Origin of the sequence: uncultured Polaribacter sp., assembly GCF_947503875.1 — a bacterium.
Lineage (GTDB): Bacteria > Bacteroidota > Bacteroidia > Flavobacteriales > Flavobacteriaceae > Polaribacter.
Window position 1 is genome coordinate 57,672 of sequence record NZ_CANNFH010000007.1, and the last position, 115,343, is coordinate 173,014.

Here is a 115,343-nt window from a genome sequence, read left to right on the forward strand (position 1 = left end):
ATTTTGTTGATAAGCCAAGGTATTTACTCGGTTAATCACATTTTTAACATGTCTAAAATAAGCAGTTGCGTATATAGAATTCCCTTTTTTTAAGTTTTTAGTAAGCCCTAACTCTACCAAATCTATAAATTCTGGTTGTAAAGTATTATCGCCTTGTTCAAAAACTTCAGAGTGTTGACGTTCTGCAAAACTATTCATTTCAAAAGTAGTTGTTCTTTCTACTCTTTTACTGTAAGCCGTTTTAATATTGGTGTTGTCATCAAGTTTATACTGTAAAGAAGCAGATGGAAATAACTTTAAAAAATTTAAATTAAAAGTATTTTCAACAGCATCACTTCTTAGCGTTTCTTTGTAAACTCTATCCATTGCCTCTAAACGAACCCCAGCATTATAACTCCACTTATTTTTATTACCTGTAACTTGCGAATAACCTGAATGAATTTTTCTTTTTAAGCTAACATTACTAGAAAATTCTGGTACTAAAACACCATCTCTCTCATAAACAAACTTACCTGTATGGTCTAAGTCTCTATATTGATATCCAATTTCTAAAGTTCCAAAATCAAACGATTTAAATTGATAATCTAAATTAAAACGTGCTCCGTATAAAGGATTGTCATTGGTGTTAAATTCTCTTTGAAATACAATTGAAGTATCTGGAAAACCCAAATTATCATTTTCTGTAGGTCCTCCCAAAAAAGTATATTCATATAAAAAAGAAGTGGACAATTTAGACGAATTCTGAAATGTATGACCGTAATCAAAGTTTCCCAAAGCAAAATCTCCTTTTCTAGTTCTAAGATTATGATTAAAATAAGTGAATTCATACAAGGTATTATCACTACCAATTGGTGAAATTGCAGAATTGTTATAAACAATATCTGCTAACCTATCTTTGGTGCGCTTTCCCGCAAAAAAGCCAAGTGAAAAGTTATTGTTTTTGTTAGGATTGTAATCAACATTAAACCTCCCATTATACGTAATTTCGTCAAAGCTACGTTCACCATCAGAAGGTAAAAAAGTAGTTCTATTTTCTGGTGTATTAATTATAAAAAGGTCTCCTTCTCTTCTACCTGTTTTATCATTTCTCTGATAACTAGCACCTAAAGAAAAATTCCACTTTTCTGTCCTTTTATTTAAAGTTGCATCTATTCCATGCCTTTCTGCAGGAACTTGCGTATCATAATCTTCTATAGAAGGAAAACCACCTCTAACATTAAGTTGTGCAAAAGTACCATCTATAGCACCTTTTTTAGTGGTAATATTTAAAATTCCTGCTTTTCCTTCAGGGTCGTATTTTGCAGAAGGCGCTGTAATTAACTCTACAGTTTCTAAGGCATTTGCTGGCAATTGGGCTAAAATAGTAGCAGGATCTCCTTGTGTTGGTTTACCATTAATTAAAACGGTAAAACCACCACTACCTCTTACGCTTATTTCTCCCAAACCATTTGCAGTTACAGATGGTAAATTTTTTATAACATCTGCGGCAGTTCCTCCTACTGTATTTTGAAATTTTTTACTATCAAAAACTTGTCTATCAATCTTATGTAAAACTGTGTTTTTTTTAGATCTAATAACCACTTCATTTAATTGGCTACCATTTCCTAAAGTTAAGGTTAATTCTCCTAAATTGATTTGTTGATTTTTAATAGTAATACTTATGCTTTCTATCTTACTAACTTTATATCCCAAAAAAGAAGTTTCTAAATAATAATTACCAATCTTAATTTTATTGATAACAAACAAACCATTTTTATCTGTAACTACGCCTTTAATAATCTTTTTAGTTGCAGCATTGTACAGTGCAACAGATGCAAATTCTAGTGGATAGTTATCTGCAGCGTCTACAACTTTACCCCTAAGTTGTGCGTAACTAGAAACTGTGATTAAAAATATTGCAACATATATAATCGTTTTTTCAATACTATTTTTCATTGGTTTGTTGTAAAATTTTATTGGATGCAAATAAAAAGAAAAAAGCCTTTTCATAATACTATGAAAAGGCTTTTTTATAATTAATTTTAAAATCTAAATTTTAGTAACTTTAACTGCATTCATACCGCGCATTCCTTTTTCTAATTCAAAAGAAACTTTGTCGTTTTCTGCAATTTGATCTATTAATCCACTTACGTGTGTAAAGTACTTTTCGCTGTTTTCTGAATCAATAATAAAACCGAAACCTTTAGAAGTATCAAAGAAAGAGACTTTTCCTTTTCTAACAGGATCTTCTTCTGGCAAATCTTCTTTTTTAGTTGTAGATATTTGAATATCCTCCAACTCATATTCTACCTTTAACTCTGGATCTGGTGGTGTATCCGTTAAATTACCATTATGATCTACATATGCGAACTGAATTCCCCCTGTTCCATTTTCATCTTTTTCAGCCTTTCTAGCCTCCATTTTCTTACGTTTGTCTGCGCGCTTTTTTAAACGTTTCTTTTCTTTTTCACTTTTACTAAATGTCTGTTGCGATTTTGCCATTAATAAGTATAGAGTATTAAATATTAGTATTTCCTATGAAGATTTAAAAAAGAACGGACAATAATAACAAAAAGATTTTTGGTAATTACTTAGAAAAGTTGCCAATTCTATTTTAATCTCGTCCAACAAAGATACAAAATTATGCAATAACTATAAACCATTTGCATATAGATGTTAAAAAAAATGTAAATAACAATTCACTTCGTTTTTATGAAAGCAATACTATTATATTTGTCACTTAAAATAAAACATGAAAAATTTATTATCAGTCTTAAAAATATCTGTACCAGATAAGATATTTTTAAAAGATCCTGAAACATCTGTATTAGGAAAAAAAATAATTGAGCATAGTATTTTTTTAATTGATGAAATTGGTTTTGAAAATTTTACTTTTAAAAAATTAGGTTCTAAAATAGGCTCTAATGAAAGCTCTCTATATCGTTATTTTGAAAGTAAACATAAATTACTATTATATTTATCTTCTTGGTATTGGGCTTGGTTAGAATACCAATTAGTTATAGAAACGTATAGCATTGCAAATGCTAAAGATAAATTAGAGAAAGCCATACATATTGTTACTAGAAATGTAGAATTAGATAGTAACTTTTCTCACATTAACGAATCTGTACTCTATAAAATAATTGTGAATGAAAGTTCTAAATCTTTTTTAACAAAAAAAGTAGACAAAGAAAATAAGGCCGGTTATTTTGAAGTTTACAAAAGAATTATTGTAAGATTAGAGCAGATGATCTTAGAAATTAAACCAGATTATAAATATGCACTAAGCTTGGCATCTACAATTTTAGAAGGTGGTTTAAGACAGCACTTTTTAACAGAGCATTTTCCTTCTATTACCAATTATAATAAAAATAATACTCCAACCCATTTTTTTACACAATTAGTTAAAAATACGATACAATAGTTATGAGTGATAAATTATTAACACCTTGGACTCGCTTTGTAAATGCCATAAGTTTAGAAAAAAAAGATATTTACCAAGTTTTATACTATTCAATTTTTGGTGGTTTAGTATCGTTAACTTTACCTTTAGGTATACAAGCAATTATCAACTTAATACAAGGTGCACAAGTTTCTACATCTTGGATTGTTTTAGTAGTTTTTGTAACTTTAGGTGTTGTGTTTTCTGGAGGTTTACAATTAATGCAATTAAGAATTGTAGAAACCATACAACAAAGAGTTTTTACTAGAGCTGCTTTTGAACTTTGTTTTCGTTTCCCGAAAGTAAAAATGGATGAATTAAGAAACTACTATCCACCAGAATTAGCCAATCGTTTTTTTGATACCTTAACTTTTCAAAAAGGATTAACTAAATTATTAATTGATGTACCAACAGCTATCTTACAGATAGTTTTTGCTTTAATTTTACTGGCATTTTACCACCCATTTTTTATTGTATTTGGTATTTTTCTATTATTACTAATCTATATTGTATTTAAGTTTACCATTCAAAGAGGTTTAAAAACGAGCTTAATGGAGTCTAAAATAAAATATAAAGTAGCACATTGGATTCAAGAAGTGGCAAGAGCTGTAGTTAGTTTTAAACTTTCTGGTAAAACAGATTTAGCCATGAAAAAAAATGATTATTTGGTAGATAAATATTTAGATGCTAGAGAAGATCACTTTAAGATATTAATTTTGCAATTTACACAAATGATTGGTTTTAAGGTTATTGTAACTGCTAGCTTATTATTAATTGGTGGTATTTTAGTGTTGAATCAACAAATGAATATTGGCCAATTTGTAGCAGCAGAAATTGTTATTTTATTAGTAATTACTTCCGTTGAAAAATTAATTGTTGGTTTAGAGTCTTTTTATGATGTTTTAACAGCAATTGAAAAAATTGGGCAAGTTGTAGATAAAGAATTAGAGCCACAAAACGGAGAAAGCCCAACTTTTAAAGACGGTATGAATATTGAATTAGAGAATGTTTCCTACGAAGTAGCAGATAAAATTAAGCCTATTTTAAACAATATTTCATTTAAAATTGAAGCGAAAAGTAGAGTTTTAGTGCAAGGAGAAAGTGGTGCAGGAAAATCTAGTCTTTTGCGTTTGTTGGCGGGTGTTATAAAGCCTACTGGAGGTAATATTTATGTTAATAATTTATCTTTAAGTAGCTTGTATCTTAATCATTATAGAATGCAGTTAGGTTTGTCTTTATGTGAAGAAACACCTTTTGAAGGTACCATAAGAGAAAATTTAATTTTTAGTAGTTCTAAAGATAAAGACGATTTAATTTTTGAAGTACTAGAAGAAATTGGTTTATTACAATTTTTAAAAGAACAACCAAATGGTTTAGATACTATTATTTATCCTGAAGGAAAACAGACTTCTTTTACCATCACTAAAAAAATAATTTTAGCTAGAGCTTTAATTAAGCAGCCTAAAGTTATGATATTAGAAGACCCTCTAGATCAATTTAATGATAAGGAAACCGAAAAAATAATTAATTATTTAACAGACTCTAAAAGACCATGGTCTTTAATAGTGATTAGTAGTAACGACATTTGGAAAACCAAATGTACACAAACTATTACCTTAGAAAAAGGAGTAATAATTAATAATATAAACTCATAATAATGCTGAATATATCTAACAATAAATTAAGTAAAGAAGTAGACTTAACCCAATTTAAGTCTGGAAAGGATATTTTTAATAAAGAATATTACAAATCCTTTAATAAATTTTTAATTGTTTTTGGTATTGTATGTATTGTTGTGTTGTTTTTACCATGGACACAAAATATTACAGGAAGAGGAACTATAACCACTTTAACCCCAGATCAAAGACCACAAAGTATACAGTCTCAAATTCCTGGTAGAATTGAAGAGTGGTTTGTGAGAGAAGGAGATTTTGTAAAAAAAGGGGACACTATTCTTCGAATATCAGAAATTAAAAGTGATTATTTTGATGACCAACTTATAGAAAGAACCAACCAGCAAATAAATGCAAAAGTTTCTTCTGTTGGCGCTTACAAACAAAAAGTAAACGCTTTGCAAAGACAAATTAGTTCTTTAAATAAAGAGCAACGCCTAAAACTAGACATGGCAGAGAACAAGCTTATTCAATCTAAACTAAAAGTACAAAGTGATAGTATTGAGTTTGAGGCGGCAAAAACAAATATTAAAATTGCAGAAAGACAATTTAATCGTGCTGTAACTTTAGAGGATGAAGGAATTTCAGCAGTAAAAGACGTAGAAGAGAAAAACTTAAAGTTACAAAAAACACAAGCTGAGTTAATTGGTAAACAAAATAAATTGCTAGAAAGTAAAAATAATGTGATTAATGCTAAAATAGAACTAAATAGAATTAACGCAGAATACCGCAATAAAATATCTAAAGCAGAAAGTGATATGTCTACAGCTATGTCTAGTGGCTTTGATGCAGAAGTACAAGTATCTAAACTAGAAAACAGCAATAGTAATTATAAAATTAGAAGAAATTTATTATACATAACTGCACCACAAAATGGCTTTATAAATAAAGCGATAAAGGGCGGAATTGGAGGTACATTTAAAGAAGGAGAATCTTTAGTTGGTATTATGCCACAAAAATTTGATTTTGCAGTAGAAACTTTTGTAAGACCCATAGATTTACCCTTGGTACATATAGGAGAAAAAGTCCGTGTAGAATTTGATGGTTGGCCTGCAATTGTATTTTCTGGTTGGCCAAACGTTTCTTACGGTACGTATGGCGCAAAAGTGGTTGCTGTAGAAAATTTTATTAGTGAAAATGGTAAATTTAGAGTTTTATTATCTCCAGATGAAGAAGATCATCAATGGCCAGATGCAATTAGAGTAGGTTCTGGCGCAAGAACAATTGCACTTTTAGAAGATGTACCAATTTGGTTTGAACTTTGGAGACAATTAAACAGCTTCCCTCCTAATTATTATCAGCCAGCTGGAAGTAAAAAAGGAAAGTCTGATTCGAAAAAAAAGTAATATGAAAAGATATATAATGATATGCTTTTTATTGATTTTTTCGCAATCTAAAGCACAAGATCAATTAGAGTCTGTTATGACTTTGTCAGAATATTTGGGCTATGTAAAAGCCTATCATCCCATTGTTAAACAGGCCAATTTAATTATTAATAATAGTGAAGCTAAATTATTAAAAGCTAGAGGCGCTTTTGATCCTAAAATTGAAGTAGATTACGATAAAAAGTTCTTTAAAGAAACCGATTATTTTAACAAGTTAAACGGTGCGTTTAAAATTCCAACTTGGTATGGTATCGAATTTAAAGGTGGTTTTGAACAAAATGATGGTGTTTTTCTAAACCCACAAGACAATGTTCCTTTAGATGGTTTATACAGTGCAGGGGTTTCTGTTTCTTTAGCCAGAAACTTTTTAATTAATGATAGAATGGCGTCTTTAAGACAAGCTAAATTATTTACAAATCAAGCCAAAGAAGACCAACAAATAATGGTGAACAAAATTTTGTTTGATGCTTCTATATCTTACTTTAATTGGCTAAGAACCTATAATGAAAAATTGGTTTTTAATGATTTTTTAGAAAATGCTAGAATACGTTTCCAAAGTACTAAAAGAGCTTTTGAAGAAGGAGAAAAACCAGCAATAGATACTTTAGAAGCAGGTATAACGCTAACTACAAGAAAATTAAACCTAGAAAAAGCACGAATAAAACTAATTAAATCTTCTTTAGAATTGTCTAATTTTTTATGGTTGAATGACAACACGCCTATTGAGTTAAAAGAAAATATTATACCAGATGTAAATACGTTTAACACTGTAGATCAAACCTTTAATATTGCTCTTTTTAATAATGAAAACTTTGATGTAGAAAATCATCCCAAAATAAGATCTTTAGGTTTTAAAGTAGAAAGTTTAGATGTAGAACGCAAGTTAAAAATGAATAACTTATTACCTAAAATAGATTTAAATTATAATTTTATTGCGCCAGAGGTAAACGGATTTAATAGTTTTAATACCGATAATTATAAAGGTGGTATTAATTTTAGCATGCCTCTATTTATAAGGAAAGAACGCGGAGACTTAAGATTGGCTAAAATTAAATTACAAGATCAAATTTTTGAAAGAGATGCTACAAGAGTAGTAATTAAAAATAAAATTGATGCCATTTTACAAGAGCTAGAATCTTTTATAATACAAAGCGATTATACAGCAAACAATGTAAGAGATTATAGTATTTTGTTAAGAGCAGAAGAACGAAAATTCTTTTTAGGAGAAAGCTCTTTATTCTTAGTAAATTCTAGAGAACAAAAGTTTATCGACTCTAAATTAAAAGCAATTGAATTAGAAAATTCTTTCTTTAAATCTAAAGCAACACTGTTTAAAGAAGCAGTTATTACAATCAATTAGAAAACATTAAAAGAATATAAAAACCTTTCAAATCTTCAAATTTGAAAGGTTTTTTAGTTAATCCTCATCTTCTAACGTAAAAAAATCATTTACAGGAATCTTAAAAACTTTAGAGAGTTTTAAAGCTAATACTGTAGATGGTACGTATCTATTTTTTTCTATGGAATTGATAGTTTGCCTAGAAACACCAATTTTTTTAGCTAAATCATCTTGCGTTAAGTCTAAAATAGCACGTTGAACTTTTAGAGTATTTTTCATATTAATTATTCATTCTTTTTAATTGCCAGAAAAAACACAGCTGAACAATCAACATAAAAAATAATACTTGAAAATAACTAAAGCCTTGCAATTCGTCATCTTTATTTAACATAACCGCTACTCCATAATTTATTAAAGGTTGCACCAAAGCATATACAATTGCTAGAATAAAAGCTAATCTATACGTTTGTGAACGCAAACTATCTACAAACTCATCTTCTATTTTTTCTTTGGATACTGATATTAGTAAAAGTCCGAATAATAAAAAACCGTGTAAAATAGGTTTAACCCATTCTGAATCTTCTACATATTTTCTTAAAATCATTAGCAGAAAACTTACAACTGCAATAATAAGTCCTACTTTTTTATATGAATTCCCAAGTTGAAATTTATTCATTTTTTTTAACTGACTTCTTTCCCTTTCACATATTGATTGTTTTGACATCTTATTTATTTTAAAATTAGACAAACATATTTATTATAATGACAGATATACTTTACATTTTTAAATATGACAAGTTTATTTTACATTTTGTAAAAAATAATCTAAAAATAATAGTGTTACTCAAACAAAGCGCAAAGAAATTCTGCTACACAAGCTGGTTTTTCTTCCCCTTTAATTTCTATATTACAAGAAAAAGTTACTTTAATTCCGTTATTTGCTAAATCTTCAATAGCTATTAACTTCGCATGCATTCTTAATTCGCTATTTACAGGTACAGGATTAGGAAAACGCACTTTATTTAATCCATAATTTAAGCCCATTTTAAGGCTTTTAATTACAAATAGATCTTCAAGTAATTTAGAAATCATGGCAACAGACATAAAACCGTGCGCAATTATAGTTTTAAAAGGAGACTCCTGCGCTGCCCTTTCTTCATCTACATGAATCCATTGTTTATCTAATGTTGCATTGGCAAAATTGGTAATCATTTCTTGGGTTATGTTATACCAATTTCCTGTTGGTAAATCTTTACCTAAGTGTTTTTTAAAATCTGAAATTGTATTAAAAACCAACATAAAATTTTATTTCTTTGTAAAAAGATCATTATGAATTCTAGGCAATTCCAAATGAAATTTTACTGCAATAGCTCTAATAATAATTACTACAGCAACCGCAATTATAAAATTTATATTTTCTGGAATTATAGTGAAGTTTAAAATCAATAAATACACTATTCCGCCAGCCAAACATGCAGATGCATAAATTTCTTTCTCAAAAATTAACGGAATTTTGTTTGTTAAAACATCTCTTAAAACTCCACCAAAAACTGCAGAAATCATTCCCATAATAACAGCTATAATGGGGTGTAAATTATAAGAAAGTCCTTTTTTTAAACCTAACAATGTAAAAACTCCAATACCCACTGTATCAAATAAAAACATGGTTTTACTCAAATAGGCAATTTTAGATTTAAATAAAAATGTAAAAATAACCGCTGTAAAAATAGTGTAGAGATAGTTTAAATCTCCAATCCAATTTATTGGGTGTGCGTTTATTAAAATATCCCTTAACATTCCGCCACCAACAGCAGTTATAAAAGCAATTATAATTACACCAAAAACATCTAGTTTTTTATCTAAGGCTACAAGTGCTCCACTTATGGCAAAAGCAAAAGTTCCTAACAAATCTATGGCATAAATAATAGTCATATTATTGTCTTAATTCTGTAAATTTTATATTTAATTCTTTCTGAATTTCATGAATTTTCTCTAATTCACTTGGTAAAATAAAAGCTATAGAATTCCCAGTTTTTCCTGCTCTTGCAGTTCTACCACTTCTGTGGGTATAATATTCTAATTGTTCTGGTAATTGATGATGAATAATAAACTCTAAACCTCTAACATCTATACCTCTTGCAGAAACATCTGTAGAAATTAAATATTGTACACTTTCATTCTTAAAAGCTCTCATTGCTTTTTCTCTGTCTCTTTGTTGCATATCTCCTTCTAAAGCGCCCACAGAAAAACCCTCTTCTTTTAATTGATTGTATAAATTTTGAACACCTAATTTTGTTCTACAAAAAATAATGCCTCTTTCTGTTCCTCTTTTTTCAATGTAAGCAATAATAGCATTTGTTTTTTGCTTAATAGTTGTTTTTACATATTGATGTCTAATATTTTCATTTACCAAAGCATTTCTATTAATTTCTACTCTTGGTGCATTAGAATCCATATAGGTTTTAATAATACGCTGAATTTCTTCTGGCATTGTTGCAGAAAATAACCACGTATTTCTTTCGCCTTTAGTAAACTTTAAAATACGATTTAAATCTTGTTTAAAACCCATAGACAACATTTCATCAGCTTCATCTAAAACCAAAGTGTTAATATTGCTAATATCAATTTCGCCACGTTCTATTAAATCTACCAATCTTCCTGGAGTAGCAATAACTACGTGTGTAGTTCTTTTTAAATTTTTAATTTGAACATCTATCTTTTCGCCACCAAAAACAGCCTCTAAAAATATTTTATCATTGCAATACTTGGTAAATTTAAAAAGTTGTTTTTTAATTTGTTGTACCAACTCTCTTGTGGGCGATAAAATTAAAGCCTGAATTTCATTTTTAGAAGCATCTATATTTTGAAGTATTGGCAAACCAAAAGCAGCTGTTTTACCTGTGCCTGTTTGTGCTAAACCCACAAAATCAGTTTTGGATTTTAATAAAATAGGTATGGCTTGTTCTTGAATTTCAGACGGAATTTTAATTCCCAATTCTTTTAAACCTTTTATATATTCTTGCTGAACTCCTAATGCTAAAAATGCTGACATAATTTTGTATTTCTAAATCTTTGGCAAAGATACTTTTATTGGAATGATTTTAAACGGAAAGTGTAATGCTATTTTTTTATTGGTAAATGGTTAGTGGTGATTAGTGAAGGGTGAAGGGTGATTGGTGAATGGTGAAAAGTGAAACTTTATTTTGAATTCTAAAATTATTTTCAAAAATTCCAACAGCCAACAGCCAACAGCCAACAGCCAACAACAAAATTTACTCAGGATACAAAACCTGCAAAACATCTTCACGAATTCTCGCTGGTTTATAAGTAACAGCATCTAACATTACCCATTTTGTTTTGGCTTTTACCAATAACTCATCATTTTTATAAAACTCCATAAAACGTACAGAAGTAATTCCTTTGGTTTCTCCAACCCATGTTTTTACTAAAATTTCGTCTCCTAAAAGGGCTTGTTTTAAATAATCTATTTCATGCCTTAACACCACCCAGAGATATTGTTTTAATGGATTTTTATGAGTTAAAAAATCCCAATGTTTTGTTGCAATAGCATCCATCCATTTTACATATACCAAGTTATTTACATGTTTTAAAACATCTATATCGTCTGCAGAAACTTTAATTTTTAAAGAAAAAACGTTGCTCATTTTATAAATTTCTGCAAAATTAAATATTTTAAAATCTTTATAGGAATTTATACAGTTAGATTTACTATCAATCTGTTTTTTATATTGATATTTGCCTAAATATGGCACAACTAGCAACCGATTTAGGTACAGAAAAAATAAGTAAATTATTGATTAAACAAGCAGTTCCTGCAACCATAGGAATTCTTGTAATGTCTTTAAACATGATTGTTGACACCATTTTTGTGGGTCAATGGATTGGTGTTTTGGCAATTGCAGCTATTACTGTAGTTTTACCTATTGTCTTTTTAATTTCTAGTATTGGTATGGGAATTGGTATTGGTGGTAGTTCAATAATATCAAGAGCTTTAGGTGCGGAAAATTCTGAAAAAGCATTTTTAACCTTTGGAAATCAGATTTGTTTAACTGTAATTTTAGCCATTATTTTTGTAATTCTTGGCAATGTTTTTAGTGTTCCTATTTTAAATTTATTTGGCGCCAAAGGCGATATTTTGCCAATTGCCTCAGAATATTTTAGTGTAATTATTTACGGCGTTCCTTTTTTAGCTTTTGCAATGATGGGAAACCCAACCATTAGAGCAGAAGGAAAACCAAAATTTGCCATGTATGCAATGATGGTGCCTGCTGTTTTAAATGTAGTTTTAGATGTTCTATTTATAAAAGTTTTTAATTGGGGTATGTTTGGTGCAGGTTTAGCCACTTCCCTAGCCTATGCCAGTTGTGGTTTGTATATATTGTCTTTCTTTTTATCTTCTAAAAGCGAGTTGAAAATTATTCTAAAAAACTTTAAATTAGATTTTAAAATTGTAAAAGAAATTGCAGAATTAGGTGGTGTTTCTATTGTTAGGCAAGGTGCAATTAGTATTTTAATGATCGTTTTAAACTACTCTCTTTTTAAATATGGTGGCGAAATATCTATTGCTGTATTTGGTATTATAAACAGAGTTATGATGTTTGCTTTGTCTCCTGTTTTAGGGGTTTCTCAAGGTTTTTTACCTGTTGCAGGTTTTAATATTGGAGCTTCTAAAAATAACAGAGTTAAAGAAACCATTAAAAAATCTATTTATTTTGGATCTATTATAGGAACCTTTATTTTTATAGCAATTGTAATTTTTAAAGAGCAAATAATTTGGATTTTTACTAATGATGAAACTTTGTTATATAAAACACCAAATGCGATGTTAATCGTTTTTTTGGTTACACCCATTGTAACTATGCAGTTAATTGGTTCTGCATATTTTCAAGCGGCTGGTAAAGCTTTACCCGCTTTATTTTTAACACTTTTAAAACAAGGGATTTTCTTAATACCTTTAGCTTATTTTTTACCAATTTATTATGGTGTAAATGGTGTTTGGTGGTCTTTTCCTATTGCAGATTTACTGTCTACAATAGTCACAATCTGGATTTTAAAAAGAGAGGTTGATAAGAATTTGAATTAGATTTCTGATAAATTTCTATTGGCTTTAAACATAAAACCCTATCAAATTATACAATACTTTCACCATTTAAATTGGTCGTTAAAATATCACTAAACAAATTAAAAAAAGGTCTTAGCGCTTTGTAACTTTCATCTATTTGGTTTACAAAATCCGCAGATAAAACTTCTTCATCGGTAAAGTTTTTAACTGCAATAAATCCTTTTTTACGTAATAAAGCAACATCTAGATGCTCTTTATCAAAACCTCTAGGTGCTGTTTTTAATTCGCTAAAACTTTCAAATTTACCACCAAAATGCTTTTTAAAGTTTTTGTCTTTTAAAATGTCTTTAATCTCAGAAGCATCTAATTCTATTTCTTTGCGAATTCGAAACAAGTCTTCTTTACTAGGTTCCCAAAAGCCACCTGCTAAAAAAGATTCTCCTGGTCTTACTCTTAAAAAATAACCACCTCTTAACGCTTTCCCTAATCTAGAAAACGAGTTTGCAAAATGTGCTTTGTATGGCGTTTTATCTTTAGAAAAACGCACATCTCTATAAATACGCATCATTTTAGATTTTTCGATTTCATCATGCTCTTGTAATTTTTGATGAATAGCACCAAACACTTCTTTAGCATTTGTTTGCGCTTTTGTATAAGTGTCTTTATGCTCTGCAAACCAATCTCTATTATTGTTTTTCTGAAGATTTTGAAGGTACTTTAATGTAGATTTTTCGATTTGCATTTTATGAAATTTTAAAAGCTAAATTTACAAAATAGATTTGTAACTTCGATTTTGAAATGCATCAAAAAACTAAAGAAATACAGAAAAGATATGATGGTTTTTTGCAAACACCTTGTTTGTGGAAAAACACAGCGGTTTTTGATATAGATCACTTTAATATCGAACCAAAATCATTAAAAATTGATATCGATCTTAATGAGAAATTACGCTTAGGAAAATATATAGAACGTTTTGTTTCATTTCAATTACAAAATGAAAAATCTATTAAAATAGTAGCAGAAAATATTCAAATTCAACAAGAAAAAAGAACTTTAGGTGAGTTAGACTGTCTTTTATTAGAAAATAACAAGCCTATTCATTTAGAAATCATCTATAAATTCTATTTATACGATAAACGAGCTGGTAATAGAGAAATTGAACATTTTATTGGACCAAATAGGAAAGATGCTTTAATAGAAAAGTTAACCAAATTAAAAGAAAAACAATTACCATTGTTCTATTCTAATGAATGCAAAGCCTATTTAGAAACTCTCAATTTATCATCAGAAAAAATTACTCAAAAAGTATATTTTAAAGCGCAACTATTTGTGCCGTTTTCTAATAAAGGTTTGCAACTAAAACAATTAAACACAAATTGTATTGTTGGTTTTTATATAAATCGAAAAGAATTGATACAGTTTAAAGAGTGTAAATTTTATATTCCTACTAAAAAAGATTGGCTAATACAGCCACACTCAGCAATAAATTGGATTTCTTCTACAGAATTCAACAAAAAATCTAAAGATTATCTAGAAAGACAGTTTTCGCCACTTTGCTGGCTAAAAAAACCAAATGGCATTTTAGAAAAATTCTTTTTAGTTTGGTGGGGTTAGTTGGTGGTTTTTGGTGACTGGTGACTGGTGAATGGTGACCGAAGACTGAATACTGAATACTGACGACTGAAGACTGGTTGAAAACCAAATTTCTAAAAATAAAAAGAGGAATTTAATTGCTTAAATCCCTCTTTTAAAATTTTAATTATTGTAATTATTTACCCTTTTTTTCTTCTTTATCTTTAGAAGCTTTATTCCAAATTTTTATTTCATCTTCAGCAGTAACACCTTCTAAAACTTCAACATTTACACCATCTGAAGTCCCTAATTTTAAGGTTACTTTTTCAAAGGTATCATCTCCTGTTTTAACTTCTACATAAGGCTCTTCTGTTTTTTTATTGAATCTTAGAAGTGCTTCTTTAATAGACAAAACACTGTCTTTTTTAACTAAAACAATATCTGCATTTGCACTATAACCTGCTCTAATAAAAAATTTGTCATCTAAAGAAACATCTGCTTTAATTTTAAATTGTACTGCTCCGCCTTCTTCTGTACCTTTTGGTGCAATAAAATTTAATTTTGCAGGAAATTTTGTACCTTCAATAGCTCCTATTGAAACTTCTATATCTGTACCTTTTACTAATTTACCAACTTCAGATTCATCTACTTTTCCTTCAAAAATCATTTTATTCATATCTGCAATAGATGCAATGGTTGTACCTGCATTAAAGTTGTTAGACTGTATAACTTGATCTCCTTCTTTTACAGGAATTTCTAAAATAGTACCAGACATTTGTGCTATGATACTAGTATTTGCAGATGCCCCTGAACCCGCAGAACCTCTTTTTATAATTTGATAATCGTTTTGAGCATTTAATAAATCTTGTTTAGATTGGTTATATTGCAACTCTACACCTTCATATTCCGCTCTTGCAATTACACCTTTATCAAATAAATTTTTATTTCTATTATAAGATATTTTTGCATTATTAAGTCTAATTTTTGCATTGTCTACTCTACCTTTTGCGCTAATTAAAGACTGTTCATTAGGTACTACTCTAACTGTTGCAATTAAATCTCCTTTTTTAACCTTAGAACCTTCTGTCAACATTATTTTATCAATAATACCTGTAATTTGAGGTTTAATTTCTATCTCTTCTAAAGGAGTTACTTTACCTGTAGCCACAGTTTTTTTTACAATTGTGGTTTTAAACGGTGTTTCCGTTTCAAAAGCTACAATATTCTTTTTATTCTTTTTACCAAACCAAAGAAGTGCAGCAATAAAACCTATTGCTATAATTCCTATAATAATTTTTGATCTTTTACTCATGATTTATGTTAATTGATTGAATTTATTCTTCTCTTAATGCTTCTATTGGTTTTACCACAGTTGCCATGTGTGCAGGAATTAAACCTATTAAGGTACCTAAAAATACAAGTGTACCAAACGCTATTATTATAACAGGTATATCTACTGTTGGGTTAATAAGTGCAGCATCTTCTCCTTGGCCAAAAGCAGTGTCTATTAAAAACAGCACCAAACTTCCAAATATAATACCTATCATACCTGCAATTGTGGTTAAAAAAACCGATTCTAAAATAATTTGCTGGCGTACACTTTTGGGTGTTGCTCCTAATGCTCTTCTAATGCCTATTTCTTTTGTGCGCTCTTTTACCGTAATTAATAAAATATTACCAATTGCAAAAACACCTGCAATAAGTGTGGCAATACCCACAAACCAAGTTAAAAACTGCAAACCTGTTAAAAAACCGGTTACTTTGCCAATTTCTTTACCTAAATTTACACTACCAAAAGCCCTTTCATCTTCTGGATGCACTTTATGCAACCCTTTTAAGGTAAGTAAAATGTCTTTTTCCATTTGCTCAATATCAGTGCCTTCATTGGCAGTAATCATCATCCAATCTACCTTGTCTGAGCTGTTGTATACTTTTCTAAAAGTGGTAAAAGGTATATAAGCAGTATCGCCATCTATATCCACAGTACTAGAACGTTTATAAACCCCAATAACCTTATAACTAATACTATTTATTTTTAAATATTGTCCGATTGGAAATTCACCTTTATCAAACAATTGTTTGTACATTTCTTCCGAAATCACAGTAACCTTTGCACTAGATAAAATGTCATTTTCGTTTAAAAAACGGCCATATATTAATGGTTTTTTCTGAATTTGATCTAAAATTGGGTAATCTCCACTTACTTTAAAATCACCTGATTTAAAATCCTTAACTACTAGATTATTTCTTTGATTTCTGGGTGCCAATAGTTTTATTTCATCTGCATATTCAGATTTTAAAACATCAATATCATTCATGGTTAAACGAAAACGTCTTCCTTCCTGGAAACCTTTAAAAGGAGTATCTGTAGACTGCGTCCAAACAAAAACACTATTGGTTGCAAAATCTCCAAAGATTTTATTGAAACCATTTTCCATACCTCTTGCAGCACCTAATAAAACTACCAATAAAAAAATACCCCAAAGTACACCTATTATGGTAATACCTGTTCGTATTTTATTTTTACGAATACTTCCGTAAATTTCTTGCCAAGAATCTGAATCGAATAAAAATTTCATAATTAATCTGCTCTTAAAGCTTCTATTGGTTTAATATTTGCTGCCTTTTTTGCAGGAACATAACCTGCAATTAAGCCTGATAGTATTAAAACTACAGTGGCACCTATTACAATACCTGGACTTACACTTGGGTCTTTTATAAAATAATTTTCTTCTAAACTATCGCCAATTAGGCTTAAAATATAGGTTCCTAAAGAAAGGCCTAAATAGCCGGCTAAAGTGGTTATTAACACAGATTCTTGCACAACCATAGCTACTATAGAAGCTGGTTTTGCACCTAAAGCTTTTCTAATACCAAATTCTTTGGTTCTTTCTTTAATTACAAAAATCATAATGTTAGAAATTCCAATTATTCCTGCTACCAAAGTTCCAGAACCTACAATTATTACAATAGCATATAAAATGCCCATAAACTGGCCAATTCCTTTGTTGGCTTCTGCCATATTTCTTACAGAAAGCGCACTTTGATCATCTGGATGAATGTTTAATTTACTTCTTAAATCTCTTTCTAGTCGGTTACCAAAAGTTACAGCTTCTGTTAAACTTAAATTTGGGTTATAACCTAATGCAATTTGACTCACATAATCGTTATTACCATACATTTTTTGTGCGGTTGTTAAGGGTATATAAGCTTTTCTTTCTTCATTATCTCCTCCATCATCAGAAAAAATACCAATTATTAAATAAGAACTTCCATTAACATTTACTCTTTTACCTAAAGCAGGTCTTTCGCCAAATAAATCTTTTTTAATTAACCTACCAATTACAATAACCTTAGACGCTTCATTTAAATCGCGTTCATTCAAATATCTACCCTCTTCAATAATAGTTTTTTCTAAAAATTGATGATCGGGATTTACAGCTGTTATGCTATAATTGCTTGCTTCATTTTTATATTTTATAGAAAAGTTTTTGTAGATTCTAGCAGATTGATATTGAATTTTACTAGCATACTCATCTGTAACGTAATTATAATCTTTGTTTTTTAGTTGAATTCTTCTACCGGTTTGCAAACCTTTATAAGGTTTAGAGGTTTTCCAAACTCTTACAAACATGGCGTTTTGTGCATCATCTACAAAAGCACCCTTAAACGTGTTGCTTAAACCACTTACAATACCAAATAATAAAGTGAATAATAAAATTGCAAAGGCAACTGTAAAACCAGACATTACAGAACGTAATCGGTTTTTATTGATACTCTGAAAAATTTCTCTCCAACGATCTAAATCAAACATAATTAAACTGCTTTAGATTTACCAACAGCCGTAATTTCATCACTAATAATTAAACCATCTTTTAAACGTACTACACGCTTGGTTTGCTCTGCCACTTCTTCTTCGTGGGTAATTACAAAAACGGTCATTCCTTCATCATTAATATCCTTTAACAAATCCATTACAGAGTCTGTTGTAGTAGAATCTAAGGCTCCTGTTGGCTCATCTGCCAAAACTACTTTTGGTTTGGTAACTAAAGCTCTTGCAATTGCTACACGTTGTTTTTGTCCTCCAGAAAGTTCATTTGGTAAATGTTCTGCCCACTCTTTTAAACCTACTTTTTCTAGATAATCTAGTGCTGTTTTTAAACGTTCTTTTCTGCTAATACCTTTGTAATACAATGGTAACGCAACGTTTTCTAAAGCTGTTTTGTAAGATATTAGGTTGAATGATTGAAAAATAAAGCCTAAAAATTTATTTCTTAAAAGCGCCGCTTTCTTCTCATTCATGTCTTTAATGAGTTGCCCATTTAAAAAATAATTTCCTTCATCATGTACATCTAATAAACCAACAATATTTAATAAAGTAGATTTTCCAGAACCAGAAGATCCCATAATAGAAACAAATTCACCTTCTTTTATGTGTAAATCTATACCTTTTAAAACGTGTAAAGAATCTTTACCTATAGGATAAGATTTGTGTAATTTTTCTATTTTAATCATTGGTTAGTAATTTGGTTATAAAAGTATTGAAAGCATCTAGGTAGCCTTATTAATTTTATGTTAAAAGCCACAAAATTTAATCAAATACAACCATAAGACGCATCACTTTAAATAATGTTACAAAATTTTTTATTTAATTTTTTTTATGAATTCTAGTATAAAATTGAAAGCTAGTAATAATTTAAAAAACGTTAAATAAAAGCATAAGATTATTGTAAATTATTTCAAATAAAAAAAGATGAAGTATCTTTGATTATACAAAAACAAATGGTTTTTTAATGATTCAAATTCCAAATAACAAAAAACTAATTCTCTTTGATGGTGTATGTAATTTATGCAATACTGCTGTTGCAACTGCTATTAAGTATGATAAAAATAATGCCTTTTTATTTGCATCATTACAATCTAAAACAGGCAAAGAACTTGTAGACTACCTTAAAATAGATATGGCCAAAATAGATTCTATTATTTTATATGAACCCAATATTGCTTATGATATAAAATCTACAGCTGCATTAAAAATAATGAACGCTTTTGGTGGTTTTTGGAGTCTTACCAAACTACTTTGGCTTTTCCCAGAAAGCTTTAGAGATTTGGTTTATGATTTTATTGCAAAAAATCGCTATAAATGGTTTGGAAAAAGAGAAAGTTGTATGCTGCCTACAGCAGAATTAAAAGCAAAATTTTTAAATTAAAACACATGAGTACATATACCACAAAAGCTGTCAAATTTAGTTTATCAATTTTATTGTTGATAGTTATTGTAATGATTTTAAGCCTTTTTGATAAAAGCCCATATTTTGATGTCATATCTACCATTATTGGCATTTTAACTTTTATCATTATTATTTTTGGCATTATGGGACTTTTTTATTCCATTAAAGGAATTAAAGAAAAGAGTGTCATCAAAAAAATAGTGGCTTTAATTGTAAATACAGGAACCGTTATTTTATTTACCTATATAATTATTGCAAACATTAACGATCTAATTAAATTCTTGAATTAATGAAGATTCCCAAAGAAATTAAATGCGTAATTTTTGATATGGATGGTGTAATAATAAATTCTGAAGAAATTCATAAAAAAGCTTATTACCAAACTTTTAATGCTTTAAATGTTGATGTTTCTGAGGATTTGTACAAATCTTTTACAGGCTCATCTACCATAAATGCTTTTCAAAAATTAGTTGCTCATTTCAATTTAGATAACAATCCTGAAGATTTGGTTTTAGAAAAAAGAGCGCGTTATGTAAATTTCTTTGAAAACGGCCCAAATTTAGATTTGGTTGCTGGCGTAAAAGAAATTATTCAATATTTTTATGCCAAGGGCATTACTTTAATTTTGGCTTCCTCTTCTGCTATGGTCAATATCAATAGAGTTTTTAAACGTTTCGATTTAGAAAAATATTTTTTAGCAAAAATTAGTGGTGCAGATTTAAAAGCCTCTAAACCACATCCAGAAATCTTTAATAAAGCGGCACTTTTATCTAAAATATCAAAAGAAAACTGCGTGGTTATAGAAGATTCAGACAACGGAATTAAAGCGGCAAACGATGCCAATATTTTTGTATTCGGTTATGCCAATGTACTTTCTGAAGGACAAACTTTAGCAAATGCAGACGCTGTAATTTCTGATTTTTCTGAATTGAAAAAACTCATATAATTAAATTCAAATCGATATTTATTAAAATTTAAAAGTGTTTTTTGTAGAATCAATAAAAATAAGCAAAGAAGTTTCTTAAAATAGTATGTTGGGTTTTTTATTCAGATATTTGTAATTCAGATTTTTTTATATTTTTTTGATGATAGATAATACCGCTTTAAAAAACCTAAATAATTCGCTTTCTGGCGATGTTTTATTCGATAATTTACACAAAACATTGTATGCAACAGATGCATCTGTGTATCGTAAAATTCCGTTAGCGGTTGCCTATCCCAAAGATGAAAAAGACATTACAGTTTTAATTGATTTTGCTACCAAAAACAAGATTACTTTAATTCCTAGAACTGCAGGTACTTCTCTTGCTGGCCAATGTGTAGGAGATGGTATTGTTGTTGATGTTTCTAAGCATTTTAACAAAATTATCAACTTAAACGAAAAGGCAAAAACAATTACTTTACAACCTGGTATTGTTAGAGATTCTTTAAACGTTTATTTAAAACCTTTTGGCTTGTTTTTTGGTCCAAATACGTCAACTTCTAACAGATGTATGATTGGTGGTATGGTAGGTAACAATTCCTCTGGAAGCACCTCTATAAAATATGGTGTTACTAGAGATAAAGTTTTGCAAATAGATGCCATTTTAAGTGATGGTTCTACTGCTATTTTTAAAGAAATTTCTTCGGAAGAATTTATCAGCAAAACCAAAGAAAACACACAAGAAGGTAAAATTTATAAGGCTATTTTTGATGAACTTTCTGTGGAAGCAAATCAACAAGAAATTCATAAAGAATTTCCAAAACCAGAAATTCATAGAAGAAACACAGGTTATGCTGTAGATGAATTTTTAACTTCTGAATTGTTTGGTGGAATAGAAAAAAGTATAAATGTTGCCAAATTTTTATCTGGTAGTGAAGGTACGTTGGCTTTTTCTACAGCCATAACTTTGCAATTAGACAATTTAGCACCTAAAGAAAGTATTATGGTTTGTACCCATTTTACTTCTATAAACGAAAGCTTAAAAGCTACATTAACTGCCATGAATCATAATTTATACAATTGTGAATTGATGGATAAAGCCATTTTAGATTGTACAAAAAACAATAGGGAATTGGTTAAAAATCGTTTTTTCTTAAAAGGAGATCCAGAAGCGGTTTTAATGTTAGAAGTTTCTGCAAATACTGTAGCTGAAGCAGAAGTTTTGGCAGACAATTTAATTGCAGATTTAGAAAAGAATAACTTTGGGTACCATCACCCAAAAGTATACGGAAAAGATATTGCCAAAGTACATTATTTAAGAAAAGCAGGTTTGGGTGCTTTAGGAAACATGGTTGGCGATATGAAAGCGGTGGCTTGTATAGAAGATACTGCTGTTGCACTAAACGATTTGCCAAATTATATTGAGGAATTCACCCAAATAATGGACAAATACCAGCAAGATGCTATTTATTATGCGCATGCTGGTGCTGGCGAATTGCATTTGCGACCAATTTTAAATCTTAAGAAAAAAGCAGACGTTGTATTATTCAGAAAAATAACCACAGAAACTGCAGAATTGGTTAAAAAATACAAAGGTTCTTTTTCTGGCGAACATGGAGATGGAATTGTGCGTGCAGAATTTATTCCTTTAATGATTGGCGATAAAAACTACCAATTATTAAGACGTATTAAAAAGGCTTTTGACCCAAATAACGTTTTTAACCAAGGAAAAATTACAGATGCTTTTCCTATGGATGAAAGCTTGCGTTATGAAGTAGATAGAAAAGAGCCAAACATTGCTACCATTCAAGATTTTTCTGATAGTGAAGGTATTTTAAAATTAGCAGAAAAATGCAATGGTTCTGGAGATTGCAGAAAACCAGTAGAAGCTGGTGGAACAATGTGCCCAAGTTACAGAGCCACTAAAAACGAAAAAGATACAACTAGAGCTAGAGCAAACACTTTACGTGATGTTTTAACCAACAACACAGCCGTTAACAAATTCAATTCTAAAGAATTAAAAGAAGTTTTAGATTTGTGTTTAAGTTGTAAAGCTTGTGCATCTGAATGCCCAAGTAATGTAGATATTGCTACCATGAAAGCCGAGTTTTTGTACCAATATCAAGAAGCAAATGGCTATTCTTTTAGAAGTAAGTTATTTGCTAATAATGGTAAATTAAATAAATTAGGAAGTTTAACTCCTGCCCTAACTAATGCTATTTTAAATACGCCTTTTGCCAAAAAAGCAATGGGTGTTGCTGTGGAAAGAACAGTACCTAAACTAGCTAAAAAAACGTTGAATTCTTGGTATAGAAAATCAAAAAATTCTTTGGAATTGTCACCTCGAGCGCAGTCGAGAGGTCTTAAAACAGTTTACCTTTTCAATGATGAATTCACCAACTTTTACGATGTTGAGATTGGTAAAGACGCTTTTATTTTATTAGAAAAACTAGGTTACAATTTACAGATAATTAAGCACGAAGAAAGTGGAAGAAGTTATATTTCTAAAGGGTTTTTAAAGCAAGCCAAAGAGGTCTGTAACAAAAACGTAGCTATTTTTAAAGATTTAATTACTGAAGAAACGCCTCTTATTGGTGTAGAACCTTCTGCCATCTTAACTTTTAAAGACGAGTATTTACGTTTGGCAGACGATAAAGCATCCGCAGAAAAAATTGCAAAAAATGTGTTTACTTTTGAAGAATTTTTAGCCAAAGAATTGCAAGCCAAAAATATTGATACTGCTCTATTTACAAAAGAAAATAAAGTTTTAAAAATTCACGGACACTGTCACCAAAAAGCATTGTCTGGTACACAAGCCAGCTTTCAAATTTTAAATATTCCAGAAAATTATAAGGTAACTATAATGAATACAGGTTGTTGTGGTATGGCAGGTTCTTTTGGTTATGAGAAGGAACATTACCAAGTTTCTATGCAAGTTGGGGAAGATACTTTATTCCCTAAAGTTAGAAATTGTAGCACAGATACAGCAATTGCTGCTGCAGGTACAAGTTGCAGGCATCAAATTTTTGATGGTACAAAACGTATTGCAAAACACCCAATTACCTTATTAAAAGAAGCGCTTTTGTAAATTTAAAATATTAAACACTATTTTAAAAAAGTAATACTAAGAGGATAATTTGGTGCTTGATTATTACTTACACGAATGGCATTAATAATTGGAAAAATTAAATAAAAAACACCAATTGTAATAAACCCTAAAATACCCAAACCTAAAAATAGAATTAAAGGAATACAAATTATAAGATAGATAAACATAGAAATTCTAAAGTTTAAAATGGCTTTTCCGTGTGCATCCATTCCAAAAACTTCGTCTTTTTTTGTAAGCCATAACACCAAAGGCACAATAAAACCGCCTATACCACTTACAAAATCTAATAACTGACTTAAATGTGTAATTACCAATAATTGATTATCTTCTTTCATTTCTTTATTTTTTCAGTTAATCATGAATAGGACGTTATCTCATTTGATTTGTTACAAAAAGATAGTTTAAAAACTTAAAACAGTTTATTTTTGAAAAAGACTTTTTATTTTAAAGCCAAAAATCTTTCTGTATTTTTGCAGTATGATTCAAAATGATACCATTGTTGCACTAGCAACACCAAACGGAGTTGGCGCAATTGCTGTAATTAGACTTTCTGGAGAAAGTGCTATTGAAATTGCAGATACTTTTTTTAAATCTATTAAAAAAGGTAAAACACTTTTACAACAGAAAACACATACCATTCATTTGGGTCATATTGTGCACCAAGGTATTATTATAGATGAAGTTTTGGTTGCTGTTTTTAAAAACCCAAATTCGTATACAGGTGAAAATGTAGTAGAAATTTCTTGCCATGGTTCTAGTTTTATTCAGCAAGAAATAATTCAATTGTTTTTAGAAAACGGTTGCAGAATGGCAGATAATGGTGAATTTACCATGCGTGCTTTTTTAAACGGCAAAATGGATTTATCGCAAGCGGAAGCTGTGGCAGATGTTATTGCCTCTAATTCTGCTGCAAGTCATCAAATGGCAATTCAGCAAATGCGTGGTGGTATTACCAATGAATTGAAAGAATTACGTGCACAATTACTAGATTTTGCAGCTTTAATAGAATTAGAACTCGATTTTTCTGGTGAAGATGTAGAATTTGCAGATCGTACAAAATTTAAAGAATTGGTGGCAAAAATTACCTTTGTTTTAAAACGTTTAATCGATTCTTTTTCTTTTGGAAATGCCATGAAAAATGGAATTCCTGTTGCCATTATTGGGGAACCTAATGTGGGTAAATCTACCTTACTAAATGCACTTTTAAATGAAGAAAAAGCCATAGTTTCTGATATTGCAGGTACCACAAGAGACGCTATTGAAGATGAAATGATTATTGAAGGAGTTGCTTTTCGTTTTATAGATACTGCAGGTATTAGAGATACTGCAGATGTTGTAGAAAACATAGGTATTAAAAAAGCCTACGAAAAAGCAGAAAATGCGCAATTGATTATATTCCTGATAGATTCTTCTAAGAATAAAGAACAGAGAACAAAGATTCAAGATGAAATTGATAAAATTAAAAAACGTTTTCCTAAAAAGCGACTATTGGTTATTGCGAATAAAATTGATACGCTTTCTAGTGATGAAGTTGATACGCTTTCATCACAAATCGAAAACTTAATACCGCTTTCAGCAAAAAACAAAACAGGTATTGAAAGCTTAAAAAACGAATTGACTGCTTTAGTTAATATTGGCGCCTTAAGTAATAATGAAACGATTGTAACCAACTCGCGCCATTTTGAGGCTTTAAACAATGCATTACAAGCCATAAAATCTGTACAACAGGGCATTGATTTAGAAATATCCACAGATTTATTTTCAATTGATATTAGAGCTTGCTTACAGCATTTAGGCACAATTACTGGAGATTATGATGTGGATAAAGATATTTTAGGACACATTTTTGGAAATTTTTGTATTGGTAAATAGATAAAAATTTTATAAACAATGAAATGTCTTTGTAACCCAGAAAAATCATACAACAATTGTTGTGAAAAAATACACCAAGATATAAAATTAGCAACCACAGCAGAATTATTAATGCGCTCTAGATATGCTGCTTTTGTTTTGGCGAATGTAGATTATTTGCAAAAAAGTCATCATAGTACAACTAGACCATCTAATAAAGAGAAAGAAGAAATCTTAACCTGGACAAAATCCGTAGAATGGCTAAAGTTAGATATTCTATCATCCACAGAAAACACGGTCGAGTTTAAAGCTTTTTTCTACGAAGATTCCAACTTAAAAATTATACACGAAAAATCTTTTTTCACAAAAGAAAACAATCATTGGGTATATGTAAATGCTGATATTTAAGTACATAACCTGTAAAATGTTTCATCAATTATTTCTCAAAAAAAAAAACTAGCATTTATAATATTTCATTAGCAACTATCTAAGGTAATAAAACGGTTTTTATACCTTCTTTAGGTTTAGAGGATTGGATAAATGAAAAGTGGGGTTTTGGTTTTTATAGTGATTTAGAATTGTTAACCTATGAGATTGAAAAAGAAAACGAATTGTTGGTAGAAAAGGAGTTTCCTGCAGTGGTTACTTTAGATCTACTTTATAAATTTCATAAAAACTAGATATTCGTTTTTGGTGCTGTTATAGAATTCAAGAAAAACAAAAACTTGTTTATTGTATGAATTGGGCTAGACTATGAAATTAAATTTGGCAAGCATTGGTTCGTTTCTCCAACTGTTTTTTATGACAATTGTTCCTACTATATTGGTACCTAGTCTGTTGGTATTGGTAATGACAAACGTTTTTAATTTCTCTTTGCTAATAAGCTTAAAAAGTCTATTTTTATTTTAAGTAATTTACAAAAGAAATCAATATAAATTGCAATGGAAAAAGAAGATATTCTTGGAGATTATAACATTATAGGCACAAACCAAAACAGCTCTGAAGAAACATACAAAGGCACTCTAAATTTATCTTTTGATGGTAAAGGTAACATACTCGCAAAATGGTTGATTAATAAAAGTCAAGAACAATATGGTGTTGGCTTTTTTAAAAATAATATTTTAGTGATTAATTTTAATTATGTAGGCGATGAAAACACAATGTATTATGGCACTGTAGTTTACAAATGTATTTCTAAAGATATTTTTGAAGGCTTTTGGTCTGAAGAGTTTGGCAATCCTGATTTTTTAGGCTCAGAAAATTGTTTTAGAATAAAAAAAGAAGAAATACTTTTAAATTAATTGTTTCAACCTTAAAATTTAGACCAATTAAATTTTATAATGATACATAAATAAATTGAATTATTTTTAATAGTACTTAAAAACAGCCTTATAATTTGAGCCTTTTTTTATCCAATTTAGCTCTTATTACATTAGCTTTTTCCTCTGTAAGATCGTAATCCTTCATCACATAAATAGCAAATAGGGTTCCTAAAATTGGTAATCCAGAGAAAAATAAGCGTAAACCTGTAATTGCCTCTTCTGTTTGTGTTGGTGCACCAGACTCAAAGCCTATAATCGAAAAAATAAGCCCTGTTAATCCACCTGCAATTCCAAAACCAAATTTTACCATCCACCAATAAATGGCACCAAAAATACCTTCACGTCTTTTACCTGTATTTAACTCATCTAAATCTATTACATCTGCCGTCATAGACATCATAATTGTAAATAAACCTCCAATACCAAAAGAGAAAAATGGCAATGCTAATAAAAATAAATAAGGTTTACCTGGTACAAATAAAAACCATAATAAAATATAACCTACAATAGATGTGGATTGCGAAATTATAAACGCTTTCTTTTTACCCATTGCTTTAGACATTTTTGTTACTAAAGGAATCACTAAAAAAGAAGTAACTAGAGCCCCAACACTTCCAAAAAGTGTTGGCCACCACCAAGCACCATCTGGCCCTGTAACTCCGTTAAACAAATAATAAACAATTATAAAATACGTAAAGGCGGCAACTGTATTAAATGCATTAAATATTAAAAAAGTTGCTATACATAATTTTCTAAAAGCTTTCATTTTAAGTGCCTCAACAAAATTAACTACAAAAATTGTGTTTAATTTTTTTAAAATACTTTTAAAGGTAATGCTCTCATAATTTTCATGTAAAGTAGATTTTCCTCTAATAAAAATAGCAGGTATTAAAGCAAATATTGTACACGCCAAAGCAACCCAAACTGCTAATTCTCTTACAGCTACTTCACTAGAAGGAAACCAATCTTTATCATCCATTAAAATCCAAAACCACGGCGCAATTACCCAAGCCCATTGCCCAACAAACTGCGCAGTTCCCATGATATTTGTGCGCTCATGAAAATCTTCACTCATTTCATAACCCATGGCAACGTAAGGCACACTAAAAATGGTTAATCCTAAATAAAATAGTAAAGACCAAAAAAGGAAATAATAAAAATTATAATCTAAGCTGCTATCTTTATACAATTGCCACATAACTATAAAGGAAATGCACATAATAATAGCACCAATAAAAACGTATTTTCTTCTTCTGCCCCATTTAGATTTTGTATTGTCTGATATAAAACCCATTATAGGATCTGTAATAGCATCAAAAAGCCTTGGCACCAAAGAAACTACACCCCACATCCAACCAGGAAAACCTAAGCTTTGAACCAGCACCACAATAAAAATACTTATAATTGCTGGATACATTTGGTTTGCGAACATGCCAAAACCAAACGCTACTTTTTGCCCAAAAGCTACTTTACTTTTTTCTGTTATTTGTTGTATTGCCATTTAATGTTAAGTTTAAAGGGATAATAATTATTTGTATTGCTTGTGTGTTTATTTTGAATATGCAAAGAGTTACAAATTTTATAAGTTTTGTTGGTTGATTTCCTTTTACAGAAGTCTTAAAAATTATTACAACTAAATCTTTTTTGCCATTAAAAATGGTTTTAATAATTTCTGTTAGTTGCTTTTTGTTAAATATTGATTTTTAACAACATCAAAAGCTAGTTTTTTGTTTCTATTGATGTCTACAATACCCCAAAATTCTTCATTTGGAGTTCCATCATAAGGAACGCCAGAGCTGTTGGGCGCCCAACCTCCAATATCTTGTGTATTGTTATTTCCAGCTTTCCACCAACCGTCTGTAAAAGAAAAAAGTGTAATTCCGTTACAAATTTCTTGATTTGTAAAAACACTCTGTAAAACGTTTTTAGTAGCATCTGCCTGCGCTTTTTCATTAAATCCTTTATGGTAACCTACTTTTTCTATAAGCATATAACTATCTCCACCAGCTTCAGATAAATACATTGGTTTTTTGCTAACAGCTTCCCATTCTTTAAAAATACTTGTAGGATTGTCCCATCTATAAACATTCATGCCCCAAACATCTATATTATTGCTCATTTCTAAAGCCAAAGTATTTGGTAAATCTCCATGTGCAGTTGTTGTTGGATGATTTTTATCGTTTTCTTTAATAATTTTGGCAGCATTATTCATTACCTTGTACCAATTTTTTATATCGTCTTTAAACCATTCTGGATGATAATTATACTCATTACCCAACTCCCACATTAAAATAGCATTGTGATTTTTAAATTGATTTACATAATTGATAAATGTTCCAGAAAGAATATCATTTTTACCATTTTGATTGTAACCAAAACCAATAATTACCTTAATACCAGCTGCATCAATTTTATTTAAAACGCTAATTTCTTCTATTGGTTCATATACTCTAATAGTATTAATACCAGCTTCTTGCATTAAAACTAAATCTTGGTTTAAATTGGTAAAACTTCTTTTATCCGAACCTTTTGGAACTGGATGATAACAAATTCCTTTGATAAAATAAGGTGAATTATTTACCATTATTTTTCTATCAGAAATGTTAACAATAGTTGTTTTTTCGGCTTTTTTACAAGTGATAAAAGCAACAAGAAAAAATAAAATTCCAAAAATATTTTTCATTTTTTATTCTTTTTTAATTGGTGGCAATTGTACATCTTTTAATAAAGCGTCTAAATTTCCATTGTAGGTTTTGGTAATTGGTTTGCCATCTCTAGTTAATCCTTCAAAAAGATTGGTATCAACCAAATTCCACAACGCAAATTTTGCTTCACTTTTTAAATTTATCAATCCAAAGTGATTTTCTGAACCACTAGCATTTTGTGCATCTTTCCATTGTTCATCAAAGGCTTCAAAATAAAAACAGGCTATCTTTTCTTTTTGCGTCCAATCTCTCATGAACTTATAATAAACAGCTTGTTTATACTCATCTGTAGCTTTAGAACCATTATTTCCATAATGTCCGTTAGAAAAACTTGCCCAACCTGTTTCTCCTATATGAATGGTTTTGTTTGCCCCAACACTTTTTACATAGTTTTGTACACTTTTGTATTGAGAAACTGCATAATCTTTGGCCTTTAACATAGCCAAATCTATTTTTTCTGTTTTAGAAAGGTTTTTTTCGCTTTCTAAATTCCCCCAAAAAGTAGGATTGTAATGTGTATCATGCATTGGATATGTATGCACAGAAATAAAATCTACTGCATGTATTAATTTGGTTAAATCTTCTGTGTGATATGCTGCACTCCCACCACCCCAAGACGCAAAATTATCTGAACTAGTAATCCATATATCTTTTGATAATTCACCTGTTTTCTTCAAATTCTGAAGATGATTTACCCATTTTAAAATAACATTTGGTTGCACAAAATAACTAGTTGCCCATTTTACCATAGCTTCATTACCAACCGCTATAATTTTTACAATTTCTGAGTATTTTTTAGCCAAAGCAACTGCTGTTGCTATTTCTGTGACATTTCTATCACTTTCCTCATTATGATTTGGTGTTAAACCATTTGAATTAAATGCATTTTTACAAGCTATCCAAGCACCTAACATTACATACATTTCAAAATTTTTATCTTCTTTTTTAAGCTGATAAATGGCTTCTAAAACATTTTCTGCATGCTTTAAATGCACATTATAGGTTCTTAAAATCTTAATATTTAGGGCAGATAAAATTTTTAAATCTTCTTTTAATTTGGCAATTGTTGGCTGTATATCTCTTGTTTTTGTTCTATAACCACCATAAGAAATTGCCAAATAGTTAGGGTTTTCTAAAATTTCTTTGGCAGTTAAATTGGATTTTACCTTAACAACTTTTTTCTCTTTCTGAGCGCAAGAAACCACAAAAAACAACAACAGTATACTGCAAATTTTTGCAATAAATTGATGAATATTTTTTGTGGTTATCATATTAATTTAGCTTTTAATTATAGACTTTTAAATGGCTACTTTAATGTAATTTACAGTAGTTGTTCTTTTAAATAATTGACTGCTAATTTCTTTATCTAATGCTAAACTATTAAACACTTTAGAAGTTTTGTCTTTAAGAAAAACCTCTACTTTATTTGTAGCGTTTTTAGAGTAAATAATTGGGACTTGACAATAAGTAAAAGCCAACTCGTTTTTTTGTAGTTGAATTGTGCTTTCTTCGCCTAAAACAGTTACATAATTGAATGATTTTTCTTCTGATAAAAATTCGCTTTGCTTTAGTAAACGAGGATTAAAAATTATTTTACCGTCCCTTACAAAAACACCCAGTTCACCAAATCTGTTTAAAACATCTTCTTTTACCTGGCCAGTCATACCTGGTTGTTGTGCACCTTTACCTGCTGGTGTATGCGAATATGCATCTGTAGGAAATGCACCATACAATCTTGGAGATTTATGCACACCAACGCCTGCTTGTATTTCGTAATAATGGTCTAAAAGTCTGCCAATAATTGCTTCATTTTCTCCTTTATTAATGGCGTTTAAACAATTTTCTTGCACGGCCACTAATAATTTTGAAACCATGTGCCAATAAATAGAGCCCAAACCTTCGTAACCAAAGAAAGTTCCTGAACGTCCTGTAAACGATTTATGATCAAAAATTTCTTCGAAAATGGCTAATATTTTTGGTGTTTCTTGCGCTATTAGAACACCATACTTTTCTTCACACAAGCTATCTAAAGCATCTTGTAAACTATTTGCATTATTAAAATTGCCATTAAAATGATAATTCCCTAAAATATCTTTTTCTACAATAGTGCTATTGTTGTCTTTCACTAAAGTGGATAATAATTGAGATGTTTCTATCTTCTTATTAGGAATATTATTTTTTTGAGTAAACCTTGGTAATTCTTTGTTTGGATATAAAATATAACTGTATTGATCTGGTCTAAAAAGTGCACTTGCTTTTAAACCATCTAATAAATCTAAGGTTTCTTTTGGTGATAAAAACCCAGCACTCAAAACAGCTACTTGCCCTTCTAACATTTCCGATAAATAAGAAATTTTCACTTCATCTTTACCTCTTAAGGTCATTAAATTATAAGCATGATATAGATTGTCTTTACGTTTATTCGCTTTTATAGAATGCTCTAAATACGCTTTTGTTGTTGCTAAAAATGCTAATAAATCGGTTTTAGAAAGTGTTTCTTTTTTGGTTGAAAATCCGTTTTTATAAATTTCTTCTCTGTAAATACTTGCAGGGGTTCCTAAACCGTCTAAAACGGTTTTCCTTTCTTTATCCGTAAAACTTCTAGTTAATATTACTTTATTGTCTTCTAAAGTTGAAAAAATATCGCTAAATAACTGTTTTAATTCTGTAGATAATTCAACCTCTGCAACGTTGGCATTTTGTACTAAAGTTTCATAAAAATTAATAAATCTTCTTAAATAATATAAAGTTACCATAGAAACGCCATTACCAACAAGTGCGTTGTTGGCATCGTTCCATTCTGGCCTTTGTGTATTTAGCCAAATACCACCTTCTGGAATAAAGTTAGAGATCTTTGCTAAAACAGTAACTAATAGTTTTTCAATTAAATTTACTTTGTAAATTCCGTTGTTTTTGTCTTCAATTAAAGCGCCATCTGCACCCAATTTTCCTCTTTTTTTATCTATTGCATCGTTTAATTTATAATCGAAATCAATAGTATCTTTAGAATTCTTTAAAATAGCTGTAAACGGCTTTATTTTATAAGGCACATTTGCGTAAACAAAAATATCTTCTGTAAATAGTTTTGACAATTCATTTGGATAATGTTTTTCTGAAAACTCTAAAAACTTCAACAAATAAATAATTTGATGATCTCCCCAATAACCTATATAAGACCAAGGATCGTTTTCTTCGATAACCTCCCAATCAAAACCATCTTTTGTAACTCTGTAAGGATTGTACCCTTCAAAAGTAGTGGCGTTTAAGAATTTATGAATCATACTTTCTATAAACTCTGGATAGGAATGTGCTAAAGATTCCCAGTTCTGAAAAATATCTCTCCAATTGCCTTCATAATCTAAAACTTTAGAACCGTCAACTTCACTTTTTGTATTAATTGAAAACTTGTTCCAAGGTCTACTTGGATCTCCATGTCTTCTGCTAAATTTTAGTGGTAAATATTCTAAACATAATCTTTTAAAATCCTTATCAACATTATTATTTGCCAATTCTTTAATCAACTTTAAATCAAAAGAAGCTGGTAAATTGTTTAAAATTGCTTCATTTGTTTTGTAAACAACAATATTTGCTTTTGCTAAGTATTTTTTAAAATCTTCTTTTTCTATTGTATAATTATCATCAAAAATACCACCTCTCATAATATTAAAAAGGGTATTAGAAAAATGCCTTGTATTAATTAGATCGTCTGCTGTAAGTTGCAAACCGTCTGCAGAAGAAGTCAATTTTATTAGATTTTTAGTACCTAAATCAATATCAGTATTTAAAATTTCATCCATATTTTTATGGGATGAAATCATTGCGGCAATTGCTGTAATTTGTGTAACAGATTGATTTACATTGGCTATTTGTCTCCAAGTTTTTTCTGAATTCCCATCCAAAGAAAAATTAAAAACTGTTAGAAAAGCTCCTTTTTCTGCTCTTACATCTATTTCTTCTTCTAAGTAAATACCTCTTCTAAAATTATTTATTTGTGTTGATGATAATAAATAAGTAGCATTTTCTATACCTAAAGACCATACAATATTGGCTTTTAAAGCCTCACTTGGTTCTGCTTTATCTACAATAATTGCACTTAGGGCATAAATACCCAATCCAACTTCTTTTTCTAATTCGCATTTCTTATAAGCATCTACTAAATTACTGGTACTTGCTTGTATATCTGACCCAACACCATAAGGCAATACATCTTGAAAACCATCTAAAGCTTCAATATCAATATTTATTGAAGACATATTTATCAAGGTTGCTTTTCTTACAAAACCAAATTGATCACTAGAATTCCATTCGTATGTGAACGTAAGTTCTAAATCTTGATTTATTTCTTCAAAAATTACTTTATTACCATAAATGTTTTTATAAATATTTCTAGTAATTTGGTACAAACCTGCTTGTCTTTCAGAAAAAGGTTCCCATAATTTTATATGATTATCTTTTTGAATTTTAAAAATAGTTTTACAACCTGTAGTTTCTGCTAAAGCCGTAATTTTATCATCTGTATAATAAGGAAATAGTGCAAACTGCGCATTTTTTCTACCTGCTGTTAAACCTCCATTACTCGAAATAAATAACCAGTGATTAGAGTCTGAAACAATCGTCATAAAAAAAGGACGCATTTTGTGCGTATCTGAAACTTTGTAAAAAGTTTCTTTCCCTATTGTAACAATGCTGCCATTATGATCTAATGTTGTTTTTGTATTATTTTGTTCTAAAAAAGCGGTATTCATTAAATGAATTTTATTAAATATTAGTTTTTTTTAAAAAAAAGAGCCTAGAATTACTAAACAAGCTATATAATTAGCCTATTGTAAGTGTAAGAAACTAAATTATTGGTCGCGTTTTAAAATACCCGACCAATAAAGATTTATATTATTGATAAACTCTTATGTAGTCAATCTCCATCATATCTTCTGTAAAATCAGGGGCTACAGCACCACCTAAAGTACCTCCCATTGCTACGTTTAAGATTAAAAAGAAATCTGCATTAAATGGTAAAGTCGCATCATTTGGTAAAGTGTGATAAACTTTATTATCTATTGCAAATTTAATTTCTATTGCAGACCATTCTACGGTATAATTATGAAATTCTGTGGTAGAAGTTGTAAGCTCTGTAGATTCTGATGGTCCACCACCAGCAAAGTTCCCAGGATAATGAATAGTGCTTAAAACTGTGTTTTTATCATTTCCTTTTTGTTCCATAATGTCAATTTCTCCAGCTTCTGGCCAACCCACTGTGCTAAAGTTTGCACCCAACATCCAAATTGCTGGCCAAGTACCTTGAGAAGCTGGTAATTTTGCTCTAGCCTCTACTCTACCATATGTAAATTCCTGTAATCCTTCAGATTTTAATCTAGCAGATGTAAAACCTGCCCCGTCTGCTTTCGCTTTTATTTTTAATAATCCGTCTTGTACAATAACATTTTCTGCATTATTTGTGTAGGTTTGTAATTCTTGGTTACCCCAGCCACCTGCGCCTAAATCGTAGGTCCAATTTGCAGCATTTGGAGCACCATCTGTATTAAAATCGTCTTCCCATACTAAGTTTGTAAGTGCAGAATCTAAGGTATTATCATTTGGCTTTACTGTTGTAAATTTAAAGTACCAAGCTAAATTAGAATCTACGGCATCTAAAGCTCTAACATGCATTTCAGTTTCAGAAATTTCTAATATTTCAAAAGAGTTTGCACTAACGTAGTACGCCATAAAACCATTATCTGAAAAATTTAATACAGTTCCTCTAGAACTAAAAGCTGGGTCGGGTACTTGAGACCAATCTTCTGAAGTTGGCGAAAGAGAAACGGTACTTACCGTACTTGTATCAAAATCAAAACACTCATCTCCATTTGCGCCGGAGCCACCCACAACTGCTTGATGTGCTACATTTCCGTTAAAAAATGTTTGTCCTTTATTATCTAAAACATAAGTTAAACTTCCATCTACATTTTTGGTAAACGTAAGTTCGTCATCTGTATAACACTCATTGGCCGATCCTGAAGGGGCAGCAAAAAATGCTGGAAAATAATATTGCGTAGGACCTCCATTAATTTGTACATCAAAAGCAAACGTAGGGCCAACACCTAAAGCGCCATTTGCAGCACTATTTACATACCAAGTTTTAGAACTTGCACTATTTAGTTTAATTTCATCATTACCAGATGCATCTTGGGTTATTTGCGCTCCAGTTAAAAAAGACTCGACTTGTAAATCTAAGAAAGAACTAAAAACTTCTACTTCTATAGTCTTTGATGAAGAAACGCCGCCTTTACCATTTGCCTTTACCACAACTTTGTACTTGTTTACACCTACAGAAGTAAATCTTTTGGTTAAAATTCCAGATGGTGCCTTTTCTGGAAGATCTTCGAAAAAATATACAAAGGAACTAGAATTATTTGCAGTAGCTGTAAAAGTTACTAATCCAGAACCGTCACCAAAAGGGTTATTTTCATCTGCACCTAAAACATTTACATTAACCTTTATATTGCTTGGTGCAACTATTTCTCCGAATTCAAATTCTTTTTCTTCACACCCAATAAATGCTAAGGTGCACGTAATTAATATGATATAAATATTGTTGAGTTTTTTCATAATATTCTATTTTTATATTTTTTAATCTTAGTTAAGAGATAAAGAAACATCATCTATATTTACTAAGCCATTTTCTCCATTTAAATCAAACAAAACTCTTGCATCTGCGGCACCAAATTCTGCGGAAGATAAGGTTAATGTGTATGTAGTTCTTGTTGCTGTAATGCCTACTGTTTGTGAGTCGTTTGTAAATGAGCCACCACTTAAACCAATACCTGCAATAATACTTCTATCTCTATCAGACCAGGCATCAAAAGTTAATGTGTATGTATTGCCTTGTATTATTTCTAATTTCTGACTTACATTCACTTGAAAAGGTTCTGATGGATTTGCGCTAGTTACGTTTACAGAATAAAAAGTATTTCCGTTTTCTGTAACAACTGGTGCAGCAGAATTATCATCTACACCAACCAACCAAGAATCACTTCCGTTTTCAAAATTTCCATTGGTTAGCAAATTACCTAAACCTCTAATTAAAGACACATTATCTATGTTTACCATGCCATTTTCACCATTTAGATCGAATAAAACTCTTGCGTCTGCAGCACCAAATTCGGCAGAAGATAAAGTTAATGTGTATGTAGTTCTTGTTGCTGTAATTGCAACGGTTTGTGAATCGTTTGTAAATGCGCCTCCACTTAAACCAATACCTGCAATAATACTTCTACTTCTATCTGACCAAGCATCAAAAGTAAGTGTGTACGTATTGCCTTGTACAATCTCTAATTTTTGACTTACATTTACTTGAAAAGGTTCTGACGGGTTTGCATTTGTTACATTTACAGAATAAAACGTGTTTCCGTTTTCTGTAACAACTGGCGCTGCAGAATTATCATCTACACCCACTAACCAAGAATCGCTTCCGTTTTCAAAATCTCCATTTGTTAATAAACCGTCATCAAAGGTTGATGGCAATGAACTCTCTTTATAAAAATAGAAATTATCAATATAAACAACTCCTGCAACACCATCTGAATCTATTAAAAGTTGTGTGATTTTTTCTTTGTTTGATAAATCTCCCTCATCAAAGGCTGTAATATCTAACTCTATACTTTGCCAAGTACCACCAATAGTTTCTCCTAAAGACGCCTCTCCTTCACCTCCATCTATGGTATTTACAATTTTAACAGATAAACCATTTGTAGTTCCTTCTGGTACCCAATAATCAATATGCATTTTTTCCATTGTAGACAATTCTATGCCATTGGTATAATTAGTTACAATACCAAGAAAATCTAAATTTGTTAATTTCCAAACATTATTATTTTCTATAGTTGTCGCTTCAAAATTTGTAACCGACCAATCAGTTGGTAATTCGTCTAATGTTACATTTGTATATGCATCACTAAAAATGCTAACCACATCTTCTGCAGTTCTATTTGATGGATTTGGAGCTGCCGTTAAAGGAGCTAAAATTTGGGTAACTTCAAAAGATGCTGTAAATTCTGTTGTTTCTATAGCACCACCTTTGGCAACTACTCTTACATCATAAACACCTGCATCTACATATTGGTAATTAATTGTATCACCTATATTCCCTGTTAATACAGGTTGTGTTACACCCTGCTCTCCAGAATAAAATTCGAAAGTAGTTGCAAAATCTGCATTTGCAGTAATGTTTACTTGTTTAGAAGTACTCGCATCATTTTCTATATCCACTATTAAATTTTGTGGTGCGTTAAACGATACTATTAAAGGTTGTATAAATTCGGTTGTATCTCCAACAGCATTAAATGCTACTATTTTTAGATCATAAGATCCTTCTGCATATATATTAGATACACTTTTACCTTGTTCTACTTTAGCAGGTTCTTCATTTAGATCTCCAAAAAACACATCAAAAAATATAGCTCCATCTGCGTTTGGAGTTATGGTTACCAATCCTGAATTATCTTGAGTAATCTCTAGCAATGCAGATATGTTTGTAGGTGCAGGAATATTCTCAAGGAATTCTAAATTTTCATTATCTGTACAAGCACTTACAAATACTAATATTATAAATGCTTTAAATATTGTTTTTATTTGTTTCATATTTTTAAATATTAATATGTTTAGTTTGTATAACCTTGATTCTGTTCCCAATTTCCTTGAGAAAACTGAATTTCTTCAAATGGAATAGGAAATACTTCGTTTTTATTTGGAGTAAAACCAGGGATTTGCGTTCCTCTTCCTGTTCTAACCAAATCGAAAAAATGATGACCTTCGCCTACTAACTCTACTCTTCTTTCCTGATAAATTGCAGCTGTTAAGGCAGCACCACCAACTGTAATTTCATTATTTGTATTGCCAAAAGCTCTTGCTCTAACTCTATTTAAAAACAATCTTGCTTTGGTGTCATTAGGAATTTCTTTTCTGTTATTTGCTTCTGCAGCCATTAATAGTACATCTGCAAAACGAATAGCTCTATAATTATTTGGATTTGTTAAATTTAAATCCCCAGCAGCATCTGTACTTCTTTTACGCGGAATATATTTTCTGTTATAAAAACCTGTATGCTCAAAACCGGTTGTAAAAGTTGCTCCAGTGGTTGCAGCCCATGCTTCAATATCTAAAATGGCGACATCTTTTCTAAGATCACCGACTTCAAATTGATTTACCATTTCTTGCGTTGGCACATTAAAACTAAAGCCAGAGGTAAATGAATCTCCAGTATAACCTCTTACACCTTGAAAACCTACTGCAACATTACCTTCACTGCATTGTAAACAACCAAAACCTGCACCTTGAATATCTGTGTATTGCACCTCAAAAACTGAACCAACTCCATTTTCTCCTTGAAACTCGAAAATTTTATTGTAATCTGTTTCTAACATGTAACCACCATTATTAATTACACTATCAAATATATTTGACGCTTCTGTAAATTTATCTTGATATAAATATACTTTACCCAATAATGCCTCTGCAGCCCCTTTTGTTGCTCTACCAACTTGTGGTGCAGTATAATTTAAGTTTGCTACTGCATATTCTAAATCGCTTTCTATGTATGCATAAACTTCTGCTAAAGGAGCTCTTGGAATTGTCTTTTCGTCTCCAACATTAAAACGACCCTCTGGTTTAATAGGTATTGACCCAAACCATTTTACCAATTCAAAATTATAATATGCTCTTAAAAAACGAGCTTCTGCAAGAATAATTTCTTTGCCTTCAAAATCTGTCTTATCTTCAAACTCTATAATATAAGTTGCTCTATTTACACCACCATACATCCAACTCCAAAGATTTTGTAATTGTGTATTTATTGGTGTATGAATCATATCATCTATTTGCTGATAACCAGGAACGTCTGTGGCGCTTTCTCCACCAGCCAAAGTATTATTAGAAGCTATCTCTCCCATTAAAACATTGATAAATGTAGATTGTAAAGGATCATAAGCACCTATTAAAGCATTGTAATAATCTTGCTCTGAATTGAAGAAATTTTCTGAATCTATAGCAAAAATTTTAGGATCGTCTAAGTATTCATCTGCACAAGCTGTTGTTAAGAACAAACTTGTAGTAATGATGATTGTAAAAGCTATTGTTTTATATATATTTTTCATCTTTTGTTCTTTTTAAAATTCAATATTTAAACCCACGATAAACTGTCTTGCTGAAGGATAAGTACCCGAGTCTATTCCTGCACCAATTGCGCCTCCATTAATAGTAGGATCAAAACCTGAATAATCTGTTATTGTAAATAAGTTTTGCACACTTGTGTATAGTCTTAATTTTGAAATACCTAATTTTTCTAAGGTATTTGGAAGTAGATTATAACCAACTTGTATGTTTTGTAGTCTTAAAAAAGAACCATCTTCCACAAAAAAGTCTGAGAACAATCTATTATTTGTAGCATCATTTGTTAATCTTGGTATGGTATTGCTTGTTCCTTCTCCCGTCCATCTTCCTAAATAATAGTTAGGCTTGTTTACGTTTGGTAAAAAACGTTCGTAATTTCTTACAATTTCTCTTCCTGTTTCAGCATAAAGGTAAGCGCTAAAATCCCAATTTTTATAAGTTCCAGCAATATTGAATCCCATAAAAAAATCTGCTTGTGGTTTTCCTATATTTGTTCTGTCGTTAATATCTATAACTCCATCTTCATTAACATCTACATATCTAATATCTCCAGGAGAAGTTGTGGTTGCTCCCAATGCACTTTGAGAAGGATGTGCATCTATTTCTTCCTGATTTTGAAAAATACCATTTGTTTGTAATCCTAAAAAGTAACCAATTGGCTGGCCAACTTCCATTCTAGATGGCGGTAAATTACCAATAGCAAAAGAACCTCCTTCTAAAAATGCGCCACCTGCGACTTCTGTAACTTCATTATTTACATAAGTTACATTATAAGATAAATTTAAGGAAGCATTTTCTGTTTTTATAGCGTTATAATTAATAGCAAATTCTGCACCAGTATTTTTAGAAGTACCTGCATTTACTGTAGGATTTGCACCACCAGGAGCAGCACTTCCTAAAATACCAGAAACTGGAAAGTTTTGAATTAATAAATTCTCTCTGCTTTCTTCAAAATAATCTGCAACAATAGCAACTTTATCATTAAACAAATTAATATCTAAACCAATATCTAACTTTACAGCTGTTTCCCATTGTGCTAAAGGGTTTGGCAAACCACCTTGTGCTTCTCCACTTACTAATGCACCATCAAAAACATATTCTGCTTCGCCACTTAAAAAAGATCTGTTTAAGTTGTTTCCTACTAAATTACCTAAAGTACCATAACTGGCTCTTAGTTTCATAAAACTAATAGTTTTGTTATCTTTTAAGAAATCTTCATCAGAAATTTTCCAACCAGTGGTTGCAGACCAAAAGTGATCTACTCTTAAATTTTTATCAAACACAGAGGCTGCATCTCTTCTAACCAATCCAGAAAATAAGTATTTCCCTTTAAAATCGTATTGCAATCTAGAAAAATAAGATGTTAATCTTACGTCTGATGTTCCTGAGTTTAAACTTCTTTGTTCATTAAAAGGATCTGTTAAACTTAAATCTGCGAAATCAAAAGAATTGTTAGGCACATTTATTCCTGTTGCATAAATACCGTCAAACAAATCGTTTTGTACACTTGTACCCAATGTAAATGTTGTATTATGGTTTTCTGCAAAAGTTTTTTCATAATTCGCAAAAGTTTCTAATACTACTCTTGTAGAGGTTTGTTTAAATTGATAAACAGAACTTTGTAGCGTATTAAAGACTTTACTTTCTCCGTAATTTTGTATTGGAGTGAATGTTCTACCTCTTTCATTAAAAATTTTATACCCCAATCTAGATGTAATTGTTAAACCATCTATGGGTTTATATGCTAGTTTAAAATTTCCTTCTAAACCATTTCCATTATTTTTATTGAATGTGTTTTGTAATTGATTTAGAGGATTAATTAATTCGATTCCTAAAAAATTAGTAGTATCATCTTCATTTAATCCAAATGTAGGTGAATAATTTAAGGCATTAAATAGCACAGAATTATCAAAACCTTCTGATGCTGTGGTAAAATAATTAGAAATTAAAGCGAAGTTTAACTTATCTGTAATATCAACATCAAAATTTATTTTGATATTATTTCTTTCAAAATTAGAATTATCTGCGGCAATAATACCATCTTGGTCTGTTCTATTGGCACTTAAAAAATACCTGAAATTTTCTCCACCACCAGAAACGCTTATATTATGATTCATTAACAAAGCATTATTAAACAATTGTTCTTGAAAATCTGTACCCAGACCTAATTGAGAAACATCATTAAAAGGTAAAGACTGCCCGCTAGCTGCGTATGCTTCATTTAAAACCAAAGCGTACTCTGTTGCATTTAAATAATTTAATTTTCTAGTAGTTTGCTGTATGGAAGTATATGTATCGTATTTTACAGTAGCCCCTTTATTTCGTTTACCTCTTTTAGTTGTTACCAAGACTACACCATTTGCACCTCTAATACCATATATAGCTGCTTGTGCATCTTTTAAAACGGTAATAGACTCAATATCATTAGGGTTTATACTGTTTAAATTACCTTCATAACCATCTACAATAGTTAAGGGCTGGTTATTTGTATTGGAACTAACTCCACGAATTAATACGTTTACTGCTGCACCTGGAGCACCAGAAGATAAATTAACTGTAACACCAGGAGTTGTACCTTGCAATGCTGTTGTAGCATCTATAGGTCTTAAAACCTCAAAGGTTTCTTCTCCTACAATAGAAACAGAACCAGTTACATCTTTTCTTTTCTGTTTACCATAACCCACAACAATTATTTCGTCTAAAGCCTCTGTCTCTAAATCTAAAGAAACATTTAATTTAGGCCCTGTTACCATTACTTCTTTTTGCTTGTAGCCCAAATATCTAAAAATTAAAATGGTATTCGTATTTAGCTCCTTAATTGAGTAATTACCATCAAAATCTGTTTGAGTACCTTTATTTGTATCTTTTACAACAATACTTACACCAGGAAGCACATCTCCGCTACTTGCATCTTTAACAATACCACTTACATTAAATGTTTGTGCATTTGTGTAAAAAGCCATAGATAAGAGGAATAAAAATAAAATTTGTTTTCTCATAAAATGGGTTATTTAATTTTATGATAAATTTAGGTACAAATTTTTATTAAATCAACAAAAATAACCACAACAAAAAACATACAATTCAATTTTTTAAAAAAACTTTAAAATTCCCTTTAACTATTAAAGAATATAGATTTCAGTAAAAACCTTTAAAACACTAAATGTTGTGGTTATGTAGTGGTAAATATGAGTAATGATGTAGTATTATATTTCTAAAATATAATTTGTTAAGTTGGCATTATGATTTAAATTCATTTTTTTTCTTATTCTATATCGCTTTACTTCCACACTTCTTGGAGAAATATTTAACAACGGTGCAATTTCTTTAGAGGATAAATTTAAACGCAGGTAAGCACATAATCTTAAATCGTTAGGCGTTAATTCTGGATGTTTTGCTTTAATTTTATCAAGAAATTTTTTGTCTGCATTGTTAAAAGCTTCTTGAAAAAGTTTCCAATCGTCTGTATTGTTAAGGTTAGTATCTATAATTTTAACCACATTAGTTATATTTTTTCCTTTACCAGATATTAATTCATTTTTAATTGTATTTAAAAATTCATTCTTTTTTATAATACTCATGGTTGATGTAGCCAACTCTCTATTTTTGCTTTCAATATCTACCCTCAACTTATCGTTATTTAATTTTATAATTTTCTGGGAACTTTCTAACTCTTTTAAGGCGGCCTCTTTATTTGCCTTTTCTAGCATTTCTTGTTTTTGTTTTGCATAATAATTTTTTGACAAAACATGAACTAAATAAAAGGCAAGAAGACTTAATAACACATAAATAACCAACATAAAATTAGATATATACCAAGGTTTTTTTACAGAAAAATTATACGTAGCTTCATTACCACTAACTGTGCCTTCAATTATAGCTCTAACTTTAAAGGTATAATCTCCAAATGGTATATTTTTAAATAAAACTGAATTTTTATTTTGAGCAACACTCCAACCTTTATTAAAACCAACTAATTGATATTGATATTTTGTCTTATTTATTTTGTTAAAATAAGGCACACTATATGAAAAAATAAAATTATTTTCTTTATTTAAAAAGGTTTTACTTTCTGATAATTTGATTTTTTTTGAAGTTTCATCGGTAATAAAATTTTCTATTTTATTTATATGAACTTCAAAATTTTCGGGTTTCTTTATTGCATTTAAATCTACTTCTAAATATCCATTTGAAGTCCCAATTAAGTATTTCTCGTGTTTTAAATGTAAAATGTTTTCGTAGCCAGAAACTGCTTTAGGTATAGATTCTTCAATATAAATTTTTTTAATATTTACCTTATTACTTAGTTTACCTGGAAATAAATATTTAATACTATTTTTAGAAAATAGCCACACCCTGTTTTTAGCTTTATCATTTATAAGTTTTGCAGACAAGAAATTATTATCAGAAAATAATTGACTATAAACACTGTCTTTCTTAAAAGTATGTTCATTTTCATTATAAATAAAAACACCTTCTTTTACAGCATATAGTATTTTATTTTGATACTTAATCATGCTGGAATGCATTCCCTTTTCTAAAGAATTTTCTTTAGAAACTTTAAGTACTCTTTTATAGTCCTTATCTAGCGTAACATTAAAAACCCCTTTGTATTCGTGATTTATAAAAAAATTGTTTTTATTAATGCTTACAAGACTCTTACTAGAAGTATTAAAACCAGCAATTTTGTTTGATAGCTGCCACCGTTTATTTATCTTTTTAAGCACATATAGCCCATCATAACATCCTTGTAAAATTGTAGCATCATTAATTTTATAAAAACTCCAAGTACCCGAAATATTAAAAATAGTATTTGCTTTAGTATCTGAAATTATGAACGTACCTGAGTTATGACCACAAAATAACGTGTTGTTAATAATGGTCAAATTCCAAACTTGTCCTTCGGTTTTTTCTAAAAATTTAAAAGGTTTATCAGAATTTATTTCTCTATAAAAAAGCCCTTGATTTGTACCAAGATAAAGTTTTTCTTTAAAAACAATTGTTGTATAAATAGTACCTAGAAAATCTATTTTTCTATTGTACATCTTAAAAGCATCAGTGTTATTTATATAATTAATACCATTATCTAACCCCAGCCATATATTTTTATCTCGGTCTTCAAAAACCGATAAAATTGTATTATTACTAAGCCCATCTGCTTGTGTTACATTATAATTTACAGTGCCATTTTTGTTTAAATAAATTAAACCATTAGACACTGTGCCAATGGCAAAACTACCATCTAAAAGTTTTTTTACACTGTATATTTTTTTTTGCTCTAATATTTCATTAGCTTCTATATTCCATTTATTAATTTGGTTTTGGTTTAAGGTGTAAAAACCTTTTTCTTCGGTTAAAAACAACAACTGATTATCTTTCTTAAAAAAATCTATAATTAAATTTTCTTTTACCAATTGATGATTTGAAACAAGTTTTGGTTTACCATTTTCTATTTTAAAAACACCTTTATTAATTTCTTGAAAATAAATAACTCCGTTTACATTGGCTATCTTTTGTAGTCTATTTTTAACTTCTATAATTTTAACTTGTGAAGTTTCTAAATTGTATAAATAAACTCTTTTTAAAGATTTAAAAAGAATCCAACCATCTAATTCTAATATATTCCAAACCTGCTCATCTTCTAGCATTTTAATATTTAATTGGTTTACTAAAGAGGTAAATTTAAAATCTCCAAAACTGTTTTTTTTCCAAAAACCAAAATCCATATAAAAACCAGTGAAAATTTTATTTTTGTGAGCTAAAACAGATCTCATAATAGTTTGATTTGGAGTTTCAAACAAGTTCCAAGAGGCACCATTAAATTCTAAAAGCCCTTTACTATTAGCTACATAAATAAAACCTGTTTTGTTTTGACTAATAGCCCAATTCTGATTTTCTGCCTTATAGTCCTTTGAAGTATATACTTGTATAGGAGGGATTTTTTGCGAGTTTAAAGACTGAAAAAAACTTGTTATAAGTAGAAATGAAAAAAATAAATATTTTTTTTGAGTGCCCATATGTAAAACAATGTAGTGTTAAAAAGACCTATAAATAACTGTAATAAAGAATCTTAAATAATTTAAAAAACTAAATGTATAGTTTATAGTGTCTGAAATTAGAGCTATTATTTTACTTACACAAATTAATTTTGCAAGTTTTGAATATATTTAATTACAATACAATTTTATTTCTGTACTTTTATGTCAAATTTAACAAGCGAATGAATTTCATAAAGAATATAGGTATTGCTAACTTCTTAATGTTGGCTTTATGTGTTCTAATAATTATAGTGGCAGAGTATCTTTTTTTAACAGGTGATAAATTACACGGAATTTTTCTTGGCCTTTGGGCTCCGACTTTATTAGGCGTAATGATTTACATAAAACTAATAAGCCGTGAGCGCAGATAATATAATTTTCTATCTTTCCATTTTTGTGGGCATATGCGTAATACTTTGGGCATATTTCATGATAAATGAATTTAACAAAGCAGGTAAAAATTAAAAATAAATATCATATCTATTTTTCGGCAACAAATATTTATGTAATATTTAATGGCCGATAGTTAGAAACATCTTATAATTTAAAAAAACCTAAACTTTAAAAGTTTAGGTTTTTTTTGTGCCATTAAAAAGTAATTTATAAATTAAGCTTTAGGTTTATTATAAAAATCTGATTTAATATTTTTATTTTCTTTGTTTTTGTAAACATTGTAACTAAACCATTCATGAATAGAATAAGCACCAGTTTCTCCCTTTTTATTAACTGCTATATACCCAACTTGAAAATTTTTAAAATCTTTTCCGGGTTTATTTACAATTCTGCCAATAGCTTCTTCACATGCTTTTTGTGGCGATTTTCCTTGTCGCATTAACTCAACAATTAAAAAACTACCCACTGTTTTTAAAACTTCTTCACCTAAACCAGTGGCAGAAGCCCCACCAACTTCGTTATCTACAAATAAACCACCTCCAATAATAGGAGAATCTCCTACTCTACCTGGTAATTTATAAGCCAATCCACTTGTAGTACATGCTCCAGAAATATTGCCTTTTTTATCTATTGCTAGCATGCCTATAGTATCGTGATTTTCTATATTTATAATGGGTTTGTATTCAGATTTAATTTTCCACTTTTCCCAAGCTTTTTTAGCTGCTTCAGTTAATAAGTTTTCTCTTTTAAAACCTTTAGAAACTGCAAAACTCTCTGCACCATCACCAACTAACATTACATGTGGTGTTTCTTCCATAACTTTTTTAGCCACAGAAATTACATGTTTTATATTTTTTACGCCCAAAACTGCCCCATAATTTCCCTTATCGTCCATAATACAGGCATCTAAGGTTACATTGCCATCTCTGTCTGGTAAACCACCTTTACCTACAGATTGTCCTTTTTCATTAGCCTCTTCTATTCTACAACCTTGCTCTACTGCGTCTAATGCTGTACCTCCTTTTTCTAAAACTGCTGCTGCAGTTTCTACTGCTAAATCTGTTTTCCAAGTGGCAATAACCAATGGTTTTACAACTTCTAACTCTGCTGTTTTTACAGGCCTTACAACTTTTTTATCATCACAACTTACTAAAGTTGACGATACTGCAACCAACCCTAAACCAGAAACAGATGCTTTTTTTAAAAAATTTCTTCTTTTCATACCTCAAAAATTAATAGGTAACCCCTTGTTTATCTAAAACTGTTTTTGCTCTAAAAGCGTAAAATAATAAATATACAAAACACAAAGCAGCCAAAATATAAGAAGATTGTATGCTAAATATGTCTGCCAATTTACCTTGTAAAGGTGGTATTATTGCACCACCTAAAATCATCATTATTAAAAATGCAGAACCTTGAGAGGTGTATTTACCCAAACCTGCTATACTTAATGTAAATATACAAGGCCACATAATAGAACAACATAAACCACCAGATAAAAGTGAAAATAATGCCAAATTACCCGTTGTAAAAACGCCTAATAACATACCTGTAATACCAAGAAAACTAAATATTTTAAGTGTTTTTACAGGATTATCTTTCGCTAGAAAAAAACCGATAATTTGTACGGCAACACACACAGAAAAAAGTAGAATTTCATGCAATGAATATTTGCCAAAATTTACACCCAAAATAACTGCAAACGCAATATAAGGCACACTAATTAACAACCATTTTTTAAGTCCTTTACTCGGATTAAAAACTGTAATTGCTCCTACCCAACGTCCTATCATTAAACCACCCCAATATAAAGAAATAAAAGGTGCAATTGCTGCGTCTGTTAAAGCAGGTAAGTTTAATGCGTTTAAATTCTTTACTTTATCGGTTACAAACTTTAATAATTCGCCCAAATTACTTTGTATGGTTACTTCTGCACCAACATACATAAATATGGCTAGCATACCCAAAACCAATTGTGGATATTTCATTGCGCCCCAACCTTTTGAGTTTTTAGATGCGCTTGCATTAGCAAACCAAATACAACCAATAACGCCCAATAATGCAATACATAATAACAGTAATCTTTTGTTTTCTAAAGCCTCTAAAGCGTCTGTTTTTTCTGTGTAGGTCATAAAAATCATACTAAAACAAATGGCGATAATAATAGAAAGTACTATTAAAATATTTTTTGCTTTGTTGGCTTTTTCAAAAGTAGCATCTGACTTGCCTTGGGGTAATTTTTTAGAAAAGTGAAATAATGCTGCTGCCAACAAAAAAGAGAAACCTACACCCAAATACAACAATTGTAAGGTGGTTAATTTTATTTGGTTATTGGCTATCATAGCTGCCAATTCGTCTCCAGAAAGTGGTGTTGATCCAAAAATAATTAGTGCAATAACAATTGGGCCAATTGTGGTACCTAAAGAGTTTACACCACCTGCCAAATTTAAACGATGAGAGCCTTTACTAGGTTCACCCAACTCTACTGTAAAAGGATTTGCAGCCGTTTGTTGTAAGGAAAAACCTAAACCTACAATAAACAATGCTATTAAAACCAAGTAAAAAACTTCGGTTTGCCCTTGTTGTGCGCCATTAATAACAAAGTACATTACAAATGCGCCTAAGGCGGATAATATTAAACCATAAACAATACCTGTTTTATAACCCCAACTATTTAAAATGTCTTTATTTACTGCGCTCGATAAAATAAATAACAACAAAGCACCAATATAATAGGCACCATAAAAAGCAAAATCTACCAATTGCGATTGAAATTGATCGATGTTAAAATAGGTTTTGCAAAAGGGTATAAATACACCATTTGAAGCGGCTATAAAACCCCAGAAAAAGAAAACCGTAACTAAAGTAGTTAAGGCAGATTTGTTGTTTTGGTTGTTCATTTTTTTAGTATTGATTTTTGATGATTTTTAAATACAATAGCCTCTAATTTGTACTAAAAGAGACGATTTAAAATAAATTCTATTGTTTTAAATTTACAGCAGAAAGGTAAAATATAGAAAGCAAATAAACTATATAAATAAATTATTTGTTTAAAAACTGACTTTTAAAAAACCCAGCACCATAACCTAAAAACTGTGTAAACGTAGTTATTATACTAAAAAAAGCAACACTTATACTTTTATTTTGAATGAAAGAATCTATTACTATCAACAAAAAATAGATGTAATAAAAGTATAGGAAATAGGGAAAACCCAATAAATTAAAAATTAAACTTAGCAAAAAACCAAGTATAAAAAGTGTAGGAAACCAAAATGTTATTTTTTTGCTTTCAGGATATTTTCTGTTTAAAATTGGTCTTGCCACACCAAAACTAAAGGTTTGCTTTAAAAACTGTGGTAATGTGCTTCTTCTTTTATGATACACAAATGCGAACGTAATTAATTGGGTTTTAAAACCCTTTTGCCAAAGTCTAAAGGTTAAATCGATGTCTTCTCCTGTTTTCATGTTAGAAAACCCTTTGGTTTCTAAAAAAGCTTTTTTAGAAATACCCAAATTGAAACTTCTTAATTGAAATTTACCAACACCTTTCTTTTTACCTCTAATTCCGCCTGTGGTTAAAAAACTAGTCATGGCATAATTAATGGCTTTTTGCATTGGCGTAAAACTTTTATGAGCAGTATCTGGCCCACCAAAAGCATCTGTATAATTACGTTGTAAAGCTTTGCTTACTTGTGTTAAATAATGTGAAGGCAAAACAACGTCTGAATCTAAAATAATACAATAATTGCCGCTTGCTTTTTGCATGCCAAAATTACGGCTAGCGCCTGCGCCACTATTTGCTTTGAAAAAATAAGATATATTTAATTCTGATTTGTATTTGTTTACAATTACATCACTTTTTTCTGTTGAACCGTCTTCTATAATTAGAATTTCGTAATGTTCTTTAAAATTTTGCTTTAAAAAACTAGTCAACAACTCGTCTATTTCTTTTGGACGATTGTAAACAGGAATAATTATAGAGAATTGTAGTTTGATAATTGTAATTATAAATTATGTTTTCAAATGTAAGCAATAAAAAAATTACAAGGAATTTAAAAATTGAACTTTATTGTATGCGTATTCTAAAAGTTGGCAAACAAGTTTAGCCGTGATTGAAACATTTGTTTGAGCTCTTTTTTGTTCTTTTTCTGAACAAAAAAAGCGAGTGTTGAAAGCGCGATTAAGCTCCTAAAACTTCGACAAGCTCAGTTTAAAAAAAAGTTTAGAAGGCGTTATAAGATTTCTGTCTGCGCAGGAATGACAACCTTGTTTTAGTCTTTTGCATCAGACTCAGTTTCTTCTTTACGTTCTTTTGTTTTTCGTGTGCCTTCGTACAACTCGTATTTTACAAACTTACAGTTTAAATCTCCGTTTTTAAGGGCAATTCTTTTAGAAGTACGCAAACCAACAGCTTTTAAAGCATCTGTATCTGAGGTAATTAACCAAGCTGTAGAACCTTGGTAATTGTGTTTTAAAGTATCGCCAATTTTTTTGTAAAATTCGTGCGTGTCTATATTTAAACGTTCGCCATAAGGCGGATTAAACAAAATTGTAGTGTTCCCAAAAACTTCTTTTGTAGAGTTGAAAAAGTTAACGTGATGCACGCCAATAAACTCTTCTAAATTGGCAGAAATAATGTTTGCTTTTGCTTTTTGTACTGCAGATGGTGCTTTATCAAACCCCATAATTTTAAAGTGAGAAGAGCGTATTTTCTTTAACAAAGCATCTTGAATTGTAAAATACAAATCTTCATCGTAATCTTTCCAATGCTCAAAGGCAAATAATTTTCTATTGATATTTGCTGGAATATTATTGGCAATCATGGCAGCTTCTATTAATATAGTTCCAGAACCACACATAGGATCTATAAAATTTTCATCGCCAGTATAACCAGAAAGCATAACCATACCCGCAGCCAAAACTTCGTTAATTGGTGCAATATTGGTGGCTGTTCTATAGCCTCTTTTATGCAAGGAATCTCCAGAAGAATCTAAAGAAACGGTTAACCATTCTTTATGTATATGCACGTGAATTTTAACGTCTGGATATTTTAAATCTACATTTGGTCTTTTATGGTATTTGTGTCTAAAATAATCTGCAATGGCGTCTTTAGACTTTAAGGAAATGTAATGTGAATTGGTTGTAAAATTTTTAGAATTTACTACTGCACCAATAGCAAATGTGCCATCTGCTTCTAAATAATTTTCCCATTTTATTTTCTGAATAGCCTCATATAAATCTTCTTCATCGTAGATTTTGCAGGTTTTTATGGGTTTTAAAATTCTAACTGCAGTTCTTAAAGCAATATTTGCTTTGTACATAAAACCTTTATCGCCCCTAAAAGAGACACTTCTAATGCCTTCTTTTACTTCTTGTGCGCCTAATTTTTTAAGTTCTTCTGCTAAAACGCCTTCTAAACCAAAAAGCGTTGTTGCTGTCATTTTAAAATCTCTATTCATATTGCAAAGGTAGTTTTTAGTTGTTATTTTTTTGGTATTCCTTTGTGGTTTCTGCTTTCTATTTTAAAAAAAGAAATCAACATAAATAATTATAAGCAATAATTGACTCTTTACATTATATTTATTGAAGGCATTGGCTGCATTCGCCTTCTATTAAAACATGAACCGTATTTACTTTATAATTTGGAATTTGCGGAATGGTTACAGAAATGTCTAAACAATTTATTTTACCACAACTATTACATTGAAAGTGTGGATGATTATCTGTATGTTCCTTTTTTGAGCAACTTTTACATTTTGCGTATTGCTTTACACCGTTTTTACCTATTACAGCATGCAATACACCATCATCTGTTAATTTATCTAAAATTCTATAAATAGTAGATTTGTTTATTTCTGATTTTAAGTCTTTTACTAAATCTACAGTAGAAATAGCCGCAGTTGTTTTATTAAATGCGTTTAATACTAGTTGTAATGACTGTGTTTTTCTTACAATTCCCATAACACAAATTTATTACAACTTAGTTGCACTAACAAATAAAAAAATTATATTTGCAACTTAGTCGCATTAATTATTTAAAATGAATTTAGTTTTTAAAAAATCGGATACAATTGGCATGTTTTCTAGTGGATTATGCATGGTACATTGTTTGCTAACACCTTTTATTTTTGTGAGTCAAATAAACACAAATGTAACCGAACAAATAAAACCTTTTTGGTGGAGTAATTTAGACTATCTCTTTTTAGTTATTGGCTTTTTTGCTGTTTTTCAGTCTACTAAAAATACCACAAGAACATTAATGAAAATACTTTTATGGTTATTTTGGAGCCTACTATTTTTATTAGTACTTAATGAAAAAAACGAAATATTTCATCTTCCTGACTTAATTATGTATGCAGTTACAATAACTTTAGTAATTTTGCATTTCTATAATTTGAAATATTGCACTTGTACAGACGGCAGTTGTTGTGTTTCTGATAAGAAATAAAGGATTGCTTTTGGCTGATAACTAATTGCAGTTTAAGAATTTGATTAAATATTTACAAATTGAAAACTAACGATTGGTTTAAAGACTGGTTTAACACACCTTATTACCATATTTTATATAAAGACAGAAATGATATTGATGCGCAGTTGTTTATGCGTAACATTACCGCTTTTCTTAAACTTTGTAAGACTACACATATTTTAGATTTACCTTGTGGCAAAGGTCGTCATTCCGTTTTTTTAAACAATCTTGGTTATACTGTTACTGGTTTAGATTTATCTGAAAATAGCATTCAATTTGCAAAACAATTTGAAAATGAAACGCTACGTTTTAATGAGCATGACATGCGTAAACCTTTTCACAAAAAATACAACGCTATCTTTAACCTATTTACTAGTTTTGGTTATTTTGATGATGACCAAGAAGATATTTTAATTTTACAGAACATAAAAAATGGTTTACAAACAAACGGTGTTTTTGTGTTTGATTTTTTAAATGCGGTAAAGATTAAAGCAAATCTTGTAACCAAAGAAACTAAGGTTGTAGATGGTATTAGTTTTAAAATCACCAGAGCAATAAAAGATAATTTTATTACAAAAAACATAAGCTTTTTTGCAGATGGAAAGCAACATAATTTTACAGAAAGGGTAAAATACTTAGATCTTGAAAAGATGACTGTTTATTTAGAAAAAGTTGGTTTTACAGTTACCAATGTATTTGGCGATTATAATTTAAACTCTTTTGACGAAAAAACTGCGAATCGTTTAATTATTGTAGCCAATTAATGACCTATCTTTTTTTAATTTTAGCAGTACTTTTAGGCGCTTTATTGGTGTATATTTTAAAACCTAGTAATAAAATTGTACGTTTATTATTAGCTTTTAGTGGGGCGTATTTACTGTCTGTGACAATTTTACATTTGTTGCCAGAGGTTTATGCAGCAACAACACCTTATAAAAAAGTTGGCATTTTTATTTTAATTGGTATTATTTTACAATCTGTTTTAGAGTCTTTTTCTAAAGGTGCAGAACATGGACACATTCACATGCATACAGAGAATAATAGTTTTCCTAAATTATTATTTGCAAGTTTGTGTTTGCACGCTTTTTCTGAAGGTTTACCCATACATAATGCAGATGACAACCTACTATGGGCAATTGTAGTGCATAAAATACCTATTGCTATTGTGTTAACCACTTTTTTAATTCATACAAAATATACTAAAAAAATAACCTTTAGTTTTTTACTTGTTTTTGCATTAATGAGTCCTTTAGGTGTAATTTTAGGAGATAAAATTCCTTTTTTCACAACTTATACTACAGAAATTACGGCGCTTATAGTTGGGGTTTTTCTGCATATTTCTACCATAATTCTTTTTGAAACTAGTGAAAACCATAAATTTAATTTGCAAAAATTTATTGCAATTCTTTTTGGGGTTTTACTTACCATTTTTACTTTATAATATTTTTCTTATTTTTAAAGAACAGAATATACCTATTTATAGGTATAAATAGGTATTAAATATTTATCATATTTGAACTCAACTAAGAGTTTAATTAAAACATATTAGAATGAAAAATCTTGAATATAAAATAAGAGCATTAAAATTAAGTGAAGAAGTAAATAGCCTATCTACTAATTTTGGGATGTACAAACCTTATGTAAGAATTGTAAAAAGTGGCGATATTAAAATAGCAAAAGTTCTTACAATTGTTGAAGAAGGCACAACTGTTGAATATATTAAACACACTACAGAAATAGCCGACACAAATCCTAGTACTCAAGATAGCAACATTCATTGTATAATAAATATAAACTTTACGGTTAATGCGCAAGAAACTAATACTTTTAAAATTTTAGAAATTGAATTGAAAAAGGATAAAGTACTTCAAGATCATTTTAATGATATAAATTCTTTTATGATAGTATCTTGTCAAAACAAAAGCACAATACTTGGCACCATGACAATAGCGAGTTACCAAAATGGTGGATCTTTTGACCCACCACCATTAATTAATAATGATTAAGCTTATAATATACACTTTATTTTTAGCAGTAGTTAATGGAAAAAGTATTGCAAAAGAGTCTGATTTAAATAATAAATACTGCGATAATACCGCGTTTAAAAATTTAATTACAGCATTAAAAACAGCTTTAGCGGAAAATAATTTAAAAGATGCTGAAAGATATTTGTCACAATCAAAAAATGAAATTAAAAATTGTAGACACAATAAAGTTAAATATCATAGCTATAAAGCATATATTTTTAGATTAAATAAACAATATGATTCTGCTTTTTATCAATATAACTATATTTTAAAATTTAATACAGAAAAAAATATAGAGAATTATATATTTAAAAGTATAGCCTATAAAGGATTAGCTCTTATCTCGTCAGAAATAGACAAAATTGAAGGCTATCATAAAAATTTAAAAGAGTCATTAAAATATGCCTATCTGTCTAAAGATGCGGTAACAATTTTTACTGCATTAAATAACCTAGGTGTTTATCATAATAAATCTACAAATTTTAATAAAAGCATAAAATACTATAGAAATGCTTTGCATTATTCGAACAACCAAGCTTTACTCTATCAAAATATTGGAGCTGCACATCTATTAAATAAAAATAGCGATTCTGCATTTTACTATTTAAATAAAAGTTTACAAACAGCAAAAGATAGCACTACACTTAGTTTAATTTATTTGAATTTCGCTAAGATTGCGAAACAAAAAGAGCAAACAAAAAAAAACATTACTCTTTTATTAAAATCATTAAGTTATGCAAAGACTAAAGAAACAACAAGCTCAGAAAATAAATTATTAATTTTTAAAAATCTTTTTTCTGCTTATTACACTATTAAAAATTACAAATTAGCACTTAAATATTTAGAACTATATAATAACCTTAAATATAAATTACAGAATGAAAACATTATAAATAATATTAATAACCTTAATATTAAATATGAAACTGAAAAAAAAGAGCGAGAAAACCTTCAATTAAAACAAAAAAACTTAAAAACAGAGGCGAAAAGAGTTCAGAATAGAAATTTTTTAGTGGGATCTTTACTATTTATATTTTTTGCTGGTGCTATAGCAGTATTATCACTAAAAAACTCCAAAAGAAAAAGAAAACTTGCAGAACAAGAAAAGGCATTAGAAATTCAAAAAAATCTAACTTTATTAAAAGAGCAAGAAATAAGTACCATTAACGCTATGGTTGAAGGCCAAGAAAAGGAAAGAAAAAGAGTAGCCGAAGATTTACATGATAATTTAGGCTCTGTTTTAGCCACACTAAAATTGCATTTTGATAACTTAAAAATGAATAATAAAAAGAAAAAGTTTAATCAAGAAGAATTATTCAACAAAACAGAAAATTTAATTGATGAGGCTTACTTAAAAGTTAGAAGAATTGCACATGCTAAAAATGCTGGTGTAATAGCAAATCATGGTTTATTGCCTGCTGTACAAATGATGGCAGAAAAAATATCTGCTGCCGACAAAATTAGAATTGAAGTTATTGATTTTGGTTTGGATGCCCGTTTTGATAGCAGTTTAGAAATTACCATTTTTAGAATAATACAAGAACTAATTACTAATATTCTAAAACATGCCAACGCAAAAAATGCAACTATAAATATTGCTTTATATGATAAAAATTTAAATATTATTGTAGAAGATAATGGCAAAGGTTTTAATGCAAACCAAACAAATTTTAAAGATGGTATAGGCCTTAACTCCATAAAAACAAGAGTAAAACACCTAAAAGGAAACTTTACCATAGACGCCACTATTGGGAAAGGAAGTTCATTTATTATTGATATTCCTGTTGCTTAAATCCCTATTTATAAGTATAAATTAAGCAGAACATAATGGTATTTTTATAAAAAACAAACTATGATAACAATTGTAATGGCAGAAGACCATCAAATGCTAATAGATGGCGTAAAATCTTTTTTTGAATATGATGATCATATACATATAATTGGCACAGTTAATAATGGCGAAGAACTGGTAAAATTGGTAAATTTAAAACAACCAAAAGTAGTAATTACAGACATTAGAATGCCAAAAATGGATGGAATTGAAGCGACCAAAAAAATTAAAAAATTACACCCTTATGTAAATATATTAGCCATGACAATGTTTGACCAACCAGAAGCTATTAAGCAGATGTTAGATGCTGGTGCATCTGGTTATTTACTAAAAAATTCTGGTATAAAAATGTTGCACGAAGCAATAGAAGTAGTAGCAAATGGCAACACATTTTTTGACCCCAATGTTGCCTTTAATTTTATGAACAATTATATTGATAAAAACGTAAAAATTGGTACTTCAAATAAGATAATTTTATCCAACAGAGAAAAAGAGATATTAGCTTTAATTGCCAACGGAAAAACCTCTAAAGAAATTGCAGCAAATCTATTTTTAGCAAAAACTACCATAGATACACATAGAAAAAATATGATTCGTAAATTAGATTTAAAATCTGGTAGTGAACTGGTTAAATACGCTATAGACCAGAAATATCAATTTTAAAAAACTGCTCTCTTTATTTAAATCTTAAATTTACAAGGTATTTTACCTACTTATAGGTATATTTTTTAGTTAGTTCTTAAACTATTTTTGATGAACTAATTAAAACATATACCATGAAAAAAATCACCACTTTTTGTTTTGCTATTTTGCTTTTTACTTTTTTTGGATTAAAAGCCCAGGATTTAGCCAAAAATTTAAATAATGTTAACTTAGACAAAGTTAACTTAAACAAGGTTAATCTAGATTCAGAAATTATAGATGATAATTCTTTGGACACCTACTCTGGTAGTTTTATAAATAGAAATGGTAAATTAATTTTTATCACTAAAGATTGTACATTAAATTCATCAGGCATTTTACTTAAAAATCTATCTGGTAAAAAATTAAATGCTAAGAAATGGCTAAAAAAAATAAAAAAATCACCCAAAAAAGAATTACAAAATGTTATCATTAAAGGAATTGCTTCACCCAACGCTCCTGTGATATTTGTAAAAAAAATATCTAAACCTTTAAAAAAAGTAAAATCATGGTCTAGTGGTGACTCTTATTTGTATTTAATAGCCGCACAAGAATTATATACTAAAACAATAGAATTAAGAGAAAATTACAATTTGTTTTCTGTTGCTATAGAAGAAATTGAAGACCCAAGTTTAGGCACAATTACAGAATATACATTATTTGACTCTAAGTGCAATAGAATGTCTCCTGAAGATATTAAAAAAATGAGTAACAAAGAGTTAAACAAGTTAAACAACTCCCTTAAAATTGGTGGCGGTCTTTTGCTTAAACAAGCCGCATTAACTGGCTTAGCTGCCTTAAGCACAAACGAAATTGCTAGTGCAGACTATTTAACTAAATTAACTGCAGGTAAAGACGCTATAACAGCAGGTATTTTTCAAGCGGCTATTATAGGGCAATTACCAAAAATCATGAAAAACCTAAAAGAATCGAAAAAATACATAGAACAGCTAAAAGCGGAATAATTTAAAACAACTACCCATGCAAGTTAAAAATTTAATTTTATTATTCCTTTTCTTTATTACATTCCAAACTACAAATGCACAAAAAAATAAAGATTATAGATTGATTGTTGGAGTAGCAAATTTTTCTGCATCTAATGTAAAACAACAGCGTTTTGCAAGTATGGTATCAGAAAGAGTTTTAGATATTTTAAATAATCAAAATAGGTTTAAAGTTATAGATTTAGATGGTACTGCCCGTAATGAAGCTATTGCCAAATCTCAAGAAAATTATAAATCAGACAATTGGATTGAGGCTAACAAATCTATAAGTGCAGAGTATACACTAACTGGTATAGTAACAAGTATAAAGTTTATTCGGCTAAATGGAGGAAAAGGATACAAATCTAGTATAACGTTTACCACAAAAATTATTAATACAGAAACAGGTGAAATTATCCAAAACGGTACTGCAACATTTTCCTCTATAAATAGTTCCATCAAACTTACACCAGAGAGTGCTTTACAAAGTGCCATACAAACAACTGTTAATCCCTTAAAACATTACTTCTCATCTAGTTTTCCTATAAAACTTAATTTAGTAAGAATAGAAAAAGAAAACAAAGGTAAAGCTATAACTGTTTTATTGTCTGGTGGATCTAAAATTGGAGTGGCAGAAAAAAACAACTTTGAAGTTTATTTTACAGACAACTCTTTAGGTAAACCATTACCAAAATTTATTGGCGAAGTAAAAATAACTAGAGTTCTAAGTGAAGATTTTTCTGAAGCAAAGGTTAAAAAAGGAGGAGAGGAAATTTTAAAATTTTTTAATGAAAACAAAGTATTAATTTGTAAAAGTGAAAATAATGAATAATAAAATGAAATACATAACAATTATGGCAATATGTACCCTAATTATAAGTTGCGGGTCAAAAAATCAAGTTGCATTTTTTCCAACATCTGAGGTTACTTATTTAGATTACACAGGAGACATTTTAAGTGTTAGAGTATTAGGTTATGGTGTAGATGAAAGCACAGCAATTCAAGATGCACAAATAAGGGCAATTGAAACACTTTTTTTTAGAGGAATACCAAACTCTAATATTGCTAAGCCTTTAATTGGCTATAATGAAAATGAATTAAAGCGAAAGCACTCTTATTATTTTAGAGATTTTTTTACAAATAAAAAGTTTCTTTCTTTTATTTCTGAAACCATTTTTATTGGTGGTCAAAATCAAAAAGTAATTGCTACTAAAATTAATAAAAAAGAGTTAAAACAAGGTTTAGTTAATGCGCAAGTTGTGGCAATTGATCTTTTAATTAATGTTAAACCTTTAAGAAAAAACCTAGAACAACAAAGCGTAATTAAAAAATTCGGATTTTAAACACAAATTATGAAAACAAAAATTTTAATAATTGCCTTTATGGCAATAATTACACCTAAACTTCTAGGGCAAGATACGATAGAACAAATTCAACCTACAATTATGGTAATGCCGTTTACAAAGTCTGGGCAGAATGCATTAGATCTTTTTGAAAACGATTTTAAATGGCAATCTATTATTGCAAGAGTAAATAATGCATTTCAAGAAAGAGGTTTTAGACCAAAAGATTTACAAGAAACTATAAATCAAGTTAAAAAGACCAAAGCAATTAGCTCTTTAAAAAACGCAAATTTTAATGTGGAAGAAGCTATTTATATGGAAGCCAGAACAGATATTATTGTAAAAGCTTTTATAAATATTTTTTCTGAAGATGGCATTAATAATAGCGTACAAGTTTCATTAAAAGCTATAGAAACATCGTCTAGAATGTCTTTGTATGATTTACCTACAGCTACCTCACCACCATTTAAAACAACAGATTATGGATATTTAGTGGATAGAATTTTAACAGAAGAAAATAGAATCGAAAAATTTATAGATGGTTTAAATGAAGCATTTAAACAAATTGTAGACTTAGGAAAGGCTATTACTATAGAAATTATGGTAACCGAGGACAGTTTATTTAAATTGGATGATGAGATTGGCGAAGATGCCGATTTTATTTCTGAATTAATTACAGATTGGGTAAAGCAAAATGCTAATAAAAATCAATATAGAATTAAACAAGACTCAGAAAATATATTGAGTTTTGATGAGGTTAGAATCCCTTTAAGAACAGAAAGTGGTAATAACTATTCTATAAACGATTTTGCAAAAAGTATCTCTAAAGCAATAGCTAAAATTTGTAGTCAAAAAGAAGGCATAAAAGCTAAGAGAAGAAGAGCTTCTGTTTCAGAGGGAACTATAAGAATAATTTTACCTTAAAATACAATATCATGAAAATTAAAATAACATTTATTTTTTTATACTTAATTTCTTTACAAAGTATAAAATCTCAAGAAAGTGAAGAGTTATTAAGCTCTCGAATAAATTTATCTATTGTAATGCCTCAAAATGAAGAAAAAATTAATGCCGCAAATTTTGCTAAAATAAAATCTAAAATAAAACAGATTATTTCTAAAAATGGGGTCGCATCTACTGGGTATTATTCAGATTTTTTAATTTACCCAAGTATAGAAATTTACGATGAAGAAACTATAGATGCAGGTTTACAACCAATTCATATTATAAGTGGAGATTTTACACTTTTTGTAAAACAAGCTTCTACGAATAAGGAATTTGGTAGTGTTTCTATAAACTTTAAAGGTTCTGGTAGCAATAAATATAAGGCCATAAAAAACGGAATTTCTAAAATAAACACTAATAGAAGAGAATATGAAACTTTTTTAAAAAAGGTAAAATCTAAAATTGTAACACATTATCAAAACAATTGTAGTTTATATATTTCTGAAGCGAACAAATACAACGCTAGTAAAAAGTATGATCAGGCGCTAGTTCAATTATTATCAATTCCTGCGGGAATTACAAACTGTAATTCAAAAATAAATTCAAGAATTATTCAATATTACAAAAACTACACAAACAGCGTTTGCGAACAAAAATTACTTAGAGCAAATGGTTATTATAGCGAAAAACAATACTCTAAAGCCATAATCTCTTTACAATCCATAAGTCCAGAATCAAAATGTAAGACCAATGCATTTTCATTAATGAAAAAAATTGAGAAGAATATTAATAACAAACAAAAGCAAGAATTAGATATTGCTAAGAAAATTTATACAGATAAGGTTGCTATGGAAAAAAGTAGAATAGCCGCTATTAAAGAAATTGCTTTAGCGTATTACAAAAACCAGCCCGATACTAAAATTAATATTATTAAATAACCTAGAAATTATAACAATAAATAGCAAACGAAATGATCAAGAAAGGTTGTTGCTTATTATTTTATTTTCTACTATTAAAATACTAATAATAATTGGCATGACTAGAATCTACCTAAAGTATTTGCTTTTAAATTTTAGTACATCTCAACAAATACATAAATAAATAAGGATATTAAAATTGGAAACAGAAGATATTATAAACAAAATACAGGAATAGCAATACTCTAACTGTGAATCTATTCATTAAAAAAAAATTTAATCGGAGATATTTTTGTTTTATAAACTATTTTAAAACTTACCTAATTGTAGGTATTTAAATAACCCAAAAGAACTTGTAATTTTACCCCATATTAATCAACATATTCTATATAATGAAAAAGAATAATTTATTACTTACAGGTTTAGTATTAGCAATAACTATTGGATTTTCTTCATGCGAAGCTACCGAAGAAGTTGTTTGTAACACAGACGCAGCTTATGACGCTTATTTAAGTTCAGTTAGTAAATTTTCGAACAACCCAACTAAATCAAACTGTAACAATATGAAATCTAAAGCTAGAGATTTTATAAGTAAAGCAGGCGCTTGTGGTGGTATAGATACTAGTGCCGCTCAAAGATCAATAAACAGTATTGATTGTTCTGATTTTTAGTTAAACAAGCAATTTTTTATTGTAATTTTTAATGTAAGATAAAGATAGAATTTTAACTATCTCTATCTTACTTTAATTTCCTACTTCATTTATAAATTTAATACGCATTAATCGCAATTCATCTTCATCATAATCCCCATCAAATTCATCTAAAGCTTCTTGAATATTATCTGATTCTGCTTCCATAAAATACTCATGTATTTCCTCTTGTTGGTCTTCATCTAAAAAATCATCTAAAGCATAATTAATATCTAATTTAGTACCAGAATAAATAATTACTTCCATTTCTTTAATTAAGGTAGGTAATTCTATTCCTTTAGATTTCGCTATATCTTCTAATGGCAATTTTCTATCTGTATTTTGTATAATATATAACTTTAACCCAGAGTTTGTTCCTGTACTTTTTACAATTAAATCATCTGGTCTTAAAACTTCATTTTCATCTACATAAGCTGCTATTATTTTCACAAATTCTTTACCAAATTTTCTGGCCTTACCTTCTCCTACTCCATGCACAGTTGCTAGTTCTTCCAAATTTGTGGGATATTTTAAAGCCATATCATCTAAAGATGGATCTTGAAAAACAGCAAAAGGAGGAACTCCTAATTTAGTAGCTACCTTTTTACGTAAATCTTTTAATAATTTCACTAAATTTACATCAGTAACGCCAGCAGAAGATTTTGCATTGGTAATTATAGCATTATCATTTTCTTCAGAATACACATGGTCTTCTGTCATTAAAAAAGAAGTAGGGTTTTCTAAATACTTTTTACCTTCTTCCGTAAGTTTAACAACCCCATATTGCTCAATTTCTTTTTTAATGAAATTCACCACAAGTATCTGCCTAATTAAAGCCATCCAATAGCCTGCAGATTTATCTTTACCAATACCAAAAAAAGGTTGTGTGTGTGTTTTATGGCTGGTTAATAAAGCATTTTCTTTACCAACTAAAGTATTTACAACTGCTTTAGATTTGTATTTTTGCATGGTGTTTTTAATAACAGAAAGCAATTTTACAACATCTTCCTTGGCCTCGTGTTTTTTCTTTGGATTTCTAGAGTTGTCATCCATATCTGCACCTTCTCCATTCACTTCATCAAAATCTTCACCAAAATAATGCAATAAATATTTACGCCTATTCATAGACGTTTCTGCATATCCTACAACTTCTTGTAATAACGCATGGCCAATTTCTTGTTCAGCCACAGGCTTACTTGCCATAAATTTCTCTAGCTTTTCTATATCTTTATACGCATAAAAAGCCAAACAATAGCCTTCACCATCATCTCTACCTGCTCTACCTGTTTCTTGGTAGTAACTTTCTAAGCTTTTTGGAATATCATGGTGAATTACAAAACGCACATCTGGCTTGTCTATTCCCATACCAAAAGCTATGGTTGCAACTACAATATCACAATTTTCCATTAAAAACATATCTTGATGCTTTACACGTGTTTTCGCATCTAAACCTGCATGATAAGGCACTGCATTTAAACCATTTACTTGTAAAATTTGCGCAATTTCTTCTACCTTTTTCCTGCTTAAGCAGTAAATAATTCCAGACTTACCAACGCGTTGCTTTACAAAACGGATTATGTCTTTTTCTACTTCTTTGGTTTTTGGCCTTACTTCATAAAACAAATTTGCTCTATTAAAAGAAGCCTTAAATCTATTGGCATCTGTAATGCCTAATGTTTTTAAAATATCTTCTTGTACTTTTTCTGTGGCTGTAGCTGTTAAACAAATTACAGGTACATCATCTATCGCCTTTATAATGTGTTTTAAATTTCTATATTCTGGTCTAAAATCATGACCCCATTCAGAAATACAATGGGCTTCATCAATAGCAACAAAAGATATTTTTTGAGTCTTTAAAAAAGCCACATATTCTTCTTTTACTAAAGATTCTGGTGCAACATATAAAAGTTTGGTAATTCCGTTACTAATATCATCCTTTACCTGTGCAACATCTGTCTTATTTAAAGAGGAATTTAAAACATGAGCAACCCCATTATTTTCTGAGATCCCTCGAATTGCATCTACCTGATTTTTCATTAAGGCAATTAGAGGAGAAACTACAATTGCAGTGCCTTCTTGCATTAAAGCAGGCAATTGGTAGCAAAGCGATTTACCACCACCTGTTGGCATAATCACAAAAGTGTTTTTACCGTTAACAATACTTTTAACTACTTCTTCTTGTAAGCCTTTAAATTTACTAAATCCAAAAAACTTTTTAAGAGGACTGTGTACATCCATTTGTAAAATATTCGTTTAAAATAAAAAGAACCTACAAACCTACTTTATAATTTGATGTAACTATTTTTTGTAGTAAATTTGTCTGTTTCTTAATCTAAAGATATAACTTTTTTTTATTCTGATAAATACAAACTATTGAAAAATTCAAATACTATTTTACAAACCGCGAAAAACACCATTATACTGGAAAGTGAAGCTATTAAAAATCTTGCAATTCTTTTAGATGATAATTTTGAAAAGGCTGTAAATTTTATTTTAAATGCAAATGGTAGAGTTGTAATTACAGGAATAGGAAAAAGTGCAAATATTGCTACCAAAATTGTGGCAACCTTAAACTCTACAGGCACACCCGCTATTTTTATGCATGCTGCCGATGCCATACATGGCGATTTAGGTAACGTACAAAAAAATGATGTGGTTATTTGTTTATCTAAAAGTGGCAATACTCCAGAAATTAAAGTGTTGGTACCTTTAATTAAAAACTACGGTAATAAAATTATAGCAATAACAGGAAATATCAACTCTTTTTTAGGCAAAAATGCAGATTATACCTTAAACACCTTTGTAGAAAAAGAGGCTTGTGGCAACAATTTAGCGCCAACTAGCAGCACTACTGCACAATTGGTTATGGGAGATGCTTTGGCTATTTGCTTGCAAGAACTGAGAGGTTTTTCTAGTAAAGATTTTGCCAAATATCATCCTGGAGGTGCTTTAGGCAAACGTTTATATCTTAGAGTAGCAGATTTAATTAGTAAGAATGAAGTTCCTAAAATTAAAAGCACAGATAGTATTGCAAAAGTAATTGTAGAAATTTCTGAAAAAAGATTAGGTGTTACAGCTGTTATAGAAAATGATAAACTTGTAGGTATTATAACAGATGGTGATATTAGAAGAATGCTCGCTAAAACTACCGCAATTGATAATTTTAAAGCCAAAGACATCATGGGTAAAAACCCTAAAACGATTGGTATAAATGCTATGGCAGTAGAAGCTTTAGAAAAGCTAGAAAGCAACAATATAACTCAGATTCTTGTGGTAGATGACAACGAAAAATATACAGGAGTTGTGCATTTACACGATTTAATTAAAGAAGGAATTTTCTAATGGCAGATACACAAAAAGAAATGTCCTTTTTAGGACATTTAGAAGAATTACGTTGGCATTTGGTAAGAAGTGCAGCTGCAATACTAATTATTGCAATTGTTATTTTTACTTTTCAAAAAGAAGTGTATGAGCATTTTTTATTGGCGCATTTAAAGTCAGACTTTGTTACCTATCGTTATTTTTGTCATATTTTTCAACTTATACATATTGAGAGTGCTTTTTGTGAGGTTTCTTTTTCTGATACCAAACTGCAAAGTATAGAGGTTACTTCACAATTAATGAGTGCAATTTGGACTTCATTAATCTTGGGTATTATTTTATCTTTTCCTTATATATTGTGGGAAATTTGGCGCTTTGTTTCACCAGGATTAACCGCTAAAGAAATTAAAAACTCAAGAGGATTTATCTTTGTAGCTTCTTTATTGTTCTTTATTGGTGTAGCCTTTAGTTTTTATGTAATTGCACCTATTTCTGTGCACTTTCTATACAACTATCAAATAACAGATGAAATTGTAAATAGTTTTAAACTAAGATCTCATATTGGCTTAATTACAAATATGTTGCTCGGTGTTTCAATTCTTTTTGAATTGCCAGTTTTAGTTTACTTTTTAACAAAAGCAGGTCTTATAACACCAGAATTTTTAAGAAAATACAGAAAACATGCTTTAGTGGTTGTATTAATAGTGGCAGCAATTATTACGCCACCAGATATTGCCAGTCAGGTAATTGTAGCCATACCCATATTAATATTGTATGAAATAAGTATAAGAGTTTCTAAAATAGTGATAAAAAACCAACAAAAGAATGCACAAAAAAGTCCAAGAATTTAATGATTATCGTTCTAAAATGAACGAAAGAATATTAGAATCTGATAATAAAGTAATAAAAAGAATTTTTAATTTAGACACCAATACCTTTGCAGCAGGACATTTACCTGTTAAAACGAAAGAGTTACTAGGTTTAGTAGCATCTGCAGTTTTAAGATGTGATGATTGTGTGCAATACCACTTAGAAGCCGCAAAAAAAAATGGAGTAACCACAGCAGAAATGATGGAAACTATGGCCATTGCTAATTTAGTTGGTGGTACTATAGTAATTCCGCATTTAAGAAGAGCTGTAGAATATTGGGATTTTCTTGAAAATAAAGAAGCATAATTATTGATTTGTTTTGCTATGCGAATGTTTGTGATGGATTTAAGAATTTTACAAATTTAGATTAAATACATTTAAACAATTCAACAGTTCAACAATTACACATTTTTAAATATGATTTTAAAGGCAGAAAATATTCAAAAAATCTACGGCAGTAGAAAAGTAGTACAAGGCATTTCTTTAGAAGTACAACAAGGTGAAATTATTGGACTTTTAGGACCAAATGGCGCTGGAAAAACAACTTCTTTTTACATGATTGTGGGCATGATAAAGCCTAATTTTGGTAAAATCTATTTAGATGATGAAGAAATTACGCAAGATGCCATGTACAAACGTGCACAAAAAGGTATTGGATATTTAGCGCAAGAAGCTTCTGTTTTTAGAAAATTATCTGTAGAAGATAATATCATGTCTGTATTGCAATTTACAGGGCGCTCTAAAAAAGAACAAAAAATAAAATTAGAATCTTTAATTGAAGAGTTTAATATTGGTCATGTGCGTAAAAATAGAGGAGATTTATTGTCTGGAGGAGAAAGACGTAGAACAGAAATTGCACGTTGTTTGGCCTCAGATCCTAATTTTATACTTTTAGACGAACCTTTTGCAGGTGTAGATCCAATTGCTGTAGAAGACATACAAAGCATTGTAGCACAACTGAAAAATAAAAATATAGGTATTTTAATTACAGATCATGATGTGCAAGCAACTTTAGCTATAACAGACAAAACCTACTTAATGTACCAAGGAAGCATTTTAAAAAGTGGTACTCCAGAAGAATTGGCTGCAGATGAAATGGTGCGTAAAGTGTATTTGGGTAAAGATTTTGAGTTAAAAAAGCGAAAGTTTATTTAAGAAAACTACCTATATTTAATTGCTAAGACAACTTTGCTGTTTCTTTACTTTTAGAATTCGCTATTACAGATAAAACAATATACAAAATAATTATTAGCGGTATTGAAGCATATTTTGTGGTCACAATTAATAAAATTGAAGCCAATAAGAAAATATATTTAATCCAATTATTTTTAATGGAATACTCTTTAAATTTTAGAGAAAATAAAGGGATTTCTGCATTCATTACAAAAGTTAAACACAACGTAATACAAATTAAAACGTATTTATTTTGCAATAAAATTTCTACAAAGTATAAATCGGTTTGCATTTTAATTAAAGGTAAAGAAATTATAAACAAACTCATGGCAGGCGTTGGTAAACCTATAAAAGAATCAGTTTGCCTAGTATCTATATTAAATTTAGCAAGCCTGTAACAAGCGCCTAAAGTTAACAATAAACCTAAAAATTGTATGGGTGCAAACTGAAGTCCATATTCAGTTATTGTTTCAATTTCTTCAAAAGAACCTTCAAAAGTATTTAAAGCCAACAATTGAAACATAATTATACCAGGTACAACACCACTAGTAACCACATCTGCTAACGAATCTAGTTGTTTTCCCAACTCGCCAGAAACGCCTAATAAACGCGCCGCAAAACCATCAAAAAAATCTAATAAAATTCCTAACACTACAAATAAAGCAGCCATGTCAAACGCCTTTTCTACGGCATAAATTGTAGCAATAATACCACAGAAAAGATTACCAAGCGTAATTAAATTGGGGATGTGTTTTTTCATTTAGTTTCTAGTAAAGCGCTAAAGTAAGCAATCCTATTTTGAAGTTTTTTAAAATCTTTCTTTTTTTATGTACTTTTAATAAATTTAGCAAACTAAATGTAATATGCCAATTATAAAATCTACCTTCTCACCTACTTTACCTTTTAAAAACGGACATTTCAATACCATGTATCGTCCTCTTTTTAGGAAAGATACTTGCAAATATCAAAGAAAAAGAATTACAACTTGGGACAAAGATTTTATAGATTTAGATTTTTCTTTTCAAAATTCTAAAACCTTAGTAGTACTTATACATGGTTTAGAAGGCAGCTCACAATCTACATACATTACAGCAACAAGTAATTATTTAAATGCTAAAAAAATAGACACGGTTTGTTTTAACCTAAGAAGCTGCAGTGGCCAGGATAATTTACTTTTAGCAACCTATCATACTGGGAAAACTGATGATGTGCATTTTGTTGTAAACCATCTGCTACAAAATTATGCTTATGAAAATGTGATACTTGTTGGATTTAGCTTGGGTGGCAATTTAACTTTAAAATATCTTGGGGAATATCAACAACAATTAAACGAGCGTATTAAAGGTGGTATTGCCATTTCTGTGCCTGTAGATATTGCCTCTGCCGAATTGGAATTGGATAAATTAAAAAATAAATTGTACGTTGAATTGTTTTTTAAAACCATGAAAAACAAAATCTTAGAGAAGGCATTTAAATTTCCTGAGTTTCATTTAGACAAAGAAAAACTATTTAAAGCTACTAAATTTAAGCATTTAGAACATTTGTACACTGTACCTGTTTTTGGTTTTAAAAGTCCGGAAGATTATTGGCAAAAAGCAAGTTCAAAACCCTATATTCCAAAAATAAAATTGCCTTCACTACTTATAAATGCTAAAGATGATAGCTTTTTGTCTGCTGCATGTTATCCTGAAAAAGAAGCCAAACAATCGGATTATTTCTATTTAGAAACTCCAAATTATGGCGGACATTGTGGTTTTATAAGCTCTTTTAAATCTCAAGAAAACAATTGGTTAGAACAAAGAATATACAATTTTATTCGAAAAAAAATATTAATTTAATTCCTTCCAACAATAAGTTTATAAAACTAGGGTTTATTTTAATAGGATTTAAGATATTTGTTATTGTTAAATAGAACATTATTTGAAATTTAAAGCTTTATACATATTCCTTTTTAGCACCATAATTTGCAGTGCACAAGCCTTTAGAAATTATTCTAACGAATTTTTAAATATTGGGGTAGATGCTGCTGCACTTGGAATGAGCAAAGCAGTAGTAGCCTCTACAAATAATGTAAATGCTATTTATTGGAATCCTGCTGGTTTGGTGGGTATAGAAGATTATGAAGGTTCTGTAATGCATGCCTCCTATTTTGCAGGTATTGCTAATTTTAATCATGCTGCTTTTGCAATGCCAATAGATAAAGAAAGTGCCTTAGGTATTTCTATCATTCGTTTTGGTGTAGATGATATTTTAAATACAACAGAATTAATTGATGCAGAAGGAAACATAGATTTTAATAGAATTAGTTTGTTTTCTGCAGCAGATTACGCTTTTAATTTTTCTTATGCTAGAAACCTTATTTTTAAAGACTTAAAATTTGGTATGAATGCAAAAGTTATCAGAAGAACCATTGGTAATTTTGCTTCTTCTTGGGGTGTTGGTTTTGATGCAGGTATACAGTTTGAAAGAAAAGGTTGGATGTTTGGACTTATGGTTAGAGATATTACAACCACCTACAATACATGGACAGTTAATGAAAATGAATTTGAAAAAATAAGAAATGCCATTCCTGGCCAAAATCAAGAGTTACCAGAAACTACAGAAATTACCAAACCTAAGATGCAATTAGGCGCTGCAAAGGTGTTCAGAATTGGTAGATTTATGAATTTACTTACAGAAATTGATTTAAATGCGCGCTTTGCAAGAACAAATGATGTAATTTCTACTAATTTTGTAAGTATAGATCCTGCTTTAGGCTTTCAATTAGATTATGAAAATATGGTATATTTAAGAGCTGGAGTTGGTAATTTTCAAAACACAACAGAATTTGACAACAGTACATCTCTCTCTTTACAGCCAAATTTAGGTATTGGCTTTAATTACAAAGGCATTCAAATAGATTATGCCCTTAGTAATATTGGTAGCGTTGGCAATGCCTTATATTCTAACATATTTTCAGTTACATTTGATTATTCTTTTTTTAGACTTTAAAAAACAGTACTAAACAATGACAAAAAAGTACTTTCTTTTATTTTTTAGTATCTTTCTTTTAAACAGTTTTTTTGCACAAATAAAACTTTCTGAAACTGCAGAAATCGGTATTATTACTGCAGGTCCTGGCAAAGCTTTGTATGAAAAATTTGGGCACTCTGCCATACGTATTAAAGATCCTGCAATAGGTTTAGACGTTATTTACAATTACGGTATTTTCGATTTCAATCAACCCAATTTTTACACCAATTTTGCACAAGGTAAAATGTACTATTTATTGGCGAAATACGACTTTAAATATTTTTTAAACAGTTATAGACACGATAAACGCTGGGTAAAACAACAAGTTTTAAACGTTAGTCAGAAAGAAAAACAAGCATTTTTTAACTATTTAGAAAAAAATACTTTAAAAGAAAATGCCACGTATTTGTATGATCCTTTTTTTAACAACTGCGCCACCAAATTAAGAGACATCACCAAAATAGCTTTCCAAAATAAAATAGACTTCAACCCTAAAACAATACCAGAAAAACAATCTTTACGGTTTTTAATGAACAAAGAATTACATTGGAATTCTTGGGGTAATTTTGGTATCAACCTTATTGCAGGTACAATTTTAGATAAGGAAAGAAAGATAACGGAATATATGTACTTACCAGATTATGTGCATGCATTGTTTAAAGAGGGCAAAATTTTAGGAAATACAAAAAATCAAAATTTAGTAAAACGAGAGGATGTTCTTTTAGATTACAAAGAAAATACTGAAAGCTTCTCAATTTTTAGTCCCGTTGTAATTTTTTCTGCCCTATTTATATTTGTACTATGGACTACCTTCAGAAATAAACAGACGAATCAGCGGAATAAATACTTAGATTTTATACTACTATTTACAAACGGCCTCCTTGGCTTTTTTCTATTATATCTATGGCTTTTTTCATCACATATAACAGCACCAAACAATTTTAATATTTTATGGGCATTTGCTCCAAATTTGTTTATTGCTTTTTTAACCTTGCAAAAAACTCCGAAAAAATGGTTACCATTTTATTTTAAAGGACTTGTAGTTTTACTTGTTTGTGTTGGTTTGCTATGGATTTTGAACATTCAAGTTTTCGCCCTCACTAACATTCCTATCTTATTACTAATTTTTGTAAGGTATTTGTACCTATCTAAACATTACTATCCTTTATAAAATAAAACGATAGTTATGGTTTTCATTAAGATTTTAAAATCTAAAAATGTATTGCGCTCTTTAATGTAGTACAAGTCGTACATCAATTTTGTCTCTTGCTCGGCAATGGTTTTGGCATAAGGGTAATTTACTTGCGCCCATCCTGTTAATCCTGGCCTAACTACATGTCTTATTGTATAAAACGGAATTTTCTCTTCCAAATCCTTTACAAACTCAGGTCTTTCTGGCCTTGGACCAATAATACTCATTTCTCCTTTTAAAATATTAAAAAACTGAGGTACTTCATCTACACGAGTATTTCTTAAAAATTTTCCAAAGGTGGTTATTCTATTGTCATTTTGTTGTGCCCAAACTGCACCATTACGTTCTGCATTTTGAACCATAGAGCGTAACTTAAATATTTTAAAACAATTGCCATTCTGCCCTACTCTTGTTTGCGTGTAAAACAAAGGACCTCTATTCCCAAATAAATTACCAATACTAATAAGTGGACTCAAACATAAAAACACAAAAAGACCAAATACTGCAACTAAGATATCTACAAAGCGCAAACCAAACAAATATAATCTACTGGTATTATTTTTACTAAAATTTAAATATTCATAAAAATTAGCAGCTAAATAGTCTTTAGGTACCCTGTTATTAATTTCCTCATAAAAATTAGAGTAACTAACAATATTAATCCCTTTTTTAAAAAAAAGAATGAGCTCTTTATTTAAATTATTTATAAAGTCTTTTTCTAAACCTATTCTAGAAATCACCAATTCATTTACTGGCAAACAGTTCAAAGAATCTGATATTTTTGTAGTTGCTAAGTTTTTAAAACCGGGCACACCTTCTATTTTTTTATCTGTGTAATATGCAATTAAATTATGAATATGGTCTTCATATACTGCACGAACCATTTCTTCTATGCGCTCTTTTTTACCTACAAATATTATGGTTTTAAAATATTTTGGCGAAAAAACAAAGGCAATATAAATAAACCTCCAGATAATTACAGGTACTGTTATGGCCAAGAAAAAATAGACAATTTGTAGACGGTTTGTTGGTAGAACAGGAGAGATATAAGGCGTAAAAATATAAAATACTACCGTAGCAAAGGTAGTTACCACAATACTTCTAATTACCAAATACCTGTTATTAGAAATCTTTAAATTAAAAAGTTGAAATATTTCTCCAAAAATTAAGTAGTACGCTGCTAAAAGTAACAGCCAACGAAATATGTATGCATTATAAAAACTAAGATAACTAAACTTAAAGAATTCAAAAGACACGAATAAACCTAAAATAATAGCAAACACATCTATTAGACGTAAAAAAAACTTACGCTCAGAAATGTTAAAATTATATTTTTTATTCATGATAAACCTTTTCTGCTAAAACCTAATTAAAAGGACACTTTCCCAAAAATAGGTTAATATGAGGTGGTTTTAAAATATTTTTTCATATAAATTACTTAAATAACTATAGCTGTGGTATTTTTTTATGAAATCATAGCCTTTTAAGCCCAAATCTTTTCTTTCTTTTTCAGTCATTTGATACAGCTTATCTATCCCTTTAACTATAGCATCAGAAGATTCTGGAGCTACTATAATACCACAACCAGATAATTCTACTTGATCTTTTATTAATTCTGAAGACACTAAAATAGGTTTTTTAGCAAGCATATAGTCAAAATATTTGTTGTAAGAAACCCCATAATGATAAAGTTCAGATTTATACCTACTTACATAACAAACATCAAAATAATATAATATCGCTTGTACTTTAGCTTTACTTACTTTTCTTAAAAAGGTAATATTCTTAGCGTTTTCAACTTTCTTTTTTAAAGATTCTTTCAAGTAACCATCTCCAACTATTACAAAATGTATATTCGTATTTGTTTTCATTACTACTGAAGCTTGCACAAAAAACTCCATTGCATTTGCTAATCCTATAGTACCCGTATACCCAACAATAAATTTATGTTTAGGTATTAAGTTAACTATTTCTTTTTCTAAGTTTGTTTTTTCTGCTAAAGATTCATCAAAACCATTAGGGATGTACTTCACATTAACCTTATTTTTAGCTACAGTACTAATATATTCTTTTGTATTTGGTAATAATGAAACTACTTCATCAGCTTTATTATAGGCATATTTTTCAAAAAAACTTAAAAATTGTATAAACGCGTGCTTTTTTGAATATCCTTTTAAATGTATAGGAGTTAAAGGCCACAAATCTCTAACTTCAAAAATTAACTTTACATTTTTATATTTTTTTCTAAAAAACACACCATTTATAATGGGAAACATAGGCATTGAAGAAACCAAAATTATATCTGGTTTCTCAATAATAGTTGTATTTAAAAAAAATAATTTTAAGGTAAAAATGAAGTTACTAATAATTTTATAAAATCCTGTATTGGAATATTTAGGTGTTTTAATCCAATAAAAATCAATACCTTTTTTTATGTTTTCTTTGGTATACCATTTATTAGACAAATTAGGTTGTTTTATAAACAGATGATTATAAGACCCAGAAATAATTTTAATTTTATACCCTTTTTCTACCCACTTTTTACTTAAAAAAAAATGCCTTTCTCCCCAACCAGACTCTAAATTTCCTGCCGTTTGATTAATTACCCAAATTACTTTAGCCATTTGTTATGTTATTTATAACGGCTCTAAATTTACCATTTTTGTTTTTCGGAACATCTTTTAAATAAATAAATTTAACCTCGATATTATCTCCAATTTGATTTTCTAAACGACTTTTAATAATATTTTCAGAAGATTTAGCGTAGGTGTTTTCTACAACTAAATTAATACGAAAGTTTTCAATTTCCTCTTGTATAATTTGACCTAACATTAAGCCTTTAATTTCTAAAAATAAACTATGAAACCTATTAATTTCTCGTCCGTCTTTAGTAAAAACACAATCTTCTATCCTACCATTTATTTCTAAAATAGACGGCATATTTAGTTCTGAAACAGTATTTTGATTTATATTTTTAGTAGCTCTATCTCCTATTCTATACCTAATTAAAGGCTGATCAAAATTTAATAAGCCAGTTAATAAAACTTCCCCTTCCTTTCCATTTTCTACAGCATTTCCTTGTTTATCTACTAGCTCTAATACACCTGTATCTGGGCTAAAAAGAAAATCACCAAACCTATTTTGTGATACTAAACCGCAAGCTTCCATTCCACTATAAGTATCAAATGTTTTACAACCGTAGACTTTTTCTAAAATCTTTCTCATACTATCAGTCAATTTCTCACTAGAAGTGATTACTGCTTTTAGCTTTGGAATATTAATTTTATGCTCTAAAAATAATTTTGCCAAATAGTAATTACTCATTGCATACCCTACCATGTATTCAACTTTATTATCTATAATACCTTTTGCATAATTAGCCACTGTTTTATTGTTAATGTGATAAGCAGAAAAATAAGTTTGTTGTTCGGCTTTATTTATTCTGAAATATGGCGGTTTGGATTTAGTATCTCCAATTACTTTTCTTCCACCTATCATTCCTCTTGGTGTTTCCGCAGAAACTCCTGCCCAATTTAAAACCCTTGCCTCATAGGCAGCAAACCATTTTTGATGTGTTTTTTTAGAAAAATAAATACTTACTGGTGTTCCTGTACTTCCACTACTAAAAAGAAATTTCCCTTTCTCTTTTTCTTTTTCTTTTGATAATAATGTTGTTGTACCAAACTTTCTCAAGTCTTCCTTTTCTAAATAAGGCAAATTAGGTAAATCGGAAAGTTTAAAATTTGTAAAATCTTCTAAACTAAAACCAGCTTTGCTATATTTATCGTGATAAAAAGGAACATTTTTAAAGGCATTAATTAATAATTTTCTAAGTTCTTTTTCTTGATAATTTTCCCATTCTAAATGGGTAAAACTTTCACGCTCTTTAAATTTTAGTACTTCTCTTTTAAAAGTAGCTCCAAGTCTTCTGTTTTTCCAATAAAAACCATACATAGTAATGGCAAAATTTTGCAATTGCATTGGTAAACCATGATACATTTTATTTAAAAAGTTCATTATTTTAAGATTTCTTTCCAAGTATTTATAATTATACTACTATCAAAGGTTTCTACCTTTTGCCTTGCTTTAAATGGTATATTTTTAAATTCTCCTTCCAAAATTCTAACGATGGCTAAAGTCATCTCTTTGTAATTTTCTGGTGCAACCAATAGTGCATCTTTTTTATCTTCCAATAAATAAGGAATACCTCCAACATTTGTACTTACAACTGGTAATCCTAATGCCATAGCCTCCATAACACTAATTGGAGTATTGTCAAAATTGGTGGTGTTTATAAAAACATCATAGTCAGCTGCTTTTTTATGCCATGCCTCTTTTATAAGAACTCCTGTAAACACTACCTTATCCTTTAAATTATATTTTTCTACTAAATTCAAACAATTTTCATAGGTCCCATCTACAATTGGGCCAACCATACATAATGTTGCCTTCGGATATTCTTGCAGTAAAGTATGCAAAACTTCTATAGCCATTGTTGGGTTATATATTTTTTTAAACGCCCTTACCCATAATAATTTTGGCTGTATATTTTCTCGCTTTTTAAATGTATAGTTTTCAATCTCAATAATGTTTGGAATAAATTTTACCTGATACCCTTGTTTTTCAAATGCCGATTTTAAATAATGAGATGGCGCAATATTGTAATATGCATTATCAAATATTAATTTAGAAAAGAAAGTACTTTTTTTTATTCTGTTTGGCAAATTACCTCCATGCAATATGGGTATGTATTTTATATTGCATAATCTTGCCATTTGCGAAGTACACAAAGCATAGTAAAAATTAGTGCTGCTAAACGTATCTATTAAAATATAGCTTACTTTTTTTCTATACTTTAAAACGGCAAAACACATCTCTAAAAGTCTAATTATTCTATTGCTTTTGTCAGAACTAATAAAAATAGGATATCCCTCTTCTTTCAACAAATTACTTAATAACGTAAGTGTGGAATTGTATTTTGTCTTTTGGGTAAGATTATTTCCAATATAAAGCAAATTAGGCCTCTTCATAGTCTGTAATTTTAACTAAACTTAAGGCATAAACAAAACCAGGTATGGCAATTCGCATGGCAGAATGATTAATGGTTAAAAACCACATTAAATAAAACGAAATTACAAATGCTTTTTGATAAAAATTCCCCCGGAAAAAATTAAACAAAGGAACGATTAATAGTAAAATTAAAAGTAAAAACCCAATAAGACCATGCTCTTCCAATAAACGTCCTATTTCATTATGTGAGGCTGCTGTTATTTTTCCAATACTTTTTTGTCGTTCGTATTTTCCATTACCTACTCCAATACCTAAAGGGTATTCTAAAAAATTATCAAACTGTACTTGTATAATATCTAAACGCCCGCTAGTAATGTCTTCCTTTACTCCTATTTTGTTTTTACCTGCATATCTATTGTCCAACATTCCACCAGTAATATTAGAAGTATACAACCAAATGGCTGTTAAAAAGAAACCTCCAATAAAAATATATTTTATAAGTATTGAAAAGGAAACTTTTTTATACAAGCTGTAAAAAAATAAAAAAAGCGCAATAGAAATGATTGCTGTTAGAATTCCTCCTCTAGAAAACGTTAATAAACCTCTATAAGAGAAATAGATTAAAAAAAGCGCATCTAGGAACAAGTAACCTGAAAGTTTTGTTTTAGAGGCTATAAAAACGACTAAAATAAACATACCCAAACCAATTGCGGTGGCTACTTGGTTAGGGCCAAAACCACCTGAAGTTGCAAAATTTGCTTCTGAATTGAATACAATTTCTTTTAAATCTGGGGTTTTAAAATACATATAGGTTACCATGGAAAACAATGGTAATAACATAAAAAAAAGTGCATTTGAAAATTCCAGTTTAGTAATCGATCTTTTATAAAAATAGATTGCAGCGATTCCTAAACCTATTGGACCACTCAAATTAAATAAAATAGCTTTCCTTAAAGACTCTCCCTCTGGCACTTGGGTAAAAACAATACCTATTAACAACATTAGAATAAAAAAAATGTATTGAACAGCAAAAACTTGTTTAAATTTCCCGAAAAAGACACCTAACATTAAAAATAAAATCACACTGTACTTCCCTGTTTCATAGAGTATAAAACCATTAGTCATTCTTAAGAATACCTCAGCGCCTGTAATATAAGCGGCCAGCATAAAAGCTTCTTCACTTTTGTTTTGAGACTGATAGATTAGTAAAATTGGAATTACAACCACTATAAAACCATACAACTTTGGAAATACAGGTAATGTACCTAAAAAACCAAAGAGAATATGAATCGCAATAAACTGTAATTTATTATTTAAGATTTTCTCTATCAAACGAAAAAGTATAAATGTTAATTAAGTTTTCTATAAAATTTTCTTTCGAATAATTTTCTTTAACTGTGTTGTGTAAATTTTCTGCAAACATTAAAGCTTTATCCTTAGAAGATGCTAAACTTTTTAATTTGCTAGCCAAAGCAATTGCATCTTTGGTCTCCACTACATAACCCAATTTATTATTTTGAACTACTGCATTACACTGCCCTACATTAGTTACAATAACCGGTAATTTTGCCAAACCATATTCTAACAAAGCCAAAGGTAATCCCTCAAATTTAGAGGATAGTACACCAATATTTGACTGACTTAAAATAGACTCAATATCAGTACAACTGCCATATGCAAAAACAGTATTATTTAACTTCAATTCTTTTATCAAATTGAAAACCTTATCTGAATACTCATCATTATAATATTTTCCAATCAAATGTAAGGACCAATCTTGATGATCTAAACTAAAATTGGCAAATGCTTTTATTAATGTCTCATGATCTTTTTCTTCTCTAAAACTAGCCAAATGTACAATTCGTTTGCCATTTTCTCCTTTTAAAGTCGTTGTTTTTTTTACTTTTTGAAAAATTACAAAATTAGTTAAATAAAATACTTTTTTACAATACAATTGAAGTGCTACCCACTCTTTTAAATCTTTACTTACGGTTATTACAGCTGCAAAAAATAACGATTCTATTTTTAAAAAAAACAGTTGTAAACCTGATAAATTTAAATTTTTACCGTAGTGATTATGCCAAATCACTTTAATTTTTGGACAAACAATCTTAATACACATTACTAAAAAAGAAGAAGTGCCATGCGCATGCAATACAGTAATATTATTTTGTTTTAAAAATGTTCGTAGTCTAAAAAGGGCTCTGAAATCAACTATTTTAGCTCTTTTTAAAAACAAATAACCAACATCATCTTTTAAATTAATTTTTAAAGCGCCTTCTGCTCTTGTTGCACATAAAAAAGAACGCACATCATTAGCTGCCAGTTCATTTGCAATATTAACCGCTAAATTTTCTGCCCCACCAATATGCAAAGAATCAATTATTTGTAAAACACCTATTTTTTTCACTAAGCTAAAAGTTTTTTTATTTCAGCTTCAAACTTTTCTAAGGTATATTGCTGAGACCAATTGGCTGCTTTTACCACTTGTTCTTGATATATTTTAGGGTTTGCTAAATAATTAGCCACAATAGCGCTTACTTCTTTTGCAGTAACTTCCGCAGAAACCAAAGTACCTCTTTTACCGTGGTCTAGCATATCTGCAACACAGGATACATTAGAAGCTATGGGCAAACATTTCCAAAACATGGCCTCTGCCACTACTTTCGGCCAACCTTCAGATTTTGAAATAAAAAGCAAAAAATGAGAATTATTATAGGCTTTTTTAACGGCTGCTTTAGAAGTATTGCCGTGTAAAAAAACAGAATTCTCCATCTTGTTTGTAGCAATATATTGTTGTACTTTACTAAATTCAACACCATCACCGTACATATTTAAAATAACATTAAAACCTTTATCTTTTAAATCTTCAAGAGTTTTAACGGCAAGCATAGGTTGTTTCCCTCTAGAAAAATTACCTACAAAAATTAAATTTATGGTTTGCGAAATATCCTTAATACCAAGTTTTTCTATTTCTTCTTCTTTGTATGATGCTGTAAAAAAAGGAATGATATTTTTAGATTGATTTTCCCATTTTCCATATACCAACACTTTACAATTTTTAGTTAAAAAAGTATTGCTTAAAATCCATTTTTGTAATCTATAACTTAGCGGTTGTTTACTTCTAGGATCCCAATTACCCGCATATTTTACTGTTTTAGGCTTAGAAGGAAAGAATATTTGTACAAAACATGCTAACAATCCAATACTACCAGGTATTCTTAAATGAATATGGTCTGCCTTGTACATATTTATAAAAATTTTATAAAAAATATTAGGTAAGAATACTAATGTTTTAATTATTTCAATATTGGAAACTAAAGATACAGCTGGTATAGAGGAAACTTTTAATTTAGTTTTAAAAGAATCTACCAGTAATTTCTTTTTATACTTTGTTGGAGAAACAATAGTTGTTGTAGTAACATTATGAGTCCATAAATTAATTTCATTCACATAAGGAGCATATGAATAAAATTTGCCTTCTTTATATAAGGTTGGCGCGTCAGATATAATTAAAAATTTCATTAAATATAGCTTTTAGAGCCTAATTTATTAATAACTTTTGCCGGTACACCCAAAACAGTTGCATTATTTTCAATTGATTGTATTACCAAAGAGTTTGCAGCAATTGTACAGTTATTACCAACAACTATTTTACCGGCAATTACAGCATTCGCACCAATGTAAGTATTATTACCAATTACAGGAACTCCTCTTTTTTCTCCTCTACCACTAACACCAATAGTTACTCCTTGAGAAATATTACAATTATTACCAATAACAGTATTAGCATTTAAAATAATACCACCAAAATGTCCAATATAAAAAGAATGACCTATTTTACAAGAATAAGGTATTGAAATACCAGTAACAATTTCTATATATTTTTGAAAAATTACAGCAATTAATAAAAGTGGCTTTTTAAAAATTATGGGTAATTTACTTTTAAATATATAATTAGAAATTCTATAAACAATAATTGCCCAAAGTCCTTGAGTTGTTATAATTAAAACTAAAGACGATTTACCACTATATTGCTTATATTTAAAAAGATCTGATTTAAAAAACATGATAATATTAAAAGATGAAGTAAAAATAAACTATAATATTCCAATTCAAACGCCAATTACAATTTTTAATAAAATTAAATTACAGATTTATAAAAGTCTATATTTTGTTTTAAAATTTTATCATTATCAAATTTCTCTAAAATATGTTTTCTACTATTAATTTCTAAACCTTCCCTATTTTTTTTACTATCCAACAATTTAATAATAACTTTCGCCATATTTTCTGATGATTCTTTATTAAACAACAAGGCAGCCTTACTATTCCCTAAAATTTCTTTAAATGGCTCTATATCACTTACTGCTATTGCCTTACCCATACACATAGCCTCTATTATAGTTAAGCCAAATGATTCAGATATCGAGGGATACACACAAATTGTTGCGCTTTCAATCGCTATAGGAATTTGCCTGTAAGGCAAAATTCCTTTAAAATGAATTCCCGTTTTTACAATCTCAACGTATTTATTTTTTAAATAGTTTATATATGAATTATTATCTTTAGATGCCCAATCTCTACCAATAATATCTAAAATAGCTGAAGGATATTTCCGCTTAACTAGCGCAAAAGCTTTTACTAGATTTTCAACTCCTTTTTTTTCACAAACTGTACCTATAAATAGTAATTTGTGTTGTTGTTGTTTTTCTGCATCTGCTTTATAAAAATTTTCAATTTTAATACTATTATAAATGATTTCATAATTAAATTTATAATTCAAATATTGCTGTGTTTGTTTCCCTACATAGTTACTTACAGCCACAAAAAAATCTGCATTCTTAAATGATTTTTTTTCCTGATAGCCCCTCCATAAAACAGGTTTTTTATGCAACTCTATGGCAAAAAAATGATGCCCACCATGTAATCGAATTACTTTTTTATAAGAGGTTCTTTTAGGAAAAAAAGCAAAACTTAATTCGCTTCCTTCAACAATATCAATTTTTAAATTATTATTTATTTGAGCTATTTTTTGTATTATCCTTCTGTTTTGATCAAAAAATTTACCAACTTTCCATTTAGATTTCTTTAATCTAAATACATTAATTCCTGCATCTATTTCGAACTCATTTTTAAAAAGATTATTAATCCCTAAAACGGTAACCTTTACACCTTCTAAAATTAGTTTATTGGCCAAAAAATGAACAAAAGTTCCTATTCCACCATGTGAAATATTTTTTTTAGGATACTCATTAGTTAAAAAAACTACATGCATTCTTTAATGGCTTTAACTATATTATTCGAATTATTTTCCAGAGGTTCTAAAACAATTCTCTTTAACCATTTCTTTCTATCCTTACCAACTTTATTAGGTTCTAATAAACTAAGTATTACTTTTTTTCTAATTTCATCTTTATTATTTACCCATCCAACTGCTTCAATATCTTTTAAAGTTTTAAAATGTTGAAAATTATAAATATCTTCAACATTCCAAGATACATTGTTAACTGGATTGTAATTAAGATATAAACAAGGTTTATTTAAAACTGCGGCATCATGTGCCATAGTACTTCCTAAATTAATAATAGCATCTGAATGGTAAACTGTATTTACTAGTAATTTAATATCGTTGTAAGCTGGATATATAGATGAAAATGAATTTTCTAAATCTTTATCTATTCTCCAATCTGGATCAATACAAAATAAAATTTCTTTATATTTATTTATAACTTCATCAAACCTAGAAGATTTATCTACAGGACATCTTCTAAAAATTATTTGCGGTCTATTTTCTTCTTCAATTTTAGATACCTCTTCACAAACATCTTCTAAATAAGCAGTTTCATAAGGAGAAGTTGTAACATCGTTTCCGGAAAAACAAATTGTCTTCTTCAAAGGATTTAGACCATATGTCTTAAAAAAAGATTTTTTATCCTTAGAATAGCTTTCGATTGAATAAAACTCAAATTGTGGTGTTCCTGTAATTTTTATTTGTGATGATTTTATTTCTTTATACAATAATTCTAATTCTTGTTTCATTAATTCAGACCAAACAAAGTAATAATCATATCTAAAAATTAATCTTGCTTTTGGTATGTTATCCCAAGAATAGATAACTGTTGCTGTTTTAATTTGCATTTTTTTTGCACAAGAAAAAATAGGTGAAGTTATAGGTGCTCTTTGATGAAGATTTAAAACTACATCTGGTTTGTGTTTTTCGAATATATTTTTTGCTATAACATCTGATTTACTAATTTCTTCATCAAATAATTTATCACCAAATTTTATTAATTTATTAGATTTGGATAAAATTGCTCCTAAAATTTCAGCAATAAAATATAAAACCCTTTTTTTGAATCCTTTTTTATTTGGACTCCAAAACTTTACTATCGTTTTATTATTTAAAATTTTCTTGTTTTGTAATAATCTAGCATAAGCTAAAGATTCTCTTAAAACTCTTGCTTTTAAGCCCTCTGTAAAATTGGGTATCTCTATAAATTTATTTAATTCGGGTTTATGTTTTCTAATTTCTTCAATTGCTCCTTTTGTTAATTTATGGCAAATTATAATTTCATTATTATCTGCTAAAAGATGATTAACAAATTTAGAATACAAGTAATTTCTTACTCCAACTCCATCTGGTACCACAATTAAAATTTTTTTCATGTTATTTTAAATCTTCTAAAGTATCTATATCTAAGCTTGTTTCTGTAGACATTTTATAATAAATTGTTTTGTTTGTAAATAAACGATTATTCTTTAAAAAATGTGCAATTGAAATGATATAAATTGCTCCATTAGGTTTATAAACTTCTGGTAATTTTTGTCTTGGATAAAATGGAAAATCATTATTAATAATACCTTTTAAAAATCCGTTTTCATCAACTCTAAAAGATTTATAAGGGTGATGTTCTAAATCGCAAACACTAATTAACGAATTAGCTTTTGAATTTAGTAAACTCAAAAAAGAAAGATCAATATCTTCAAAAGTTCTTAGCGGAGATGTGGGCTGTAAAAGCACTAAATAATCGTAATGATTATTGATATTTTCTAAAACATGCGTTAAAACTGGCTCTGTTCTAGAATCATCTAAAGCTAATTCCTTTGGTCTTTTTATACAAATAACACCTTTGGTTTTACTTGCATATTCTAAAATTTCATCATCATCTGATGATACAACAACGTCATTAATATAATTAGCTTTCTTAGCAACGTCTATAGACCATTGTATTAATGGTTTACCTCTAAAATTAATTAAATTCTTTCTTGGTATCCCTTTAGACCCTCCTCTTGCTGGTATGATTGCTAAAATCTTCATATTATAAATCTTGAAATTGTTTCTGGCAATTGACTTCCCAAAATTTATTAGAACTTAATAATTCTAAGAATAAAGAATCACTATTTCCTTCTCCAAATTCTGAAATTTTATCATTTCTAAAGTCTAACTTATTACTATTATTTATCGCTTTCAAAATTTGTAATTTCTCCAAAGTAATATTTAAAATTGTATTACCAAATGACCTCTTATTTTGTCTGCTTCCTAAATTTAAAGTAGGTACATTGTAAAAAGGTGCTTCTCTAACACCAGCACTAGAATTACCAATAATAAATTTAGATTCTTTTAATAATCTTAAGAAATATTCAAATCTTAAAGAAGGAAATATTTTAATGTGGTCTTTCTGTTCTAATCTTTTATATTCTTGTAAAATTTCTTCCGTCCCTAAATCATTATTAGGATAAATGACAATGTAATTTAGTTTAGATTCTATAAGAACATCCACAAAAATTTTACTTTGTGCTTTTATAGCTTCATATTCTGTAGTAACAGGATGAAACATTGCAATAGCATATTCATCAAAAGGAATATCATAATAGTTCTTTACATCTTCCAATTTTGGAAGCTTTTGAGGGTTCATTAAATCTAAATCTGGTGAACCAATAACAAAAATTGAAGACTCTAATTCTCCCATTTGTATTAGTCTCTTTTTTGCTTGTGAATTAGAAACCAAATGTAAATGGGACAATTTACTTACAGAATGTCTTATTAGTTCGTCTATTGTTCCAGAAATTTCACCTCCTTCTATATGTGCGACTAAAATGTTATTTAGACTACCTACAATTGCACCTGCCAAAGCTTCTACTCTATCGCCATGCACAACTATTAAATCTGGTTTTTGTATGCCAACATATTCTGAAAAACCTTGTATTGTTTTGGCTAAAGTTCTATCCATATGTTCTGCCCCTACATGGTTTTGAAAAGTAACAATATTTTTAAATCCACTTTTGTAAATTTCATTTACAGTTAATCCATATTTGGCATCTAAATGCATTCCTGTTGCGAAAATTTGGATATCAAATTTTAAAGATTCTTGTGTAATTTTAATTAACGATTTTAGTTTCCCAAAATCTGCACGAGTTCCAGTAAGAAATACTATTTTTTTCATTATAATAAAATCATTTTACCAGATGTAATTACTTTCGAATTTTCTTTAACATCTTTATTTACCACAACATTAGCGCCTATAATTGAATTATTACCGATGTTTAATTCACCTATAATTGATGAATTACAATATAGTGTAACATTATCACCAATAAAATTACCTTTACCAGAACCATTTATCTTATGCCCAATTGTACAACCTTGGTGAATTATAAAACCTTTACCTATTGTATTTCTACTTCCAATAACTAAACCTTCTCCATGCACTACATAAAAGCCCACATCGATACTATTATTAAAATAAATTTCACAACAACAAACTTCTTTTAACAACCAATGAATTTGAAATTTTAATGGCTCTAAATTATTTAAATGAATTTCATTACCTAATCTGAATAAAAAAATAGCTAATTCATTGTTATTAGAACAAATATTTTTAAGAATTTCTGTTTTAGTCTTACTTTTAAAGTGATATTGAACATCTTCTATTGTTTTTTTAAAAGCAGTTTCTATAATAAAACTGGGAATTAAAATTGATTTATAAACTTTTAATTGTAAGAATTTCACAAAATCTCTAATCTCTTTTTCTTCTTCCATAGTTTAATGGTATCAACCTAATTAAAATCACTAAAAACTAAATGTTTATCATTATTAATATTAGTAGTTGCCTTTCTGCCTAATATTGAATTGAAATGTTCTGCTAAAACTTCTCCTGTTCCTGGTCTTTTTACCCAAATATTATCTTTCGTAAAAAGTTCTCCCTTTTTTATGGGTTTTATTGTAACTACAGTGGCAAAAGCAAAATCTATAGTAACTTGTTCTTCTTTGGCGGGTTCTTTTGTTCCTCCACGCATTTGCCAAATTAAATTACTTCCTTCAATCAATTCTTTGCAATCGTTCTCATCCATAGAGCAAACAATATCTGGGCCTGTTCTTTGTTTATGGTCTGTAAAATGACGCTCTACAATTGATGCGCCAAGAGCAACTGCACCCAAACAAGCATGATTAGTTAGTGTGTGATCTGATAAACCAAAAACATTTTTAGGAAAGGCCTCAGATAATTCTTGCATTGCACCAAAACGAACCAAATGCACTGGTGTTGGATATAAATTTGTAGTATGTAATAACGCTAAAGGTACGTTTGCTTTCTCAAAAATTTCAACAGCTTTGGCTACACTTTCTATGGTATTCATGCCTGTACTCAAAATTACAGGTTTGTTAAATGTAGCAATGTGTTCTAATAATGGATAGTTATTACATTCTCCAGAACCTATTTTATAGGCTGCAACATTCATTCTTTCTAACCTTTCTGATGCTGCTCTAGAAAATGGTGTAGATATAAAAATCATGCCTTTACTTTCTACATAATTTTTCAAAGCAATTTCTTCCTCTTCATTTAAAGCACAGCGTTTCATAATTTCATAAATAGAAACATCTGCATTTCCTGGAATTACTTTCTTTGCAGCACCACTCATTTCATCCGCTACAATATGAGTTTGGTGTTTTACGCACTCTGCACCTGCTCTAAAAGCAGCATCTACCATTTCCTTGGCTACTTTTAAAGAACCTTCGTGATTGATACCTATTTCAGCTATTACAAAGGGTGGATAATCTATGCCCACTTTTCTGTCTTGTATTTCTATAAATTGATTATTCATATATACTTTCCTTATTTTTAAAATGTTTAAAAAATAATGGTTTTAAATCTTCTAATTCTTTTCCTTTTTTGTTCCACCAATCTAATTCTTCAATTTCTTTAATAATTGAATCTTTAAATCTCTTTTTTATTTTTTCTGCTGGAACACCTCCAACAATTGTGTAAGGTTCTACATCTTTAGTTACTACTGCTCCTGCTGCTAAAACAGCTCCATTACCAATTTTTACATTACCAACTATCGTTACATTATGTCCAATCCAGACATCATTTCCAATTACAATTTTTTCATTTTTTTTTAGATTATGCAATTCACCATCAAACAAATTTTTATTAATATAGGTAGTCATATAGTTTAATGGATGGTTATTTGATATAATTGCAACATCAAAACCTAGCTGACAATATTTCCCTATTTCTACATCACCTTGAATAACATTATTGTAACCTAATGTTGTAGCCCAACCAATTCTAATATTTCCGGAAAAATTACATCTATCTGCTATTGCGTTTTTACCTTCAAACTTTACGTTTTGTAAACCTCTTGAAAAACCAAAAGTTTTCACGTTTTCATACTTCTCCAAAGAATTAAGAAAAAAATATAATATTTTTTTTTATAGAAAGGCGTAAATTAAAAATCATCTACTTTAATTTTATGAATTTTACTTTTTTTAAAAATCCAATAATTTTCAATCTTATCCTATAAGGAATGATACGTAAAATTAAGTTTGCTTTTGCAGATGGCAAACTATCAAAAGAAAAATCATCTTCTTTAAAAGTGCTTATTTCATCTAACTTAGTTAAGGTCCAGTCTTTTTCTAAAACGTTACCCATGTGCCAAACGTATGATTTTGGGGAAGATAATTTTAAAAGGCCTGTTTTATTGAATGGAATATCTAAATAAAGTGCTTCTGACCCGCCTGAAGCGAATTTATTTGAGTTTTCCATAGGAACAAAGTTTAAAGTGGGTGTTTTTTTTATAGTACAACAAAAATGACCTGCGCCCATAATATAATTATGATTTTCTAAAGTAAGTATTTTACTTTCTAACATTTGTACAGTAAATTCTTCAGGTTTACCAATGCTTTTATGAAAATGTATTAAATCTTTTCTAGAACAAACTTCTTCTGTTTTTTTATTTTGAAAAAACAAAATATTTAAATTTGACAATAAAGTAGATTCTGAATAGCCATAATTTTGAGGTGTTGGATTCATTGAAATAAAACCTGCATTTGGCACATTCTTAAACATAGTATAAGTCTGTTTGAGCCATCCTTTGTCAAAAAAAACATCGGCATCAGAGTAGGTTATAAATTTCTCAAAAGATGCTCTAGTTTCTGCAATAATAGCATTCATTTTACCTACATTTTCTTTATTAAAAATAGCCCTATCAATTTTATTGTCTTGCTTTAAACTATAAATATAATTGTTAACTTCTTTACAAGATGCGTTAGAAATTATAGATATTACCGTGTCAGAATTGATAGTTTTTAATAAGGATTCTACACAAACTTTAAATACATTTAGTGAATCTTTAAAATACCCTTCAAAATTTGGTATATATACAGGTATTATCACCCTATGAGAAATGCTTTTAGCATTTATCGTCTTATGGTTATTTGGATTAACTCCTTTACGCATAGTTATACTCTAAAAAAGTTATTTAATTTAAGTTTATTATAAAGCTGTTGTTTTGAAACCACAACATTTTCACTAGAAAACTCTTCAAAGTTAATATTACTTTTTAACTGTACATCATGATAATGCATCATAAACATATTTGTTTTCTTATCTAAATACGTTCTAGGTATTTCTTCTTTTGCTATCATAATTTCATGAATTTTTTCTGAAATCCTTGGTTTACCAATTGAATATTTGAGACCAAATTCCTCTTTGTAAATTTCAAAAAGATCAGAGACTTTAAAACTAGGAATGTTTGGTATGATATTAAAACCAGTAAAATTAAAAGAGTTTTGAATTAAACTAATAGCTTCATCCACATCAATCATAAAACGAGTCATATCTTTAGAATATAACTTAAGTTCATAATTATTTTTAATTGAATCTAGTATCAAAGGAATTATACTACCAGTTGAGTTTAAAACATTGCCATAAATAGCGGTAGTTAATTTCACATTAGATTCCTCAGCGTTTACAATAAAAGCTTCACCACCAATAAACTTCATTGCACCATATAAAGTTGTAGCTGCTCTACTTTTATCTGATGAGATAAAGCAAGCTGCTTTAAAATTGTTTTCCTCTGCTACCTTTCTTGAATTGGTAGCTCCATTTATTATTGTTCTTATAGCAATATCTACATTTTGATCGACAGCCTCAATTTGTTTTAGAGAGGCAGCAAAAATACCATGTGTATGACCTTTAGCAGCTCTATTCATGTGATTAAAATCTGCAACGTCACCAATAATGCACTTTATCTTTGGAAATTGTTTCTTCAAAAAATAGTGTTTCGCTTCATCACGACTATAAACCGTAATTTCTGCATTACCATAATAACTTTTTACAATTTCTTTTCCCAAAAAACCTGCTCCTCCAGTAATAAATAATTTCATATTATTAGTCATTCATATAACTTTTAAGTGTAGTTAGCAATTCAAAATCAAAACTACTTTTTATAATAAGAGATTTATTAGAAATGTATTGATGATATAAATTATAAATTTTTTCATGTAATTTTAACAGATGAATTTTTTGGGTGTTAAAATTAACATTATTTCTAAACTGTAAGATTGCATTTATTGCTTTATTTATATAAATTAATTCAAAATCTACATTATTAATAATACTCTTCTTTTCTAAAATAATATCATTACAAAAATTTGCAACAACAGAGGTGTGATAAGGTTTTGCAAAGGGTCCAAAAATGTTGGGAAACACCAATTTCACGTATTCAGTTTCCCATTCTTCACAAATATTTTTTAAATAATCACTAGAATGTCTTTTCGATTCTCCATAAAAAGTGTCTTTTTTTTCATGTATAGAGCTCGTAAACAACATATTAGATTTTAAATTAAATTTTTTTAATGTTTCTATTAAATGAGTATTTATTTTTATATTCTCATTAACAATTAATTTCTCTGGCGTTACTCTGTGAACTGATGCCAAATGAATTACATAATCTAATTTATCTGGTATATAAGGGTAAATAATATCATTATATCTACTTAAATAAAAGACATTAAACTTATTTAATAAACTTAATCGATTAATTAAATTTATACCTATAAAACCATTAGAACCTGTTATTAATAAATTCATGGCTTTACCTCTTTATTATTATAAAAACTAGTAATTTAAAATTTCTATATTTTAAAAACCATAACTTATTTAATTTGTGCAAAACATATAGGCTTTTAAAAACACCTTTTTTTATTATTTTAATCTGATTTTCAGATAAACTTTGTATAAAGATTTTGTAATTTTTAGTTGTTATTATTTTTTGTTTCAAAAAATCATCCAAAAAAGTTTTCATAAATAGGTTTAATTCTAAATACAATTTTTGATTTACTTTAGAATTATTTTCTTCATGAATTCTATATTTTGTTAAAGGTAAATCTAAATAATAAAATTTAGTAAAAAAAGAAGCTCTTGCCCAATATTCAACATCTTCTCCTGCAGCTTTCATTTTTTCATTAAAATAACCTATTTCTTTTATTAATTTAGTTCTTGTAAGCGGATAATCACTAATGGTCCAATTACCTATCATTCTCTTAGAAATTGTACCATGCTTAACTTTTGGTGTTCCTGGTTTTCCAACAAATTTATGCAAACTTTTACCATCTAAATCAATTAGTTCACAATAACAATGCACCAATCCATATTCAGGTTTATTTTCTAAAATATCAACCATTAGTTCTAACCTATTTTCTACCCATAAATCGTCGTCATCTAAAAAAGCGATATATTTACCTTTAGCCTTATCAATACCAATATTTCTAGGTTTACAAGGTGAACCTGTGTTACTAATTTTAATGTAATTTACTTTATCAAAGGAAGCACATAGTAGTTCGTTATCTTTGCCAGAAGAGCCATCATCTACTACCCAAACCTCTATATTTTTGTAGGTTTGTGAAATAACAGACACTAAAGTCTGTTTTAATAATAGGGTTCTATTAAATGTAGGTATTACAATACTAACTAAAGGTGCTTTCATTTTAGTATCTTATTAAGAATTCTTTTAAAACCAAAAGAAATAAACTCTAAATAATAATTAAGAATTTTGAAAGGTGCTTTATCGATTGTTTTTAAAGCTTTGGTGTCTAAAACTTGGTTTTTATGTTTCCAAATATAGTATTTAATATAATGCTTTATAAACTTTTTGTATTTAGACTGTTGATTAAACATATTTAAATAAGCGGCTTTTTCATAATAAACTGAACCTTGTCTAAATTTGGTTATTTTAGTGGAAGTAGAATCATCATGTCTTCTAAAATAGTTCAACTCAATATTTAAAAAAACAAATGTATTGTGCTCTAATAAATAAGTCCATAAAAAAATATCTGATGCTTGTTTAAACTTAAAAATGTCTGATGGTATTTTTTCTTTTGGTTTTTTAAAAACAACACTGCTTCCATTTGTAATGTAAGTGTTAAAAGGCATCCCATTCATAAATACGTCTGATGTAAACAATTTATAAGAATCTATGTCTACATTTAAATCGCTTGTTCTTTTAGTAGAATTATACAAATAGTTTTCATTTTCATCTACATAATTACTGCCACAAAAGGATAAGGCTGCATTTGTTTTTTCTAACACTGCTAATTGCTTTTCTAAAAATTGAGGATCTGAATAATCATCAGTTTCAGCAATCCAAATGTATTTTGTTTTGGCTAATGTTATTCCTTTTTCCCAAGAAGTATAGCCACTGCCAGAGTTTTCTTTATTCACAATAAAGTGAGCAATTTTTGAGCTATGTTTTAACTGAAATTCTCTTAAAATTTTTAGACTATCGTCTTTAGAGCAGTCTTCAATAATAATCAACTCCCAATTTGTATACGTTTGATGTACAATAGAAGTTAATCTTTTGCGTAAAAATTTGCCATGATTATAGCTTGGTATTATAATGGTTACTACATCCATTTACTTATTAAAATTTGTTATAAGATTTTTAGTAACTTTTAGGTATTCCAAACCCCATCTTTTACAAGGTTCTAAATGATTTCCCTCTGCCCATTCATTCCAAGCATTTATAAATAAAAAGTTATCATCATTTACATCAACCTTGTAATTATCTAGTAAATATTTAAGCCATATGCCATACTTTGTTGGAGTAGAGTTATGCAAAACAAAAGAGTTTGTTTTTCTTGCCGAATTATCCCACATTGGTGTTATTCCTGGAAAAACGTTTTTTCCTAAAGTATTTTTCATTTGAAGACTAGCATATTCCTCATAATCAAAAACTCTAATTTTTTTTCTATTACTAATAATCTTTTTTGATATTTTTTTTAATAACCTTAATATTATATTATTTTTTGTTTTTATTGGAACATTCGTAAAACTTGGCTGAAAATTAAAGGCAAAATCAAAACTAGTATTTTCTGGAAATGCAGAGTATTCACTATTTTGTGAATAACCTAAGTATAAATCAGGAAAACCAGCCTTTTTAACTTCTTTTCTCCATATTTCTATTGTTCTATTTAAATTCGGAAATAAAATTGGTCTATATATAATAAATACTGGTTTCCCTTTTACTTTAATATACCTATCATCCTTAAAGTATTTTATTAAATATTTTATATGTGCCAAATCATCTTCCTTCGAATAATTTTGCTTTAATAGAATTTTATTATTTCCACCATCCCAGGTTCCTGTCCAATTTTCATTTGCCCAACATAACATAAATGGAAAATTGGGCTTTCCACTTTTAAAAACCTCTTCAAAAGGTCTCTCTAACATACGCTTGCCATTAAACCAATAATGATAATAACAGAAGCCATGCAAACCATATTTTTTAGCTAATTTAGCCTGTTCTATTCTTATTTCTTCTAATCTTAAATCATAAAAACCTAAATCAGCAGGAAGATGTGGTTGATAGTGATTTTTAAACCTAGGTTTAGATTTAACCACATTAGTCCATTCTGTAAACCCTTTACCCCACCATTTATCATTTTCTCTTATAGGATGATATTGAGGTAAGTAAATTGCAATAGCTTTTAATTTATCGGACATTGTTTCTTTTGATTTTTTTGATGATTTTTTTGATGATTTTTTTAACAAAGTAATCCCTTGGTAATATTGGAATAAAAGGTTTCATTTTAGGATGTTTTTTTCTTAAAATGCTATAAAATTTTTTTTTGAGTATGAAATCTGGATTCGATTTTTCTGTAATGTTTGCTTGTATCTTACTAGATAAACCGACTTGCTGTCTTTTATGCACCCTATAATAAATTAGAGATTCATTTATAAAATATAATCCATTTAGAGCCGCTGCATGAATTCCTAAAAAAGCATCATGCCAATAGCCAAGAGGGACCCTAATGGGTAAGATATTTTTTTTTAAACTACTATGAATGCATAATGTAGCTCCTGTAATTTTATTTTTATTCATAATTAAATCTTTAAAAACATTTTTATTATTAATCCACGAAAGCTGTAACTGCTCATTAAAACCCCATTTATCCCATAATGTTGACTCTAATCTACCTCCTTTATTATCTATAAGTTCTCCGTTAGAAAAAAGTAATTTACAGTTCATGTTTTTAATAAAATATGATTGAAACTTATCTACTTTATTATTGCACCAAATATCATCTTGATCTGATAAAAATATTAATTCTCCAGAACAGATAGAAATTGCCTTTTCGAAATTTTTAATTGTACCCAAAGACTTATTATTAATATATATTTTTATCAATTCTGGATATTTCAGTTTGTAAGATTTTAATATTTCAATTGTTTTATCACTTGATCCATCATCACAAATAATAATTTCATTTACTTTTAGTGTTTGATTTATTATACTATCCAATTGCTCGGTTATAAATTCACCTCCATTAAAAGTACACAAAGCGACGGATAATATCATCATTTATTTAAAAATCTATTAATTCGTAATTTAAAATGCTTCTTAAATTTGTAATTTTTTAAAAAAAGGTCTGGTAAAGCAAATAAGAGAATAACACCTTTTAATTTATTATTGTTTCTAAAAAAAAGTAACGCTTTTTCATAATTAAGATTTCTTTTTATTTTTTTATTTCTTAATTTAATTATATTTAGTTTACTAATTTTTTGTTGCTTTAAGAAACTCATTACAATGTTTCTCATTTTTAAATCTATATCAATGATCGTAATACGATCATTTGTTTTTTTTGCGCTAGCAATCACACTTCTATTATGATATCTAAAACTATTTAATTTTTTAGAATTATAACAAATCTCCTTATTTACAACAAGCTGTATATAAAACAACCAATCTCCACAGTATTTTAAATATGAACTTTGATTTAACTTTTTAATCTTTTTAAAGACTTCATCCCTTCTGAAAATAACTGCACTTGCATTTGGTATAACATTCTTAAAAATTAAAAAATTCTCAATGAAATCATTTCCTTTCATTATAAAGTCTGATAAGAATAGTTCTTTGTCTAAATCATCAGTGTGGCTTAACCAATCACCTGTATTTAAAGACTCACAATTGACTCTATTCGACTGACAGTATGATAGGACGATATTTTCATTTTGTTTCATAGGCTTTAGTAATTCCTGTAATAAATTAACGTCACAGAAATCATCACTTTCAGCTATCCAAATAAACTCCCCTTTTGCTAAAGCAAGCCCCTTATTCCATTGTGAAAAAGTATTCCCTGTATTTCTTTCATTAAATACGCAATGAGTAACTTTTGGTTGTAAAGCATAATTTGACAATATTTCAATACTATCATCTGTACTGCAGTCATCTAACAAAATGACTTCAAAATCCTGAAAAGTCTGATTAAAAACAGAATCTAATCTTTCTTTTAAAAATGCAGCATGATTATAATTAGGAACTATAACACTAACTAATGGTTTCAATTTTCTTTTTTTTTTATTGTTCTTAATTTTCTTAAATAAAATCTAACCAACTGATAGTAAAACCTATGATAATTTTTATTTTGCTCCTTATAAATTTCAATAATTTTAGTACTTAAACTAATCAATTTACTTAATGTAAATATTTTTTTACCTGATTTAAATATAATTTTGAATTTATCTGAATTAAATGTATCATCCGCTTGAGTTGAACTGAAACCCCCATCTGCATAATTTGCAATTATTATGTTTAAATAGACATGTTTGATTTTAGAATGATAAAACCATTTAATATTATGATCCCAGTCTGCATGAACCTTATATTTTAATTGAAATATACCTATTATTCTAAAAACCTTTCGATTAAAAAAAATTGCTTGATGACAAATATTTTGATTTTCAAGTCTTAAATACGTGAACTTCCCTGCATAGACTCCATTAAATCGAGGTGAACTTACATTACCGTAAACAACATCATATTTTTTAAAATCCTTCCATTCAAAAATTTTCTCTAATGTAGTTTCTTCATAAAAACTATCATCGCTTCCGAGAAAATATAACCAATCTCCCTCAGCTAAATGAATACCTTTATTCATAGCGTCGTAAATACCACTGTCTGTCTCGCTAAAAATTTTTATTCTATTATCTTTAAAACTTCTAGCAATACTTAGCGTATTATCTTTTGATTTATTATCTAAAATTAGAACCTCGTAATCTATAAAAGTTTGTTTAACAATACTATCTAAACATTTCTTAAGTGTTAAATCACAATTATAGGATGGTATTATAATTGACAAATAAGGTTTTTTAATCATATAAACCAAAAATCTTTTCTTACCATAATAGCGTTAAGATTTGTGTTTGCATACTCATAGTATCCTTTATTAACTAAAAAATCTATTAGTTCACTTCTTCTCGCTCCTGTCCCAACTTCGGAATATTCTGCTGCTTCTACACATATAACTTTTGGTATAGATTTCTTAAAATTTATAGATTTTAAAATATCAAAATCCATACCTTCAGCATCTAAAGATAGAAAATCAGGAAATACTCCTGAACTATATTTATTAATTATTGTTTCCACAGTTGTTATATTTATTTGTTTTGTTTCTTCTATATTATACTTTCCTGTTTTAATATAGCTCTCACATTCATCTTTAGAAAATGAACTTAATGTAACGTCATTCATTATATAGAAATCTAAAGAATCTTCTTTTGCGCCTATTCCAATATTTAAGTTAATATCATTTTTTCTGTGTTTTTTAAATGACTCTATCAAATAAGGATTTGCTTCAATATTAATACCTCTGGAACCATTTTTATAAAAAATAGCTGTATTATTTATAAAAAAAGGATCATTTGCTCCAATATCAATATAGGATGGTTTATTTATACCTCTGAGTAAAAAAATATATTTTATAATTAAATCTTCTCCAGATTGTGAATAAGAAGTATTGCCCTTTGGTAATTTACCTTTATTCTTTTTGCTAGTTTTAAATATACTTATCATTTTCTATTTTTTGTAAATGATTAATTTCAAATGTATTAGTTTTAAAATAATAAAATAAGTAATTTAAATTACATTCCCCATTTGATTAAAGGCATTATTACTCCTGGTCTTTTATCTGCATAGTTTTTATTAATTCCATTAATATTAAAAATAGTAATTGGAATATTAATTTCCCCTAAGGAAATCCACCTAACATTATGTATACCTATTGCAACACTAATTAAATAATTACCTGGTTTCAATAAATTTTTGGGTATACTAGCATTTAAATTGTAAGAACCTTTCATATAGCACTCTTGTTCCATAAGGTCGTCATTAAAAGATCTAAATACTACTTCACTGTTATTATTGTCTATTAGATCAAAACCTATTCGTAAACCATTAAGTGTTTTTTTTAACAGAAAATTAAACTCAAAACTTATTTCCTGATTGGTGTAAAAATTATAGTTAGATTCTCCATTTTCATTAATTAAATCAAAATTAATTAATTTAAATTCATCATCTTCTATTAACTTATCTTGGTATAAATGATTATTATCTTTTTGATTTTTTAAATAATTTTCCACAGCATCTTCTGTAATACCAATAAATTTTATCGCTCCATCTTTCAAAACTATAACTTTACTGCATAAATTAGCTACAGCAGTCATGTTATGACTCACAAACAAGACAGTCCTACCATTTTTTCCTGAAATGTCTTTCATTTTACCAATTGCCTTCTTTTGAAATTCTACATCACCAACTGCTAAAACTTCATCTATAATTAAAATGTCTGGCTCTAAATGGGCAGCCACTGCAAAAGCTAACCTTACTGTCATTCCACTAGAATAACGTTTAACAGGTGTATCTATATACCGTTCACAACCCGAAAAAGCTACAATTTCATCTAACTTAGCCGCGATTTCTTTTTTGGTCATTCCTAAAATGGCGCCATTTAAAAAGATGTTTTCTTTACCGGTCATTTCTGGGTGAAAACCAGTACCAACTTCTAATAAAGAGGCAATTCTACCCTTAGATTTTATGCTTCCTGTTGTTGGTCCAGTAACTTTAGATAATATTTTTAGTAAAGTAGATTTTCCTGCTCCGTTTTTACCAATTATTCCTAAAACTTCTCCTTTTTTTACTTCAAAATTAATATCTTTTAAAGCCCAAACATATTCAGAATTTCCCTTAGAAGCTCTGTCGTTAGTTTCGCCTATTTTTAAATACGGGTCTTCTTTTCCTCTAATTCGCGCCAAAAACCGATTAAAATCGTGACTAATGGTTCCTGTGCCCACAGTTCCTAAACGGTATTGTTTAGAGAGATTTTCGACTTTTAAAATAACTTCAGTTGTCGGTTCTCTGTTCCCTGTTTTCAGTTGACGGCTATCCATGGTCTCATGTCGGTTTTCGTTTCTCGATTCCGTTTCTTCGTTTGATTTACTCAGGTTCTCCATTCTCTTTCTACATAGGTTATAAATGTAAATAATTTTGCTCCTAATATATCATATTTCTTTTGTAAATCATTACAAGCTTCTAATTTATGTATGTTATAAATCATCTCTAATTGTGATAAACATTCTAATAATGAAGCATGTGCATAAATTAAAAACTTTACGAAATCTTGTTTATATTTTCTTCTACCATAACCTTCTACAATATTATCTTTAATACTTTTAGATGATCTTCTAATTTGACTACCTTGTTCATAAAGTTCATACTTTGGCAATTGCATAGTTAAATGGTGCACCTCTACAGCGTAAGAAAATGCCAATTTGTAAACATCTAAATCTTTATAGCTTTTCATTTTTTTACTTTTTAAACCATCAACCAAAAACCATCAACCAAAAACCATTCACCACCAACCACAAACCATCAACCATTATACAGTATCTATAAATGTCTTCTCTGTTTTATTAAAAATTAGTAATCCTAAAAAGAAAACGGTAATTGTAAATATGGCTGTGTAAATTAAACCAAAAGCGGAAAAATTACCATCGTTTAACAAAATATATCTTCCAAATTCTATTAAATGTGCTAGAGGATTATAATCTACAATCCAAGATAAATTGTATCCTTTTATGTTGTTTAATTTATCGCGCATTAAATCTAAAGGATACATTACTGCAGATAAATACATGAGTAATTGCACACCAAAGCCTACTAAAAAAGTGACATCTCTATACTTGGTTACCATTGAAGAAATAATCATACCTAAACCCAAACCAACCATACCCATGGCTACTATTAAAATAGGTAAAAAAATAAGTAATTTATTTGGTGTTATAGTAGCTCCAGAAAGATAATAATACAAATAAAAACAGATAAATATAAAAATCTGAATTCCGAATTTTAATAAATTAGAAACCACTATAGACATGGGCATAATAACTCTAGGGAAATACACTTTCCCAAAAATGGCGGCATTTTTTTTAAAGGTATCTGAGGTAGCCGTTAAACAATCTTTAAAATAATTCCAAATGGTAATACCTGCTAAATTGAATAAAAAAGGCGGAATTTCACCCGTAGAAATACCTGCGATATTATTAAAAACTAAAGTAAAAATTACGGAGGTAAAAAGTGGCTGAATTAAATACCAAAGTGGTCCTAAAATGGTTTGCTTATAAACGGTAACTACATCTCTTTTTACAAACAAAAAAAGTAAATCTCTATATTGCCAAACTTCTTTTAAATTTAAATCGAATAAGTTGGTTTTTGGCGAAATTTCGAAAAGCCATTTTTCTTTCTGCATTAGTAGTAAAGGTTAGGGACACAAATATAATTTTTTTAATTTAAAATCGACCAACTTTAATAGGAAGGGTTTTATTTTTACATTTGATAAATCTTTGAAGTTTTGAACTCAATTTCTATTGAAATTATCCCTTTTAAAGACGAGCTTTCTAAAGATTTTTAAGAGGTAGACGTTGCGTGGTAAACCAAATATTTTTACGCAGAGCCTTATGATGAACAAGTACTAAGCAAACTACAAGAACATATTATAACGCAAGGTGGTTATCTGTTTTATACCAAATAAGGAAAAATCGATTTAGAAAATACCGTTTGTTAGTCAGTTACAATTTATACTATTTTAAAACGAATGTCATTTCAACTTTACGGAGAAATCTTAAATTTAATAATAGATTTCCCAACTACACTGCGTTACGTTCAAATGACAAATATTTGATTTTCAATCAAGGTCATTAAAAAAACAGATTATGAGACAAGTTTAGCACTACAAAAAACTCTGAATTGCCAAATCATAACCTTTTAAACCAAAACCAAACAAAACACCACTTGCATTTGGCGATATATAACTGTGCTGTCTGAATTCTTCTCTGGCATGTATGTTAGAAATATGCACTTCTACAACAGGAGTTTCTATTCCTTTTATAGCATCTCCAATACCAACAGAGGTATGCGTATAAGCCGCTGCATTTAATATAATACCATCACAATTAAAACCAACTTCATGCAATTTATCTATCAGTTCTCCTTCAATATTCGATTGAAAATAGGATAATTCTACATTTTTAAATCGCAATTGTAAGTCTTTAAAATAATCTTCAAAAGTTTGAGAACCATAAATTTCTGGCTCTCTTTTTCCTAAAAGATTTAAATTTGGTCCGTTAATTATAATAATTTTCAAAAGATTGTAATTTTAGTTTGTAAATATATTTTATTTTTAACAAATGAAATGGCAAAATGCAATTAAAGATTACCAAACGTATTTAAAAATAGAGCGTGGTCTCGCAAAAAACACGATAGACAGCTATTCTAAAGATTTAGAAAAATTGGTTTTGTTTTTAAATGATAGTAACCTAATTGTTTCTCCAATTGCTATTGATAACGAAACTATAAAAGAATTTATTTATCAAGTTGCTAAACAAGTAAACCCTAGAAGTCAGGCAAGAATAATATCTGGTTTGCGCAGTTTTTTTGATTATTTGGTTTTTGAAGATTATAGAGAAACCAACCCAACAGATTTATTAGAAACGCCTAAAATTGGTAGAAAATTACCAGATACCTTATCGCAATTTGAAATTGATAAACTAATCGCTAGTATCGACTTAAGTCATCCACAAGGAGAAAGAAACAGAACTATTTTAGAAACTTTATACAGTTGTGGCTTGCGTGTAAGTGAAGTAATTACCTTAAAAATTTCTGATTTATTTTTTGAAGAAGGTTTTATAAGGGTTTTGGGTAAGGGAAACAAAGAGCGCTTTGTACCCATTCACCCTTCTGCACAAAAATATATTTTATTTTACATAAATGATATTAGAGCACACATAAATCCTCAAAAGAACTTTGAAGACACCTTGTTTTTAAATAGAAGAGGCAAAGGTTTATCTAGACAAATGGTATTTCTAATTTTAAAAGATTTAGCCATCAAAATCGATTTGAAAAAGAAAATTAGTCCACACACATTGCGCCATTCTTTTGCTACACATTTACTGCAAAATGGAGCCGATTTAAGAGCTATTCAACAAATGTTAGGTCATGAAAGCATCACCACAACAGAAGTTTATGTGCATGTAGACAAAACCTATTTAAAAGAGGTCGTAGAAACGTTTCACCCAAGGGCTTCTTATTCTTAAACTCCACAAGTGGAAGATCACTATTTAATTTTGAGCGAAACAGAGTGAAGTCGAAAAATCTCACATCAAAACAAACAAAGACTTCTCCACAAGGTCGAAATGACAGAAATGACAAAAAGGTTTTACTATGCAACACAACAGTAAGCACACAAACTTGTCACTTCGATTTTAAGAGAAGTCCCATTAGAGTAAGAAATACATCTGTTATACTTTATTAAATGCTTTGCTTTATAAGATTTCTCCACAAGGTCGAAATGACAAACAAACGTCATTTTGAGCGAAACAAAGTGAAGTCGAAAAATCTCACATCAAAACAAACGAAATTTCTCCACAAGTTCGAAATGACAATCAATTGTCATTTTGAGCGAAACAAAGTGGAGTCGAAAAATCTCATATCAAAACAAACAAAGATTTCTCCACAAGGTGGAAATGACAATCAAATGTCATTTTGAGCGAAACAAAGTGAAGTCGAAAAATCTCACCTCAAAACAAACAAAGATTTCTCCGCAAGTTCGAAATGACAACTATAAGAAAAATAACAAAAAACAAAAAGACTTTTCTGCAAATAGCAAAAAAGTCTTTATTCTATAAAATACACAAGAGTGTCTCTTCCCTCAGGGAAGATTAAGATGGGATACTACTTTGCCACATTCACCGCTCGTGTTTCTCTAATAACTGTAACCTTAACTTGCCCTGGATACGTCATATCATTTTGTATTTTCTGAGAAATACTAAAAGACAATTCTGATGCTTTGGTATCATTCACTTTAGTGCTTTCTACCATAACACGTAATTCTCTACCCGCTTGAATTGCATAAGCCTTCTGTACTCCAGAAAAACCAAAAGCAATGTCTTCTAGGTCTTTTAAACGTTGTATGTAAGAATCTAAAACCTGACGTCTTGCACCTGGTCTTGCTCCAGAAATTGCATCACAAACTTGCACTATTGGAGAAATTAAAGATTTCATTTCAATCTCATCATGGTGTGCACCAATGGCGTTACAAACATCTGGCTTTTCACCATATTTTTCTGCCCATTGCATTCCTAATAATGCGTGTGGTAATTCACTTTCTTCATTAGGTACTTTACCAATATCGTGCAACAAACCAGCTCTTTTGGCAACCTTCGCATTTAAGCCCATTTCTGAAGCCATAATACCGCATAAATTTGCCACTTCTCTAGAGTGCTGCAATAAATTTTGACCGTAAGAAGATCTATATTTCATTCTACCCACAGCTTTTATCAATTCTGGGTGTAAACCATGAATTCCTAAATCGATAACCGTTCTTTTACCAACTTCTATAATTTCTTGGGTAATTTGTTTTTCTGTTTTCCCTACAACTTCTTCAATTCTTGCTGGATGAATTCTACCATCTGTAACCAATTTATGTAAAGATAAACGTGCAATTTCTCTTCTAATTGGATCAAAACAAGACAAAATAATAGCATCTGGCGTATCGTCTACAATAATTTCTACACCTGTTGCAGCTTCTATTGCTCTAATATTACGTCCTTCTCTACCAATTATTCGACCTTTTACATCATCAGACTCTAAATTAAAAACAGAAACACAATTTTCTACAGCTTGCTCTACACCTACTCTTTGTATAGTACCTAAAACTACTTTTCTGGCTTCTTGTTCCGCAGTTAATTTCGCCTCTTCAACAGCTGTTTGTATAAATGCCATTGCCTCTGTCTTTGCTTCATCTTTTAAAGAAGATACCAATTCTTTTTTAGCTTCATCTGCAGATAGACCAGAGATTTGTTCTAACATATCTACATGTCTTTTGTGCATTTTGTCTAATTCTCCTTCCTTCTTTTCTAAGAAATCTAGTTTAAAATCGTAATCTTTATTTTTAGCTTCTAAAGATTGATTTAATCGTTTATTTTTATCTACTTCAGAGGCAACTTTAGATTCTCTATCTCTAATTCTTTTCTCTACATCAGAAATCTTTTTTTCTCTAGAAAGTATAACTTTTTCGTGCTCAGATTTAAGCTCTATAAACTTTTCTTTTGCCTGTAAAATCTTATCTTTTTTTATTGATTCTGCATCAATTTTTGCCTCTTTTATAATTGTTGAAGCTTCTTTCTTGGTATCATTTAACAATTTTGTACCCTTTGATTTCTCTATAGTTTTGGCAATAATAAAGCCGACTAATATTCCAATAATTCCCACAATAATGGGAAGTAACATTCCATCCATAATTTAAGTTTAGTATATAAAAAAAGCCTACGATAGTTTGGTTTTTATAAACTCCATTATGACAAGTTTAGGACTAACTAGCTGATCAAGAATCCATCTAAAAACTGAAACAAGTTCAATAATAATGGCGTGCTTTGGCAACTAAGACTCATCCTTCATAATAGGTATTTGTTGAGTTTATCAAACAATTTACTAACGTAGGCAGTGTTTTGTTAATGTGTTTTAAAGAACTTATTTTAAATGAGTTTGCACCAATTGTGTTAACTCTTTAATTTTATTTATCGTTTCAACTTGTTCTGTATCTTTTTGTAGTGATGAAATTTCTAATTTTGATGCAAATTGTAATGCACACATGGCTAAAACATCTTGTTTATCGCTAACTGCATAGTTTTGTTCAAACCTAGAAATTAAGGTATTAATTGCTAAAGCCGCTTTACGCATCCCCTCTTCCTCTTTAATGTTATTTACACTTAAAGGATAGGTTCTACCTGCAATTACAATATTAATTTTTAATTTATCCACTATTTAAAAGAACGTTATTGTTGTAACTGAATAATACACTTATCAATTTCTTTGATTAATGCATTTATTTTGAGTTTTGTTTCTCTTGTATTTTGATTACTGCCTTCAATAGTTTTTGCAATTTTTAAAGTATCAAAATTGTCTTTTTGTTGCTGTAAAAGTTGCTCTTTTTCTAGTAATTTTTGTTGTAATTTTGTGTTCCTTTTTAGCAAGATCTCATTTTCTTCTTTTAAAAAATTATAATTAAAAAGTAAACTTTTTAAGCTATCTTCCAATAAATGAACTACTTCTAAGGTATTACTCATAAAAAAACTAGAATAAAACTATCTAGACAAAGTTAGCAATCTGTTTTAAACTTTACAACATTTAATTGCAATAATAATAAGTGACTAATTATTAACAGTTTAAATGAACAGTAAAATTTTACTATTTTTACCAAAAATTAACCTTTGAAAGCATACCTATTTGCCCTACTTTTTTGTTTTACCTTAGGTAGTTTTACCCAAGAAAAATACCCTAAAGATTATTTTAGAAGTCCGTTAAACATTCCTATTGTGCTTTCTGGTACTTTTGGTGAATTACGAAGCAATCATTTTCACTCGGGTTTAGACATCAAAACCCAAGGTAAAGAAGGTTTGCCTGTTTTTGCAGTTGCAGATGGTTATGTTTCTAGAATAAAAGTACAACAATTTGGTTATGGTAAAGCCATTTATGTAACTCACCCAAATGGTTATACTAGCGTTTATGGCCATTTAAGCAAGTTTTCTGATGAAATTGAAACGTATGTAAAAAGCATTCAATACAAAAAAGAGAATTACCAAACGGGAAATCTTTATCCGAAGAAAAACCAATTTACACTTACAAAAGGACAGATTTTTGCTTTTTCTGGAGATTCTGGTGGCTCTGGAGGACCTCATTTACATTTTGAAATTAGAAATACAAAATCTGAAAATGTAATAAATCCCATGTTTTTTGGGATTACTACACCAGATACAAAAGCACCAACTTTTCAAGCATTACATGTTTATCCACTAAGTGATAATGCAAGAATAAACAAACAGTTTAATTCTTTTAAGGTTAATATAAAAAATATAGGAAAAGGAAAATATCAAGCAGATAGAATTTCTGCCAGTGGTGCTATTGGTTTTGGTGTAAATGTTTTTGATAGATTAAACAGAGCTCCCAATAAAAACGGAATTTACAGCTTAGAAATGCTTGTAAATGGCAAACGCTATTATTATCACGATTTAGAAACCTTTTCTTTTGCAGAAACCAAATATTTAAATTTATTAATAGATTACAGCTACTTTAAAAAATATAGAAGCAGATTGCAAAAAACGTATAAAAAAGAAGCGAATAAATTATCTATTTATCAAGATTTACTTAATAATGGTAAAATTGAAATAGAAGATAAAAGAAATTATTCCGTAGAAATTATTGCAAAAGATTTTAATGGCAATGCAAGTAGCATTAAAATACCGGTTGTAGGTGCAAGTTCTAATGCTATTTTTAAAAAACAAAAAGATACTACTGCCTATAAAATAAAGGCAAAGGCATTTCACAAATTCACTTTGGAAAATGTTACAGTTGCTTTTCCTAAAAACACATTTTACGAAGATTTGTTTTTAGATTTTAAGGTTACCAATGGCATTGCACAAATACACACACCTACTGTGCCTTTAGATAAAAGTTATACACTTACATTTAATGTTTCTAAGTATTCTGAAGACGAAAAAAAACAACTGTACATTGCTAATGTGGACTATGCAAAATACCCACGTTACCAAAACACCAGAAAAAGAGACAGCACTTTTTTCACCACAACCAAATCATTAGGAAAATATACCTTGAAAAAAGACAGTAAAAAACCGACTGTGCGTGCTTTGTATTTTAAAGATCAACAATGGATTAGTAGTTTAAAAACATTGCAGGTAAAAATTGCAGATGTAGGTTCTGGAATAAAAGATTGGTATGCTACTATAGACGGTAATTGGATTTTAATGGAGTTTAATCATAAAAAAGGGATTTTAACCTATAATTTTAATGATAAAAAATTGGTGGGTAGCAAACATATCTTTAAAATTGTAGTCTCAGATAATGTTGGCAATACTACAAGCCTTTCTAGAACGTTCTTTAGAAAGACAACCGATATTAAAAGATAACATCAAAACCAATAATGAAAAATATTTTACTATTTCTTTTAATTTGCCCCACTCTTCTAATAGCACAAAAAACTACTATTCTAAAAGGTACAGTTAAAAACACCTCTAAAATTCCCATAGAAAATGTATCTGTTAAATTTGGAAAAACTGGTACCATAACAGATAAAAATGGAAATTATAGCTTAAGAATTCCGCTTAAAAAAGAAGTTACTTTAGTTTTTAGACACATTTCTTATCATACGTTTACTCATAAAATTACTGCCAAAAGCAGGAGTTTAATGCGCTACTCTCCTACACTAATTTCAAAATCGGAAAGTCTGGAGGAAATTGTTATAAAAAATAGAGAAAAAGAGGCACAGGGCATTACCACTATAGATGCTTTAAAAGCAAGAACAATTATTGGTGCAAATGCAGGTGTAGAAAACATACTAATGACCTTGCCTGGTGTAAATAATAACAATGAACTTAGTACCCAATATAATGTAAGAGGTGGTAATTTTGATGAAAATTTGGTTTATGTAAACGGAATTGAAATTTACAGGCCTTTTTTAATAAGATCTGGGCAACAAGAAGGTTTAAGTTTTGTAAACGCAAATATGGTGCAAAATATTAATTTTTCTGCGGGTGGTTTTCAAGCCAAGTATGGCGATAGATTATCGTCTGTTTTAGATATTACTTATAGAAAACCAAAAGAAACAGCCACTTCAATAGATTTTAGTTTGCTTGGTGGTAGTGCTACTTTTGAAACCAATGCACTTGATAAAAAACTAAGTGTAATTACCAGTTTACGTTATAGAGACAACAGTTTGTTTGTAAATAGCAAACAAATAGAAACCAATTTTAGACCTCGTTTTACAGATTTACAATCGTTTGTTACTTATGATTTCTCTGAACGTTTTTCTTTAAATTATTTGAGTAATTTTTCTATGAATAATTACGATTATCAACCTGTAAGCAGACGAACACGTTTTGGAACAATTGCAGATCCTGTAGAGTTGGTTGTGTTTTATAATGGTAAAGAAGAAAATAATTATTTAACGTTGTTTAATGCCTTATCTGGTAATTACAAAGTGAATGAAAATTTTACATTAACCACTACTGTTTCTAGCTACAACACCCAAGAAGAAGAGTATTTTGATATTGCTGCTTCTTATAATATAGGTGCTGTTGATGCCAATATTGGTTCAGAAAACTTTGGCGAAGTTGGTTTTTCTGAAGGAATTGGATCACAACTAAATCATGCTAGAAACGATTTAGATGCACTAATAAACAATGTACAAATAAGAGGATCTATTAAAAACGACAAACAACAGTGGAATTTTGGCGTAAAATATCAAAATGAAGACATTAGAGAACGTATTAGAGAATGGGAAGTTATCGATTCTTTAGGTTTTTCTGTAAGACCTCCAGGTACTCCTGGCAACAATCAACCTTTTACACCTTTTGATGGTGCTATTATACCTTTTCAAAGCATTAGAGAAGACAATCGTGTAAATATTAATAGAGTAGCTGCTTTTTTACAATTTAACGAACGTTTGTTTCTTGGTGAGAATGAAGTATGGTATAATATTGGTGTGAGAGCACAAAACTTTTTAGTTAGTTCTGGTGGAAAATCCTCTAAAAACACAACGATTATAAGTCCTAGAGCACAATTTGCCATAAAACCAAATTGGACTAAAGATATGCTGTTTCGTATTTCTGGAGGTTGGTACTTGCAACCACCAAATTACAGAGAGTTAAAAGATTTTAACGGAAAAATAAATGTAGATGTAAAAGCACAAAAATCCATTCACCTTGTAACTGGTATGGATTATAGTTTTGATTTATGGGAAAGGCCTTTTAAGCTTACCACAGAAGCATATTATAAAGATTTAATAGATGTAAATTCGTACTCTGTAGATAATGTAAGAATTAGATATAGAGCAGACAACCTTACAAAAGCCTATGCTTATGGTTTTGATGCTAGGCTAAATGGAGAGTTTGTACCTGGTAGTGAAAGCTGGGTGAGTTTTGGCTATTTAAAAACCGAAGAAAATATTGATGGTAGAGGTTATATTGCAAGACCTTCTGATCAAAGATTAAAATTTGCCATCTTGTTTCAAGATTATGTACCCAATTTACCTAACCTAAAAGCTTATTTAAACTTAGTGTACAATACTGGCGTTCCTGGTGGCGCGCCTGCCTATGCAGATGTTTATGATTTTCAGGCACGTTTAAGAGATTATAGACGTGCAGATTTGGGTGTTTCTTATGTATTTACAGATGCAAACAAACAATATGAAAATGGTTGGCTGGCAAATTTTAAAGAACTTACAGCTGGTTTAGAGCTTTTTAACATGTTTGATATTCAAAATGCAATTACCAATACTTGGGTGAGAGATGTAAATTCTAAAAATCAATTTGGCATCCCAAATTTTATGACGGGCAGAGTTTTAAACTTTAAAGTTGCTATGCAATTTTAAATAAATAAAGACTATCAAGAAATCTTATAATTTAACGCGAGTTCGATATAACTACAACAGTTATACTTATTATAATTAGTTATTTGTCATTTCGAACGAAACGAAGTGTAGTTGAGAAATCTCGTATTTAATTAGAGATTTTTCCATTTTCAAACGAAATGAGATAAATTTTAAATAGTAACTGACAAACAAACAATATTTTTTAAATCGAACTCACGTTAATTTAGATATTATTCTAAAATCTGTGCTGTATGGGCTTTGGTTTTTACCTTAGCAATAATAGCTTCAATTACGCCCTTTTCATCAATAACAAAAGTAGTTCTATGAATACCATCATATTCTTTGCCCATAAATTTCTTTGGTCCCCAAACACCAAAAGCTTCAATAACAGCTTTGTCTTCATCCGCTAAAAGCGGAAAAGGCAACTCGTTTTTATTTATAAAATTTTGTTGTCTTTTTGCCGAGTCTGCACTAACCCCTAAAACATCATATCCTTTAGCTAAAAAAGATTGATAATTGTCTCTTAAATCACAGGCTTCTGCTGTGCAACCTGGTGTACTTGCCTTTGGGTAAAAAAATAACACTAGTTTTTTACCTGAATAATCTGCCAGTTTTATGGTGTTTCCTGCGTTATCTTTTGCTTCAAATTGTGGAGCCTTATCTCCTATTTTTAGTGTTGTCATTGTTTTAACTTTTAAGTTTATAAAACGGAAAGTTAAAAAGTAAAATTCATTCTAAAAACTTTTTAGTTTACTATCTATAAAACTTTAGAAACTTTTAACTTTACAATTTTAGAATCTAAATTATGACGAAACAACAAAAAGTACAATTTGTAATTGATAAATTAGAAGAATTGTATCCAGAAATTCCTATTCCTTTAGATCATAAAGATCCGTATACCTTATTAATAGCTGTCTTATTATCTGCACAATGTACAGATGTTCGGGTAAATCAAATTACACCTTTATTATTCGCTAAAGCGGATAACCCTTTTGATATGGTTAAAATGACGGTAGAAGAAATTAAGGATATAATAAGACCTTGTGGTTTATCGCCCATGAAAAGCAAAGGCATTTATGGCTTATCTAAAATTTTAATCGAAAAATACAATGGGGAAGTTCCGCAATCTTTTGAAGGTTTAGAGGAATTGCCTGCAGTTGGTCATAAAACGGCGAGTGTTGTTATGAGTCAGGCTTTTGGTGTACCTGCCTTTCCTGTAGATACCCATATTCAGCGTTTAATGTTTCGTTGGAATTTATCTAACGGAAAAAGCGTTGCACAAACCGAAAAGGATGCAAAACGTTTGTTTCCCAAAGAATTATGGAATGATTTGCATCTGCAAATAATTTGGTATGGTAGAGAATATTCACCTGCAAGAGGTTGGAATTTAGAAAATGATATTATTACCAAAACAGTTGGTAGAAAAACAGTTATCAATGATTATTATAAGGGTAAGAAATAGATTTTACTCAAAGATTTACAGAAAAAGTATAAAGTAATACATAACAGTGTCCCTTACCTAGCCTGTATTGAGCGCAGTCGAAATAGGAAGGTTAAGGTGGAAACAGAGCATAAAAAAAGCCTCAACTTTCGTTGAGACTTTTTCCACTTTTAATTCAAATTCAACTCAATGAAATCTTTTGATTTGGTTTTTACAACAGCTAACGATTTGGAAAAATTAATCAAAAATTGAATTGTTTCTTTTTGGGGTTGCATCTGCTTAGCAGATAATTTTTTAGAGTAAAGTTGCATCATATATACTTTTTTAAAATGTTGGTTTCTAAAAGTATAACGCTACTTATTTCTATTTATTATTAGTTCACCAAAATTATATTGTGTTTCTCTATTAACTTACGCATATTAATTAATGCATAACGCATTCTACCTAAAGCTGTATTTATGCTAACACCAGTATTCTCGCTTATTTCTTTAAAACTCATATCTTTATACATACGCATTACCAAAACCTCTTTTTGTTCTTCTGGCAACTCATTTACAAGTTCTCTAACATCATCATAAATCTGTTCTTGTATAATTTGTTTTTCGGCATTTAAATTTCCATCGCCTAAAACAGAAAAAATATCAAATTCATCTGTATTTCTAAACTTTGGCATTCTATTATTCTTTCTAAAATAATCAATTACCAAATTGTGTGCTATACGCATTACCCAAGGTAAAAACTTACCTTCCTCATTATAGCTCCCTTTTTTTAGCGTTCTAATTACTTTAATAAAAGTATCTTGAAAAATATCTTCTGTAATATTTTTGTCCTGCACCTTACTGTATATAAAACTAAATAAACGTTGCTGGTGTCTATTAATTAAAACGGCTAAAGAAGCCTCTTTACCTTTAATATATTCACTTACTAAAAGACTATCTTTATTCTTGTTATCACGCATAATAATTACTTTAAGGATAAGCAAGATTGCTTATCGTTTATTATTTTTTAATAATTCTAAAAGTAATTTTAATCTATATGCGCCTAATTTTGTGAGGATTAATAATGCCAAAGATGTATAATATTTTCTAAAATCACAAATATTTAACAAAAAAAGATTTTTACAACTTCTAAAATGCGTGTTTTTTTTGGTAATTTTATCGCTTATTTTTTTGATATATGAAGAGAGACATTTCGCAAGTAAATCCTAAGGAAAACATTATTATTAAAGGTGCAAAATTGCACAACTTAAAAAATATAGATGTTGTAATTCCAAGAAATAAATTAGTAGTAATTACTGGGCTTTCTGGCTCTGGTAAATCTTCTTTGGCTTTTGATACGCTTTATGCAGAAGGACAAAGACGTTACGTAGAAAGTTTAAGTTCTTATGCGCGCCAATTTTTGGGTAAATTAGACAAACCAAAGGTAGATTATATTAAAGGTATTGCCCCAGCAATTGCCATAGAACAAAAAGTAAACTCAACAAACCCAAGATCTACAGTTGGTACAAGCACAGAAATTTACGATTATATAAAATTATTATTTGCTAGAATTGGCAAAACCTACTCGCCTATTTCTGGAGACGAAGTAAAAAAAGATACAGTTACAGATGTTGTAAAATTCATTCAAAAATTTGAAGAAAAAACCAAACTTTTACTGCTTGCACCAATAACTATTGATGAAAACAGAGATTTAAAAACCGTTTTACAAGTTTTAGAACAACAAGGCTACGCACGTTTAAAATGGAATGATAAAGTACACAGAATTCCGAATTTTCCACAAGAGGAGTTTAAAAATGAACCTTTATATTTAGTTGTAGATAGAATTGTAACTAAAAATGATGAAGACTTTTACAATAGATTAGCAGATGCTATACAAACTGCTTTCTTTGAAGGAAAAGGAATTTGTTTTGTAGAAAATTTGGCAGACAATAAAGTATCTGAATTTAGCAATAAATTCGATTTAGATGGCATGTCTTTCTTAGAACCAAACACCCATTTGTTTAGTTTTAACAATCCTTATGGTGCTTGCCCAACTTGCGAAGGTTATGGAAACGTAATTGGTATAGATGCAGATTTAGTTATACCAAATACAGGTTTATCTATTATGGAAGACGCAATTTTTCCGTTTAAAACACCTTCTTACGTTCATTATAAAGAAGCGTTAATAGATGTTGCATATCAATTTGATATTCCAATACACAAACCTTGGTTTCAGCTTACAGAAAAACAAAAAGATTTGGTTTGGTCTGGTAATCAAGCTTTTTACGGAATAAATCACTTTTTTACCGTTTTAGAAGAAAAAAGCTATAAAATTCAGAATAGAGTTATGCTTTCTCGCTATCGTGGAAAAACAAAATGCACCACTTGTAACGGCAAACGTTTGCGAGAAGAAACCAATTACGTAAAAATTAATAACAAAAACATATCTGATTTAGTAGCATTGCCTTTAGATGAACTTTCTGTATTCTTTAAAAATTTAAAGCTAGACAAATACCAAGAAAAAATAGGAAAACGTTTACTTACAGAAATTAACAATAGATTGCAATTTTTAACCAATGTTGGTCTAAATTATTTAACCATCAACAGAACTTCTAACACACTTTCTGGTGGTGAAAGTCAGCGTATAAACTTAGCCACTTCTTTAGGCAGTTCTTTGGTAGGTTCTATGTATATTTTAGATGAACCAAGTATAGGTTTACACCCAAAAGATACAGAACGTTTAATTGGCGTGCTAAAAGATTTAAGAGATTTAGGCAATACAGTTGTTGTGGTAGAGCATGATGAAGACATTATGAAAGAAGCCGACTATATTATAGATATTGGTCCAGAAGCTGGTACTTTTGGTGGTAACGTAGTGGCTGAAGGAGATTTTGCAGCAATTCTAAAATCAGAATCTTTAACTGCAAAATACCTTAATGAAGATTTAAAAATTGAAGTACCCAAAAAACGTAGAACTTCAAAAAATAAAATTGAAATTTTAGGCGCAAGAGAACACAACTTGCAAAATATAGATGTAACCTTTCCTTTAAATTGTTTAAGTGTAATTACAGGTGTTTCTGGTTCTGGAAAAAGTACATTGGTAAAGAAAATTTTATACCCAACAATGCAAAAAAAATTAGTGGGTTATGGAGATAAAATTGGCCAGCATACAGCTGTAAAAGGAGATTTTAACACTTTAAAAAACATAGAATTTATAGACCAAAATCCAATTGGGCGTTCTTCACGTTCAAATCCCGTTACTTATATTAAGGCTTATGACGATATTCGTGCGTTGTTTTCCAATCAAAAATTAGCAAAAGTTAGAAACTACAAACCCAAACATTTTTCTTTTAATGTAGAAGGCGGGCGCTGTGAAACCTGCAAAGGAGAAGGCGAAGTAACTATAGAAATGCAATTTATGGCAGACGTGCATTTAGAATGTGACGTTTGTAACGGAAAACGCTTTAAAAAAGAGGTATTAGAAGTAAAATTTTACGAAAAAACCATAGACGATATTTTAAATTTAACTATAGATGATGCCGTTGCTTTTTTCAAAGAAAATTTAGTAACTAAAATTGCTAAAAAACTACAACCTTTGCAAGACGTTGGTTTGGGCTATGTTACTTTAGGGCAGTCATCTTCTACCCTTTCTGGTGGTGAGGCACAACGTATAAAATTGGCATCATTTTTAGTAAAAGGTACCACAAAAGACAAAACACTATTTATTTTTGATGAACCCACAACAGGTTTGCATTTTCACGATATTAAAAAGCTATTGGCAAGTTTTAATGCACTTATAGAACGCGGGCATTCTATAATTGTAATAGAGCATAATATAGAATTAATTAAGTGTGCAGATTATATTATAGACCTTGGTTTAGAAGGTGGTAAAAATGGCGGAAGTTTACTTTTTCAGGGTACTCCAGAAGATTTGGCAAAAAATAAAAAATCGTATACCTCTAAATATTTGGCAGAGAAATTAGTGCTTTAATTTTTTTTGAAGCTATTTCCTGCTTTCACCACTCGCTTTGCACAAAAAAGTGCAAGAGCTCAAACAAATGGTTCAATCAGGGCTAAACTCGTTTGCTAACTATATTACAAATAGCAAGTAAACCCAATTTTAAAAACCAATTTCACTAATCCCTCAAAGGGTTCAAAACCCTTTGAGGGATAAAATAAAACCCAACTATGAACTAACAATTTTTTATGTAAACGCATACATCAGATAAAATAATACGGTAAAAAACAACTTACAATTTTAAAAATAAAGTGAGTTCCATTTAAAAAAAACACTATTTGCTAACAATTACAACTTCTAATATTAAAAATCAATGTCATTTCAACTTTATAGGGAATTCTCAAACTAAGTAAGAAATTTCTCAAGTACACTGAGTTACGTTTGAAATTGCAGAAATCAACAAATTTTTAGCTACATAGAAAACATAAACTATAATAGTTATATAGAATTCAGGTTAAACTACGAATTCTAATTGATACTTCACGAATTCTAATACAGGGCAAATTTAACTTTTTTTCCGTTTTACTTTTACAGTGTATTAACACCTAAAAAAGTAAAAATTATGAAAACATTTGTAAAAACCACCACATTTTTAGTAGCAAGTATTTTAACTACTTCCCTATTTATCAGTTGCAATTCTTCCGAAGAAAAAACACCAAAAACTCCAAAAGTTATTGTACAAAACACAATACCCATTCCCAAAAAAGTGGCAGCCAAAGTTTATCAAAAACCAATTGTATTTATTGCTGGCTTTGATAAGGGTACTGAAAATTTTTATGCAAATGCCAGAACATATTTTAAAGAAAAAGGATTAAAAGTAATTGATGGCCAATATTCTTTAGAAGAAATAATTTTATGGTTAAATAAAAACGGAAAGTCAAATCCATTTGGCGAAATTCATATTGTAAACAAGAGCAACCCTTACAAAGGCATGAATTTAGAAACTACAATTCATGGTAATAAAATAACTGCAGAAACTTTAAGAAGAACAATTACACAAGGAACTTTACCAACACTAGAAAACGTTGTAAATAACAATTCTAAAATAATATTTCATGCCTCTGGATTGATAGAAAATTTAGAATTGCTAAGAACATTAAAAGATGCTTTTCATGCCAAAGAAAATCCAAAAGTAGTGGCATCTCCTTATCATACTATTTTTGGCGGCAAATTTTCTAATCACTATTTAGCAAAACCTTTTTATGTATTTTATCCCACTGCAAATTCACCTGGTATCACAGATTTGTCTAAAGAAATTGCAAAAAAATACCCAGAAGAAACAGAAATAAATTGGTATGATGCTTTAAATAATAGTGAAGAAAGATATGTTGGAGAAGCATTTACCACACAATTCTCCATACCAATTAAATGGGAATTCGATTTTCATAACACAGATAATGAAATGCCAAATTTTAAAATTTCTGAAGAAGTTATGGATTGGATAGAACAAGATGATTTGTTAATGGCAGAGTTGGAAAAATACAAGATTCCTGTGGAAAAATTTAGATGGAATTGGAAAGCAAAAGGGAGCAAATTAACCATTAGAGGCAGGGCTACAGGACTGTGCGTACTTAAACCGTTAATTAAACCTTATGGCGATTTAAAGCATGTAAAGCCAGACACCAACAATAAACGTTTGTATGCTTTAAAATAAAGTGTAGATTAAAATATTGTAAGTAA

Annotated in this window: 102 protein-coding genes and 1 other RNA gene (1 of these 103 only partly in view); 38 read left to right on the top strand and 65 right to left on the bottom strand. The window is 29.4% G+C overall.

Translation table 11 applies throughout. The features are described from left to right. Both Q0684_RS11835 and Q0684_RS11840 read right to left on the bottom strand, forming a co-directional pair. Positions 1-1,935 carry the 5' portion of an outer membrane beta-barrel family protein gene (locus tag Q0684_RS11835; RefSeq protein WP_299017012.1) on the bottom strand. 585 nt of this gene lie to the left of the window's left edge, so the window shows 1,935 of its 2,520 coding nt (coding positions 1-1,935); it begins with the start codon at positions 1,933-1,935; its stop codon lies off the left edge, out of view. 93 nt (positions 1,936-2,028) lie between these two features. Beyond that, entirely contained in the window at positions 2,029-2,481 is a 453-nt protein-coding gene (locus Q0684_RS11840) for a cold shock domain-containing protein (RefSeq protein WP_299017015.1), read from the bottom strand. A 250-nt stretch (positions 2,482-2,731) separates the two neighbouring features. On the opposite strand from Q0684_RS11840, the gene Q0684_RS11845 reads away from it, so the two are divergent. From Q0684_RS11845 to Q0684_RS11860, 4 genes are read left to right on the top strand one after another with little or no spacing between them, the layout of a single operon-like run. Continuing rightward, on the top strand, positions 2,732-3,403 hold the full coding sequence (locus Q0684_RS11845; protein ID WP_299017017.1) for a TetR/AcrR family transcriptional regulator: 672 nt from the start codon (positions 2,732-2,734) through the stop codon (positions 3,401-3,403). Positions 3,404-3,405: 2 nt separating this feature from the next. Beyond that, on the top strand, positions 3,406-5,076 hold the full coding sequence (locus Q0684_RS11850; RefSeq protein ID WP_299017020.1) for an ATP-binding cassette domain-containing protein: 1,671 nt from the start codon (positions 3,406-3,408) through the stop codon (positions 5,074-5,076). A 2-nt stretch (positions 5,077-5,078) separates the two neighbouring features. Next, positions 5,079-6,440 carry a biotin/lipoyl-binding protein gene (locus Q0684_RS11855; RefSeq protein ID WP_299017023.1) on the top strand — a complete coding sequence of 454 codons (1,362 nt, stop codon included), beginning with the start codon at positions 5,079-5,081 and terminating at the stop codon, positions 6,438-6,440. Between the two features lies 1 nt (position 6,441). Beyond that, entirely contained in the window at positions 6,442-7,839 is a 1,398-nt protein-coding gene (locus Q0684_RS11860; RefSeq protein ID WP_299017025.1) for a TolC family protein, read from the top strand. Between the two features lie 57 nt (positions 7,840-7,896). Here the strand turns inward: Q0684_RS11860 and Q0684_RS11865 are convergent, their stop codons facing one another. From Q0684_RS11865 to Q0684_RS11890, 6 genes are all read right to left on the bottom strand, one after another. After that, a complete protein-coding gene (locus Q0684_RS11865) occupies positions 7,897-8,097 on the bottom strand; it encodes a helix-turn-helix transcriptional regulator (protein ID WP_299017027.1) in 201 nt (66 codons plus the stop codon). 1 nt (position 8,098) lies between these two features. After that, positions 8,099-8,542: a hypothetical protein gene (locus tag Q0684_RS11870; protein WP_299017030.1), complete on the bottom strand. Its 444-nt coding sequence runs from the start codon at positions 8,540-8,542 to the stop codon at positions 8,099-8,101. A gap of 116 nt (positions 8,543-8,658) precedes the next feature. Next, positions 8,659-9,117 (bottom strand): MaoC family dehydratase, encoded by a 459-nt coding sequence (locus Q0684_RS11875; protein ID WP_299017033.1) that lies wholly within the window; start codon positions 9,115-9,117, stop codon positions 8,659-8,661. 6 nt (positions 9,118-9,123) lie between these two features. Further along, entirely contained in the window at positions 9,124-9,750 is a 627-nt protein-coding gene (locus tag Q0684_RS11880) for a trimeric intracellular cation channel family protein (RefSeq protein ID WP_299017036.1), read from the bottom strand. A gap of 1 nt (position 9,751) precedes the next feature. Continuing rightward, positions 9,752-10,870, bottom strand: coding sequence for a DEAD/DEAH box helicase (locus tag Q0684_RS11885; protein ID WP_299017039.1), 1,119 nt, complete (start codon positions 10,868-10,870; stop codon positions 9,752-9,754). Positions 10,871-11,090: 220 nt separating this feature from the next. Continuing rightward, a complete protein-coding gene (locus Q0684_RS11890) occupies positions 11,091-11,483 on the bottom strand; it encodes a thioesterase family protein (protein ID WP_299017042.1) in 393 nt (130 codons plus the stop codon). A gap of 101 nt (positions 11,484-11,584) precedes the next feature. On the opposite strand from Q0684_RS11890, the gene Q0684_RS11895 reads away from it, so the two are divergent. Then, a complete protein-coding gene (locus Q0684_RS11895) occupies positions 11,585-12,922 on the top strand; it encodes an MATE family efflux transporter (RefSeq protein WP_299017044.1) in 1,338 nt (445 codons plus the stop codon). Between the two features lie 46 nt (positions 12,923-12,968). On the opposite strand, the gene Q0684_RS11900 is transcribed toward Q0684_RS11895, so the two are convergent. Then, positions 12,969-13,643: a DUF2461 domain-containing protein gene (locus Q0684_RS11900; RefSeq protein WP_299017047.1), complete on the bottom strand. Its 675-nt coding sequence runs from the start codon at positions 13,641-13,643 to the stop codon at positions 12,969-12,971. Between the two features lie 56 nt (positions 13,644-13,699). Between Q0684_RS11900 and Q0684_RS11905 the strand changes: the two genes are divergently transcribed. Then, on the top strand, positions 13,700-14,515 hold the full coding sequence (locus Q0684_RS11905; protein ID WP_299017050.1) for a DUF1853 family protein: 816 nt from the start codon (positions 13,700-13,702) through the stop codon (positions 14,513-14,515). Between the two features lie 154 nt (positions 14,516-14,669). Here the strand turns inward: Q0684_RS11905 and Q0684_RS11910 are convergent, their stop codons facing one another. Genes Q0684_RS11910 through Q0684_RS11925 form a run of 4 tightly spaced genes read right to left on the bottom strand, consistent with a single transcriptional unit; the run spans position 14,670 to position 18,988 of the window. Beyond that, positions 14,670-15,785, bottom strand: coding sequence for an efflux RND transporter periplasmic adaptor subunit (locus tag Q0684_RS11910; protein WP_299017052.1), 1,116 nt, complete (start codon positions 15,783-15,785; stop codon positions 14,670-14,672). A 22-nt stretch (positions 15,786-15,807) separates the two neighbouring features. Continuing rightward, positions 15,808-17,052 carry an ABC transporter permease gene (locus tag Q0684_RS11915; RefSeq protein WP_299017054.1) on the bottom strand — a complete coding sequence of 415 codons (1,245 nt, stop codon included), beginning with the start codon at positions 17,050-17,052 and terminating at the stop codon, positions 15,808-15,810. Between the two features lie 2 nt (positions 17,053-17,054). Continuing rightward, positions 17,055-18,287 (bottom strand): ABC transporter permease, encoded by a 1,233-nt coding sequence (locus Q0684_RS11920; RefSeq protein WP_299017056.1) that lies wholly within the window; start codon positions 18,285-18,287, stop codon positions 17,055-17,057. Between the two features lie 2 nt (positions 18,288-18,289). Continuing rightward, entirely contained in the window at positions 18,290-18,988 is a 699-nt protein-coding gene (locus tag Q0684_RS11925; RefSeq protein ID WP_299017058.1) for an ABC transporter ATP-binding protein, read from the bottom strand. A 278-nt stretch (positions 18,989-19,266) separates the two neighbouring features. Between Q0684_RS11925 and Q0684_RS11930 the strand changes: the two genes are divergently transcribed. The 4 genes from Q0684_RS11930 to Q0684_RS11945 all read left to right on the top strand — a co-directional run bounded on the left by Q0684_RS11930 (position 19,267) and on the right by Q0684_RS11945 (position 23,714). Continuing rightward, entirely contained in the window at positions 19,267-19,683 is a 417-nt protein-coding gene (locus Q0684_RS11930; protein WP_299017060.1) for a DCC1-like thiol-disulfide oxidoreductase family protein, read from the top strand. Positions 19,684-19,688: 5 nt separating this feature from the next. Further along, positions 19,689-19,994, top strand: coding sequence for a hypothetical protein (locus tag Q0684_RS11935; RefSeq protein ID WP_299017062.1), 306 nt, complete (start codon positions 19,689-19,691; stop codon positions 19,992-19,994). Next, positions 19,994-20,650, top strand: a complete 657-nt coding sequence (locus Q0684_RS11940; protein ID WP_299017064.1) for an HAD family phosphatase — start codon at positions 19,994-19,996, stop codon at positions 20,648-20,650. The genes Q0684_RS11935 and Q0684_RS11940 overlap by 1 nt, the downstream gene beginning before the upstream one ends. A gap of 139 nt (positions 20,651-20,789) precedes the next feature. After that, complete coding sequence (locus tag Q0684_RS11945; RefSeq protein ID WP_299017066.1) at positions 20,790-23,714, top strand: FAD-binding and (Fe-S)-binding domain-containing protein; 2,925 nt, start codon at positions 20,790-20,792, stop codon at positions 23,712-23,714. Between the two features lie 17 nt (positions 23,715-23,731). On the opposite strand, the gene Q0684_RS11950 is transcribed toward Q0684_RS11945, so the two are convergent. Further along, positions 23,732-24,070, bottom strand: coding sequence for a DUF4870 domain-containing protein (locus Q0684_RS11950; protein WP_299017069.1), 339 nt, complete (start codon positions 24,068-24,070; stop codon positions 23,732-23,734). A 142-nt stretch (positions 24,071-24,212) separates the two neighbouring features. On the opposite strand from Q0684_RS11950, the gene mnmE reads away from it, so the two are divergent. The 3 genes from mnmE (at position 24,213) to Q0684_RS11965 (ending at position 26,887) form a co-directional block, all read left to right on the top strand. Then, the gene (mnmE, locus tag Q0684_RS11955) at positions 24,213-25,607 is read left to right on the top strand and encodes a tRNA uridine-5-carboxymethylaminomethyl(34) synthesis GTPase MnmE (RefSeq protein WP_299017071.1); all 1,395 of its coding nucleotides are present in this window, start codon (positions 24,213-24,215) and stop codon (positions 25,605-25,607) included. Positions 25,608-25,625: 18 nt separating this feature from the next. Continuing rightward, positions 25,626-25,994 (top strand): YchJ family metal-binding protein, encoded by a 369-nt coding sequence (locus Q0684_RS11960; RefSeq protein WP_299017073.1) that lies wholly within the window; start codon positions 25,626-25,628, stop codon positions 25,992-25,994. Between the two features lie 533 nt (positions 25,995-26,527). After that, a complete protein-coding gene (locus Q0684_RS11965) occupies positions 26,528-26,887 on the top strand; it encodes a hypothetical protein (protein WP_299017074.1) in 360 nt (119 codons plus the stop codon). Between the two features lie 88 nt (positions 26,888-26,975). Here Q0684_RS11965 and Q0684_RS11970 read toward each other — a convergent pair whose 3' ends face one another. The 14 genes from Q0684_RS11970 to Q0684_RS12035 form a co-directional block, all read right to left on the bottom strand. After that, positions 26,976-28,409 carry an MFS transporter gene (locus Q0684_RS11970; protein ID WP_299017076.1) on the bottom strand — a complete coding sequence of 478 codons (1,434 nt, stop codon included), beginning with the start codon at positions 28,407-28,409 and terminating at the stop codon, positions 26,976-26,978. A gap of 174 nt (positions 28,410-28,583) precedes the next feature. Beyond that, on the bottom strand, positions 28,584-29,591 hold the full coding sequence (locus tag Q0684_RS11975; RefSeq protein ID WP_299017077.1) for a glycoside hydrolase family 2 TIM barrel-domain containing protein: 1,008 nt from the start codon (positions 29,589-29,591) through the stop codon (positions 28,584-28,586). A 3-nt stretch (positions 29,592-29,594) separates the two neighbouring features. Further along, on the bottom strand, positions 29,595-30,884 hold the full coding sequence (locus Q0684_RS11980; RefSeq protein WP_299017079.1) for a glycosyl hydrolase family 17: 1,290 nt from the start codon (positions 30,882-30,884) through the stop codon (positions 29,595-29,597). Positions 30,885-30,911: 27 nt separating this feature from the next. Further along, the gene (locus tag Q0684_RS11985; RefSeq protein ID WP_299017080.1) at positions 30,912-34,358 is read right to left on the bottom strand and encodes a hypothetical protein; all 3,447 of its coding nucleotides are present in this window, start codon (positions 34,356-34,358) and stop codon (positions 30,912-30,914) included. A 142-nt stretch (positions 34,359-34,500) separates the two neighbouring features. After that, complete coding sequence (locus Q0684_RS11990) at positions 34,501-36,216, bottom strand: glycoside hydrolase family 16 protein (RefSeq protein ID WP_299017082.1); 1,716 nt, start codon at positions 36,214-36,216, stop codon at positions 34,501-34,503. A gap of 27 nt (positions 36,217-36,243) precedes the next feature. Then, the gene (locus tag Q0684_RS11995) at positions 36,244-38,247 is read right to left on the bottom strand and encodes a carbohydrate binding domain-containing protein (protein WP_299017084.1); all 2,004 of its coding nucleotides are present in this window, start codon (positions 38,245-38,247) and stop codon (positions 36,244-36,246) included. Positions 38,248-38,267: 20 nt separating this feature from the next. Continuing rightward, entirely contained in the window at positions 38,268-39,758 is a 1,491-nt protein-coding gene (locus tag Q0684_RS12000; RefSeq protein ID WP_299017086.1) for a RagB/SusD family nutrient uptake outer membrane protein, read from the bottom strand. 12 nt (positions 39,759-39,770) lie between these two features. After that, positions 39,771-42,773 carry a TonB-dependent receptor gene (locus Q0684_RS12005; RefSeq protein WP_299017088.1) on the bottom strand — a complete coding sequence of 1,001 codons (3,003 nt, stop codon included), beginning with the start codon at positions 42,771-42,773 and terminating at the stop codon, positions 39,771-39,773. Positions 42,774-42,980: 207 nt separating this feature from the next. Continuing rightward, positions 42,981-45,791 carry a triple tyrosine motif-containing protein gene (locus tag Q0684_RS12010; RefSeq protein ID WP_299017090.1) on the bottom strand — a complete coding sequence of 937 codons (2,811 nt, stop codon included), beginning with the start codon at positions 45,789-45,791 and terminating at the stop codon, positions 42,981-42,983. Positions 45,792-46,419: 628 nt separating this feature from the next. Further along, on the bottom strand, positions 46,420-47,427 hold the full coding sequence (locus Q0684_RS12015) for a N(4)-(beta-N-acetylglucosaminyl)-L-asparaginase (RefSeq protein WP_299017092.1): 1,008 nt from the start codon (positions 47,425-47,427) through the stop codon (positions 46,420-46,422). A gap of 10 nt (positions 47,428-47,437) precedes the next feature. Then, complete coding sequence (locus tag Q0684_RS12020; protein ID WP_299017093.1) at positions 47,438-49,105, bottom strand: MFS transporter; 1,668 nt, start codon at positions 49,103-49,105, stop codon at positions 47,438-47,440. Positions 49,106-49,247: 142 nt separating this feature from the next. Next, entirely contained in the window at positions 49,248-50,213 is a 966-nt protein-coding gene (locus Q0684_RS12025; RefSeq protein ID WP_366140213.1) for a glycosyltransferase, read from the bottom strand. Between the two features lie 263 nt (positions 50,214-50,476). Then, positions 50,477-51,664 (bottom strand): class I SAM-dependent RNA methyltransferase, encoded by a 1,188-nt coding sequence (locus Q0684_RS12030; RefSeq protein ID WP_299017094.1) that lies wholly within the window; start codon positions 51,662-51,664, stop codon positions 50,477-50,479. Positions 51,665-51,785: 121 nt separating this feature from the next. Beyond that, on the bottom strand, positions 51,786-52,166 hold the full coding sequence (locus Q0684_RS12035) for a transcriptional repressor (RefSeq protein ID WP_299017095.1): 381 nt from the start codon (positions 52,164-52,166) through the stop codon (positions 51,786-51,788). Positions 52,167-52,245: 79 nt separating this feature from the next. Here Q0684_RS12035 and Q0684_RS12040 point away from each other — a divergent pair, with 79 nt between their 5' ends. The 12 genes from Q0684_RS12040 (at position 52,246) to Q0684_RS12095 (ending at position 62,072) form a co-directional block, all read left to right on the top strand. Then, positions 52,246-52,653 carry a MerC domain-containing protein gene (locus Q0684_RS12040; RefSeq protein WP_299017096.1) on the top strand — a complete coding sequence of 136 codons (408 nt, stop codon included), beginning with the start codon at positions 52,246-52,248 and terminating at the stop codon, positions 52,651-52,653. A gap of 59 nt (positions 52,654-52,712) precedes the next feature. Then, positions 52,713-53,438, top strand: coding sequence for a class I SAM-dependent methyltransferase (locus tag Q0684_RS12045; protein ID WP_299017097.1), 726 nt, complete (start codon positions 52,713-52,715; stop codon positions 53,436-53,438). Beyond that, positions 53,438-54,115, top strand: coding sequence for a ZIP family metal transporter (locus tag Q0684_RS12050; protein ID WP_299017098.1), 678 nt, complete (start codon positions 53,438-53,440; stop codon positions 54,113-54,115). The genes Q0684_RS12045 and Q0684_RS12050 overlap by 1 nt, the downstream gene beginning before the upstream one ends. Before the next feature lie 109 nt (positions 54,116-54,224). Beyond that, positions 54,225-54,680, top strand: coding sequence for a hypothetical protein (locus Q0684_RS12055; protein ID WP_299017099.1), 456 nt, complete (start codon positions 54,225-54,227; stop codon positions 54,678-54,680). Next, the gene (locus Q0684_RS12060; RefSeq protein ID WP_299017100.1) at positions 54,673-56,493 is read left to right on the top strand and encodes an ATP-binding protein; all 1,821 of its coding nucleotides are present in this window, start codon (positions 54,673-54,675) and stop codon (positions 56,491-56,493) included. The genes Q0684_RS12055 and Q0684_RS12060 overlap by 8 nt, the downstream gene beginning before the upstream one ends. 60 nt (positions 56,494-56,553) lie before the next feature. Further along, positions 56,554-57,195 carry a response regulator transcription factor gene (locus tag Q0684_RS12065; RefSeq protein WP_299017101.1) on the top strand — a complete coding sequence of 214 codons (642 nt, stop codon included), beginning with the start codon at positions 56,554-56,556 and terminating at the stop codon, positions 57,193-57,195. 113 nt (positions 57,196-57,308) lie between these two features. Beyond that, entirely contained in the window at positions 57,309-58,178 is an 870-nt protein-coding gene (locus Q0684_RS12070) for a hypothetical protein (protein ID WP_299017102.1), read from the top strand. Between the two features lie 16 nt (positions 58,179-58,194). Then, the gene (locus Q0684_RS12075; protein WP_299017103.1) at positions 58,195-59,028 is read left to right on the top strand and encodes a hypothetical protein; all 834 of its coding nucleotides are present in this window, start codon (positions 58,195-58,197) and stop codon (positions 59,026-59,028) included. Positions 59,029-59,032: 4 nt separating this feature from the next. Further along, positions 59,033-59,539, top strand: a complete 507-nt coding sequence (locus Q0684_RS12080) for a hypothetical protein (protein WP_299017105.1) — start codon at positions 59,033-59,035, stop codon at positions 59,537-59,539. 9 nt (positions 59,540-59,548) lie between these two features. Further along, positions 59,549-60,463: a DUF6175 family protein gene (locus Q0684_RS12085; RefSeq protein WP_299017107.1), complete on the top strand. Its 915-nt coding sequence runs from the start codon at positions 59,549-59,551 to the stop codon at positions 60,461-60,463. 11 nt (positions 60,464-60,474) lie between these two features. Further along, the gene (locus Q0684_RS12090; protein ID WP_299017109.1) at positions 60,475-61,422 is read left to right on the top strand and encodes a hypothetical protein; all 948 of its coding nucleotides are present in this window, start codon (positions 60,475-60,477) and stop codon (positions 61,420-61,422) included. Between the two features lie 371 nt (positions 61,423-61,793). Beyond that, on the top strand, positions 61,794-62,072 hold the full coding sequence (locus tag Q0684_RS12095) for a hypothetical protein (RefSeq protein WP_299017112.1): 279 nt from the start codon (positions 61,794-61,796) through the stop codon (positions 62,070-62,072). Between the two features lie 72 nt (positions 62,073-62,144). Here Q0684_RS12095 and Q0684_RS12100 read toward each other — a convergent pair whose 3' ends face one another. Then, positions 62,145-64,328 carry an ATP-dependent DNA helicase RecQ gene (locus Q0684_RS12100; protein ID WP_299017114.1) on the bottom strand — a complete coding sequence of 728 codons (2,184 nt, stop codon included), beginning with the start codon at positions 64,326-64,328 and terminating at the stop codon, positions 62,145-62,147. A gap of 135 nt (positions 64,329-64,463) precedes the next feature. Between Q0684_RS12100 and Q0684_RS12105 the strand changes: the two genes are divergently transcribed. From Q0684_RS12105 to lptB, 4 genes are all read left to right on the top strand, one after another. Then, positions 64,464-65,432, top strand: a complete 969-nt coding sequence (locus Q0684_RS12105) for a KpsF/GutQ family sugar-phosphate isomerase (RefSeq protein ID WP_299017116.1) — start codon at positions 64,464-64,466, stop codon at positions 65,430-65,432. Next, a complete protein-coding gene (tatC, locus tag Q0684_RS12110) occupies positions 65,432-66,262 on the top strand; it encodes a twin-arginine translocase subunit TatC (protein ID WP_299017119.1) in 831 nt (276 codons plus the stop codon). Before Q0684_RS12105 ends, tatC begins: the two co-directional genes overlap by 1 nt. Next, positions 66,237-66,587, top strand: a complete 351-nt coding sequence (locus tag Q0684_RS12115) for a carboxymuconolactone decarboxylase family protein (protein ID WP_299017122.1) — start codon at positions 66,237-66,239, stop codon at positions 66,585-66,587. The genes tatC and Q0684_RS12115 overlap by 26 nt, the downstream gene beginning before the upstream one ends. 111 nt (positions 66,588-66,698) lie before the next feature. Next, entirely contained in the window at positions 66,699-67,436 is a 738-nt protein-coding gene (gene lptB, locus Q0684_RS12120; protein ID WP_299017124.1) for an LPS export ABC transporter ATP-binding protein, read from the top strand. 22 nt (positions 67,437-67,458) lie between these two features. Here the strand turns inward: lptB and Q0684_RS12125 are convergent, their stop codons facing one another. After that, on the bottom strand, positions 67,459-68,214 hold the full coding sequence (locus Q0684_RS12125; protein WP_299017127.1) for a CDP-alcohol phosphatidyltransferase family protein: 756 nt from the start codon (positions 68,212-68,214) through the stop codon (positions 67,459-67,461). Positions 68,215-68,317: 103 nt separating this feature from the next. On the opposite strand from Q0684_RS12125, the gene Q0684_RS12130 reads away from it, so the two are divergent. From Q0684_RS12130 to Q0684_RS12140, 3 genes are all read left to right on the top strand, one after another. Further along, the gene (locus Q0684_RS12130) at positions 68,318-69,292 is read left to right on the top strand and encodes an alpha/beta fold hydrolase (protein WP_299017130.1); all 975 of its coding nucleotides are present in this window, start codon (positions 68,318-68,320) and stop codon (positions 69,290-69,292) included. An 82-nt stretch (positions 69,293-69,374) separates the two neighbouring features. Beyond that, complete coding sequence (locus tag Q0684_RS12135) at positions 69,375-70,445, top strand: PorV/PorQ family protein (protein ID WP_299017133.1); 1,071 nt, start codon at positions 69,375-69,377, stop codon at positions 70,443-70,445. A gap of 16 nt (positions 70,446-70,461) precedes the next feature. Beyond that, positions 70,462-71,637 carry a DUF4105 domain-containing protein gene (locus Q0684_RS12140; RefSeq protein ID WP_299017136.1) on the top strand — a complete coding sequence of 392 codons (1,176 nt, stop codon included), beginning with the start codon at positions 70,462-70,464 and terminating at the stop codon, positions 71,635-71,637. On the opposite strand, the gene Q0684_RS12145 is transcribed toward Q0684_RS12140, so the two are convergent. The 29 genes from Q0684_RS12145 to aroQ form a co-directional block, all read right to left on the bottom strand. Further along, positions 71,625-73,001 (bottom strand): exopolysaccharide biosynthesis polyprenyl glycosylphosphotransferase, encoded by a 1,377-nt coding sequence (locus Q0684_RS12145; protein WP_299017139.1) that lies wholly within the window; start codon positions 72,999-73,001, stop codon positions 71,625-71,627. The genes Q0684_RS12140 and Q0684_RS12145 overlap by 13 nt on opposite strands. Positions 73,002-73,070: 69 nt before the next feature. After that, positions 73,071-74,282: a glycosyltransferase family 4 protein gene (locus Q0684_RS12150; protein ID WP_299017142.1), complete on the bottom strand. Its 1,212-nt coding sequence runs from the start codon at positions 74,280-74,282 to the stop codon at positions 73,071-73,073. Further along, the gene (locus Q0684_RS12155; RefSeq protein WP_299017144.1) at positions 74,275-75,675 is read right to left on the bottom strand and encodes a hypothetical protein; all 1,401 of its coding nucleotides are present in this window, start codon (positions 75,673-75,675) and stop codon (positions 74,275-74,277) included. Before Q0684_RS12155 ends, Q0684_RS12150 begins: the two co-directional genes overlap by 8 nt. Then, positions 75,675-76,688, bottom strand: coding sequence for a glycosyltransferase family 4 protein (locus tag Q0684_RS12160; RefSeq protein WP_299017147.1), 1,014 nt, complete (start codon positions 76,686-76,688; stop codon positions 75,675-75,677). The genes Q0684_RS12155 and Q0684_RS12160 overlap by 1 nt, the downstream gene beginning before the upstream one ends. Beyond that, positions 76,675-78,000: an O-antigen ligase family protein gene (locus tag Q0684_RS12165; RefSeq protein WP_299017150.1), complete on the bottom strand. Its 1,326-nt coding sequence runs from the start codon at positions 77,998-78,000 to the stop codon at positions 76,675-76,677. The genes Q0684_RS12160 and Q0684_RS12165 overlap by 14 nt, the downstream gene beginning before the upstream one ends. Next, complete coding sequence (locus tag Q0684_RS12170; protein WP_299017153.1) at positions 77,978-79,078, bottom strand: glycosyltransferase; 1,101 nt, start codon at positions 79,076-79,078, stop codon at positions 77,978-77,980. Before Q0684_RS12170 ends, Q0684_RS12165 begins: the two co-directional genes overlap by 23 nt. Continuing rightward, positions 79,078-80,193 (bottom strand): glycosyltransferase, encoded by a 1,116-nt coding sequence (locus Q0684_RS12175; protein WP_299017157.1) that lies wholly within the window; start codon positions 80,191-80,193, stop codon positions 79,078-79,080. The genes Q0684_RS12170 and Q0684_RS12175 overlap by 1 nt, the downstream gene beginning before the upstream one ends. Beyond that, complete coding sequence (locus Q0684_RS12180) at positions 80,193-80,738, bottom strand: serine acetyltransferase (RefSeq protein WP_299017160.1); 546 nt, start codon at positions 80,736-80,738, stop codon at positions 80,193-80,195. Before Q0684_RS12180 ends, Q0684_RS12175 begins: the two co-directional genes overlap by 1 nt. 74 nt (positions 80,739-80,812) lie before the next feature. Next, on the bottom strand, positions 80,813-81,946 hold the full coding sequence (locus Q0684_RS12185) for a glycosyltransferase family 4 protein (protein WP_299017163.1): 1,134 nt from the start codon (positions 81,944-81,946) through the stop codon (positions 80,813-80,815). Beyond that, positions 81,937-83,337, bottom strand: a complete 1,401-nt coding sequence (locus Q0684_RS12190) for a hypothetical protein (RefSeq protein WP_299017166.1) — start codon at positions 83,335-83,337, stop codon at positions 81,937-81,939. The genes Q0684_RS12185 and Q0684_RS12190 overlap by 10 nt, the downstream gene beginning before the upstream one ends. Before the next feature lies 1 nt (position 83,338). Further along, positions 83,339-83,989, bottom strand: a complete 651-nt coding sequence (locus Q0684_RS12195) for an acylneuraminate cytidylyltransferase family protein (RefSeq protein WP_299017169.1) — start codon at positions 83,987-83,989, stop codon at positions 83,339-83,341. 1 nt (position 83,990) lies between these two features. Continuing rightward, a complete protein-coding gene (neuC, locus tag Q0684_RS12200) occupies positions 83,991-85,115 on the bottom strand; it encodes a UDP-N-acetylglucosamine 2-epimerase (protein WP_299017171.1) in 1,125 nt (374 codons plus the stop codon). After that, on the bottom strand, positions 85,115-85,711 hold the full coding sequence (locus tag Q0684_RS12205) for a hypothetical protein (RefSeq protein ID WP_299017172.1): 597 nt from the start codon (positions 85,709-85,711) through the stop codon (positions 85,115-85,117). Before Q0684_RS12205 ends, neuC begins: the two co-directional genes overlap by 1 nt. A gap of 17 nt (positions 85,712-85,728) precedes the next feature. Continuing rightward, positions 85,729-86,772, bottom strand: coding sequence for an N-acetylneuraminate synthase (gene neuB, locus Q0684_RS12210; protein WP_299017174.1), 1,044 nt, complete (start codon positions 86,770-86,772; stop codon positions 85,729-85,731). Then, positions 86,765-87,352: a CatB-related O-acetyltransferase gene (locus tag Q0684_RS12215; protein ID WP_299017177.1), complete on the bottom strand. Its 588-nt coding sequence runs from the start codon at positions 87,350-87,352 to the stop codon at positions 86,765-86,767. Before Q0684_RS12215 ends, neuB begins: the two co-directional genes overlap by 8 nt. A gap of 58 nt (positions 87,353-87,410) precedes the next feature. After that, complete coding sequence (locus Q0684_RS12220) at positions 87,411-88,409, bottom strand: glycosyltransferase family A protein (protein ID WP_299017180.1); 999 nt, start codon at positions 88,407-88,409, stop codon at positions 87,411-87,413. A gap of 2 nt (positions 88,410-88,411) precedes the next feature. Beyond that, a complete protein-coding gene (locus Q0684_RS12225; RefSeq protein ID WP_299017183.1) occupies positions 88,412-89,338 on the bottom strand; it encodes a polysaccharide biosynthesis protein in 927 nt (308 codons plus the stop codon). Between the two features lie 4 nt (positions 89,339-89,342). Beyond that, positions 89,343-90,044 (bottom strand): NAD-dependent epimerase/dehydratase family protein, encoded by a 702-nt coding sequence (locus tag Q0684_RS12230; RefSeq protein ID WP_299017186.1) that lies wholly within the window; start codon positions 90,042-90,044, stop codon positions 89,343-89,345. A 4-nt stretch (positions 90,045-90,048) separates the two neighbouring features. Next, positions 90,049-90,939, bottom strand: a complete 891-nt coding sequence (locus Q0684_RS12235) for a glycosyltransferase family A protein (RefSeq protein ID WP_299017189.1) — start codon at positions 90,937-90,939, stop codon at positions 90,049-90,051. Beyond that, complete coding sequence (locus Q0684_RS12240; protein ID WP_299017193.1) at positions 90,936-91,865, bottom strand: glycosyltransferase; 930 nt, start codon at positions 91,863-91,865, stop codon at positions 90,936-90,938. The genes Q0684_RS12235 and Q0684_RS12240 overlap by 4 nt, the downstream gene beginning before the upstream one ends. Then, positions 91,866-92,954, bottom strand: a complete 1,089-nt coding sequence (locus Q0684_RS12245) for a glycoside hydrolase family 99-like domain-containing protein (RefSeq protein WP_299017196.1) — start codon at positions 92,952-92,954, stop codon at positions 91,866-91,868. Beyond that, positions 92,944-93,813 carry a glycosyltransferase gene (locus Q0684_RS12250; protein ID WP_366140211.1) on the bottom strand — a complete coding sequence of 290 codons (870 nt, stop codon included), beginning with the start codon at positions 93,811-93,813 and terminating at the stop codon, positions 92,944-92,946. The genes Q0684_RS12245 and Q0684_RS12250 overlap by 11 nt, the downstream gene beginning before the upstream one ends. Next, on the bottom strand, positions 93,810-94,796 hold the full coding sequence (locus Q0684_RS12255) for a glycosyltransferase family 2 protein (RefSeq protein WP_299017199.1): 987 nt from the start codon (positions 94,794-94,796) through the stop codon (positions 93,810-93,812). The genes Q0684_RS12250 and Q0684_RS12255 overlap by 4 nt, the downstream gene beginning before the upstream one ends. Beyond that, entirely contained in the window at positions 94,793-95,590 is a 798-nt protein-coding gene (locus Q0684_RS12260) for a glycosyltransferase family 2 protein (RefSeq protein ID WP_299017202.1), read from the bottom strand. Before Q0684_RS12260 ends, Q0684_RS12255 begins: the two co-directional genes overlap by 4 nt. 14 nt (positions 95,591-95,604) lie before the next feature. After that, positions 95,605-96,303 (bottom strand): FkbM family methyltransferase, encoded by a 699-nt coding sequence (locus Q0684_RS12265; RefSeq protein ID WP_299017205.1) that lies wholly within the window; start codon positions 96,301-96,303, stop codon positions 95,605-95,607. Between the two features lie 68 nt (positions 96,304-96,371). Further along, entirely contained in the window at positions 96,372-97,676 is a 1,305-nt protein-coding gene (locus Q0684_RS12270; protein WP_299017271.1) for an ABC transporter ATP-binding protein, read from the bottom strand. A 50-nt stretch (positions 97,677-97,726) separates the two neighbouring features. After that, positions 97,727-98,089 (bottom strand): four helix bundle protein, encoded by a 363-nt coding sequence (locus Q0684_RS12275; RefSeq protein WP_299017207.1) that lies wholly within the window; start codon positions 98,087-98,089, stop codon positions 97,727-97,729. 75 nt (positions 98,090-98,164) lie between these two features. Beyond that, positions 98,165-99,034 carry an ABC transporter permease gene (locus tag Q0684_RS12280; protein WP_299017209.1) on the bottom strand — a complete coding sequence of 290 codons (870 nt, stop codon included), beginning with the start codon at positions 99,032-99,034 and terminating at the stop codon, positions 98,165-98,167. Between the two features lie 480 nt (positions 99,035-99,514). Beyond that, positions 99,515-99,928, bottom strand: coding sequence for a type II 3-dehydroquinate dehydratase (gene aroQ, locus Q0684_RS12285; protein WP_299017211.1), 414 nt, complete (start codon positions 99,926-99,928; stop codon positions 99,515-99,517). Positions 99,929-99,971: 43 nt separating this feature from the next. Between aroQ and xerD the strand changes: the two genes are divergently transcribed. Further along, on the top strand, positions 99,972-100,877 hold the full coding sequence (gene xerD / locus Q0684_RS12290; RefSeq protein ID WP_299017214.1) for a site-specific tyrosine recombinase XerD: 906 nt from the start codon (positions 99,972-99,974) through the stop codon (positions 100,875-100,877). A 637-nt stretch (positions 100,878-101,514) separates the two neighbouring features. Here the strand turns inward: xerD and rny are convergent. The 4 genes from rny to Q0684_RS12310 all read right to left on the bottom strand — a co-directional run bounded on the left by rny (position 101,515) and on the right by Q0684_RS12310 (position 103,907). Further along, positions 101,515-103,080: a ribonuclease Y gene (gene rny / locus Q0684_RS12295; protein WP_299017217.1), complete on the bottom strand. Its 1,566-nt coding sequence runs from the start codon at positions 103,078-103,080 to the stop codon at positions 101,515-101,517. 48 nt (positions 103,081-103,128) lie between these two features. Then, positions 103,129-103,257: non-coding RNA, 6S RNA (gene ssrS, locus Q0684_RS12300), on the bottom strand. A gap of 54 nt (positions 103,258-103,311) precedes the next feature. Next, entirely contained in the window at positions 103,312-103,605 is a 294-nt protein-coding gene (locus Q0684_RS12305) for a cell division protein ZapA (protein WP_299017273.1), read from the bottom strand. 11 nt (positions 103,606-103,616) lie between these two features. Then, positions 103,617-103,907, bottom strand: coding sequence for a hypothetical protein (locus Q0684_RS12310; protein ID WP_299017221.1), 291 nt, complete (start codon positions 103,905-103,907; stop codon positions 103,617-103,619). Positions 103,908-104,051: 144 nt separating this feature from the next. Here Q0684_RS12310 and Q0684_RS12315 point away from each other — a divergent pair, with 144 nt between their 5' ends. Continuing rightward, a complete protein-coding gene (locus Q0684_RS12315) occupies positions 104,052-105,764 on the top strand; it encodes a M23 family metallopeptidase (protein ID WP_299017224.1) in 1,713 nt (570 codons plus the stop codon). Positions 105,765-105,778: 14 nt separating this feature from the next. Beyond that, positions 105,779-108,226, top strand: coding sequence for a carboxypeptidase-like regulatory domain-containing protein (locus Q0684_RS12320; RefSeq protein WP_299017227.1), 2,448 nt, complete (start codon positions 105,779-105,781; stop codon positions 108,224-108,226). A gap of 230 nt (positions 108,227-108,456) precedes the next feature. Here Q0684_RS12320 and bcp read toward each other — a convergent pair whose 3' ends face one another. Beyond that, on the bottom strand, positions 108,457-108,909 hold the full coding sequence (gene bcp, locus Q0684_RS12325; RefSeq protein ID WP_299017229.1) for a thioredoxin-dependent thiol peroxidase: 453 nt from the start codon (positions 108,907-108,909) through the stop codon (positions 108,457-108,459). A gap of 122 nt (positions 108,910-109,031) precedes the next feature. Between bcp and nth the strand changes: the two genes are divergently transcribed. After that, positions 109,032-109,688, top strand: coding sequence for an endonuclease III (gene nth, locus Q0684_RS12330; RefSeq protein WP_299017233.1), 657 nt, complete (start codon positions 109,032-109,034; stop codon positions 109,686-109,688). Between the two features lie 352 nt (positions 109,689-110,040). Here the strand turns inward: nth and Q0684_RS12335 are convergent, their stop codons facing one another. Beyond that, positions 110,041-110,625 carry a sigma-70 family RNA polymerase sigma factor gene (locus Q0684_RS12335; RefSeq protein WP_299017236.1) on the bottom strand — a complete coding sequence of 195 codons (585 nt, stop codon included), beginning with the start codon at positions 110,623-110,625 and terminating at the stop codon, positions 110,041-110,043. A gap of 218 nt (positions 110,626-110,843) precedes the next feature. Here Q0684_RS12335 and uvrA point away from each other — a divergent pair, with 218 nt between their 5' ends. Both uvrA and Q0684_RS12345 read left to right on the top strand, forming a co-directional pair. Next, the gene (uvrA, locus tag Q0684_RS12340; protein WP_299017239.1) at positions 110,844-113,636 is read left to right on the top strand and encodes an excinuclease ABC subunit UvrA; all 2,793 of its coding nucleotides are present in this window, start codon (positions 110,844-110,846) and stop codon (positions 113,634-113,636) included. A gap of 589 nt (positions 113,637-114,225) precedes the next feature. After that, positions 114,226-115,317 (top strand): hypothetical protein, encoded by a 1,092-nt coding sequence (locus tag Q0684_RS12345; RefSeq protein ID WP_299017242.1) that lies wholly within the window; start codon positions 114,226-114,228, stop codon positions 115,315-115,317. Positions 115,318-115,343: the final 26 nt, after the last annotated feature.

Bases quoted from the DNA above. Each gene is read 5' to 3' on its own strand.
- Q0684_RS11840 (WP_299017015.1), bottom strand. From the start codon at position 2,481: ATGGCAAAATCGCAACAGACATTTAGTAAAAGTGAAAAAGAAAAGAAA.
- Q0684_RS11845 (WP_299017017.1), top strand. From the start codon at position 2,732: ATGAAAAATTTATTATCAGTCTTAAAAATATCTGTACCAGATAAGATA.
- Q0684_RS11850 (WP_299017020.1), top strand. From the start codon at position 3,406: ATGAGTGATAAATTATTAACACCTTGGACTCGCTTTGTAAATGCCATA.
- Q0684_RS11855 (WP_299017023.1), top strand. From the start codon at position 5,079: ATGCTGAATATATCTAACAATAAATTAAGTAAAGAAGTAGACTTAACC.
- Q0684_RS11860 (WP_299017025.1), top strand. From the start codon at position 6,442: ATGAAAAGATATATAATGATATGCTTTTTATTGATTTTTTCGCAATCT.
- Q0684_RS11865 (WP_299017027.1), bottom strand. From the start codon at position 8,097: ATGAAAAATACTCTAAAAGTTCAACGTGCTATTTTAGACTTAACGCAA.
- Q0684_RS11870 (WP_299017030.1), bottom strand. From the start codon at position 8,542: ATGTCAAAACAATCAATATGTGAAAGGGAAAGAAGTCAGTTAAAAAAA.
- Q0684_RS11875 (WP_299017033.1), bottom strand. From the start codon at position 9,117: ATGTTGGTTTTTAATACAATTTCAGATTTTAAAAAACACTTAGGTAAA.
- Q0684_RS11880 (WP_299017036.1), bottom strand. From the start codon at position 9,750: ATGACTATTATTTATGCCATAGATTTGTTAGGAACTTTTGCTTTTGCC.
- Q0684_RS11885 (WP_299017039.1), bottom strand. From the start codon at position 10,870: ATGTCAGCATTTTTAGCATTAGGAGTTCAGCAAGAATATATAAAAGGT.
- Q0684_RS11890 (WP_299017042.1), bottom strand. From the start codon at position 11,483: ATGAGCAACGTTTTTTCTTTAAAAATTAAAGTTTCTGCAGACGATATA.
- Q0684_RS11895 (WP_299017044.1), top strand. From the start codon at position 11,585: ATGGCACAACTAGCAACCGATTTAGGTACAGAAAAAATAAGTAAATTA.
- Q0684_RS11900 (WP_299017047.1), bottom strand. From the start codon at position 13,643: ATGCAAATCGAAAAATCTACATTAAAGTACCTTCAAAATCTTCAGAAA.
- Q0684_RS11905 (WP_299017050.1), top strand. From the start codon at position 13,700: ATGCATCAAAAAACTAAAGAAATACAGAAAAGATATGATGGTTTTTTG.
- Q0684_RS11910 (WP_299017052.1), bottom strand. From the start codon at position 15,785: ATGAGTAAAAGATCAAAAATTATTATAGGAATTATAGCAATAGGTTTT.
- Q0684_RS11915 (WP_299017054.1), bottom strand. From the start codon at position 17,052: ATGAAATTTTTATTCGATTCAGATTCTTGGCAAGAAATTTACGGAAGT.
- Q0684_RS11920 (WP_299017056.1), bottom strand. From the start codon at position 18,287: ATGTTTGATTTAGATCGTTGGAGAGAAATTTTTCAGAGTATCAATAAA.
- Q0684_RS11925 (WP_299017058.1), bottom strand. From the start codon at position 18,988: ATGATTAAAATAGAAAAATTACACAAATCTTATCCTATAGGTAAAGAT.
- Q0684_RS11930 (WP_299017060.1), top strand. From the start codon at position 19,267: ATGATTCAAATTCCAAATAACAAAAAACTAATTCTCTTTGATGGTGTA.
- Q0684_RS11935 (WP_299017062.1), top strand. From the start codon at position 19,689: ATGAGTACATATACCACAAAAGCTGTCAAATTTAGTTTATCAATTTTA.
- Q0684_RS11940 (WP_299017064.1), top strand. From the start codon at position 19,994: ATGAAGATTCCCAAAGAAATTAAATGCGTAATTTTTGATATGGATGGT.
- Q0684_RS11945 (WP_299017066.1), top strand. From the start codon at position 20,790: ATGATAGATAATACCGCTTTAAAAAACCTAAATAATTCGCTTTCTGGC.
- Q0684_RS11950 (WP_299017069.1), bottom strand. From the start codon at position 24,070: ATGAAAGAAGATAATCAATTATTGGTAATTACACATTTAAGTCAGTTA.
- mnmE (WP_299017071.1), top strand. From the start codon at position 24,213: ATGATTCAAAATGATACCATTGTTGCACTAGCAACACCAAACGGAGTT.
- Q0684_RS11960 (WP_299017073.1), top strand. From the start codon at position 25,626: ATGAAATGTCTTTGTAACCCAGAAAAATCATACAACAATTGTTGTGAA.
- Q0684_RS11965 (WP_299017074.1), top strand. From the start codon at position 26,528: ATGGAAAAAGAAGATATTCTTGGAGATTATAACATTATAGGCACAAAC.
- Q0684_RS11970 (WP_299017076.1), bottom strand. From the start codon at position 28,409: ATGGCAATACAACAAATAACAGAAAAAAGTAAAGTAGCTTTTGGGCAA.
- Q0684_RS11975 (WP_299017077.1), bottom strand. From the start codon at position 29,591: ATGAAAAATATTTTTGGAATTTTATTTTTTCTTGTTGCTTTTATCACT.
- Q0684_RS11980 (WP_299017079.1), bottom strand. From the start codon at position 30,884: ATGATAACCACAAAAAATATTCATCAATTTATTGCAAAAATTTGCAGT.
- Q0684_RS11985 (WP_299017080.1), bottom strand. From the start codon at position 34,358: ATGAATACCGCTTTTTTAGAACAAAATAATACAAAAACAACATTAGAT.
- Q0684_RS11990 (WP_299017082.1), bottom strand. From the start codon at position 36,216: ATGAAAAAACTCAACAATATTTATATCATATTAATTACGTGCACCTTA.
- Q0684_RS11995 (WP_299017084.1), bottom strand. From the start codon at position 38,247: ATGAAACAAATAAAAACAATATTTAAAGCATTTATAATATTAGTATTT.
- Q0684_RS12000 (WP_299017086.1), bottom strand. From the start codon at position 39,758: ATGAAAAATATATATAAAACAATAGCTTTTACAATCATCATTACTACA.
- Q0684_RS12005 (WP_299017088.1), bottom strand. From the start codon at position 42,773: ATGAGAAAACAAATTTTATTTTTATTCCTCTTATCTATGGCTTTTTAC.
- Q0684_RS12010 (WP_299017090.1), bottom strand. From the start codon at position 45,791: ATGGGCACTCAAAAAAAATATTTATTTTTTTCATTTCTACTTATAACA.
- Q0684_RS12015 (WP_299017092.1), bottom strand. From the start codon at position 47,427: ATGAAAAGAAGAAATTTTTTAAAAAAAGCATCTGTTTCTGGTTTAGGG.
- Q0684_RS12020 (WP_299017093.1), bottom strand. From the start codon at position 49,105: ATGAACAACCAAAACAACAAATCTGCCTTAACTACTTTAGTTACGGTT.
- Q0684_RS12030 (WP_299017094.1), bottom strand. From the start codon at position 51,664: ATGAATAGAGATTTTAAAATGACAGCAACAACGCTTTTTGGTTTAGAA.
- Q0684_RS12035 (WP_299017095.1), bottom strand. From the start codon at position 52,166: ATGGGAATTGTAAGAAAAACACAGTCATTACAACTAGTATTAAACGCA.
- Q0684_RS12040 (WP_299017096.1), top strand. From the start codon at position 52,246: ATGAATTTAGTTTTTAAAAAATCGGATACAATTGGCATGTTTTCTAGT.
- Q0684_RS12050 (WP_299017098.1), top strand. From the start codon at position 53,438: ATGACCTATCTTTTTTTAATTTTAGCAGTACTTTTAGGCGCTTTATTG.
- Q0684_RS12055 (WP_299017099.1), top strand. From the start codon at position 54,225: ATGAAAAATCTTGAATATAAAATAAGAGCATTAAAATTAAGTGAAGAA.
- Q0684_RS12060 (WP_299017100.1), top strand. From the start codon at position 54,673: ATGATTAAGCTTATAATATACACTTTATTTTTAGCAGTAGTTAATGGA.
- Q0684_RS12065 (WP_299017101.1), top strand. From the start codon at position 56,554: ATGATAACAATTGTAATGGCAGAAGACCATCAAATGCTAATAGATGGC.
- Q0684_RS12070 (WP_299017102.1), top strand. From the start codon at position 57,309: ATGAAAAAAATCACCACTTTTTGTTTTGCTATTTTGCTTTTTACTTTT.
- Q0684_RS12075 (WP_299017103.1), top strand. From the start codon at position 58,195: ATGCAAGTTAAAAATTTAATTTTATTATTCCTTTTCTTTATTACATTC.
- Q0684_RS12080 (WP_299017105.1), top strand. From the start codon at position 59,033: ATGAAATACATAACAATTATGGCAATATGTACCCTAATTATAAGTTGC.
- Q0684_RS12085 (WP_299017107.1), top strand. From the start codon at position 59,549: ATGAAAACAAAAATTTTAATAATTGCCTTTATGGCAATAATTACACCT.
- Q0684_RS12090 (WP_299017109.1), top strand. From the start codon at position 60,475: ATGAAAATTAAAATAACATTTATTTTTTTATACTTAATTTCTTTACAA.
- Q0684_RS12095 (WP_299017112.1), top strand. From the start codon at position 61,794: ATGAAAAAGAATAATTTATTACTTACAGGTTTAGTATTAGCAATAACT.
- Q0684_RS12100 (WP_299017114.1), bottom strand. From the start codon at position 64,328: ATGGATGTACACAGTCCTCTTAAAAAGTTTTTTGGATTTAGTAAATTT.
- tatC (WP_299017119.1), top strand. From the start codon at position 65,432: ATGGCAGATACACAAAAAGAAATGTCCTTTTTAGGACATTTAGAAGAA.
- Q0684_RS12115 (WP_299017122.1), top strand. From the start codon at position 66,237: ATGCACAAAAAAGTCCAAGAATTTAATGATTATCGTTCTAAAATGAAC.
- lptB (WP_299017124.1), top strand. From the start codon at position 66,699: ATGATTTTAAAGGCAGAAAATATTCAAAAAATCTACGGCAGTAGAAAA.
- Q0684_RS12125 (WP_299017127.1), bottom strand. From the start codon at position 68,214: ATGAAAAAACACATCCCCAATTTAATTACGCTTGGTAATCTTTTCTGT.
- Q0684_RS12130 (WP_299017130.1), top strand. From the start codon at position 68,318: ATGCCAATTATAAAATCTACCTTCTCACCTACTTTACCTTTTAAAAAC.
- Q0684_RS12140 (WP_299017136.1), top strand. From the start codon at position 70,462: ATGACAAAAAAGTACTTTCTTTTATTTTTTAGTATCTTTCTTTTAAAC.
- Q0684_RS12145 (WP_299017139.1), bottom strand. From the start codon at position 73,001: ATGAATAAAAAATATAATTTTAACATTTCTGAGCGTAAGTTTTTTTTA.
- Q0684_RS12150 (WP_299017142.1), bottom strand. From the start codon at position 74,282: ATGGCTAAAGTAATTTGGGTAATTAATCAAACGGCAGGAAATTTAGAG.
- Q0684_RS12155 (WP_299017144.1), bottom strand. From the start codon at position 75,675: ATGAACTTTTTAAATAAAATGTATCATGGTTTACCAATGCAATTGCAA.
- Q0684_RS12160 (WP_299017147.1), bottom strand. From the start codon at position 76,688: ATGAAGAGGCCTAATTTGCTTTATATTGGAAATAATCTTACCCAAAAG.
- Q0684_RS12175 (WP_299017157.1), bottom strand. From the start codon at position 80,193: ATGAAATTTTTAATTATATCTGACGCGCCAACCTTATATAAAGAAGGC.
- Q0684_RS12180 (WP_299017160.1), bottom strand. From the start codon at position 80,738: ATGTTTTTTAAATCAGATCTTTTTAAATATAAGCAATATAGTGGTAAA.
- Q0684_RS12185 (WP_299017163.1), bottom strand. From the start codon at position 81,946: ATGCATGTAGTTTTTTTAACTAATGAGTATCCTAAAAAAAATATTTCA.
- Q0684_RS12190 (WP_299017166.1), bottom strand. From the start codon at position 83,337: ATGAAAAAAATTTTAATTGTGGTACCAGATGGAGTTGGAGTAAGAAAT.
- Q0684_RS12195 (WP_299017169.1), bottom strand. From the start codon at position 83,989: ATGAAGATTTTAGCAATCATACCAGCAAGAGGAGGGTCTAAAGGGATA.
- neuC (WP_299017171.1), bottom strand. From the start codon at position 85,115: ATGAAAAAAATAGTATTTCTTACTGGAACTCGTGCAGATTTTGGGAAA.
- Q0684_RS12205 (WP_299017172.1), bottom strand. From the start codon at position 85,711: ATGGAAGAAGAAAAAGAGATTAGAGATTTTGTGAAATTCTTACAATTA.
- neuB (WP_299017174.1), bottom strand. From the start codon at position 86,772: ATGAATAATCAATTTATAGAAATACAAGACAGAAAAGTGGGCATAGAT.
- Q0684_RS12220 (WP_299017180.1), bottom strand. From the start codon at position 88,409: ATGCGTAAAGGAGTTAATCCAAATAACCATAAGACGATAAATGCTAAA.
- Q0684_RS12225 (WP_299017183.1), bottom strand. From the start codon at position 89,338: ATGAAATTATTTATTACTGGAGGAGCAGGTTTTTTGGGAAAAGAAATT.
- Q0684_RS12230 (WP_299017186.1), bottom strand. From the start codon at position 90,044: ATGAATTTATTAATAACAGGTTCTAATGGTTTTATAGGTATAAATTTA.
- Q0684_RS12235 (WP_299017189.1), bottom strand. From the start codon at position 90,939: ATGAAAGCACCTTTAGTTAGTATTGTAATACCTACATTTAATAGAACC.
- Q0684_RS12240 (WP_299017193.1), bottom strand. From the start codon at position 91,865: ATGGATGTAGTAACCATTATAATACCAAGCTATAATCATGGCAAATTT.
- Q0684_RS12245 (WP_299017196.1), bottom strand. From the start codon at position 92,954: ATGTCCGATAAATTAAAAGCTATTGCAATTTACTTACCTCAATATCAT.
- Q0684_RS12250 (WP_366140211.1), bottom strand. From the start codon at position 93,813: ATGATGATATTATCCGTCGCTTTGTGTACTTTTAATGGAGGTGAATTT.
- Q0684_RS12265 (WP_299017205.1), bottom strand. From the start codon at position 96,303: ATGATAAGTATATTTAAAACTAGCAAAAAGAATAAAGGTAAATTACCA.
- Q0684_RS12270 (WP_299017271.1), bottom strand. From the start codon at position 97,676: ATGGATAGCCGTCAACTGAAAACAGGGAACAGAGAACCGACAACTGAA.
- Q0684_RS12275 (WP_299017207.1), bottom strand. From the start codon at position 98,089: ATGAAAAGCTATAAAGATTTAGATGTTTACAAATTGGCATTTTCTTAC.
- Q0684_RS12280 (WP_299017209.1), bottom strand. From the start codon at position 99,034: ATGCAGAAAGAAAAATGGCTTTTCGAAATTTCGCCAAAAACCAACTTA.
- xerD (WP_299017214.1), top strand. From the start codon at position 99,972: ATGAAATGGCAAAATGCAATTAAAGATTACCAAACGTATTTAAAAATA.
- rny (WP_299017217.1), bottom strand. From the start codon at position 103,080: ATGGATGGAATGTTACTTCCCATTATTGTGGGAATTATTGGAATATTA.
- Q0684_RS12310 (WP_299017221.1), bottom strand. From the start codon at position 103,907: ATGAGTAATACCTTAGAAGTAGTTCATTTATTGGAAGATAGCTTAAAA.
- Q0684_RS12320 (WP_299017227.1), top strand. From the start codon at position 105,779: ATGAAAAATATTTTACTATTTCTTTTAATTTGCCCCACTCTTCTAATA.
- bcp (WP_299017229.1), bottom strand. From the start codon at position 108,909: ATGACAACACTAAAAATAGGAGATAAGGCTCCACAATTTGAAGCAAAA.
- nth (WP_299017233.1), top strand. From the start codon at position 109,032: ATGACGAAACAACAAAAAGTACAATTTGTAATTGATAAATTAGAAGAA.
- Q0684_RS12335 (WP_299017236.1), bottom strand. From the start codon at position 110,625: ATGCGTGATAACAAGAATAAAGATAGTCTTTTAGTAAGTGAATATATT.
- uvrA (WP_299017239.1), top strand. From the start codon at position 110,844: ATGAAGAGAGACATTTCGCAAGTAAATCCTAAGGAAAACATTATTATT.
- Q0684_RS12345 (WP_299017242.1), top strand. From the start codon at position 114,226: ATGAAAACATTTGTAAAAACCACCACATTTTTAGTAGCAAGTATTTTA.